The organism is Allomuricauda sp. XS_ASV26, assembly GCF_041224615.1.
Lineage (GTDB): Bacteria > Bacteroidota > Bacteroidia > Flavobacteriales > Flavobacteriaceae > Flagellimonas > Flagellimonas alginolytica.
Map to the genome: position 1 here is coordinate 748,603 of NZ_JBGFGK010000031.1, position 115,343 is coordinate 863,945.

90 protein-coding genes and 1 riboswitch (2 of these 91 only partly in view) are annotated in these 115,343 nt (G+C 41.5%); of the genes, 66 read left to right on the forward strand and 24 right to left on the reverse strand.

Annotated elements, in window-relative coordinates; all coding sequences use genetic code 11:
- The 8 genes in view from AB9K32_RS10875 to AB9K32_RS10910 are tightly spaced (at most 18 nt apart) and all read right to left on the reverse strand, a layout consistent with a single transcriptional unit that may run on beyond the window.
- A protein-coding gene (locus tag AB9K32_RS10875) for an MBL fold metallo-hydrolase RNA specificity domain-containing protein (RefSeq protein ID WP_275648312.1) crosses the window boundary here: on the reverse strand, nucleotides 1–146 show its beginning. The gene continues 1,231 nt to the left of window position 1, outside the view; only the first 146 of its 1,377 coding nucleotides appear in the window; the start codon lies at nucleotides 144–146; the stop codon falls past the left edge of the window.
- The gene (locus AB9K32_RS10880) at nucleotides 133–990 is read right to left on the reverse strand and encodes an ATP cone domain-containing protein (protein WP_090294876.1); all 858 of its coding nucleotides are present in this window, start codon (nucleotides 988–990) and stop codon (nucleotides 133–135) included. Before AB9K32_RS10880 ends, AB9K32_RS10875 begins: the two co-directional genes overlap by 14 nt.
- A 3-nt stretch (nucleotides 991–993) precedes the next feature.
- Nucleotides 994–1,824: a universal stress protein gene (locus AB9K32_RS10885; RefSeq protein WP_090294878.1), complete on the reverse strand. Its 831-nt coding sequence runs from the start codon at nucleotides 1,822–1,824 to the stop codon at nucleotides 994–996.
- The gene (locus AB9K32_RS10890; protein WP_275648311.1) at nucleotides 1,821–1,991 is read right to left on the reverse strand and encodes a hypothetical protein; all 171 of its coding nucleotides are present in this window, start codon (nucleotides 1,989–1,991) and stop codon (nucleotides 1,821–1,823) included. The genes AB9K32_RS10885 and AB9K32_RS10890 overlap by 4 nt, the downstream gene beginning before the upstream one ends.
- Complete coding sequence (locus AB9K32_RS10895) at nucleotides 1,988–3,355, reverse strand: NAD(P)/FAD-dependent oxidoreductase (RefSeq protein WP_090294879.1); 1,368 nt, start codon at nucleotides 3,353–3,355, stop codon at nucleotides 1,988–1,990. The genes AB9K32_RS10890 and AB9K32_RS10895 overlap by 4 nt, the downstream gene beginning before the upstream one ends.
- 2 nt (nucleotides 3,356–3,357) lie before the next feature.
- Nucleotides 3,358–4,080 (reverse strand): lycopene cyclase domain-containing protein, encoded by a 723-nt coding sequence (locus tag AB9K32_RS10900; RefSeq protein ID WP_090294881.1) that lies wholly within the window; start codon nucleotides 4,078–4,080, stop codon nucleotides 3,358–3,360.
- Nucleotides 4,081–4,098: 18 nt separating this feature from the next.
- Entirely contained in the window at nucleotides 4,099–4,377 is a 279-nt protein-coding gene (locus AB9K32_RS10905) for a DUF5676 family membrane protein (protein ID WP_090294883.1), read from the reverse strand.
- Entirely contained in the window at nucleotides 4,374–4,613 is a 240-nt protein-coding gene (locus tag AB9K32_RS10910; RefSeq protein ID WP_090294886.1) for an SHOCT domain-containing protein, read from the reverse strand. The genes AB9K32_RS10905 and AB9K32_RS10910 overlap by 4 nt, the downstream gene beginning before the upstream one ends.
- Nucleotides 4,614–4,746: 133 nt before the next feature.
- Here AB9K32_RS10910 and AB9K32_RS10915 point away from each other — a divergent pair, with 133 nt between their 5' ends.
- On the forward strand, nucleotides 4,747–4,878 hold the full coding sequence (locus AB9K32_RS10915) for a hypothetical protein (protein WP_369885180.1): 132 nt from the start codon (nucleotides 4,747–4,749) through the stop codon (nucleotides 4,876–4,878).
- A 70-nt stretch (nucleotides 4,879–4,948) separates the two neighbouring features.
- Here the strand turns inward: AB9K32_RS10915 and AB9K32_RS10920 are convergent, their stop codons facing one another.
- The 6 genes from AB9K32_RS10920 to AB9K32_RS10945 all read right to left on the reverse strand — a co-directional run bounded on the left by AB9K32_RS10920 (nucleotide 4,949) and on the right by AB9K32_RS10945 (nucleotide 8,568).
- Nucleotides 4,949–5,401 (reverse strand): hypothetical protein, encoded by a 453-nt coding sequence (locus tag AB9K32_RS10920; RefSeq protein WP_090294890.1) that lies wholly within the window; start codon nucleotides 5,399–5,401, stop codon nucleotides 4,949–4,951.
- Nucleotides 5,402–5,425: 24 nt separating this feature from the next.
- On the reverse strand, nucleotides 5,426–5,743 hold the full coding sequence (locus tag AB9K32_RS10925; protein ID WP_139150385.1) for a hypothetical protein: 318 nt from the start codon (nucleotides 5,741–5,743) through the stop codon (nucleotides 5,426–5,428).
- 20 nt (nucleotides 5,744–5,763) lie between these two features.
- Nucleotides 5,764–6,921 carry a hypothetical protein gene (locus AB9K32_RS10930; RefSeq protein WP_090294894.1) on the reverse strand — a complete coding sequence of 386 codons (1,158 nt, stop codon included), beginning with the start codon at nucleotides 6,919–6,921 and terminating at the stop codon, nucleotides 5,764–5,766.
- Nucleotides 6,918–7,325: a cytochrome c gene (locus AB9K32_RS10935; RefSeq protein ID WP_036385883.1), complete on the reverse strand. Its 408-nt coding sequence runs from the start codon at nucleotides 7,323–7,325 to the stop codon at nucleotides 6,918–6,920. Before AB9K32_RS10935 ends, AB9K32_RS10930 begins: the two co-directional genes overlap by 4 nt.
- Nucleotides 7,326–7,400: 75 nt before the next feature.
- Nucleotides 7,401–7,982 carry an AraC family transcriptional regulator gene (locus AB9K32_RS10940; RefSeq protein ID WP_036385881.1) on the reverse strand — a complete coding sequence of 194 codons (582 nt, stop codon included), beginning with the start codon at nucleotides 7,980–7,982 and terminating at the stop codon, nucleotides 7,401–7,403.
- Between the two features lie 166 nt (nucleotides 7,983–8,148).
- The gene (locus AB9K32_RS10945; protein WP_036385880.1) at nucleotides 8,149–8,568 is read right to left on the reverse strand and encodes a hypothetical protein; all 420 of its coding nucleotides are present in this window, start codon (nucleotides 8,566–8,568) and stop codon (nucleotides 8,149–8,151) included.
- A 121-nt stretch (nucleotides 8,569–8,689) separates the two neighbouring features.
- Between AB9K32_RS10945 and AB9K32_RS10950 the strand changes: the two genes are divergently transcribed.
- Nucleotides 8,690–8,845, forward strand: coding sequence for a hypothetical protein (locus AB9K32_RS10950; protein WP_175443744.1), 156 nt, complete (start codon nucleotides 8,690–8,692; stop codon nucleotides 8,843–8,845).
- 6 nt (nucleotides 8,846–8,851) lie between these two features.
- Here AB9K32_RS10950 and AB9K32_RS10955 read toward each other — a convergent pair whose 3' ends face one another.
- Nucleotides 8,852–9,031 carry a hypothetical protein gene (locus tag AB9K32_RS10955; RefSeq protein WP_139297725.1) on the reverse strand — a complete coding sequence of 60 codons (180 nt, stop codon included), beginning with the start codon at nucleotides 9,029–9,031 and terminating at the stop codon, nucleotides 8,852–8,854.
- Nucleotides 9,032–9,167: 136 nt separating this feature from the next.
- Here AB9K32_RS10955 and AB9K32_RS10960 point away from each other — a divergent pair, with 136 nt between their 5' ends.
- From AB9K32_RS10960 to AB9K32_RS11095, 28 genes are all read left to right on the forward strand, one after another.
- A complete protein-coding gene (locus AB9K32_RS10960) occupies nucleotides 9,168–9,548 on the forward strand; it encodes a hypothetical protein (RefSeq protein ID WP_051947534.1) in 381 nt (126 codons plus the stop codon).
- 104 nt (nucleotides 9,549–9,652) lie between these two features.
- On the forward strand, nucleotides 9,653–13,489 hold the full coding sequence (locus tag AB9K32_RS10965) for an efflux RND transporter permease subunit (RefSeq protein WP_036385877.1): 3,837 nt from the start codon (nucleotides 9,653–9,655) through the stop codon (nucleotides 13,487–13,489).
- A 1-nt stretch (nucleotide 13,490) separates the two neighbouring features.
- Entirely contained in the window at nucleotides 13,491–14,714 is a 1,224-nt protein-coding gene (locus AB9K32_RS10970) for a TolC family protein (protein ID WP_090294896.1), read from the forward strand.
- 4 nt (nucleotides 14,715–14,718) lie between these two features.
- A complete protein-coding gene (locus AB9K32_RS10975) occupies nucleotides 14,719–16,560 on the forward strand; it encodes an efflux RND transporter periplasmic adaptor subunit (protein ID WP_369885181.1) in 1,842 nt (613 codons plus the stop codon).
- 25 nt (nucleotides 16,561–16,585) lie between these two features.
- Nucleotides 16,586–19,042, forward strand: a complete 2,457-nt coding sequence (locus AB9K32_RS10980; protein ID WP_090297505.1) for a multicopper oxidase domain-containing protein — start codon at nucleotides 16,586–16,588, stop codon at nucleotides 19,040–19,042.
- A complete protein-coding gene (locus AB9K32_RS10985; protein ID WP_036385867.1) occupies nucleotides 19,043–20,350 on the forward strand; it encodes an APC family permease in 1,308 nt (435 codons plus the stop codon).
- Nucleotides 20,351–20,481: 131 nt separating this feature from the next.
- The gene (locus AB9K32_RS10990; RefSeq protein ID WP_090297508.1) at nucleotides 20,482–21,111 is read left to right on the forward strand and encodes a DUF3347 domain-containing protein; all 630 of its coding nucleotides are present in this window, start codon (nucleotides 20,482–20,484) and stop codon (nucleotides 21,109–21,111) included.
- The gene (locus tag AB9K32_RS10995; protein ID WP_090294899.1) at nucleotides 21,112–21,570 is read left to right on the forward strand and encodes a heme-binding domain-containing protein; all 459 of its coding nucleotides are present in this window, start codon (nucleotides 21,112–21,114) and stop codon (nucleotides 21,568–21,570) included.
- A 340-nt stretch (nucleotides 21,571–21,910) separates the two neighbouring features.
- A complete protein-coding gene (locus AB9K32_RS11000) occupies nucleotides 21,911–22,408 on the forward strand; it encodes a DUF4440 domain-containing protein (RefSeq protein WP_036385862.1) in 498 nt (165 codons plus the stop codon).
- Nucleotides 22,408–23,109 (forward strand): PepSY domain-containing protein, encoded by a 702-nt coding sequence (locus AB9K32_RS11005; protein WP_067035945.1) that lies wholly within the window; start codon nucleotides 22,408–22,410, stop codon nucleotides 23,107–23,109. Before AB9K32_RS11000 ends, AB9K32_RS11005 begins: the two co-directional genes overlap by 1 nt.
- Before the next feature lie 89 nt (nucleotides 23,110–23,198).
- On the forward strand, nucleotides 23,199–23,381 hold the full coding sequence (locus tag AB9K32_RS11010) for a hypothetical protein (protein ID WP_090294901.1): 183 nt from the start codon (nucleotides 23,199–23,201) through the stop codon (nucleotides 23,379–23,381).
- 1 nt (nucleotide 23,382) lies between these two features.
- Nucleotides 23,383–23,970, forward strand: a complete 588-nt coding sequence (locus AB9K32_RS11015) for an AraC family transcriptional regulator (protein ID WP_036383511.1) — start codon at nucleotides 23,383–23,385, stop codon at nucleotides 23,968–23,970.
- A 204-nt stretch (nucleotides 23,971–24,174) separates the two neighbouring features.
- Nucleotides 24,175–24,399 carry a heavy-metal-associated domain-containing protein gene (locus AB9K32_RS11020; protein ID WP_090294903.1) on the forward strand — a complete coding sequence of 75 codons (225 nt, stop codon included), beginning with the start codon at nucleotides 24,175–24,177 and terminating at the stop codon, nucleotides 24,397–24,399.
- 336 nt (nucleotides 24,400–24,735) lie between these two features.
- Nucleotides 24,736–25,074, forward strand: coding sequence for a DUF305 domain-containing protein (locus AB9K32_RS11025; RefSeq protein WP_234414759.1), 339 nt, complete (start codon nucleotides 24,736–24,738; stop codon nucleotides 25,072–25,074).
- A 297-nt stretch (nucleotides 25,075–25,371) separates the two neighbouring features.
- Nucleotides 25,372–27,630: a cation-translocating P-type ATPase gene (locus AB9K32_RS11030; RefSeq protein ID WP_090294906.1), complete on the forward strand. Its 2,259-nt coding sequence runs from the start codon at nucleotides 25,372–25,374 to the stop codon at nucleotides 27,628–27,630.
- Between the two features lie 27 nt (nucleotides 27,631–27,657).
- Entirely contained in the window at nucleotides 27,658–27,867 is a 210-nt protein-coding gene (locus AB9K32_RS11035; RefSeq protein ID WP_090297511.1) for a heavy-metal-associated domain-containing protein, read from the forward strand.
- Between the two features lie 1,035 nt (nucleotides 27,868–28,902).
- Complete coding sequence (locus AB9K32_RS11040; protein WP_369885182.1) at nucleotides 28,903–31,098, forward strand: tetratricopeptide repeat protein; 2,196 nt, start codon at nucleotides 28,903–28,905, stop codon at nucleotides 31,096–31,098.
- Entirely contained in the window at nucleotides 31,095–31,832 is a 738-nt protein-coding gene (locus tag AB9K32_RS11045; protein ID WP_369885183.1) for a LytR/AlgR family response regulator transcription factor, read from the forward strand. Before AB9K32_RS11040 ends, AB9K32_RS11045 begins: the two co-directional genes overlap by 4 nt.
- 231 nt (nucleotides 31,833–32,063) lie before the next feature.
- Complete coding sequence (locus AB9K32_RS11050; RefSeq protein ID WP_369885184.1) at nucleotides 32,064–32,276, forward strand: hypothetical protein; 213 nt, start codon at nucleotides 32,064–32,066, stop codon at nucleotides 32,274–32,276.
- A gap of 21 nt (nucleotides 32,277–32,297) precedes the next feature.
- Nucleotides 32,298–32,858, forward strand: coding sequence for a hypothetical protein (locus tag AB9K32_RS11055; RefSeq protein WP_224834973.1), 561 nt, complete (start codon nucleotides 32,298–32,300; stop codon nucleotides 32,856–32,858).
- A gap of 78 nt (nucleotides 32,859–32,936) precedes the next feature.
- Complete coding sequence (locus AB9K32_RS11060) at nucleotides 32,937–34,640, forward strand: hypothetical protein (protein ID WP_369885185.1); 1,704 nt, start codon at nucleotides 32,937–32,939, stop codon at nucleotides 34,638–34,640.
- A gap of 67 nt (nucleotides 34,641–34,707) precedes the next feature.
- Entirely contained in the window at nucleotides 34,708–35,088 is a 381-nt protein-coding gene (locus AB9K32_RS11065) for a hypothetical protein (RefSeq protein WP_224834971.1), read from the forward strand.
- Between the two features lie 454 nt (nucleotides 35,089–35,542).
- Nucleotides 35,543–36,160: a hypothetical protein gene (locus tag AB9K32_RS11070; protein WP_369885186.1), complete on the forward strand. Its 618-nt coding sequence runs from the start codon at nucleotides 35,543–35,545 to the stop codon at nucleotides 36,158–36,160.
- Nucleotides 36,157–37,329: a hypothetical protein gene (locus tag AB9K32_RS11075; protein WP_369885187.1), complete on the forward strand. Its 1,173-nt coding sequence runs from the start codon at nucleotides 36,157–36,159 to the stop codon at nucleotides 37,327–37,329. The genes AB9K32_RS11070 and AB9K32_RS11075 overlap by 4 nt, the downstream gene beginning before the upstream one ends.
- Nucleotides 37,330–37,671, forward strand: coding sequence for a hypothetical protein (locus AB9K32_RS11080; RefSeq protein ID WP_369885188.1), 342 nt, complete (start codon nucleotides 37,330–37,332; stop codon nucleotides 37,669–37,671). It abuts the gene before it with no gap.
- Nucleotides 37,672–37,679: 8 nt separating this feature from the next.
- The gene (locus AB9K32_RS11085; RefSeq protein ID WP_369885189.1) at nucleotides 37,680–39,014 is read left to right on the forward strand and encodes a hypothetical protein; all 1,335 of its coding nucleotides are present in this window, start codon (nucleotides 37,680–37,682) and stop codon (nucleotides 39,012–39,014) included.
- 25 nt (nucleotides 39,015–39,039) lie between these two features.
- The gene (locus AB9K32_RS11090; RefSeq protein ID WP_369885190.1) at nucleotides 39,040–40,914 is read left to right on the forward strand and encodes a hypothetical protein; all 1,875 of its coding nucleotides are present in this window, start codon (nucleotides 39,040–39,042) and stop codon (nucleotides 40,912–40,914) included.
- Between the two features lie 80 nt (nucleotides 40,915–40,994).
- Nucleotides 40,995–41,633, forward strand: a complete 639-nt coding sequence (locus AB9K32_RS11095; protein WP_369885191.1) for a hypothetical protein — start codon at nucleotides 40,995–40,997, stop codon at nucleotides 41,631–41,633.
- Nucleotides 41,634–42,046: 413 nt separating this feature from the next.
- Here AB9K32_RS11095 and AB9K32_RS11100 read toward each other — a convergent pair whose 3' ends face one another.
- The 4 genes from AB9K32_RS11100 to pnuC form a co-directional block, all read right to left on the reverse strand.
- Complete coding sequence (locus AB9K32_RS11100; protein ID WP_369885192.1) at nucleotides 42,047–42,967, reverse strand: YeiH family protein; 921 nt, start codon at nucleotides 42,965–42,967, stop codon at nucleotides 42,047–42,049.
- Between the two features lie 75 nt (nucleotides 42,968–43,042).
- A complete protein-coding gene (locus AB9K32_RS11105) occupies nucleotides 43,043–43,927 on the reverse strand; it encodes a LysR substrate-binding domain-containing protein (protein ID WP_369885193.1) in 885 nt (294 codons plus the stop codon).
- Nucleotides 43,928–44,225: 298 nt separating this feature from the next.
- Nucleotides 44,226–45,254 carry an acyl-CoA dehydrogenase gene (locus tag AB9K32_RS11110; RefSeq protein ID WP_369885194.1) on the reverse strand — a complete coding sequence of 343 codons (1,029 nt, stop codon included), beginning with the start codon at nucleotides 45,252–45,254 and terminating at the stop codon, nucleotides 44,226–44,228.
- Nucleotides 45,226–45,825, reverse strand: coding sequence for a nicotinamide riboside transporter PnuC (pnuC, locus tag AB9K32_RS11115; RefSeq protein WP_252079279.1), 600 nt, complete (start codon nucleotides 45,823–45,825; stop codon nucleotides 45,226–45,228). The genes AB9K32_RS11110 and pnuC overlap by 29 nt, the downstream gene beginning before the upstream one ends.
- 52 nt (nucleotides 45,826–45,877) lie before the next feature.
- A riboswitch (TPP riboswitch) is annotated at nucleotides 45,878–45,981 on the reverse strand.
- 397 nt (nucleotides 45,982–46,378) lie between these two features.
- On the opposite strand from pnuC, the gene AB9K32_RS11120 reads away from it, so the two are divergent.
- The 10 genes from AB9K32_RS11120 to AB9K32_RS11165 all read left to right on the forward strand — a co-directional run bounded on the left by AB9K32_RS11120 (nucleotide 46,379) and on the right by AB9K32_RS11165 (nucleotide 64,281).
- Nucleotides 46,379–46,981 carry an RNA polymerase sigma-70 factor gene (locus tag AB9K32_RS11120; protein WP_224834960.1) on the forward strand — a complete coding sequence of 201 codons (603 nt, stop codon included), beginning with the start codon at nucleotides 46,379–46,381 and terminating at the stop codon, nucleotides 46,979–46,981.
- A gap of 209 nt (nucleotides 46,982–47,190) precedes the next feature.
- Nucleotides 47,191–48,360, forward strand: a complete 1,170-nt coding sequence (locus AB9K32_RS11125; RefSeq protein WP_369885195.1) for a FecR family protein — start codon at nucleotides 47,191–47,193, stop codon at nucleotides 48,358–48,360.
- 118 nt (nucleotides 48,361–48,478) lie between these two features.
- The gene (locus AB9K32_RS11130) at nucleotides 48,479–51,883 is read left to right on the forward strand and encodes a SusC/RagA family TonB-linked outer membrane protein (RefSeq protein ID WP_369885196.1); all 3,405 of its coding nucleotides are present in this window, start codon (nucleotides 48,479–48,481) and stop codon (nucleotides 51,881–51,883) included.
- Between the two features lie 10 nt (nucleotides 51,884–51,893).
- Nucleotides 51,894–53,363: a RagB/SusD family nutrient uptake outer membrane protein gene (locus AB9K32_RS11135; RefSeq protein WP_369885197.1), complete on the forward strand. Its 1,470-nt coding sequence runs from the start codon at nucleotides 51,894–51,896 to the stop codon at nucleotides 53,361–53,363.
- A 20-nt stretch (nucleotides 53,364–53,383) separates the two neighbouring features.
- Nucleotides 53,384–54,097: a DUF4843 domain-containing protein gene (locus AB9K32_RS11140; protein WP_369885198.1), complete on the forward strand. Its 714-nt coding sequence runs from the start codon at nucleotides 53,384–53,386 to the stop codon at nucleotides 54,095–54,097.
- A 56-nt stretch (nucleotides 54,098–54,153) separates the two neighbouring features.
- The gene (locus AB9K32_RS11145; protein WP_224834955.1) at nucleotides 54,154–55,689 is read left to right on the forward strand and encodes a PKD-like family lipoprotein; all 1,536 of its coding nucleotides are present in this window, start codon (nucleotides 54,154–54,156) and stop codon (nucleotides 55,687–55,689) included.
- Between the two features lie 104 nt (nucleotides 55,690–55,793).
- Complete coding sequence (locus AB9K32_RS11150) at nucleotides 55,794–58,169, forward strand: Gldg family protein (RefSeq protein ID WP_224834954.1); 2,376 nt, start codon at nucleotides 55,794–55,796, stop codon at nucleotides 58,167–58,169.
- Nucleotides 58,170–58,189: 20 nt separating this feature from the next.
- The gene (locus AB9K32_RS11155; protein WP_224834953.1) at nucleotides 58,190–59,122 is read left to right on the forward strand and encodes an ABC transporter ATP-binding protein; all 933 of its coding nucleotides are present in this window, start codon (nucleotides 58,190–58,192) and stop codon (nucleotides 59,120–59,122) included.
- 34 nt (nucleotides 59,123–59,156) lie between these two features.
- On the forward strand, nucleotides 59,157–61,421 hold the full coding sequence (locus AB9K32_RS11160; protein ID WP_252079283.1) for a Gldg family protein: 2,265 nt from the start codon (nucleotides 59,157–59,159) through the stop codon (nucleotides 61,419–61,421).
- Between the two features lie 10 nt (nucleotides 61,422–61,431).
- Complete coding sequence (locus AB9K32_RS11165) at nucleotides 61,432–64,281, forward strand: M16 family metallopeptidase (protein ID WP_369885199.1); 2,850 nt, start codon at nucleotides 61,432–61,434, stop codon at nucleotides 64,279–64,281.
- 28 nt (nucleotides 64,282–64,309) lie between these two features.
- Here the strand turns inward: AB9K32_RS11165 and AB9K32_RS11170 are convergent, their stop codons facing one another.
- Entirely contained in the window at nucleotides 64,310–65,305 is a 996-nt protein-coding gene (locus AB9K32_RS11170; protein ID WP_252079285.1) for a sterol desaturase family protein, read from the reverse strand.
- A 506-nt stretch (nucleotides 65,306–65,811) separates the two neighbouring features.
- On the opposite strand from AB9K32_RS11170, the gene AB9K32_RS11175 reads away from it, so the two are divergent.
- The 11 genes from AB9K32_RS11175 to AB9K32_RS11225 are packed head-to-tail and all read left to right on the forward strand — an operon-like array spanning nucleotide 65,812 to nucleotide 86,673.
- Entirely contained in the window at nucleotides 65,812–66,246 is a 435-nt protein-coding gene (locus AB9K32_RS11175; protein WP_369885200.1) for a DUF5004 domain-containing protein, read from the forward strand.
- A gap of 22 nt (nucleotides 66,247–66,268) precedes the next feature.
- Nucleotides 66,269–67,234 (forward strand): DUF4961 domain-containing protein, encoded by a 966-nt coding sequence (locus AB9K32_RS11180; RefSeq protein ID WP_338194067.1) that lies wholly within the window; start codon nucleotides 66,269–66,271, stop codon nucleotides 67,232–67,234.
- Between the two features lie 13 nt (nucleotides 67,235–67,247).
- Entirely contained in the window at nucleotides 67,248–70,376 is a 3,129-nt protein-coding gene (locus AB9K32_RS11185; protein WP_369885201.1) for a SusC/RagA family TonB-linked outer membrane protein, read from the forward strand.
- Between the two features lie 11 nt (nucleotides 70,377–70,387).
- On the forward strand, nucleotides 70,388–71,887 hold the full coding sequence (locus tag AB9K32_RS11190; RefSeq protein ID WP_338194071.1) for a RagB/SusD family nutrient uptake outer membrane protein: 1,500 nt from the start codon (nucleotides 70,388–70,390) through the stop codon (nucleotides 71,885–71,887).
- Nucleotide 71,888: 1 nt separating this feature from the next.
- Nucleotides 71,889–74,663 carry a GH92 family glycosyl hydrolase gene (locus AB9K32_RS11195; protein WP_369885202.1) on the forward strand — a complete coding sequence of 925 codons (2,775 nt, stop codon included), beginning with the start codon at nucleotides 71,889–71,891 and terminating at the stop codon, nucleotides 74,661–74,663.
- Nucleotides 74,664–74,702: 39 nt separating this feature from the next.
- Nucleotides 74,703–78,197 carry a VCBS repeat-containing protein gene (locus AB9K32_RS11200; protein ID WP_369885203.1) on the forward strand — a complete coding sequence of 1,165 codons (3,495 nt, stop codon included), beginning with the start codon at nucleotides 74,703–74,705 and terminating at the stop codon, nucleotides 78,195–78,197.
- 7 nt (nucleotides 78,198–78,204) lie between these two features.
- Nucleotides 78,205–80,892, forward strand: a complete 2,688-nt coding sequence (locus tag AB9K32_RS11205; RefSeq protein ID WP_369885204.1) for an ROK family protein — start codon at nucleotides 78,205–78,207, stop codon at nucleotides 80,890–80,892.
- A 13-nt stretch (nucleotides 80,893–80,905) separates the two neighbouring features.
- A complete protein-coding gene (locus tag AB9K32_RS11210) occupies nucleotides 80,906–82,255 on the forward strand; it encodes a sugar porter family MFS transporter (protein ID WP_369885205.1) in 1,350 nt (449 codons plus the stop codon).
- 6 nt (nucleotides 82,256–82,261) lie between these two features.
- Nucleotides 82,262–84,244, forward strand: a complete 1,983-nt coding sequence (locus tag AB9K32_RS11215; RefSeq protein ID WP_369885206.1) for a sialate O-acetylesterase — start codon at nucleotides 82,262–82,264, stop codon at nucleotides 84,242–84,244.
- Nucleotides 84,234–85,421: a DUF4185 domain-containing protein gene (locus AB9K32_RS11220; protein ID WP_338194086.1), complete on the forward strand. Its 1,188-nt coding sequence runs from the start codon at nucleotides 84,234–84,236 to the stop codon at nucleotides 85,419–85,421. The genes AB9K32_RS11215 and AB9K32_RS11220 overlap by 11 nt, the downstream gene beginning before the upstream one ends.
- Nucleotides 85,422–85,446: 25 nt before the next feature.
- Nucleotides 85,447–86,673 (forward strand): DUF4185 domain-containing protein, encoded by a 1,227-nt coding sequence (locus AB9K32_RS11225; protein ID WP_369885207.1) that lies wholly within the window; start codon nucleotides 85,447–85,449, stop codon nucleotides 86,671–86,673.
- A 1-nt stretch (nucleotide 86,674) separates the two neighbouring features.
- On the opposite strand, the gene AB9K32_RS11230 is transcribed toward AB9K32_RS11225, so the two are convergent.
- The gene (locus AB9K32_RS11230; RefSeq protein WP_369885208.1) at nucleotides 86,675–87,433 is read right to left on the reverse strand and encodes a GntR family transcriptional regulator; all 759 of its coding nucleotides are present in this window, start codon (nucleotides 87,431–87,433) and stop codon (nucleotides 86,675–86,677) included.
- A 250-nt stretch (nucleotides 87,434–87,683) separates the two neighbouring features.
- On the opposite strand from AB9K32_RS11230, the gene AB9K32_RS11235 reads away from it, so the two are divergent.
- From AB9K32_RS11235 to AB9K32_RS11285, 11 genes are all read left to right on the forward strand, one after another.
- Entirely contained in the window at nucleotides 87,684–88,637 is a 954-nt protein-coding gene (locus AB9K32_RS11235) for a FecR family protein (protein ID WP_369885209.1), read from the forward strand.
- A complete protein-coding gene (locus tag AB9K32_RS11240; protein ID WP_293295722.1) occupies nucleotides 88,627–89,217 on the forward strand; it encodes a sigma-70 family RNA polymerase sigma factor in 591 nt (196 codons plus the stop codon). Before AB9K32_RS11235 ends, AB9K32_RS11240 begins: the two co-directional genes overlap by 11 nt.
- A 14-nt stretch (nucleotides 89,218–89,231) precedes the next feature.
- Nucleotides 89,232–92,354 carry a TonB-dependent receptor domain-containing protein gene (locus AB9K32_RS11245; RefSeq protein WP_369885210.1) on the forward strand — a complete coding sequence of 1,041 codons (3,123 nt, stop codon included), beginning with the start codon at nucleotides 89,232–89,234 and terminating at the stop codon, nucleotides 92,352–92,354.
- Nucleotides 92,355–92,372: 18 nt separating this feature from the next.
- Nucleotides 92,373–93,779: a tetratricopeptide repeat protein gene (locus AB9K32_RS11250; protein ID WP_369885211.1), complete on the forward strand. Its 1,407-nt coding sequence runs from the start codon at nucleotides 92,373–92,375 to the stop codon at nucleotides 93,777–93,779.
- 13 nt (nucleotides 93,780–93,792) lie between these two features.
- Nucleotides 93,793–95,094 carry an alkaline phosphatase family protein gene (locus AB9K32_RS11255; RefSeq protein WP_369885212.1) on the forward strand — a complete coding sequence of 434 codons (1,302 nt, stop codon included), beginning with the start codon at nucleotides 93,793–93,795 and terminating at the stop codon, nucleotides 95,092–95,094.
- A gap of 208 nt (nucleotides 95,095–95,302) precedes the next feature.
- Nucleotides 95,303–96,388 (forward strand): sensor histidine kinase, encoded by a 1,086-nt coding sequence (locus tag AB9K32_RS11260; RefSeq protein WP_369885213.1) that lies wholly within the window; start codon nucleotides 95,303–95,305, stop codon nucleotides 96,386–96,388.
- Nucleotides 96,389–96,396: 8 nt separating this feature from the next.
- Entirely contained in the window at nucleotides 96,397–97,725 is a 1,329-nt protein-coding gene (locus tag AB9K32_RS11265) for a sigma-54-dependent transcriptional regulator (RefSeq protein ID WP_369885214.1), read from the forward strand.
- A 259-nt stretch (nucleotides 97,726–97,984) separates the two neighbouring features.
- Entirely contained in the window at nucleotides 97,985–98,230 is a 246-nt protein-coding gene (locus AB9K32_RS11270) for a hypothetical protein (protein ID WP_369885215.1), read from the forward strand.
- Nucleotides 98,231–98,269: 39 nt separating this feature from the next.
- Complete coding sequence (locus AB9K32_RS11275) at nucleotides 98,270–99,562, forward strand: Glu/Leu/Phe/Val dehydrogenase (RefSeq protein WP_224834928.1); 1,293 nt, start codon at nucleotides 98,270–98,272, stop codon at nucleotides 99,560–99,562.
- A 62-nt stretch (nucleotides 99,563–99,624) separates the two neighbouring features.
- Nucleotides 99,625–100,044 carry a GreA/GreB family elongation factor gene (locus tag AB9K32_RS11280; RefSeq protein ID WP_224834927.1) on the forward strand — a complete coding sequence of 140 codons (420 nt, stop codon included), beginning with the start codon at nucleotides 99,625–99,627 and terminating at the stop codon, nucleotides 100,042–100,044.
- Nucleotides 100,041–100,436 (forward strand): hypothetical protein, encoded by a 396-nt coding sequence (locus AB9K32_RS11285; RefSeq protein WP_224834926.1) that lies wholly within the window; start codon nucleotides 100,041–100,043, stop codon nucleotides 100,434–100,436. Before AB9K32_RS11280 ends, AB9K32_RS11285 begins: the two co-directional genes overlap by 4 nt.
- A gap of 153 nt (nucleotides 100,437–100,589) precedes the next feature.
- On the opposite strand, the gene AB9K32_RS11290 is transcribed toward AB9K32_RS11285, so the two are convergent.
- Genes AB9K32_RS11290 through AB9K32_RS11300 form a run of 3 tightly spaced genes read right to left on the reverse strand, consistent with a single transcriptional unit; the run spans nucleotide 100,590 to nucleotide 108,809 of the window.
- The gene (locus tag AB9K32_RS11290) at nucleotides 100,590–103,733 is read right to left on the reverse strand and encodes a glycoside hydrolase family 2 TIM barrel-domain containing protein (protein ID WP_369885216.1); all 3,144 of its coding nucleotides are present in this window, start codon (nucleotides 103,731–103,733) and stop codon (nucleotides 100,590–100,592) included.
- Nucleotides 103,734–103,747: 14 nt separating this feature from the next.
- Nucleotides 103,748–106,774 (reverse strand): aminotransferase class III-fold pyridoxal phosphate-dependent enzyme, encoded by a 3,027-nt coding sequence (locus AB9K32_RS11295; protein ID WP_369885217.1) that lies wholly within the window; start codon nucleotides 106,772–106,774, stop codon nucleotides 103,748–103,750.
- A gap of 1 nt (nucleotide 106,775) precedes the next feature.
- Nucleotides 106,776–108,809, reverse strand: a complete 2,034-nt coding sequence (locus tag AB9K32_RS11300; protein WP_369885218.1) for a trehalase family glycosidase — start codon at nucleotides 108,807–108,809, stop codon at nucleotides 106,776–106,778.
- 269 nt (nucleotides 108,810–109,078) lie between these two features.
- Here AB9K32_RS11300 and AB9K32_RS11305 point away from each other — a divergent pair, with 269 nt between their 5' ends.
- The 4 genes from AB9K32_RS11305 to AB9K32_RS11320 all read left to right on the forward strand — a co-directional run.
- Entirely contained in the window at nucleotides 109,079–109,639 is a 561-nt protein-coding gene (locus AB9K32_RS11305; protein WP_224834922.1) for an RNA polymerase sigma-70 factor, read from the forward strand.
- A gap of 115 nt (nucleotides 109,640–109,754) precedes the next feature.
- Nucleotides 109,755–110,885, forward strand: a complete 1,131-nt coding sequence (locus AB9K32_RS11310; protein WP_369885219.1) for a FecR family protein — start codon at nucleotides 109,755–109,757, stop codon at nucleotides 110,883–110,885.
- An 84-nt stretch (nucleotides 110,886–110,969) separates the two neighbouring features.
- The gene (locus tag AB9K32_RS11315) at nucleotides 110,970–114,416 is read left to right on the forward strand and encodes a SusC/RagA family TonB-linked outer membrane protein (protein ID WP_369885220.1); all 3,447 of its coding nucleotides are present in this window, start codon (nucleotides 110,970–110,972) and stop codon (nucleotides 114,414–114,416) included.
- Between the two features lie 16 nt (nucleotides 114,417–114,432).
- On the forward strand, nucleotides 114,433–115,343 hold the 5' portion of the coding sequence (locus AB9K32_RS11320; protein WP_252079308.1) for a RagB/SusD family nutrient uptake outer membrane protein. The gene runs 640 nt beyond the window's last position; only the first 911 of its 1,551 coding nucleotides appear in the window; the start codon lies at nucleotides 114,433–114,435; the stop codon falls past the right edge of the window.

The window sequence follows — 115,343 nt, forward strand, 5'->3', positions numbered from 1 at the left end:
CAGTTTTTAAGGCGCAGTTCCTTCAGTCCCTGGAACAGTCCACAATCCACCAGTATTTTTCTGTCTCCTGTGTCCAAAAGATATTTTGAGCCGGTGACCGTACCTGACGCCCCCAAAAAATGAATGTTTGTTTTATCTAGGTCCATGACTATGGGTTTTGCATAATTCCCTTGAATCGTTCAAGATGTTTTTTTGCCGGGATCTGGAGATTCCCATGTCATCCAACAACATTGGGTTTTCGTGGATGTCCTTGCAAAGGACGATGCCCTTATCCAGTAATTTTGTTTTTTCCCCTTTGGTAAGGGTCGTCAAGGCGGTCAAGGGATGAAGACCCGCCTTGTCTATTCTATCCTTGAGTCCGTTTCCGTTCGGATGGTCCCAACTGCACAGGAGCAATCCAACACAGTTCCCATATTGGATGGCGTCAGTGGTCAACCGGGTATTGGTGTACACCCCACCTTTATGGAGTTTGGCACCATGTCCCTTTTGGCGGACCCATTGCTTTTCCACATCCAGAAAGCGGGAATGGATATACAAAGGGGTCTTGACATTGCAAAACCGGCCTTGGTCACTGTGGTATTTGCATTCGATCATATAATGTACATTTTCCTTTTGGGCTATGACATCCACTTCGTGCTGTACGCAATTGCCCGCTACTATGACACCTACCTGGGTGGAGAATCCTTCGCGCCCCATGAGTTCACCGACCAATTTCTCGAAGGGAAAACCGGAGGGGCCCAATTCCATCAATGCTTTTTTGAGCTTGTATCTAGAGGCACTCACACGGGACTTTTTCCGAAGCATTGTAAAGGCCAGCTGATATACTTTTTTTGTGGTCATGCCATCCTGGATCTGGTGCTCGACTTGCTCCACAATTTGTTGTATGAGTACATCGCTTGCGCGGGCACGTTGTAAGGAATGGATCAGTTTTTTACGATCGAACGGGACTACATCGCCCGAATGTTTGATAAGGTTAACGGATTTGGCCATGGCTTAGAGGTGTAAGGTCATTACGGGCAAGGACGCATGGTTGGTGACGCCCTCGGCAATACTGGTTCGGAACAGGCTTAAAAACCCTGTTTTGCCGTGGGTGACCATGGCGATAAGATCAATGGGATGCTGTGCAACAAAGGTATTGATCCCCGTTTCAACGGAAGGTTCATTATAGACCGCCAGCGCATAGTTTTCCAATCCCGGGAATTTCTTCAGCAAATTTTCAATGGGGGACAGGCCCAATCGGATACTGTTGTGGTCGGTTTCGGTATTGATGCGCAAGAAGTGTATCCGGGCATTGCATTTTTTGGCAATGGAGATGACCTTCTCGAAGGCTTGGCTGCAATCTTCCTCAAAGTCCGAAACGAACACGATGTTCTTGAAGGGAAAGTGTAGCTTTTCATCCTTTACAACGATAACGGGGACATGGGCCTTTCGTACAATTTGTTCCACATTGCTTCCCGTCAATTCGCGAACGACTCCTTTGGTACCGCTGCTCCCGGTAATGATGAAGTCATGGTGAAAATGTCCCGAATGCTCCAGGATATCTGCTTGTCCGGCATCAAACTGAAGAAAGGTCCGGCACTTCAGTCCCTTCCGTTCGGCCGTTTTTTCCAACTCCCGTAAGGCGGCTTTGGCCTTGCCGATCTGTTTAAGGGTCTCCGGATAGCGCTTTTCCTTTTCCTTATCCAGCTTTATCCAATCCACGGGTGTTTTCATAAGGTGCAAAAAATGGATCTCGGATTGGTATGCCTTGGCCATTTCCAAGGCCAATTGTGCTGCTTTTTCACAGTTTTTGGAAAAGTCGGTGGGTACTAGAATATTGTTCATGGCTCATAGGGTTTTATGTGTTCTGCAATTGTGGTCGTGTCGTCCAGATATATCCATTGGACGTTGTTCAAAAATTGGATGCTACCCCTGAAGGGTCCATGGAAGGCCTTTCTTTCAAAAATCAGCCTCCCTTTGATCACATCATAGGATATTGGTTTCCGCTTCATTGGACTTTTTCTTTATGGTTCCCGAAGTTTCCCGTTCTGGATTTTTTAGGTGGGCCTTGGTCTGGAGGGCTAAAATTCCTTATAATCAAACGGTTGCCCTTTTCATAGGTGAAATAACTTGCGGCCCAGTTCAAACCGACCAGGATTCTATTTCTAAAACCACTGATGGACATAAGGTGAACGATGGACCACAATAGCCAGGCGGGATACCCGCCAAACCTGAATTTGCCCAAATCGGCGACGGCCTTGCGCTTGCCCACTGTGGCCAATGATCCCTTGTCTTTGTAGGAAAAGGGTTTTGTTGGTTTTCCATGAAGGGTGGCCCAAAGAGACCGCCCAAGGTACCTGCCTTGTTGGATGGCTACCTGCGCCACTTGGGGATGCCCTTTGGGAGTCGTTTCCCCGATCAAGGCGGCTATGTCCCCAATGGCAAAAATATTCCCATACCCCTCAACATGTAAATGGGGATCGGTCTTGAGCCGGTTGCCCTTTACCACTTTATCAGGGGCAATGCCTTTGGGGAACTGCCCCTGCACCCCTGCGGTCCATATGAGGTTTTTTGCCTTGATCTCCTTTCCACTTTTTGTGGTGACCACACTACCGTCATACCCACTTACCGATTCGTTGAACAGTACGTTTACCTCAAGTTCCCTTAAATAGGCCAGTGTCTTGGTGGAGGCCTTGTCCGACATGGTGCCCAATAGTTCGTCAAGGGCTTCCACCAAGTAGATTTCCATGGTGGAGGATGGGTACTCTGGATAGTCCTTTGGCAGGATGTATCTACGAAATTCGGCCAAGGCCCCTGCCATTTCAACCCCGGCCGGACCGCCGCCCACGATGACAAAATTGGTGAGGGCATCGCGTTCCTCCCCATCACAGGTAATGGCGGCCTGCTCCAGATTTTGCAGCATCAAATGCCGGATGTTGAGGGCATCACGTATGCCCTTCATGCCCAAACTGTTCCTAGCAACGCTTTCCATACCAAAAAAGTTGGTCGTTGTCCCAGTGGCCAAAACCAGGTAATCATAGGAAACGGCCCCCTTGTCGGTCACTACCGTATTGGACAAAGGTTGGATTTCTGATACTTCCGCCAATCGGAACACTAGGTTTTTGAAGCCATTGAACTGCTTTCTGAATGGGAAAACTATGCTGTCCGGTTCCAGGGCACTCGTTGCCACTTGGTACAATAAAGGCTGAAACGCATGAAAGTTGTTTTTGTCCAATAGGACCACTTGAACCTTCTTGTTTTTCAATTCCTTTGCCAAGGCCAGTCCGGCAAAACCACCGCCAATGACCACTATCCGGGGCATACCCGGCTCTGGTAGACAGATTATCTTTGATGTGTCGCAATTTGTTGTGTCCATGTTCAATTAGGGTTTGGGTCAATGGATAGGGTTTCGGATTTCACGGTTTTTCTCCAGAATAGGTGTTCGTACAAACCGGACCAGTACATTCCAAAAGTGAAAGCGAACCATAGCTCTTCCATGGGAATGCCGAAAACAAGGATACCGGTAAGATTGTCCAGGTTCCAGTACAGATCGACGTATTGGGGGTAGAAGGGAAGTATGCTCCCGAAATACAAAAAATACAACAAGGTGAACAGGAAGCCGCCCACCCAGACCTTTCCCTTTAGATCGGGCCTGCAATAAAGGGTGGCCAACCCACCCGCAAGCAGGGCCAAAACACCACAATAAATGGGATTAAGCTTGGTGAACAACGCCATGGGGACAAAGACCAATGCGGGCACAAAAAGAAGATATAGGTGCAGATTATGCCTTTTATGATGGCGCTCGATCAAAGGGATTTTGGAAAGGACCCTTCCAAATATCAAATTGTAGAGCACGGTGCCTATCCCACCTATCGCAAAGGAAAACAGCAAGCTTTCCAGGTCAAAACCCGTTTTTTCGGCCAATTGGAACAAAGAGGGGGGAAGCCAATATTCCGGCACGAACAGGGGCTCGGTCAATCCAAAGGGCATGGTGATAAGACTCATCTTGAGCATTTCTTCCCTATACCCTTTTTTCAACACAAAAAGGAGTGCCCAGAGTGCCAGGATGATAAGGGACCATATGAACCAAACGTACTGCATGATCTTCGAAACGTAAGGCTATTTTCGATGTTTGATCTGGGCATTGTAAAGCCCACCTATGCACGCCCCGATGAGCCAACCTATGATGAAGGTCTGTACAAGCCCCAAAAAAGCCTCGGACAGGGGCACATCCATTCGTATGATGCTGGTGGTGTCCAATCCGTGCAGTAGACTGTTGAAAAAGGATATCGTACCCTCTTTGCCGGCCGTTGCCATTACGATCATACAGCCCAAATAGATTATGGCCCCAGTAAGACCAAAGGCAAAGCCTAATTTTTTTACATTAAATCGATTCATGGTTTTTCTGTTTTAGATTCATTGTCAGTTTGAAGGACCTTTTTTGATTCCTCAAATTCCTCCTTGGAAATTTCGCCTTTCGCAAATCTTTTTTTTAAAATTTCCAGTGGGCTATCCTCTTGGTGCCTTTTATAGGGAATGTCCGATGGGATAAAGAATATCCAAGCCAAAAAGATGATCCAGATAATCCACCATATAAGGTGCATACCTCCAAAATGTCCGTCGTAATAATGCATGATACTTGATTTAAGGTTGTATTAAAATATTTCGTTCCTTGGAGTCCATGGGTGCTATTGTTCCGATCAACCCTGTTCGTTTTCCCTGTCATGGGTGTGGCCATTTCCACCATGTCCATGCGAACCGTGCGGTATGAACAGGTGGATGGCGAACATGACCAGGATGAAAATGAAAAGGGAAGCGCCATCGCCCATCCCGATTGAAGGCGCCAAAAAAATGAACAGCAGTGGTAGTCCACATCCCAGGACCATCCATATCCAGTGATTTTTCATGAGATATCCGTTTTAGTTGTCAAGAATTCAAAGTGTTCGGCATGGCCGATCGAACCCATGGTCTAATGGTTCATCCCCATTCCTTTGTCCCCCATCATTTTCATGCCGGATTGAATGCATTCCTCGCTCATCATCCCTTTGTCATGCATCATTTGCATCATTTCGCCCATCATCTCGCCATCCTTCATCATTCCGTTCATCATGGAATGCATCATTTGTCTGTTGCCCATCATTTGGTTCATCATGGTGCTGTCGCCCATCATCATTTGCATGCCTTGTCCCTTCATCATGGTGCCCATCATTTTTTTGTTTCCCTGCATCATTTGCATGGCATGGTCGCTCCCTTGCATCTGTTCCATGAATTCCATCATATAATCATGGTTTTGTACCAGATCTTTAAGGATCTCGCTTCTTGTTTCCTCGTTTTGAAGCAAGGCTTCTACATCGGTTGATTGTTTGCAACCGTTTAAGGACATAAGACCCATCACTGAAAAAAAAATTACTAAAGTTCTCATTGTATATGAATTAAAGATTATACGTCAATTGGCTGATTTCAGAAAGGTTTCGATTTTGGTGATCTCCTCTTCCGTCAGGTTGGCCCGAACCCGCATGTGCAGGCTTATGGTTTCCCAATCGGTATCGTTGTAATCCGCGGGTGAAGGGGCGATATGACATCGGTTGCACACCTCGCCCCAGAGCTGCGCCCCGGATTTTTCAATTTTGAAATCCACTTCACTCCCCGCCACCTCGGTCGCGGTATCCGTCGCAATGGGTTTTTTATTGGAGGAGCAGGCGACCATGATCGATGCCATGACGGACAGGATTATTGCTGCTTTAAAATTCGTTGTTGTTTTCATTTCACTTTCTTTTTTTGATTTTAAAATCCAATGGCCCAATGCACAAACAATCCATTGGTTCGGGTCGTGCCATCACTGTCATGACCACCTTCCATCTTGGTGGTTTGATAGCTGAGTTTGACCACGGAACGCCAACTCAGCCAATAGTTCAAACCAAAAGCGTACTGCGTTGACTTCTCTTCCCACTCCGCTCCTTCAGGGGCGTTAAAATCGGAATATCGACCCACAAATTCGAGTTGCTTTATAAAGTCGCTTCCCGACATGATGGGGCGATAGCTCAATTGTGTATAAAAGGAGCTGCTTTGGTTGTCAAAGGAGTAAGGTTCGGAAATCCCATCTTCGATTTCATAGTAGGTGGCGGTATCCACATTGGAACTGTTGTACTGGGCCTTGATGTCCACAACCCCTTGTAAGGGGGTGATCGATTTTACATAGGAAAGATCCAGCGCCCAAAGAAAGGCACCCACTTCCTTGTAATCGGAGTCCTCTGCGCCGGTACTGTTGGTGGTATAGGCGGAAATCCCCCATTCCATGGATGAATCCGAGAGCGGGAGTAGGCCGATCCTGCCACCCAAGGCCTTGGCCAGGTTCACATCTTCATAATAACCGAAATCCAGCATACCCGCTTCTTCAGGCTCCTCACTTCCATCCTTGATGCGCGGACCGTTGGTCACATAAACCGCATAGTTCATTTTGGGACCGCCCAGATCGAATGCCCCCCTGAGTTCGACACCGATATCGGAGGCCGGTGCAATTCCGTCGTGACCAAATCCAAGGGGTCTGCTTGGAAGTCGGTTGATCCATGCAGGGTGCAAACGCTCCATAAAGGTTCCAAAGGGAAGCAGGAATTTACCGGCCCTTACGGTCATGTGCTTGTTGAGCACATACATCACATCGGCATATTCCAGTCCCGTTTTCAATTCATTTCCTTCGAGCTCAAACTCCAGTTCGGCCTCGAACATGAGCTTGTCGGAATGCTTGTAGAGGAATATAGGGGCGAATGTGGCCCCTAGAAAGGTGGATTCTTGTTCACCACCGGTATCCAAATATTCAAATCCGGTGTGTCCGTAACCACGCAGCATGAACTGCGTCTTACTGGGTTCAAAGGTGTTGTAGGTCTGGGCCAAAGCCGAAGATCCCAACCCTAAGATAATTAGGGTCATTAGTAGTTTTTTCATTTTTTCAAGGTTCTGATATAGTTGATCAATTCCCATCTCTTGTTTTCGGGAAGTGCGGTTTCATAGGAAGCCATAGGGGGCTTACCGTTGGTCAATTTCCAGAATAGGGCACCGTCCGATTGGGACTGTACCTTGGCACTGGTCAAGTCGGTGGGTTTTGGGGTCAATCCGGCTCCGCCCATGCCGTCTCCCTTACCCTTGGCCCCGTGGCAGATCACACAGAGCATTCTGAAGGTCCGTTTGCCGCTTTCTGTCGCCGTGGCATCATTTTTTAAGGGATTGTTCAAATTGTCCGCACTGGCCGGGGCTTCCCATTGGGTCTGTGCTCTGGTCGCCTGTAGGGCCAAAAGGGTCATTAGGAACGTTAGCATTATGGGTATTGATTTTTTTTGTGTAAGTTTCATTTTATTATTTGTTAGGTTGTTGCGTTAAAACTACTGTTTGACCTGACAGGCCATCTTCATAATATTCCTGGATTTTTATATTATTTCGTCAAGAAAATCCCTTTGCCACATTTGTCCGTTTTTGTAATCCGTCATGCTCATCCCCATAATTTCCTTGAACTGTGCGGACAAATGGTTGACGCTGCTGTAATCGAGCATATAGGCGATATCGGAAAATGAATATTGTCCCAGTTGGATAAGCTCCTTTACCTTTTCGATCTTGAGCTTGATAAAGTACTTTTCGATCGTGATGTTTTCATTTCTGGAAAAAACCTTGCTCAGTACTTTGTAATCGCGATGCAATAAATCGACAAGGTAGTCCGAGGTGTTCCCTTTGTGGTTAATCGGGACGTTGGTCACTAAGGAAATCAAGCCTATCTTGATTTTCTCAACGATCATTTCCTCTTCGCTTTTGGCTATTTCAAAGCCATTGGAATGTAGGACGTCCACGACTTTTTGGTCAACTTCGGCAATCCCTATTTCCGGGGCATTTACCGTAAGTTTCCCCAGTTCAAGGGATAGAACCTCAATGCCCAGGTCATGCAATTCTTGTCTTATGACCTTGAGGCATCGCCTACAGACCATATGCTTTATCCAGTATTCCTTTTTGGAATCCATGGTGTCTGAGTTATTGTTAAGCGTAAATAATATCGGGTCAAAACCCGATAGGAGAATCGATCAGGATATGCCGTCGTGGAGATAGCACACGACAAAAAAGGTCATTTAGTGGCCATGACCAATGTGAAGAGCGAACGATTGCATTGACGTTCCGCCAGTGTAAAAATCAAATTAGGAAAGTTTCATGAAGGACAAGGAGATCCTGTTCGATCCACGGAGGATCGTAGTCTTTAAAAGGGATTATGTTTTCCTGTAGCCCTTCGAAACGATCGATATGGTAAAAAATAAAGGCATTTAGAAATACAAGTGTGCCGAAATCAAGGTCAAAGGAATCCAGCATCAGGTCATCCTTGCCAATATTGGCATAGGTATCGGTGCTGCAGCAATCCTTTTGTTCCAAAGAGCACTTCCTTGAGGTGTTTTTGGGATTTTGAAGCTTTTGGTCGCAGGGTTTTGCTTTGCCGGTCACAGAAAAACTGACCAACTTGTTACAGCAAAAATGGGCATTCGATGCAAAGGAAGTGGTACTGATCAATACAGAACAGGCCAGAAACAGGGACAATATTTTCGATGTGGTTTGCTTCACTTCCTAAAGTTACTAAATTTTGTTTAACTCGCTAAAAATCAAACTGTAATCAATTATGCAGTTATCCATATGATTACTGTTTGTGTGTGATTTCAGCAGGATTTGGTTCCAAATGTAAGGTATGGGATTCGGAAAAAACATGACAAATATCAGGTTTACCAAAAGTACTGGCATTGGGCCACCACAAGGATCACAATACTATACTGGTATACAATATGTGGGGAAAGGAATGACCGTCAGCTGTCCAACGATCGGATTCGGTATCGAGGAACTTTAAGGTCTGTTATGGTTCGATTGAAGACAAGGGTTCCACCTTTAATCGGGTTGAAAATACAATGCTATTGGTCAGGGTTCCATCCGTTGCCAGTAAGGAGGGCCTTCGAACCACGATGTGCTTTATACCGTCCCGGACCAGATACGATGGTCGTATAAATGATTGATGGTCAAAAGTATGGGGTGCCATGGTCGGTACTTTGAAAAGCAGGGGCTTTATGCGGAATCCTTGTATAAATTGTGTTAAATTTAATGAGGTTGTTAAAATTTTTGTAGTTTTGTAACCGCTTATGAGAATATTTTGGTTCAAAATATTATCTTGTTTTATGGCACTCAACGTGCTGGCATCCACCTTTTCCTTTGCGGTGGCACAACACTATTGTGGGGAAGATCTTGTTGATTTTTCCTTCTTCGGTAAAGCGGAATCCTGTGGAATGGATATGCAGCAGCCATCGGATTCACACCAGCACAAGCTGCAGAAAAAACAGTGTTGCGATGACGAAACGCTTTCCGTACAAGGAAATGGGGATCTATTGCTTTCCGTTGAAAATTTAAGTGTTGGGGAGCATCAGTTCCTGGTTGCCTTCACGTACAGTTACATCAATCTTTTTGAGGGATTACAGGAAAATATAGTTTCTGTCGTACATTACCCTCCGCCCCTTTTGGTCAAGGATATTCAGATTCTTGATCAAACTTTCCTTATTTAAGAGCATATCGATGACGTTTGGCCGTGCTATGGTTTTTGGCATGGCCCTAGGTATTTATTGCCTTTGGAACATTTTCACTATTTCCAACACAATAAACTCATGATATGCTTAATAAAATCATAAAATACTTTTTAGAGAACAAACTGGTGACCGTTCTCGTTTTAATAACGTTGGTTACCTGGGGGATTGTCACTTCCCCCTTCAATTGGAATACGGGCTTTCTCCCAAAAGACCCGGTGCCCGTGGATGCCATTCCCGATATTGGGGAAAACCAGCAAATTGTTTTCACGCAATGGCCCGGGCGATCGCCACAAGATATCGAGGATCAGATTTCTTATCCAATGACGACCTATTTACTTGGAATTCCAGGGGTGAAAACGATCCGTAGTTCATCCATCTTTGGATTTTCCAGTATCTATATCATTTTTAATGATGATGTGGAATTTTATTGGTCGCGCTCCCGGATCCTTGAAAAATTGAATTCACTTCCCGCAGGGCTGTTGCCCGATGGGGTAACCCCGACTTTGGGTCCTGACGCCACGGCATTGGGACAGGTATATTGGTATACCCTGGAAGGAAGGGACAAGGATGGGAACCCTACAGGAGGATGGGATCTGCACGAAATACGGACTGCCCAGGATTTTTATGTGAAATACGGGTTGAATGCCGTGGACGGGGTGTCCGAAGTGGCTTCGATCGGTGGTTTCGTCCAAGAATATCAAGTGGATGTAAATCCAGATGCCCTGAAAGCCTATAATATTCCTTTATACAAGGTCATGGAGGCCGTACGGAAGTCGAACAGGGATGTGGGCGCCAAGACCATTGAAGTCAATCAAGCAGAATATTTGGTCAGGGGCTTGGGATATGTCAAAAATACGGAAGACATAGAAAAGGCCGTGGTTGCTGTCTTTGACAATGTCCCGGTTCGGGTCAAGGATATTGGGGTGGTCAGCTTGGGACCGGCCACACGAAGGGGCGTGCTCGATAAAGGGGGCGCCGAAGTGGTAGGTGGCGTCGTGGTCGCCCGTTATGGTTCCAATCCTTTGGCGGTCATCAATAATGTGAAGGACAAGATCAAGGAAATCGCACCCGGTTTGCCCAAAAAGACATTGGCCAATGGTGTGGAAAGCCAATTGACCGTGGTCCCGTTTTATGACCGGACACAGCTCATCCACGAGACCATAGGTACTTTGGAAAATGCCCTGTCCCACGAAATACTGATCAGCATCATCGTTGTACTGGTACTTGTCCTCAACCTGAGGGCCTCTGTGATCATATCCAGTCTATTGCCTGTCGGGGTCCTAATGACCTTTATTGTCATGCAATATGCCGGGGTAGATGCCAATGTGGTGGCCCTTTCCGGGATAGCCATTGCCATAGGGGTGATGGTGGACGTGGGGATCGTGTTCGTCGAGAACATTATCCGTCATTTGGAAATGCCCGAGAACCATGGTGCCAAGGGCAAGGAACTCATTCAGGTAATATATAAGGCCACCGTGGAAGTGGCCTCGGCAATTACGACCGCATTGGCGACCACCGTCGTGAGCTTTGTGCCTGTCTTTGCCATGCAATCGGCAGAAGGGAAGCTATTTAGGCCCTTGGCCTTTACCAAGACCTTTGCCCTGTTGAGCGCCTTTGTGCTGGGAATCGTTGTGCTTCCGGCATTGGCCCATTTTGTAATGGGGGTGGATTATGACAAGAAACGGGTGCGACGGTTTTGGTCCATTCTATTGATATCCACCGGGCTTATTTTTGCATTTTATGCCCAGATGTGGTTGCCATTGGTCATTTCACTCATTGGGTTGAACAATTTGATGGAACCCAAATGGCCGGAGCACTATAAATCGTTTCCCAACTATATCAATTTGGGACTGACCGTTTTTATCGCTTCCTTCTTCCTGACCGAGGAATGGATGCCCTTGGGACCCCAAAACGGTATTGTGGTCAACTACTTTTTTGTGTTGTTCCTAGTGGGCATTATCCTGGCCGCTTTGATGGGAATCGTACATTTCTATACCCCGGTCCTAAAGTGGTGTCTGGAAAACAAAGGAAAGTTCATGCTCATCCCATTCGTGACCCTGTTTTTTGGGGTATTGGTTTGGCTGGGGTTCGATAGCACCTTTGGAATCGTGGCCAAAGGCTTTGAATCGGTAGGTTGGAAAAGTGTCAGACAGACCTCGGGATGGCAGGCAGCTTCCAAGAGATTCCCGGGAATAGGATCCGAGTTCATGCCATCGCTCAATGAAGGTTCGTTCCTGTTGATGCCGACATCCATGCCGCATTCAGGGGTGGAATACAACAAAAGGGTGGTTGGACAGTTGGATATGCTCTTGGGAAGCATACCCGAAGTGGACTTGGTTGTCGGTAAACTCGGTCGCGTTGAATCCGCACTGGACCCTGCACCCATTTCCATGTATGAGAACATCATCAACTATAAACCTGAATTCATTGTGAATGAAGACGGACATAGGGTCCGTTATAAAGTAGATCGAAAGGACAGGTTCATTACCCAGCATAAAGACACTTTGACCAATGAGGAGGCCTTGCAGTTAGGGATTGCCGAGAAGGACCTGATCGTGGATGAGGACGGTGAGTTTTTCCGAAACTGGAGGCCTCATATCAAATCCCCCAACGATATCTGGGATGAGATCGTAAAGGTCACCAAGATCCCGGGCATAACCTCTGCTCCCAAATTACAGCCCATAGAAACCCGGTTGGTGATGTTGCAGACCGGAATGCGCGCTCCCATGGGGATCAAGGTTTTTGGTCCCGATCTGAAGACCATCGAGGATTTTGGGATGCAATTGGAAGGTATCTTGAAGGAAGTGCCCTCGGTCAAGGCAGAAGCCGTATTCGCCGATAGAATAGTGGGCAAACCTTATTTGCACCTCAATATCAACAGGGACGGGATATCCCGATATGGTTTGAACATTGAAGATGTGCAGCAAAGCATCGAAACAGCGATCGGTGGGATGAAAATCACCTCCACCGTTGAAGGTAGGGAACGTTTTCCCGTGCGGGTGCGCTACCCGAGGGAATTGAGGGACGACCCGGAATCGTTGAAGAAAATTTTGATTCCCACACCGGTAGGGGCGCAAATTCCCTTATCCCAAGTGGTGGATTTTGAATATGTCCGCGGGCCTCAGGCCATCAAGAGCGAAAACACCTTTTTGGTGGGCTATGTGCTTTTTGATAAACGGGACGGTTTTGCGGAAGTCGATGTGGTGAACGATGCCCAGGAAGCCATCCAGAAAAAAATCGATGCAGGGGAATTAACGGTTCCCGCCGGAATAAGCTATAAGTTTTCTGGGAGTTATGAGAACCAAATCAGGGCAGTGAAAAGACTGTCCATTGTCATACCGATCAGTTTGATTGTGATTTTCTTGCTCCTGTTTTTTCAGTTCAAGACGGTCATCGCATCCTCCATCCATTTTTCCGGAGTTTTTGTTGCTTTTGCGGGAGGTTTCATAATGCTCTGGCTCTATGGTCAGGATTGGTTCATGAATTTTGCCATTTCAGGGGTCAACATGCGGGATCTGTTCCAAATGCACACGATCAATTTAAGCGTTGCGGTTTGGGTTGGTTTTATCGCACTTTTCGGTATTGCCACCGATGATGGTGTCATCATGGGTACGTACATCCACCAGGTTTTTGAGGAAAAGAACCCTCAAACCGTACCGGATGTAAGAGCGGCGGTTTTGGAGGCAGGGAAAAAAAGGGTCCGTCCCGCCATGATGACGGCCGCCGTGGCCATCATCGCCCTTTTGCCCGTGCTGACCTCTACCGGAAAAGGGGCCGACATTATGATTCCCATGGCCATCCCGACTTTTGGGGGAATGGCCATTCAGATCATGACCATGTTCGTGGTCCCGGTACTCCAAGCCTATTGGAGGGAAACAGTCATTATAAATCGCAACAAAGCATTGAAAAAAATACAGTAAAATGAAAAATGTATTGACCATCATATTTGTCTTGACAAGTATCCTTTCCAACGGCCAGACCTTGGAGGATTACTTTAAGGTAGCGGCTGAGAACAATCCAGGGTTGCTTTCACAGTACAAAGATTTTGAGGCGGCGTTACAAAAAGTACCGCAGGTGAAGGCTTTACCAGATCCAAACCTGTCCTTTGGGTACTTCATCTCCCCGGTCGAAACCCGGGTAGGGCCCCAAAAGGCAAGGTTTTCACTGACTCAGATGTTTCCTTGGTTTGGAACCTTAAAGGCCCAAGGTGATGCCGCTGCACTTATGGCTGAGGCCAAGTACCAGTCTTTTTTGGATGCCAGGAACAAACTTTATTACGAGGTTTCAGCAGCTTATTTTCCATTGTACGAACTTAAGGAGTGGGTACGGATCGAAGAGGACAACATTGCCATTCTGGAATCCTACAGGACGGTTTCCAATACGAAATTCAAAAATGGCTTGGGATCATTGGTCGATGTCTTAAGGGTGGACGTGCTTTTAAAGGAAGCCCGGACGAATCTGGGTATCCTTAAACATAAGGAAATCCCCCTTTTGGCGTCCTTCAATAAACTATTGGACCGTAAGGAAGATGAACAAATAAACATCCCTGAGACCTTTGGGGTCAATGTACTGCCCATTGATTATGTCAAAGATTCCTTGGTAGTGGACCATCCGCTCTTGAATTCCCTGGAATTAAAGGTCAAGGCTGCAGCGGCATCCGAAAGGGCAGCCCTTAAACAAGGCCTGCCAAAAGTGGGGGTCGGACTGGACTATGTAATGGTTGATAAGCGTACCGACATGGTGGTTCCCGATAATGGCAAGGATGTATTGATGCCCATGGTTACCTTGAGCCTGCCCCTATTCAGGGGTAAGTACAGGGCAGCCGAAAAGGAGGCCCAATTGATGCAGGAAAGTTATGCACTGCAAAAAAAGGAAGTCACCAATACATTGAAGACCAATTATGAAATGGCCGTTTTTGACATAAGGCAGCAGACGGATTTGATTTCCCTCTTTGATGAACAGATCATGGAATCGGAACAAGCACTCAATCTGTTGTTCACAGCCTATGGGAATTCCGGGAAGGACTTCGAGGAGGTGTTACGAATGCAGCAACAATTGTTGAAGTATACTAAATTGAAAATAAGCGCATTGACGCAATATGAAATAGCGTTGGCCAAGTTTAACTATATCACGGCAAAAAAATAATCAGATGAAATCAGAAACACAAAAAATAGTAAAAATAGCCTTGTCCACCTTGGTTCTTGGACTTTTGCTGGGATGGCTATTGTTCGGGGGCTCCAAGGGCAATGTCACAGAGGAACACCAACATACTTCGGAAGTATCGGGAGAAACCATTTGGACCTGCTCCATGCATCCCCAGATCAGACAGACGGAACCGGGAGATTGTCCCATTTGTGGGATGGACTTGATCCCTTTGGAAAATGACAACGGTTCGGAACTGGACCCCATGGCCGTTAGCATGTCGAAAACCGCCATGCAGCTTGCCAATGTCACTACGGAAATCGTGGGCAAGACCGCCCCGGTCAAATTGATCGATCTTAATGGCAAGGTGGAAGCGGATGAACGATCGATCTATTCCCAATCTTCCCATATTCCCGGCAGGGTGGAACGGCTAATGGTGAATTTTACAGGGGAGTATATCAAGCAGGGGCAGATCATCGCCTATATTTATTCCCCTGATCTGGTCACTGCACAAGAGGAACTTTTTGAAGCAAGAAAGGTGGCGGACACCCAACCGCAGTTTTTTAATGCCGCCAAGGAAAAATTAAAAAACTGGAAGCTTTCCGACAACCAAATCGCACAGATACTTCAATCCGGGACCGTTAAGGAGGAATTGCCGATACATGCCGATGTTTCAGGCTACGTTACCGAAAAAATGGTAAACCTTGGCGACTATGTCAACAAGGGCAAGGCATTATATCAAATTGCCAACCTGAACAGCGTTTGGGTACTGTTCGATATTTATGAGTCCGACATGCCCTGGGTAAGAAAAGGCGATGAAGTGGTCTTTACCATACCCTCGCTCCCGGGCGAAAACTTCAAAGGCAGGATTTCCTATATCGACCCGGTGATCAATCCCATGACAAGGGTTGCCAAGGCCAGAATCGAGATCGGGAACACCGGTTTAAGGTTAAAGCCGGAAATGTTCGCTTCCGGAACCGTAAAAGCAAAACAGCCCATTGCATCAGAAGCGATAACCATTCCTAAGTCGGCAGTGATGTGGACCGGGGAACGTTCTGTGGTATACATCAAGAATACCACATCCAATGGGGTGAATTTTGTGTTGCGCGATGTCACCTTGGGACCATCGTTGGGAAATGGTTTCATTGTCAAGGAGGGGCTGCAAGAAGGGGATGAGATCGCGGTAAACGGGACCTTTAGTATCGACGCGGCGGCCCAATTGGCCGGGAAACCGAGCATGATGAATCCTGAAGGTGGGCCCGCCATGACGGGACATAACCACGGAGGCATGAAGATGGGGGATGACAAGGGTACAGGCGGTAGCGATCATTCGGAAATGGATATGGGGGATCCCGGCTTGGAAAACAAAACAGACCATTCTGATATGAACCAGCGAATGACGGCGACAGCGACTTTTAAAAACCAATTAAAACAGGTGTTGAGCGCCTACTTGGAGTTAAAGGATGCGCTTGTCAATGATAATGCCGCCAAGTCCAATGCCGCTGCAAAAAAAGTGTTGTCGGCCTTGGAACATGTGGATATGAAACAATTGACGGACAAAAAGGCGCACGGCCATTGGATGACGATATCGAAGGAAATCTCCAATTCGGCGAATTCCATTTCAAAGATATCGGATATCAAAGCCCAACGCGATCATTTTAAACATCTGTCCGCCCATCTATCCAAAGGTGTCAAGCTTTTTGGGGTCGATCAAAAGATATACGAACAGTTTTGCCCGATGGCCGATAACAACAAAGGTGCCTATTGGTTGAGTACGACCAAAGAGATCAAAAATCCCTATTTCGGAGAGGCTATGTTGACCTGCGGTGAAATCACCGATGAAATGTAATTGAACAAATGTAAATGAATGAATGATGAAAATATTGAAATCTAAAATCTTGTTTTTTGTCCTAACTGCCTTGACGACCCATGTTTTTGGGCAAGTGGGGACAAATGGTGAGGACAGAAAAGAGGAAGGTAGACCCGTTCGGGAATACAATCTTGTACTGGAACAGAACAAATTGACCCTCGGTGGGGTCACTGCCGATGCAATGACCATCAATGGGAGTATTCCGGGACCGGTCTTGGAATTCAACGAGGGTGACTTCGCCCTGATCAACGTGACCAATAAGATGGATGTGGAAACCTCCGTACACTGGCATGGATTGATCTTGCCCAATTTTTATGACGGGGTTCCCTATTTGACCACACCGCCCATAGAACCTGGCACAACTTTCCAATATCGGATTCCGATCAACCAATCAGGTACCTATTGGTACCATTCCCACACCATGCTGCAAGAGCAAAAGGGGGTGTATGGCTCGATACTGATCCATCCCAAGGAAAAGACGTTGGACTACGATAAGGATTTGGTCGTGGTGCTCTCCGATTGGACGAACGAAAAGGCCATGAACGTGCTCCGAAACCTTAAACGGGGAAACGAGTGGTACCAGGTCAAAAAAGGGACCGCGGTGCCCTTGAGCAGGGTCATCAAGGAAGGTGCACTAGGTGCACAACTCAAATTTTGGCGAGATCGTATGGAAGGAGCGGATATTGCGGATATCTACTACCCCGCATTTTTGACCAATGGGAAAACATTGGCCGAATACCCTGATTTCAAACCAGGGGAAAAAGTGCGGCTCCGGTTCGTCAATGCCTCTGCCTCCACCTATTATTGGATAGATTTCGGTGGCGGTAACCCCATGGTGGTTTCCGGGGATGGTGTCGATGTGGAGCCTGTTTCCAAAAGTCGTTTTCTTTTTGGCATTGCCGAGACCTATGATGTCATCGTGACCGTTCCTGAAGGCACTTTGGAGGTAACGGCCACGGCACAGGACGGCTCCGGGCATACCTCGTTGCATTTAGGGCAGGGAACGCTTTTTCCCGCAACGACCATCGATAGGCCCGACAAAGTGGCGATGATGAAACAAATGGCCCAAATGGACATGAAAATGGGAGCTCCGGCAATGGCCGGCAACAAGAAGAAAAATACACCCGAATATTTGATGCAAAAGTATGGGATGCAGATGGACATGAAGGATGGCAGCATGGATATGGGTATGCACAATGGGATGTCGATGGATAAGACCGAAATGAGCGGTCAAAAGGATAAACCCATTGCGAAGATGGATGATAAAAGGCCTATGAATGCGAATGAAGATCATAGGCACATGGAGATGGATAAAAAGATGGGGGATATGGCAGGAATGGAAAAGGATTCAACGTCAATGAAATCCACCGGACATAAGGACAAGATGGAAAACCCTATGGTTCAGACTATGCCAATGATGCAGAAAGACACTTCAGCTTTTGATTACGATACCCGTAAAACGTATTTCAACTATGACTTCTTAAAAGCAAAGGAAAGTACTACCTATAATGCCGATCTGCCCGTCAATGACATTCTGTTGAACCTGACGGGAAATATGCAACGGTATATCTGGAGTATGAACGGTGTGCCACTTTCAGAAACCGATAAGATCAAGATCAAAGGTGGGGAAGTAACCCGGATCACCCTCAACAACCTGACCATGATGCACCATCCGATGCACCTCCATGGGCATTATTTCAGGGTCATCAATGAGAATGGTGAAAAGTCACCCTTGAAACATACGGTCAATGTGCCGCCCATGCAGAAAGTGGTCATCGAATTTTATAATGAAGAGTACGGGGATTGGTTTTTCCACTGTCATATCCTCTACCACATGATGGGGGGCATGGCCAGGGTTTTCAGTTATGATACCCCAAGGGATCTGAGGATGAAGGATTTTCCTGTTCAAAAGTTGGTAGATGAAACTGACCATTATTATGCTTGGGGTGCTGCCAGATTGGGTTCCAATTTTAATGAACTCTTCCTTGTTTCAAGTAATATCAGGAATGAATTTGGGGTACGGGCAGAATTTGACTACGACCAAAATGCCGAGGTGGAAGTCAATTATAACAGGTATCTCAATGACTGGGTACGGGTCTATGCAGGGGTAAACACGGAAACCTCCATCCCTGATTCCTATGACCGTTTCAATACAGTGGGACTGATAGGGGTCAAGTATTTTACCCCATACCGCTTTAATATGGATGTGAGTATGGACCACCAGCTGCGTCCAAGAATAAGGTTGGATAGGGAACTATTGCTTTTTCCCAGGATTTTCCTCGAGGGGGAATATGAATTTCGGGCCGATTTTGGATGGGTCAACGATTTGGGGAATTCATCCTATGAAAGTGAGACCCAATGGCTGGTAGGGGCCTCCTATATCCTTTCACGTAATTTTTCAATCCAGGCCAATTACAACAACCGATATGGTTGGGGCGGAGGCCTGCTAGCCCGTTTTTAAATGGCAGAATACAAAAAAAATAGCCTGAGTCTGACCAATACCATTGCTTTGGGAACCGGTGTGATGATCGGTGCGGGAATTTTTGCGCTCTTGGGTCAGGTTGCCGAACTCTCCGGCCAATGGTTTCCCTTTGCTTTTTTAATCGGGGCAGTCATCTCAGGTTTCAGTTCCTACACCTATGTCAAAATGTCCAATACCTACCCCTCTGCCGGGGGCATTGGCATGTACCTCAAAAAGGTTTACGGTAAAACGGCCTGGACCGCTACCGGTGCACTGCTGATGGCCCTTTCCATGGTCATCAATGAGAGTTTGGTGGCCCGGACGTTCGGGACCTACGTATTGGAGCTTTTTGATGTGGAGTCGAAAGGATTCTGGCCCCCGATCCTTGGGGTATTGTTGTTGATCACAGCCTTTATTGTCAATGTGATGGGAAACAAAGCTATCGGGGGATCGTCCTTGGTCATGGCCATACTAAAAATCGGCGGGATAGCGGTTTTTGCCATTGGTGGCCTTTGGGCAGCTGGATTTACCTTTGATCAGGTCGTTCCTTCCCAGTCCTTGACCGAGCATTCCCTGGTGGATTATTTGGGGGCATTGGCACTGTCGATATTGGCCTATAAGGGTTTTACTACCATTACCAATAGTGGGGATGAGATCGTCGATCCCAAACGTAACGTGGGACGGGCCATTGTCATTTCTTTGGTGATATGTACCCTAGTCTATCTCATGGTGGCATTTGCGGTCTCTTCCAATCTTTCCATCCAGGAAATCATTGCGGCCAAGGACTATTCGCTGGCCGAGGCATCCAGACCCGCTTTTGGAAAATATGGGGTCTGGTTCACCGTTGGTCTGGCGATCATATCCACCGTTTCCGGGGTCGTTGCCAGCATTTTTGCCGTTTCCCGGATGACCACCATGCTCACTGAAAAGGAATTGATACCACATCGACATTTTGGGATTCCCGGGGACATACAGAAACATATGTTGGTGTATACCGTGGTGATTGCCATAGGGCTCACCATGTTGTTCGATCTGAGCCGGATCGCTGCATTGGGGGCCATCTTTTATTTGATCATGGATATCGGGATCCATTGGGGGGTCCTAAACAATCTACGAAAGGAAATCGGTGCAAATCCCATTATCCTCATTACGGCCCTTGTGCTGGATGTACTGGTGTTGGGCGCCTTTATTTGGTCAAAGGCCGGTAGTGATCTTTTGGTGGTCATTGTTGCCCTGGTATTGATGGTGCTTATTTTTTTCGGGGAACGATTGTTTTTGGGGAAAAAGCGTACGGTCGAGGAAGAATAAGGGTAGAGTGCCTGCGTGGGAGAAATGGAAAATTAGATGAAAAAATTAAAATAGCAACAATAATGGGGGATAATACAAATATGCCGACCCTGGGCAATCAAAATGAGGAATTAATCTTAAAATCAATTACAATGAAAAGAACAACAGTTACATTAAGTACAATTGCCATTGCGCTTTTGACCATTACCGTGATTTCCTGTAAGGACGGTAAGAAGGAAACAAATGACAAGGAAGGAGCCCATATGGAGATGGGAACGGAAGAGGGCCATCACCATGAGAGCTCTGCGGGGGAAATGGACCACGGGACCATGGACCATGATATGGGTTCGTCCGATGCACAGGGCACATCTGTGATCGACAGCTACCTCCAACTGAAGGATGCCCTGGTGGCGGACAATAAGGATGAAGCGGCCAAATCGGGCCAAGCCTTGGCCAGTGCCTTGGGCAGCTTTGATATCAGCGGATACGATGAACAGCAACAGAAGGAGCTGTCCGATATCATTGAAGTGGCCAAGGAACATGGGGAGCATATCGCCAAAAGTGATATCGGTCACCAACGGGAACACTTTGAGGGACTGGGCAAGGATATGGTCGATTTTATTGCCATAACCGGGACTTCCAAAACCTTGTACCAACAATTCTGCCCCATGTACAACAACAACCAAGGAGGAACGTGGCTCAGCGCAAGCAACGAAATCCAGAATCCATTTTTTGGAAGTAAGATGTTGACCTGTGGTAAGGTGCAAAAGGAAATCAATTAAATGAAAGTGCTGAAAATCATAGCATTGGTAGTGCTATTGGGATTTGTGGGCATCCAGTTTGTGCCCACAGAACCCAACTTGAGCGATGTGGTTCCCGATACGGACTTCATGTCGGTGAACCAGGTTGCCAAGGATATCGAACACGATTTGCGGGTATCTTGCTATGATTGCCACAGTAACAACACCCAATACCCGTGGTACAATAAGGTCCAACCCATCGCCTGGTTTTTGGAAGAACACATCAAAGAGGGAAAGGAAGAACTCAATTTCAATGAATGGGGCGACTATTCGGATCGAAGAAAAAGGAGCAAACTAAAGTCCATCGCAAGTCAGATCGAAGACGATAAGATGCCCCTATCTTCCTATACCCTGATCCATAAGGATGCAAAATTATCGGTGGAAGAGAAAGAACGGATATTGACCTTGGTAAATGATCTAATGGAAGAATTGGATAATTGAAAATGACATGGAAATTACCCTAAAACCGGGACAAACGATATTGCTATTGTTGTTGGTCATGTCCGGTTACTATGAATGAGGAAATAAAGTCCTGAAAGGGAGGGGAACACCCAAAGTTGATTGGTTGGTGAGTTAGTTAGTTAATCGTTCCCTTCCCTTGTCAGGCACTAATGGAAAAAAAGGATGAAAGATTGTTGTCGTGACAATGGACCTGTGCAGCCGAAAAAGGCCATTTTAAAAAAATGGTTGGCCCATATCCTGTATGGGATCGTCATTTCGATTGTCCTGGGAGCCTTTATCATACAATATATACTAACCTAAACAATGTTAAAACAAACCAATGAAACGTATTACTTTACAGATTTTTCTAATGGCCGTATTTCTCACAGGGACAAGCTTTGGCCAAACAAACCCTAACAAGGAAAACCTAGACCAGGACAGGGCCGCTGTGCTGAGGATATTGGAAAGCTATAAAGAAGCACTGCAAAACTTGACCACGGAAGGTACCTTGGAGCTTTTTGCGGAAGATTCCGAAGTTTTTGAATCCGGGGGCGTGGAAGGCACCTATCAACATTATCACGACCATCATATAGGTCCAGAACTTGGACATTTCAACAGTTTTAAGTTCTCGGATTATACCATTGAAGTGAAGGTGGAGCTACCCTTTGCCTTTACTACGGAAAGCTATGTCTATACCATTGGCCTAAAATCGGAAAATGGAGGTGAGGGCAAAACGATCAGCAGAAAAGGGGTTGCCACCACCATCCTTAAAAAAACGGATGGGGATTGGAAAATTGTAAAGATGCATAACTCCTCACGGAACAACGGGAAGAACTAATGGTCGGAAGAAAAACATCGATGAAGGTCAGAAAGATACATAGATATCTTGGCCTATTTATTGGGATCCAGTTCCTAATGTGGACCATCAGTGGACTATATTTTAGTTGGACGGACATTGACGAGATCCATGGAGATCAATTCATCAAGGAGCATCCGGACCAGTCAGAATTTGGGAATTTAATTGCTCCCAATGGACACGGGAACGTTAAAATCAAATCTTTGGAAATGAGAAATATAGGGGGAAGTCCCTATTATTGGATCAATGGTGGGGTTTTGATGGATGCACAAACGGGGGAGATCAAAAAGGGTATCGATGAACAACAGGCCTTGGCCGTTGCTTCACAGTATATGTTGCCCGAACTTAAGGTCAAAAGTGTCGAAAGACTCACCCAAACAGGTGGGCAGCACGAGTATCGTGGACGTCCATTACCGGCCTATGTGATCACCTATGAAACGGATGAAAACCTAAAAGCGTATGTCTCAGAGACCGATGGGTCGTTTCAACGTGTAAGGTATCGGTCCTGGAGATGGTTCGATTTTTTGTGGATGACCCATACCATGGACTATGAGGGACGGGACGATTTTAACACCATGGTTTTACGGATTTTTTCCCTGATGGGATTGATTACCGTTTTGAGCGGATTCTTGTTGTGGTATGTCAGCTCACCAACGATCAGAAAATTATGGAAAAGGCGATAGTTCAAACACATTGACATACTTATTTGGCAAAGGACTCCTGTTAGGAGCAAATAGTTGACTATTGTGCCAGTTGAACCATTTTGGGAAAAATGAGCGAACTTAGGAGGCAAAGACGAAAGAAAAAAAGGGATCTGGCGAAAAAGAAACGGGATTCGGCCAAGAAAAGAAAGGAAAAAAGAATGAAAATCCTTGGCATACTGGCCTTGATATTGATCATTATATTGGCAGTGGTCGTCATTTTTTTGAAGGCCCTGTGGAAATTCACTGCATGATATGGAAGTTGGGTCCAGTAAATCGAAAGATGTGTTGTACATCAAAAACATGGTCTGTCCGAGATGCATCATGGCCGTCAAAGGTATTTTGGACGATGAGGGCATTCCCTATATGAATGTGTCGTTGGGTGAAATAACCCTCAATGGGAAAATCACGCCTGAAAAACGGGAAGGTCTCAACGAACGACTTGAGAAAATTGGATTTACGATCATCAACGATCGTAAAGGTCAGTTGATAGAACAGATCAAAAACCTAGTGATTGAGGCGATACACTACACCGGACCCATGGAAAAGGTCAAATGGCCCGAATACCTTTCCGATGGATTGCATCTTGACTATAAGTATCTTAGTTCGCTGTTTTCCGCGGTGGAAAGCATTACCTTGGAGCAATATATCATCAACCAAAAGATTGAAAAGATCAAAGAGTTTCTTGTTTATGACGAATTGGGCTTAAAGGAAATAGCGTTTCAATTGGACTATAGCAGCGTTGCCTATTTAAGCAACCAATTTAAAAAAGTAACTGGAATGACACCTACACAATTTAAGAAAAGTGCCATTCAAAATAGAATATCGCTTGATGATATTTAACCTCTACCATTAAGGGCGCAATACCTTTCCAAGGAACCAGCTTCCTAAACGCTATTTAAAAAACATCTTTCTTCGCAAATGGGTCAAGGTTTGTTTTTTTTCAAACAATGCCCTTATACAGAAAGTGTTACTTTTCCCATACGTGTTGGAACCAACATTGTTGATTCTATGTGTAAAATTGTTAAAATATAAAATCATCACAACATGAAAAGAAGATACCAAATAGAAGGAATGACTTGTGATGGCTGTAGGGGGCACGTTGAAGAAGCTCTTTTCAATGTGGCCGGTGTAGCCGATGTAGCGGTCAATCTAAAAAACGCAGAAGCTACAGTGGAGTCGCAATTTGAGGTCCCCCTTGAAAATCTACAAAAGGCATTGGAAAATAACGGAGGTCAATATAAAATACAAGCGATGAGCAAAGCCAATTGAACCAATATATGATAACTGGGACAGGTAAATTGTCAGGCCTACAATTGGAATGGAACAATACAATAATCGAAAGTCAAGGAATAATCACAATAACCAGATAAAATTTGCACAATGGAAGATAGTCAAAGGAAATCCAATAATTATTTAAAGTTTTTTGCGATGATTGGCACCTCAATGGTCGCCATGTTTTTTTTAATGTACACCCACTCATATCAAATCATTGATCATTTTTGGTATAGTGAGACTAGATTTTTCATGACTTTGATAATGGGGGGATCGATGATCATTATTATGCTGCTATATATGCTACAGATGTATAAAGACCGACGCAAGAACATGTCAATTTTAGCCTTGGGTGTTTTGTTGATTGCAGGTGGGATATGGCTGGTCAGGAGTCAGGTTACCGTTTCAGGAGTCGACTACATGGAAGGAATGATACCCCATCATTCCATTGCTATTTTGACCAGTGAACGTTCTCAAATAAAAGATGTCAGGGTACGTGAGCTTGCCAATGAAATTATCAAGGCACAACGCAGGGAGATAATGGAAATGCAATGGTTGATAAACGACATCAAGGAAAATGGAATAGTGGAAACCGAAGCTGGGAAAGAAAAGCGGCCTATTCCTAAATTCGAGGGATCGCTTAGCGAAGAAACAAAGAATCTGGCCGAATGAGAGGCGATTACTTACTACCAATGCTTTCGTTTTGCCCCAAGTTCACTACAATGGTTTGTCCTATCGAATATATTCTAAACTGATCGGGGCAAATTCTCCAAAAAAGATTGACGTGGGCGAACCTGATCTCATAGATGTTGCCGAATTCTAAAAACCACTCACCAATTAAGGTTAAGTACTTGACGAAGAAAGGTAAAGGTTGATTTTTCGGAAAATTCTACAACTCTTTCAGTAAATAACGTAACAGTGCATTTTAGGTCTATTCTGAAATTTGTACCATACAAATCGGAGTAGAAAATGGATGCAATCGATATTATTGAGGACACCGAAAGGAAACCGAAGACGGTGTCAAAAAAATCTTTCCCGGTCACTGGAATGACCTGTGCTGCCTGTGCATCCAGCGTGGAATCCATGCTGGGCCATACGGAAGGGGTCTACAATGCCAGTGTCAACTTTGCCAATAGTACGGTCCTTGTGGAGTATGACAGTGCTATGGACCTAAGCGATCTTCAAAATGCGGTACGTCAAATCGGTTATGATATAATTGTGGATGCCGAGGATCCTACCGAAGTACAGGAAGAGCTTTCGAAAAAGCATTATGTATCCATAAAAAAGCGAACCCTTTGGTCCGCTATTTTGACACTTCCCATTTTCCTTCTGGGGATGTTTTTTATGGATTGGGTCCTGGGTAGGTGGATTTCGTTGGTACTTGCCGTTCCTATCCTGTTCTGGTTTGGCCGAAGTTTTTTCATAAATGCCCTCAAACAGGCCAGATTCGGTAAGGCCAATATGGATACCTTGGTCGCACTCAGTACGGGCATTGCCTTTTTGTTCAGTGCATTCAATACCTTTTTTCCTGAATTTTGGCTCAGTAAAGGCATGGAACCCCATGTATATTATGAGGCGGCCACAGTGATCATCACCTTTATTTCATTGGGGAAATTATTGGAAGAAAAGGCGAAATCAAATACATCCTCCGCCATAAAGAAATTGATGGGGTTGCAGCCCAAGACCTTAAAGGTGATAGAAGATGGGGAGGAAAGGGAAATCTCTATTTCTTCGGTCAAGGTAGGTCAAACGATATTGGTCAGACCGGGAGAGAAAATCCCTGTGGATGGAACAGTGTCCAAAGGAAGTTCCTATGTTGATGAAAGTATGATCACGGGCGAACCCGTCCCTGTAGAAAAGACAAAGGGTGAAAAAGTTTTTGCCGGTACCGTAAACCAAAAAGGAAGCTTTCAGTTTGTAGCTGACCGGGTGGGAGGGGAGACCCTTTTGTCCCAGATCATCAAGATGGTGCAGGAAGCACAGGGGAGCAAGGCGCCCGTACAAAAATTGGTGGACAGGATTGCCGGTATTTTTGTTCCCGTGGTAATGACGATTTCAGTGGTGACATTTATCACCTGGATGTTCCTGGGAGGTGAGGACGCTTTTACCCATGCACTGTTGACCGCAGTTGCCGTATTGGTAATAGCTTGTCCTTGTGCGCTGGGTTTGGCAACCCCCACGGCCATCATGGTGGGAATCGGCAAGGGGGCCGAACACAATATCCTCATCAAAGATGCGGAAAGTTTGGAGTTGGGTTACAAAGTAAATGCCATTGTCCTGGATAAAACGGGAACCATAACAGAAGGAAAGCCAGTGGTGACCGATATGGTCTTTGCGGACCATGTGACCGATCACAGGGGCCTGGAGCAAATTTTATATGCCATGGAAGGACAGTCCGAACATCCCTTGGCTGAAGCCGTGGTCTCCTTTTTAAAAAATAGAAAGGTAAATCCGATCGAAATTTTGAACTTCAATAGTATTACAGGAAAAGGTGTTCGAGCTGAGGCATTGGATGGAACCCAATACCTTGTGGGCAATCATAAGTTGATGGTCGAAAAAGGAATCGCCATGGATGACAACCTGGGGCACATGGTCGAAGGGTTAGAGCAGGAGGCCAAAACGGTCATATACTTTGGCGGTGGAGGCAAGGTAAAGGCGATTTTGGCCATTATGGATAGCATAAAAAAGTCCTCAAAGGAAGCCATACGGGAAATGCAGGGGAATGGTATGGAAGTTTACATGATGACCGGTGATAACAAGATGACAGCCGAAGCCGTATCACAACAGGTGGGTATCAAAAGCTATGAAGCCGAAGTGCTCCCATCAGAGAAAGCTGATTTTGTAAAAAGTCTTCAAGAAAGTGGAAAGGTGGTCGCCATGGTGGGCGATGGTATCAATGATTCGCAGGCACTTGCCCAAGCAGATGTCAGCATCGCCATGGGCAAAGGGTCCGACATAGCCATGGATGTCGCGAAAATGACCCTGATCACCTCTGATTTAAATGCGATTCCCAAAGCGCTGAAGCTCTCCCATAAGACCGTTATAGGTATAAGACAAAATCTTTTTTGGGCCTTTATATACAATATCATTGGAATTCCTATAGCTGCAGGGCTGCTGTATCCGATCAATGGATTTTTGTTGGACCCGATGATAGCTGGTGCCGCTATGGCCTTTAGCAGTGTATCGGTCGTATTGAACAGTTTGAGGCTTAAAACGATTAAACTATAGTAATTTTCTAATTTAAAATCGATGAACATGAGTACATTACAATTCAAATCAAATATTAAGTGCAGTGGGTGTGCCAATACCGTAAAACCATTTTTGGATAAGGTGGATGGCGTGACCGATTGGTCTGTAGACTTTGCTTCCCAAGACAAATTGTTGATCGTACAGACCACAAGTGCCACGGAAGAGGAAATCACTTCTGCCGTTGAATCGGCTGGATATCATTTGACCAAGAAATAAAAGGAACGTCCAGAAGAATATATTAAAAGGTTCGAATAGGATTGGGGGTTACCTTAATCCTATTCGGGTTGTATAAGTTTATTGGATTTTTCTACACAACTTCGGTATAGGCATGGTCATTGGTAGTATTGAAAACATCACAAGATTCAGGTATCACTGCAATCAAAATCTCTAAACTCGATCGTGTCCATCATGTAAGGTGGACCAGTAATGGCTTGGCTGGAACACCGGTGGCAAAAATCTAAATCTTGTAATTTATACGGCTAGGTTAAAATTGACAATCAAAGTTCTTATTATATCTGCTTGTCGATAGGCCGAATAGATGCTTAACTTGTTTGTGATGAGCTTTTGAACTCACAAAAATTCCTTTGTCTATTTTGATTTAAAATTAAATAAAACAAGATGGTGTGGTTTGATTTTAAATATCGATATTTACGTTGTGAAAATCATTATTTCACACGAAGATGTCCTATGGGATGTCCTATTTTGGGAAAATCGACATAATATTCTGGATATTAATGGGTTAGCACCTCGTCAAGAGGTCAGTCATCCCGACGAACCACTAAATAGGTGATATCAAAGCACTGTCAACTGGCTGATTGACAGTGCTTTTTGTTTTCATTGCATTCAATTGAATTCATTTAAAACCATCTAAAAGGTGTAGGGTTCGGTGAAAGTTAGGTAGTAAGATTTGAGATGATCGTTGCGCAACGATCATATTTTATTTGTTTTCTTACCTAACGTATTTAGTTTCAGTTTTGGATAGGTATCAAAAATTGTTGTTTTCAAGGTGTCGATCAAATAAATGTCTTTCCCTGGCAAATAATAACTCAAACATTGCATATATAGATTCATAGTTGTTTTCTGTCGATTATATTGCGCTTTTATTTTCGGAAGGAGATTAAAAACCAGTATTTTGTTCTATACAAACCCTTTTATAAAGAAAGGGAAGATAAGTACTAAAACCGCATAAAGCCTTGTGTTATCTTGAGTATGTTTTTCTCATCAGTATGTATTAAAAAAAGACACGGAGTAATGGGTTTATCCTTGGCTCGTAGATTCATGATTATAGGGTTGCTGTTGGTTTCGACCATCGCGCAGGCCCAAAACAAAAAAGTTGATAGCCTTAAAGCCCAATTAAAAATCCATAAGCTAAACGATTCTACCAAGGTAAATTTACTCTACTACTTAGCATTTGCCCATTTTCAGAGTGATTCGTATTTGACCCAAACATATTTGGAAAAAGCCGATCGGTTAAATAAGGAATTGGATTATCCAAAAGGAAAAGCAAAAGTTTTTTACCTAAAGGGGATTTTAGAAAACAGAAAGTCCAACTATAATAAAAGTTTGGATTTTTTTAAACAAGCCTTGGCAATTGATCGCTCCATTGATAATTTAGACGGTATGGCCGCCAATTATACGGCTTTTGGCATCACGTATTATGATTTGTCGCAATATGGTGAGGCTATTGTTTTTTATAACAAAGCTTATGAAACGTATAAAAAAATAGGAAATAAGAGAGAGCAGGCTACCCTTTTGATCAATATGGGCAACGTATATTCCGAGATTGGAAAGTACGAAGAAGCTGTTGAGAATTATAAGAAAGCATTGGTTCAAAGTGAGGCACTCAATGATCAAGATGGTGTTTCGTTCGTTCATAGCAATATGGCTAATGTTTATAAGGTACAGGGTAATTTTCCCTTGGCCATTGATTACTACAACAGGGCATTGGCGTATGACCGTAAAACCAAGGACACCTTGGGCATGGCAATTGTGCTCAATGATTTGGGAGCAGTCTATAGTTCCATTAAAAAACCGGAAAAAGCATTGGTATTACATGGCCAGTCCTTGGATTTTTCCTTGAAAAAAGGAAACAAACGGCTGGTAGCGGCAAACAATAGCAATATTGGAAATATATATTCGGCTAAAAAAGAATATGTAAAGGCGCTAGCATATTACCAGCATTCCCTAAATGCGAGCCAAGAAATCGGTGATCTAAAACAAATAGCGATATGTTTTAACAATATAGGAGCGGTCAATTTATCCTTGGGCCATTCAAAAAAGGCTCAGCAAAACTTTTTAAGAGCGAAGGAAATTGCGGAAAATACTAACATAAAAAATATATTGGCCATAAGCCAAGTGAGTATTTCCGAGGCCTTTTTCATGGAAAACGAATATAAAAAGGCACTCTTGTACGCTAAAAGCGGATATCATACTTCAAAAGAACTTGACGTGCTGGAAACACAAAAAAAGGCTTTGGGACTTTTGGCTAAAATTTATGAGCGTACCAAAAACTATAAAAAAGCCCTCGAGAGCCACCAGAAATTCAAAGTCTTGAACGATAGTCTTTTCAATAAGGAGAATATTGAAAAAGTCGCTAGGCTCGAATACGAATATAAGTACAAACAGGCATTGGATTCTGCAAGTATCCGTGAGCTAAAACTCACCAAGACCGTTATGACGACATCTAACGACCTTCAACGGACCAAGCAAAATTACCTCTGGGCCATAATTGGTATTTTGGTTATCTCTATACTGTCCGGTTCTTTGGTCTTTTATCAAAAATACAAGAACGTAAAAATTAAAAATCAAAACATTATTACCGAACAAAGGCTATTGCGCTCACAAATGACTCCCCATTTTATATTTAATTCGCTTTCGGTACTGCAGGGTATGATCTTGAACAAGGAAGAAAAAAAATCAATTACCTATTTATCAAAGTTCTCGAAACTATTACGACTTGTTCTAGAAAATTCAAGGGACAAAATCGTTCCCCTGATTCAGGAACTGGATGCCATCGATAACTATATGATCTTGCAAAATTTGGGTGCAAAGCCACCTTATGACTATAGTTTGGTGGTGGATGAAAATATAAACATCAATCTTTTTTTGGTTCCGCCTATGCTGATTCAACCCTTTATTGAAAATGCTATAGAACATGCATTTTCTATTAATCAAGAACATCGTGGAATAGAGGTTCACCTCTCTTTTAAGGACAAAAAATTAAGCTGTGCGATAACGGATAATGGTATTGGAATCGATGCTATTTCAAATAAAATCAATACCAAAAAGAAATCGTTGGCCACTACCATTACCAGTGAGCGACTGAACCTCCTGGCCAAAGATTTTAACATGCCAGGATTTGTCTATGTCGAGGATAGAAAAAAATGTAACGAGCAAGGAACCAAAGTTACTTTAATCATACCCTATAAAATAATAAAGAATTCATGAAAGCACTTATCGTTGAGGACAAAGCCTATATTAGAAAAGGCTTGATAAATCTTTTGGAAACGGTTGACACCAATGTGGAAATCATAGGTGAATGTGCTTCAGTTAGTGAGGCGGTGGTGGTCTCCAAAGCCTGTAGGCCAGAGTTGATATTTCTCGATATCAATCTGGTAGACGGTACGGGATTCGACTTCTTGGACCAAACCGAGCACCTTGGCTTCAAGACCATATTTATTACCGCTTACGAAGAATTCGCATTAAAGGCACTTAAGGCCGGAGCGGTGGACTATCTTTTAAAACCGGTTGATGTGGAGGAGTTGGAATTGGCCTTAAAAAAGATAAAGAACTTACCTATTGCCGAACAAAAACAACAAATACATACCGCAAAAAAGGTTTGGTATCAAGATGATGCTACTTTGGTCCTATCGCTCAGCGATAGTTTTCAGGTCATCAACCTACATGAATTATTGTACTGCGAATCCGATAAGGGCTATACCACATTTTACTTGGCCAATGATAAAAAATATGTGGCATCCAAACCTCTTAAGGAATACGAGAAGACACTTGAAAGGAGCAATTTCACAAGGCCCCATCAATCTTACATGGTAAATTTAAAGTTCATAGATAAGTACGATAAGTCGGGTATTATCTATTTAAAGAATGGTCGTAAGGTTCCTGTTTCTTCCCGAAAAAAGGAAGCGTTCATAGCTACTTTTTTGAAGTACAATGGTCATTAGAAATTACTTCGGCACGCATTGATGTTACCAGAAATACCTAGTTGGTAAAAAACGCATATTCCCCCATACCGCACCGATAAAGATTCCCGGTTTACGAAAATAGATTGGCTATTTTATAAGAAATGCCATTGATCCATATTTACACTGACCAAATCATTTCTTATTTAAGTCCGCTCTGAAAATCAAGATTTTCCAGCAGTACTTGTATAAGGAGAGTAAAATCAAATTTTAATGGAAAGCATCAAAACCAAACTAGGTCAAGGAGGCCTGGTACTTGCCGCTATGGGCCTAGTTTCTGCCCTATTGTCAATTTTTAATTATAACATCAGATTACTTGCTTGGATAGATAGTTGGGGCAGTGCCATGGGATGGGTGCTCCGGGTAGTATTAATTCTGACAGGTGGCGTCCTGTTTCTTCTATTCGGAAGAACAGAGGAGGAATAATCAACTAAAACCATTATACAAATGAAAATACAACTGACAATTTTAATGATAGCAATAACGCTGGTTTCCTGCTCCGGAGACGTGGCTAAGCAGCCTGCTACCTCCGACGGCTTTGCAGGTATAGAGAAAGAACTGAAAAATGAATTTGGTGATGATGCCTATTATACTGAATTAACCATTATTTATAATGAATCCATTGGCAATAGCATTTCGGCTACGGTGACCGATGCTCCTGAATCCTTAAAAATGGGGCAGTGGACCTACTCTTTGGGTAACTGGAAACAAACGTCGGAACTATCCTTGGAACTGCCACAGGGCACCAAGGCTGCCGATTTCATGTTTCAATTGGATAAAAAGATAGGTCTTAGACGATTAGGAGAGCTCGTGGAAAAGTCAAGCAAGAAGTTAAACGAAACAAAAGACATTAACAACCCTAGACTTGAAATGGCGTTTATCAAATATCCCAAGAACGGTAATGCGAACGAGGCACAATATATTGTAAAACTGCAACCCGAACATGGGGGAACTTCTTTCACTTTTTCATACCAAATGGACGGATCGTTCCTTGAAATGGACTACTAAATACAAATGATCTTGCAATTATTTGCTGTACCTAATTAATATAAAAAAATAATTTCCCAAACATTTAAACCCAAAACAATGATTAAAAAGATTCAGAATTACACAACAGTATTGATTTTTTTAATGCTGGTTACCATTGGCTGTACCAATGATGACGACCAACCTAACAGCGTTAATCTTCAAAATTTGGAACTGACCTTGGACGAAAACCCGAGTAACGGTGAAACTATTGGGACCATACAAACTGAAGGAGGTTCTGCCATAAATTTCAGTATAGTGTCACAGTCTCCATCCGGAGCGTTGGACGTTAATGGTTCTACAGGTGAACTAACTATAGCCAATTCGGCATTATTCGATTTTGAGACCTATCCTACCATTACCGCAACCGTTACTGCAGAAAATGCCGAGAATTCAGCGAACATTACTATAAACTTGAATAATACAAATGAGGTTTCCGGTCAGAATTTAGAAGTGACCATAGATGAAAATCCGACTAATGGACAAGTGATCGGTAGTCTCCAGACCATAGGCAATGCTTCCGGTTTTGCTATAACTGATCAATCTCCCCAGGGCGCCATGGATATTGATGCAAATACGGGTGAACTTACCGTTGCAGACGCTTCTTTGTTCGACTACGAGACCAACCCGACCTTAACGGCAACTGTAACCATTGTAGATGCCGATGATCCGGTAACCGTAACGGTAAACCTTGAGAATGTAATTGAGGTAACGGCACAGGACCTTACGGCCTCTGTTGATGAAAATCCAACCGATGGTCAGGTTTTAGGTACCCTTCAGGCCAGTGGAACAGGAACCTTGAGCTTTTCAATTACTTCTCAAAACCCAATGGGTGCGATGGCTATAGATAACGCTACAGGAGAATTAACGGTCATTGACCCCAATCTGTTCGACTTTGAAACCAACCCTGTAATCACAGCGGACATTTCTGTTACCGATGGCGAGGAAACAGCTACCGCTACGGCTACCATTAATCTAAACGATGTTGATGAAGTATCTGCCCAAAATACCGATTTGTCCATAGACGAAAATCCATCTAATGGAGATGTTGTAGGAACCCTTCAGGCAAGCGGCTCAAATTTAACCTATGCCATTACGTTCCAAAACCCTGCCGGGGCATTTAACATTGACCAAAACACCGGGGAGTTATCAGTTGCCGATGAAACGCTTTTCGATTTTGAGACCAACCCCAATATGTTGGCCACCATTTCAGTAAGCAATGGTATCCAAACTGTTTCCGCCAATGCGTTCGTTGAACTTAATGATTTAAACGAGATTGGGGAATTCAAATATGGTGGTGTTATTTTTTGGATAGATCCTGCTAGTAATAATAGTAGTGGATTGGTGGTTGCCGTAAGCAACCAATTTTATTCAGGTACATGGGGTTGTACCGGTACTCTTACTGGAGCTACGGGTACGGCAATAGGCACAGGAGCAGCAAATACGGCAGCGATAGTTTCGTCAGGGTGTGCAACTTCTGGAAGTGTAGTTGAACTAATTTCCAATTTAGATTTAAATGGATATGATGATTGGTTTTTGCCCAGTGAAGATGAATTAACTGCGATGTATACAAATATTAGCATTGTTAATGCTACTACTACTGCAAATGGAGGGCAAGTGACAACCCAATTTCATTGGAGTTCTACAGAAATCAATACGACCGCTGCAACACTCGTGAATCTCACTACCGGTGCAATAGGAGGTAGCGGTAAAGATGGCAACATATACTTTGTAAAACCGGTAAGAGCTTGGACAGATTTATAAAAATTAGTGCCACAGATGGTTTTTGCCATCTGTGGTTTTTAAATTATTACCAAAAACATTGAAAACTATGGAAAATCTAATTCGGCTTAAACCTGAGTTTGCCAATTTGGATGCGCTTTATGAACTTTTAAAAAGTTCTGGCTACGAATGTTCAAAAGAATACGATGTCTGGGAACAACGTACGGACACCAGCGGGCAAATGGCACATTGTATTGTGCTTAAAAAAAATGGCATGCACGCAGTAAAACTATTTTTTGTGAATGAAAATACGGTGAAAATAAATCATATCATTCCCAATAAATTGATGAACGCCTATTTTGGGAATAGCGCAAAAGCTCATAAGAATATGCTAGAGCTTCTAGGGGGGTCAATCAAGCGTGCCTTGTTAAAAGGGGCTCAACAAAAAGCTTTCGAAGAATTGGAAAGAGCAGTGGCCAAAGCCTGCTGATCAATTATATTAGGCAACTATCTAATAGATATCTATGCTGCTTTACTAGATTAAAGGGTGTAAAAACATTTAGGCTCCCACTTTTTGTTATTTATTCTAGTACGATCGGGACAAGTAACAACCTGGCATCCCCATCCGCAATCTTATTTATGGTAATACCATATTTTTCCTAATGCAAAAACGGGCATATGAAGTATAATACATACACACAGGGTTGGATTTAATCCATCGTTTTAATAATGCAATCGATTTTAGGTCATGGTTGCCCGTTTAAGCAAAATGTATAAACTATTTAAACGGTATAAAGCGTTATAGAATAAGGAGTGGTATATATTGGGTTCTATTTTTGGTGTTGAATTGATGTCGATAATCCTTTGTATCACCTTTATAGTGATAAATAAATACATGGTTTTAAAGCTAATCAAGCATTTAACCAGTAAAACAAACCAATCTTGTGTTCATACTTATCCTTATTTTATTGATTATTGTGGCAGTTCTGCTGCTAGTTCTTGTTTTTAGGATGTTCAAATGGGCCTTAAAAAGTAAAAGAAGGATTTTGATAGCGTTGTTTGTGTTGGCTGTTGTCATTATTGGAATAGGCGTTGACCAGCTATTTTTTAAAAATATGCGGTTCATTCAGTCCCAAGTATATCCAAACCTGTATTTGGTAAAATACCCGGACAAGGATTATTCTAGGGTAGAACGGGCCATCCAGGAAAAAATAAAGGAGCATCTGAAAACCGAACATACTACGGGAAAACCACTTTCCTATTCAGGAGAAAAAGCCATTTATTTTTATGAATACGGGGGAATGTCCTTTGGTTTTTTGGGCGATGCAGGCACCGGTTATTTTATTGACCATGAAGAAGATCTGGGGGGCTTTGTTACCGAAGAATTGGGCATGTACCAAAAGTATCGATTGGCAGAATTTCACTATAACCCATGCCCCAATGATTCTACGGTGTACTGTGGTGAGATCAATTATTTCAATCAAGGGGAATTTAGTAAGGTCGATAGTCTAAAAAATTTGGCTTCGATACCTATTCATCCTAACCATAAAGCTTTAAAATGAAGTTGTTATTCATCTTTTTTGCAATCTTATTGCTGTCTTGCGGTCAGGGGAACAACCGTGTTGAAAAAGAGCAAAAAGCTAAAGATTCGGTGAATACCAACCTTGTGGAACCATCAGAAAACTTAAACGAGGACGAATGGGAAGCTCCGGCCGAGGTTCAAGAAAAAAATCCATTGGAAATCAGCATCCTAAATCTGTATAAATCCATGGAAGATAAGGATGAGCAAGAGTTTCTACGGCAGTTTCCTAAAGATTTTAAACAATTCCAAAGCTATTTTGGCTGGGATACGCCAAATGATGCTCCCCATGAGCTATACGAACACAGTGTACATTACATTGAATACTTGTTTTATTTGTTGCGTACCAACAAATACCCTAGCCATGAAAAAAACATCATCAGTATTTGTGGGAATGGCCAATGGGAACCCGATGCGGTCAACTACTTTCAACACCATGTCGTAACCCATATTAAGGAAAACGAGAAATATAATTTGATAAACGATCTTAGTGATGATAGGGCAAAATCGGTCCTGTTTTTTCTCTTCGATGGGCCACATCCAAAATTGGATGCCGAGTTTGTCTCGCATTTAAATGCTTCAAAAAAACAGATTTTAGAAGATTTATTTGAAACAGCGTTTTTTGATGACAATGAAAATCCGGACCCATTTCCAGATGATCAAACCAATAGAACCTACAACTTTTCGGATTATGTAGAAAATGAGCACTTTTTTATAAGGGATATCGACATCAACAACGATGGTGTCCTCGATAAAATAGTAAGTGCCGAACGGTATCAAGGTGACGAACTGTTGCTCTTTTTAAATGATGGGGAAGAATTTGAGTTCACCTTAAAAACCATCAATTTTTCGGAAGATGGAGGCAACCAAATTGTCGATGTGATCGCAGAACAGGGCGGTTTTTTCATTAAAACAGCATTTCCTGATAGGGGGCTAAACGAGGCATACCATCACATAATCTTTAAAGACAATAGTTGGATACTGACCAATTCGGTCTACAGAACCCAAAGTAGCAATCAAAAAGATGCTTTTATCCATGTATGCAATGTGACGCAAGGACTAAATATGGCTGACACCCATTTTTTTGAGAAACTAAAAGGGATGCCCGATGAAGTTGAAAAAGACACGGTTTGCACGAAAGAAATCTTATAGATGCGAATTTTAAAACACATATTGGTCTATCTATTTTGGACTCTGTTGTCATTGTTCATAGGCATTGGCTATATGCGTTTGCTTTTAGGAGTCAATACGGTAAGTGAAGAAGGGCTATGGTATCTACTTCATTTGTTTTTTGAGATTGGAATGATTCAGGTAGGACTATGGGTCGGGGCTGCTATAGCAATTTGTTTTGTGTTGTTGGATGTCTTTTACCTACGAAAGAAACTGAAAAACAATCCCAAAAAGATGGTTATCCGTTTGGTGGCACTGCTGACCATTACGGTACTCGTTGTCATAGTGCATTATTTACTCGAAAAAGTCATTGACGTAATATAGAATAAGAAATGAAATACCGAATCTTTATACTGTTCCTTTCGCTCGTTTCCTGTAATCAAGGTGTTAAAGAGAAAAAAATGCCTGAAACAAAATTGCAGGAAATAGAACTAATTCAGGAGAAAGTTGACACCATTCCAGCGGATAAAAACCCCACAAAATTCATTAGTGCATTACGGTCCAATGAACCTGTTTTGTTTAATGAAATATATACCGATACCCTAGAGTTTAACGATTATAACGATGATTATGATTATTGGTACCTAAATGGTCGTAAAAACGGCGAAGATGTGTCACTGATTTATAATTGGGACTGGCGAAATAATCAAGATTACAATTTCAGGCAAGGTGACCTGATTATGATTCAATGGAAAATGGATAGCATTGTTAATCCTGGGGACGAGGAAGTCGTTAACATGAAGGAGGTGGCGATTAATGCCAAAAAAATAGCATCGGGTAACAAGCCGATTACATTTTTATCTCGCAAAATTGCTTATGATGAAGGAATCAAAGAAGAAGTAAGTTCCATGGTGATCAACCAATCCTATTTGCATGATATCACGCTACCAGAAAAAGTGGCCTTGGCCTTTGTAGCTTATGATATTGGTAACGAATGTGAAGGTGGCTACGACTCGGATGGAAACAGACGTGTACTATGGTGCCGTATAGTATCAGCTTTGGATTTGGGACACCAATGTTCCGACAAGCAGCTCAACTTTTTACGAAAGTGGTTTGCCAAGGATACTGTCGCCCTAAAAAAGCTGGAGAGTTGTCCCACGATACCCAACACAGCCACCATTCAGACCACTTTTGATGAGATTCTGATACAGAAAAACGTGGCCGAGAAAACAATTACGGTGAGCTATAAGATTACGGGCATAAATATGCGCGAGTCAAAATCATGGCAATGGTCACAGACCGATGTTTTTGAATATGATTCCGAACACATTGTTTTGGTCGATTCCAAAAAATGGGATGTATCAGAAGAAGATGCTAACATAAATCCAGATGCTGTTGAAAATATTGATCCTCAAACCTTTGTTCTGGCCCTTAAAGACCACATACTGGACGAATGGAAGAAACAGGACAATTTTGATTCCCTTAAAATCACATTTACCAATAATGTTTTAAGCGTTGAGGGCAATGAAGGCTTTACTTTAAGTAATTATGATTTTAACGAGATGGTCATCAACGGCACCGATGACCCACAGATTTTATACCTGACCATTGGTAATGAAGGTGGCGGTGCCGGTGGCAATGTAATGCTGAAAGAAACCTATGCTTTAACAGTTCTGGATGCTGAAAATTTTGAGATAGCAAGCGTAAAATCCTCATTACTGGACTAAACAGTAAAGCTTTAAAAAGTAGTAAATGAAAATTCAATATCACATAGCCTTATTAGCACTTACCATCTCCTGTGGCCACGTCCCCAAAACGGAAAAAGAACCGGAAATCGACACCCAAGGCGCCGTTGAAATCATTGAAACGACTTTGGATACATCAGCTAAAAGCGTGCATTTAGATTTTACCGAAGTAATTGCCAATATGCAAACTAAAAAATCGCCACATATTGAAGACACAAATTTTGACAGTTTTATCGAAGAAGACGATTATGATAAGATAGATGTCAAAGCTTTGAAATTGGACCAGATCTATCCTGATTTCAATACTGAAGGGTACAACTACAGGGTCATTGCCAAGTACAAAGTTCCAGTATCCAACAACTTTCACACCTTGGTGACAACCGTTTTGAAAGGAGATCATGAAATGGAGACGATTATAATCAATTACGATACGGAGGGGAACATCATAGATCACAAACAAGTAGCTTTCGATGAAATAGCCGAAAGTATGTCCAGAACAGTCTCCCGCATAAGCGAAAACAAATTAGTGGTAAACAAAATCTTTTGGGGCAACATCCGGGAAGTGGAGAAAATTGAATACGAAATTAGGAGTGATGGGACCATTAAAAAAACAGATGACATAAGATTGAACGATTCCTTTAAAAATTTCACACTGATCAACAGTGTTTTAATGGACCTGAAATTGGATTGGGTGCAAACAAAGACCGATTTGATCACTACCCTGGAACACCCTGACAATCCCAACGAGAGCATTGTGGTCATCCCAGAAGTTGTGGATGAGGGCGAACAGTATTTTGACCTCAACAGCCACATTGTTATTGCGGACAACCGTTCTGGAAAAATAACGCACAACTACTTTGAAAGCTCCCAAACAAATAATTGGGTTTCCGATGCCATAGAACTAAATAAAATTCAAATAAACGCTACCCCATTCAAGATTGCAGAAAACAAAATGGCCTTCGGGTTAAACGTTTCGCATTTTGGACATTCAAGAGTTAATCCGTATACCAATAAAACACTGTCCCTTTTTGTGAAATCAGGGGATAGTTTATTAAAAGTGCTCGCCGATTATCCCGTTGAAAGTAATGGTGGCGAATGGAACGGCGATTGCGAGGGGGAATTTGTGGAGGAAAGGAAAACATTGGTGGAAAGTACAGAAAAGACCAACGGCTATTTCGATTTGCGCGTTACCAAAGAAATTACCTACTCAGAGAGTACAAAGGATAAAAACGGGGATTGCGTCTCTACCGATAGGAGTGAAATAAAAACGGCAATGCTGAAATTTAATGGTACAACCTATTCCGAAACAGAAATTGATGCAGCCTTATTTTCCGAATTCCATCCCCAAAAATTAGATGGCCTACAGCTAGGGAATTTTGATATAAACCATGCCTTTGAATTGGACAATTTTAAATATGTGTCTGGAAATTACCAACCTGAAGATGGGCAAATCGCATCACCGGATACCGAAACGGATTGGGGCGATAGGCTTTTGATGTTGGATGAATCAAACAAAATAGTATACCAATCAGAAGGTATAGGTGACGCCTATCTATTTGAACCCCATTTTTATAAAAGTGATGCATCAAACAAAATCATTATTATTTGCCAAATGGCATTCGAATATCCATTTGGGGGCGAGGCTTTTATTCTCGAAAAAGGAACCATAAAACATCTTGGCACTCTCGACATTGAAGGAGATGGTGAAAAATATCTGACCGAAATCATATCAATAATAGAATGGAACGACAGTATTGAATTCACCTTTAAATCGGACAAGCTGGTTTTGGGACCTGGCTCAGAAAACGTGACCATGGCCAACGACAACGTGAGATATGTGTACAGAAACAATGAATTGATTCTAAAGACTAAGGGCAGATGAATTCTATTAAAATATATTTTTTGCTAGTCTACTTTTTAATTCATGGGCTCTGCGCACAAAAGAATCCAACCCATCCGGAATTGGCAAGATCAGGAAAGGAAATGCAGGATTTGGTTCCTTATGGCTGGCGGGTTTTGTCGCAAGCTTCAGGGGACTTAAATGGGGATGGTCGTGAGGATTTGGTATTTGCCCTACAAAATACCCTAAAAGAAAACTATGAATACAATGATGGGCTTGGGGTTGATACGCTGGACCTTAATCCCAGAATGTTGGGCATCTACTTTGGCAAAAGGAATGGAAAACTCAAAAAGGCGCTGCAATCCAATACGTTTATCATAAATCGTAACGTACCAACCATGGACGAGCCTTTGGATGGTCTTCAAATCCTCTCCAATGGTAACCTTCAAATAGATTTTCGTTTTTGGTACAGTGCCGGAAGTTGGCACATGTCCAATGACACGTATAGGTTCAGGTTTCAAAACAAGTCTTTTGAATTGGTTGCTTATGAGAAAAGTGAACGTCATCGGGGCACTGGTGATGAAATTGACCACAGTATCGATTTTGAAAATGGAACCCTAAAAATCATAACCACAACCATTGGTGCCAACGAAGAGCGGGAATATAAGGAGGAGTCCATAAAGTTTGAGCTACGCCGATTAAAATCAATAAAAACATTAGGAAAGCCTTTTGAATGGGAATTTCAACAGCTTCGCATATAACTAGTTCTCGCTTACAGAGCAGCATAAAAATCATGATGTTCATTGTAATTCCTGTGCTTAGAGCACTTATTAAAATTGAGGGCAGCCGATATATTTGAATAGTCAATTCGAGCAGATATTTGTTAGTATAGAAATATACCTTGTACGAAAGATTTGACTTCATCGTGAATCAATCTCGCTAAGCTCAACAAACATTATGCGCATCAAAAAGAAGCCTTGCTGATGATTAAAGTTTTGCACTGTGCCTAGGTCAAGCTTTACCAACGAAGAAGCAAGGATTTTAATCAACTTACATATGTTATCGATTTGATATTGATGTGTAACAATCTTGATTTAATAATGGGGAACCTGCTTTTTTGAATAAAATTATCATTCTTAGAAATGAATTGTATTGGACGAGTTTTTTACATGTTTTAATACACAATATATAAAAGCGAGAAAAGTGAAATAAATACCCATAAAGCCATTGCCAGAACTATAGGCTTGGTTCCTGTGGCCTGTAACTCTCTCAATGAAATTGTTGAACCTACTATAAAAAGTGTGGTAACCAACAAACGTTTCGATAACAGTACTATAAAATCGGTGGCGGATACGGGCAAAATCTGGAGCGAATTGATAATAATGACCACAACGAACATAAGGATAAAGTAAGGAACTTTAATTTTCTCCCCTTTTGTTTTAAAAAGAAACATTGAAAAAAATGATAACGGAATAATCCATAGAGTTCTGGATAGCTTTACCGTTGTCGCGGTCCTTAGGGCCTCATCTCCAAAATTCAACGCCGCCCCGACCACAGAACTTGTGTCGTGGATGGCAACGGCACACCAAAGTCCAAATTGTTCTTGTGTAAGATGCAACCATTGGCCTACAGCTGGGAACACAAAAAGTGCAATTGAATTTAATGAAAAAATAACGATCAATGCAACACTGATAGTGTTGCTCTTGGCCCTGATTACAGGGGAAATCGCTGCTATGGCACTTCCGCCACAAATAGCAGTGCCAGATGTAATAAGATGACCCAACTTTAGATCTAACTTTAAAATTTTTGCAAGGGATAGTCCTAGTAGTAGAGTAAACAAAATAGAAAAGAAGGTGATTCCCAGTCCTGCTATACTGGTTTGAATAGTTTCTTGTATAAACATACCAAAGCCTAGGCCAACAATGGAGATTTTTAAAAAGTAATCAATTAATCTATGACTGTAACTTTTAAAAGGGTTGCCAAACAAAAAGGAATAACACAGGCCCAGCAGTAGTGCTATTGGACTGCTTAATTGCCCCAATAATCCAAGTGAAACAATAGATAGGTAGATTCCTCTTATAAAATATACTTTCATACCGGTACAATTTAGAGATACAAAAGTAGAGTGTATTTATAACTAATATGTATATTAAATAATTATGAAGTATAACTAATAGTTATAATTGTGTAGAATGGATTTTTGAATATGATCCATGGTGGTTGAAAGGTACCCGGTTCTTTTTGCTAAATAAAACCACCTTTCTATGCTGGTATTTTTAATATCTATGACCTTAAGCCTGTTCTGCGACAGATCTTGGATAATTGAATGTATTGAAACCAGGGCAAAATCTTGGGAGTTGTAGAGGTAATTCTTTATAGCTTCGGTGCTGTTCAATACAACAACTGTGTTTAGGCTTTCAATCTTTTCATTGGAAAGAAAGTTATCTATTATCTTTTTGGTCCCAGAGCCCTTCTCGCGTTCTATTATCGGGATATTTTTTAATTCTTCAAGACTGATACTACTTTTTTTAAACGAGTTGTTTGCTGCATTGGTGACCAGAACAATTTCATCTTTAATTAATTTTTTAAATTCTAGTTTGGGATTTGAAATGATACCTTCTGTGATTCCGAAATCGATTTGCTCATTCATGATCAGCTTTTCTATGTTTTCGGAATTATCGCTGGTAATGTTGAAAGTTGTTTCAGGGAATTGAACTCTGATCTTTGCGATTATTTTTGGAATTATATAATTGGAAAAGGTTGTACTCACCCCGAACGAGATCGATCTTGGAAAAGGCTCGTTTTTAGTAATGAATTGCTCTTCCATTTCTGAATAAATAGATAGTATTTTGTTCACATAAACCAGAAATGACCTTCCTTCCTTTGTTAATTCAATAGAACTTCTTTTACGGACAAAAAAGGTGGTTCTATATTCTTCTTCCAAGGATTTAATGGTTTTGGACACGGCCGGTTGCGAAATATGAAGGTGTTCGGCAGCCTTGGTAAAGTTTAACTGATTGGCTACAGTTTTAAATATGTGCAATTTGGTTCTCATTCGGCTTTTTCAAAGGTATCCAGAATCTTGTTATGCCTCCGGCTTGTTAAAAAGATCCCAGTCGACCGTCGATTATTAATAGATGTACAACCAGAAGAGAATGGGAAATTGGGGCAGAACTAACATTTTTGGGAAAATAAACATTAAAATCGAGAACAAGATAAAAACTTTACGAACCATTGGTGTATTGATCAATGTCCAAGGATTGAGATTTGTGTGGTGAAAAAATCAAAAGAAATGCTATGGTTTTGCCAATTACATAGGTTTAGGAGTAGCCAAACAACCATTCTGGTTGTAGTTAACGTTTGCCTAGCAGACTAAAGTTATGATGTTGTGTGGCGGTGAAGAAATCATTGAAAATATGGTTTAATGGGTGTCCAATACTGCATGCACGTATGCCCAATGTGGTGTAGGCCTTTATAAATTTATCACTAAGACGCTGGACCAGTTCGGTGGCTTCTTGGTGGAGGCCCAAGGCAAAGGGTTCCGGTATTTTGTCCGAGTTGGTTACCATCTTATGGACTTTCATAGCATACCTGTGGCATATGTTGTTACTTTTTAGGATTATCTGTTGGAACTCATCCAATAAAAGATTGGGGCCATTACTTTTAAGGGATTCGCTCAAAAAATGTTCTGCTATACCTATATAGTTGACCCAAAGGGTCAAATCTGCAAAAACCGTAAAGGGCGTCCTAAAAATGGAGTGAGGCAAGCGTAGTCGATCATATGTAAAGCTATATTTTTCATCAATCAATATGGAGTCAACGCTAAAGGAATGGGTAGCCGTGGCCCGAAGCCCGATGGTGTTCCAATCTTTGATAATTGCAACATCTTGCCTGTTCAACAAAAAGGATCGAATTATTGGCGCCCCTTCCTTACAAAGAACATCCTTGCCCTCTTTCTGAACTTTTGCGTTCAAAGTAAAATGAGTCAAATATGGTGCCCCCGTTGCATATTTCCATGTTCCGTTAAGTACGTAGTTATTGCCATTTATTTGAGCAGTTCCTGTAGCTCCGCCACTCCCACCAAAACAGATAGGCGTGGTCGATTTGTTGAAGATCGTTTCGGCCACATCGTGGTTCAGGTTTCCGATAAAAAAATTGGCTCCGCTGCAAAGGGTTACCGTCCAACCCAAACTACCATTGGCCCTAGCCAATGATTGGAGCATTTTTAACCCATTAGGCAAGGACATTTCCAGCCCGCCAAATGATTTGGGCACCCAAATGTTCCATAGGTTGTTCTTGCCTATCCACTCCAGAACGTGTGGGGAGAGTTCATCTCCGAAACAATGCATTTCTTCAAGCTCTTGCAAATCTGTTACTTTCATCTTTCTCTAAAATTCGTTTCCATTTAAGGTACCCCGATATGGCCACTGCGAACAAAAATGCAGTAAGTCCGGCATAGATATACAATTCCTTATAGATCAATAGGGGTATGGATATAATATTGCTAATGTTGAGATATATCCAATTTTCTATTTTTCGTTTGGCCATCAACCACATCCCCGACCAGGCAAAAGCGACAACAATGGCATCCCAAAAAGGTACATCCGAATCGGTATGCTGGCTCAACCAGTAGGCCATTATCGCAAAACACCCCATGGCAATGCCTATTGCAATGCTATGTTCTTTGCGATTGGAACTGGAAATAGGGGTTTCCATTGCCTTTTTGCCCAGTTTCCAATAAAACCACCCATAAATGCTCATGATCAAATAATAGAGGTTCAAAAGTATGTCTGCATATAATCTGGATTGGTACAGGACCCAGATACTGATAAGAATGGCAACAATGCCAAAAAGATAATTGTGAACATTGTTTTGCCGGGCCAAAAGCACTTGTACCACGCCAAAACCGGTGCCCAGCCATTGCAATAACACTATTTCGGAGAAAAGTTCCATTTTTTTGGGTTTACTTTTAAAATGAGGTGCCCAAAAAACGGAATACAAGTCAAAACTGACCTTGCCGTACTCCCTACGCCAGCATTACCTGGATCAGGTGCGAAGCATTTGCTTCCGGGTATAATCTCAGCCCAAAGTGGGCACCCCATGATACTGCGAAGATATCATTATTTATGGTCCAATTAAAAATCAATTTCGGGCAAATGCAGGAAAAGCTATCGTTGTTGTTGGATTTGGACGTTCACCATCAGCCTATTTCACAGAGACTAGGAAAATTATACTTTAACTTAGGTGTACCATTCGTAATTATGATTAGGCCATTAAACTATATATGGCAAGCTTGATAAGCAAATCCAATCTGTATAGTTGTTTTTATTTTTTGAGCAGGCTTACGTTAAATTAAAGTATGTAGTGTAGTTTAACGTAATCCTTCATGAAATTTGATGAAAAAATAAATATATTTAATGTTTTTTTGGAAAAAGCTGAATGTTTTCTTGTTTTTTGTCCTTGAAAAGAAAACTGGATTCACGAAAGAATTTTAAATGCGCCAGATTTGGATTCAAAAGCTTCACATGATAACGACAGATTATTGGTTGAATTACTAATAAGAGGAAACGAGAAAGCCTTCCATGCTCTGTATCAAAAATACCATAGGGGACTGCACGCGTTTGCATTAGGATTGGTCAAATCCAAAGAAATGGCCGATGAAATTTTACAAGAAGTTTTTATGTCTGTTTGGGTCAATTGCGAAATCTTGAATCCAGATCGTTCTTTTAAGTCTTACATATTTACAATTGCAAAGAACAAATCGTTGAATTTTTTACAGAAAGCAGCCACTTCGAATAAATTACGGGACGAGATTTTTTATAAGAGCCAGCTTGCACGGAACGATGTCGAGGATTATTTGATCAATGCTGAATATGCGGAATTGCGAGAAAAGGCCATTGGCAATTTGCCCGCTAAGCGACAACTTATTTTCAAGATGTCCAGGGAAAAAGGTATGAGTTACGATGATATAAGCAGGGAACTTGGGATTTCTATTAGTACCGTTAAAAACCAAATGAGCAAGGCATTGTCGGATATTAAAGAGTACCTTAACACACATCCGGATATCTCCCTATGTGTTCTCATCGCAATAAATTTATCTTTAGATTGAATGTCTTTTGGTGATTTTAGACGGTTTGTTCATATAGCTTCAGCATCCTATTCAATTAAATTTCAACTTTTTTTAATTTATTAATACTCAGAAAATCAAACTATTAATTTTGATTTTAAATTAATATTAAAAAAACTTTAAGTTAAGAGTAGTACAAAAGTGAAGCTCAACTGTATTATTAAGAACAACGTCGATAAAACCAATATTTGATGAATTCCCAAAAACGATTTGAACAACTGATCAATAAGTTTGTGCAAAATCGATGCAGTAAAACGGAGTCTGAAGAGCTGATTCGTTTTTTACAACAAAAGGATGCCGATTTGCAATTGCCATCCGAAGATACTGTGCTGTCGTTGTTGGATTCATCGAACACCATAGATGAGGCCAAGTCCAACGAAATTTATCAAAGGATTTTAGAAGTTAAAACTGGACAAAGCAAAAGGCGATCCATTCCCAAGTATTGGACAAGTGTTGCGGCTTCGATCTTTGTTCTTATTTCGTTGGGAATTTACTTTATGGCCACAACATCCGAACCTCAAATACATACTTTGGAAAAGTTGGTCAATCAAGAACACATTATATTGGAGATGGAGGACGGGACCATAAATGTTCTAGATTCCCTAGACCATGGACAGGTTGTAGGTGTTCGAGGTCAATCCTTGGGCAATGTACAGAACAATAGGTTGACTTATGATAATGATTTAAGATCAGAGATACCGGTCTACAATACGTTAAAGGTTCCATACGGCCGAAAATTTGAACTGTCCTTAACGGACGGAACCGTGGTTCATGTAAATGCGGGGAGTTCGCTTAAATACCCAGTAAAATTTATAGATGGTCTGGATAGGGATGTTTATTTGGAGGGTGAAGCCTATTTCGAGGTGGCCCATCGTTCCGATCAACCTTTTAAAGTACATATGGGAGGTGTAGGGGTCGAAGTGCTTGGAACACAATTTAATGCAACTGCGTTTCCTGAAAATACCCAGACCGATGTGGTCTTGGTCGAAGGGTCGGTTAAACTTTCTGCACAGGATTCTTTTTCCAATGGTAAGGGAGCTGAGCTTTTGCTCCAACCGGGACAAATGGGTACATATACCAAAAATACCGAGCAGATAACCAGTCAAACCGTTATTACCGACGTTTACACGCGTTGGGTGGATGGCGAATTGATTTTTAGGAACCTGACTTTCGGTGAGATGTTAAAGAAATTGGAGAGGCACTTCAATATCCCTATTATTTCCAATGAAGACTTTGTAAATAGGGAGGAAACTTTTAGTGCCAATTTTGGAAAAGAGTCCATAGACAATGTTTTTGCCTACTTAAAAGAAATATACGATTTAGAATATACCATTCAAGACAACAAAGTAATAATCAACTAAAACCAAGATTGCCTATGATGATCGAATAGAATCTAACAAAAAATCGGAAGATGGTGACACATCTCCCGATTGTATCTGTAATTAAGTGATTTAACCAACCACTACTAACTTCAAAATTATGAAAAAACTCCTTAGGAACAAAGGGCTTAGCTTGACCTATGTTCTAAATCAAAGTATTAAAAACAAGCTATCACTACTCATATTGTTCATCACATTCAGCTCTTTTCAGGCCAAAGTAAGCCCTCAACAGCTGATTACCTTAGATCTGGAGAATGTTTCTGTAAGCTTTCTGATCGATAAAATTGAAAGCTCCACACGATATAGGTTTGCCTACAAGACCACAGATGTTGACTTAAATCGAACATTGTCCATTAAGGCTACCAACCAAGAAATGTCAAAGGTGCTACAGCAGGTTTTTGACGGTACTACTACAGGGTTTAAAGTAATCGGGGATCAAGTTCTGTTAAGTAGCAAAGGTGCTTTGAAAACTAAATTTGACCTAAATGAAGACCAGTCCGTAGTGACCGGTATGGTGATTGATGAATTTGGAAACCCTTTTATAGGTGTATATGTTGTGATCAAGGGTACCAACAGTGGGGTGATGACGGATTTTGATGGTCGTTACACTATTTCTGTAAACCCGTCGGACACACTACTTTTCAGCCATGTTGGATATAAAACCGTGGCAATAGAAGTGGGTATACAATCTACTATCGATGTCCAAATGGAAGAGAGTCTTGCCGAACTGTCGGAGGTGGTCGTAACCGGATTTTTCGAAAGAAAGGAAGAAAGTTATACAGGCGCCACTGTAACCGTTACCAGTGAAGATCTTAGGAAAGTGGGAAGCCAAAATGTTTTTCAGGCCATACAGAATATTGATCCATCTATTAGTTTGATGGATAATTTTGATTTGGGATCCAACCCAAACAACTTACCGGATTTACAGATCAGGGGAACTTCTACATTTCCGGGAAGTACCGCAGATGATAATTTAAAGGGAAATTATTTGAGAAATCCGAACCAACCCCTTTTTATCCTGAATGGATTTGAAGCTTCTGCAGAAAGGGTGTTCGATTTGGATTTTAATAGAGTGGAGCGTATCACCATACTTAAAGATGCCGCCTCTAAGGCACTTTATGGATCTAGGGCCGCCAACGGTGTTGTGGTAATCGAGACCAAACAATTATCTGGTGAAGATGCATTGGTAACATATACCGCCAATTTGGATGTGGAACTTCCGGATTTGACCAGTTATAATTTAACCAACTCCTTTCAAAAACTGGAGGCCGAACTTATAGACGGTCTTTACACACCTTCCTTGGCGAACCCAGATCGTTTGGTAGAGCTACAGCAATTGTACCAATCTAGGTTAAAATTGGCCAACGAAGGACTTAATACAGACTGGATGGCAAAACCATTACAGAATGGTATTGGGCACAGACATTCCTTGGGCGTTGAGTTGGGCAACAAGGATTTACGCCTGCAGGCCAACTTGAACTATAGAAAAAGTGTCGGTGTAATGAAAGGTTCGTCCAGAGAGAATATTGGCGGAAATCTTACCGCATTTTATAGGGTGAAGAACCTCAATTTTAAAAACAGTACAACTATAAACAATAACGTGGGCGAGGAATCACCTTATGGTACTTTTAACGAGTATGCGATTATGAACCCTTATTGGAGGGCCAAAAATCCAGATGGTAGTATTCCCTACTACGCAGAGATTGGGCCAAACGGAGAAAGGTATACCAATCCACTCTACAATTCTTTGCTCGATTCTAAAAATACATCTACCTATTTAAACTTTGTCAATAATTTTTATTTGGAGTGGAACATCTTACCTGCTTTAAAAACTATAGCGCGTGTAGGTATAGATCTAAAAAAGAGCAAGGCAGATGAGTTTTATCCATCGGAGCACACAAGGTTTGAAAACTACGCTTTGATAGACAAGAACAGAAAAGGATCCTACCAGGTTAATAACGGACAAAGCAGTTATCTGTACGGGGATCTTAACCTGCAATATTCTAAAAGCTTTAGAAAACATTTGTTGTTCGGAAATGCTGGTTTTAATGTAAGCGAAAGGGAATTTGAAGAGGTAATTCATCTGGCCGAAGGTTTCCCAAGTAGTAGAATGGACGACATTGTTTTTGCCCGATCATACGCTCTTGATTCAAGGCCGACCGGAATAAGTGGTGTATCCAGGGATGTTGGTTTCTTGTTTGTAGGATCATATATTTATGACAATAGGTTCCTATCCGATTTTACATTCAGGACCAGCGCGTCTTCCCAATTCGGCGACGATAAAAGATGGTCAAATTTCTGGAGTGTTGGATTGGGGTGGAACCTGCACAACGAAAAGTTTTTTGCCAAAGCACCATTCGAACAATTTAGGATCAGGGCTTCCGTGGGATCAACAGGGAACCAGAACTTTAATAGTAATGAATCTGTAGTGACATACGGATACTATCTTGATTCAAGATACCAAGACAATGTTGGATCCTATGCACTCAACATGGGCAACCCGGGACTTCAGTGGGAAACCAAGTTCGATTTTAATAACGGTTTCGACATAAAGATTGGCGGACTGACCCTCCGATACGACTACTACGAGAGCTATACCGAAAACCTGATCACGGACATAACATTACCGTATTATAGCGGTTTCAGTAGCGTTAAAGATAACTTGGGCAAGGTTAAGAACAGCGGTATCGAAGCGAACATCTCTTACCTATTGTGGTCCAGGGGCAGAAACTATTTTTCCATTAACGGAGGAATCACAACCAATGTGAATAAGATCATAGAACTTTCCGATGCCCTACAAAGCTTTAACGATGCTCAGGATAAGATAGCTGCGGACAGAGGTAACAATAGACCTGTGAACAGGTATGAAAGCGGAATGTCCATGAATGCTATTTGGGCGGTACCCTCATTGGGAATCGATCCTTCCACTGGGCAGGAAATCTATGTAAAACAAGACGGGAGCACTACTTACGAATGGGACGCCGACGATTTGGTGGTTGTTGGCAATAGCAATCCAAAATACAGAGGGATTTTTGGTTTCTCTGGCGAATACGAAGGTTTCGGAATAAGTGTTACGGCCAGGTATTTAGGTGGCGGTCAACTTTATAACCAAACATTGGTGGACAAAGTGGAAAATGTGGACATGAACTATAATGTGGATGGACGAGTGCTTACCGGAAGATGGCGCTACCCGGGTCAGCACGCACTTTACAAAAGGTTGGGAACTTATAGTGTAGATCCAGACGGGGACAATGTATTTGTTAGTCTTCAGGAAAAAACAAGGCCGACCTCACGTTTTGTGCAAGATAGGAACGAATTGGATATCGCAGCCATTAATGTGTATTACGAGTTTAAGCCACGTTTAACCAAAGCCATGGGATTGGATAGGTTACGTTTAAGTTTTAACATGAACGATGTAGCCAAGTTCTCATCAATAGAAATAGAGAGGGGAACACAATACCCGTTCTCCCGATCTATGACATTCTCTTTAATGGCCAACCTATAATATTATAATTATGAAAGCATTTATTCAAAAAATACTAATGACCTTGCTGGTAGGTATGCTTGTTATTGCCTGTAGCGATGACTGGTTGGACGAAACCTCCAATGCAAAGATTACGGCAGATCAGCAATTTAGTGACGAGGACGGTTTTAAAGATGCATTAATGGGCGTCTATTTAGGAATGACATCTCCCAAGCTTTACGCTAAGGATATGACCTGGAACCTGGTGGATTTATTGGCACAACAATACGCCACATTGCCATCTTTGGCTTTATATGACGAGGTTCAACAGTTTAACTATAGAGGGCCACAGGCAACTGATCAAGTCGATGCACTTTGGATCAGATCCTATAATATTTTGGCCAATATTAACTTGGCTTTGGAGTATATCGACGATAACCAAGAGGTACTGAACCCTATTAACTATGCAATAATCAAAGGAGAATTGCTTGGACTTAGAGTGTTTGTCCACCTAGATCTTATGCGTTTGTATGGATATGGAAACTTGGAAGAACGTCAAAACCTAATGGGAGAATATACCATACCCTATGTGGTAAATTTTGATAAGGATTTGGTAGCACCGATGACCTATGCCCAAACTTTCGACCGTATGCAGGAAGATATAGATATGGCCTTGGAACTACTAAAGGAAGATCCTATTTATCAAGACGAAAATCGTCCGGCCGATTATTATTTGGAAGTTAATAGAACCGGGTTTTACGAAAATCGCGAGCAGCGCATGAATTATTATGCGGTAAAAGCATTGGAAGCAAGAAAACTACTCTGGGAGGGCAATACCAGTGATGCTGCAGTGGCGGCGGAAGTAGTGATCGCCAATTCGGGGGCAACGCTTATACAATCGGACTCTTATCCTATTGCGGGCGATCCAATTCTTTATCAGGAAGTACTGTTCTGTTTGGACATCAATGGCTTTGCCGATATTGTAAACCCTATTTTAACTGCAAGTGATGATGGGACCAATTACGACGCAATTTACCTTACCACGCAAATGGCGGATAGCATTTTTGAGACCGATCAGGTAAATATAGGTCTTGCCGATGTCCGATTCAATACATTGCTTAAATCGGAAACAAGGGGTCTGGTCAGCACAAAGTTGATTCAGTCTGGCACTAATAACCCAAACCAGATGCCTTTGATCAAGTTGCCCGAGATGTACTATATCGCGGCAGAACATTACTGGGCATCAGAGAATTTGGAACAAGCCATAACCTATTTGAATACCGTTAGGAGCAGTAGAGGGATTTTAGATCCCATACCATTGGATTCCGACTCCGAAACCGTGTGGGAAGAAATCAGAAAAGAGTATCGTAAAGAATTTATAAGCGAGGGACAACTCTTTTATTTCTACAAACGTACAGGAGAGACCGAGATTCCTTTTCTGTCCGAGACGGTAGAGCTAAATGATGAAATTTATGTGCTTCCCTATCCGGATAGCGAAGCGCAGTTCGTTGGACAAAACTAAACTTTGAAATCATTTTAAAAATGAAAAAATACATATTAAATATAATGATCCTGCTGGGAGCAGTGCTCATTATCAGTTCTTGTGACAAAGACGAAATAGGAGAGTTTGAGAATGATCTGAGTGGAATCAACTTCCTTCAAGAAGTTTCTAGCTATTCCTTTTTGGAAAATCCTTCCAACGAGTTTATTACCGAAATTCCAACCCGTATCATAGGTGATACATTGAGCAACGAACGCTTTTTTAGGGTAAAGGTTGTTCAGGATTCGCTGACTACGGCCAGCTCTAACCTATTCGAGATTCAGCAAGGTGTTGTGGATCCCGGTGAATTTGAGGGCCGTTTGTATTTAAAAGTATTCAATGCCAAACAACTGGATACAACGGAAGTCTCGGTCCATTTACAGATAACGGATTCCGAAGACTTTACAAAAGGAAATGTAGAAAGCGTAGATCATGTCTTTACCTGGACCAATAAAGTAATAGTTCCGGATTGGAGATATTACCGATTCTTCTTTTGTAGATACCCGAGTACAGCGGCCTATCGAGCCTTTGTGGCATCCACGGGCATGACCAGCTTTACAATTGATGATTATAGGGCTCTTGGACCAACAGGGGCCAAGGTAAAAGGCGTTCAATTTGGAGATTATATACGAAAGTACAATGAGGAAAATCCAGACGCTCCATTGTTGCACGATGATGGACCTAATGTTGGACAACCCATAGTTCCGATAAATTGATCGCTCACGGAACTTTTTCATTGAAAAGTGCAGAGAATAACCTTAAAAATTTAAAAATGAAAAAACTATTATATATAACCCTAATTGCTTTTGGAATAGGGCTATTTGCATCCTCCTGCTACGATGACGACAGTACATTGGATGTAAATGCAATTCCGGATATTACTCTGGATACCACCGGAGTGGCAACACTTACCGTATATCAATTTGAGAACTTGAAAGTTATTCCCGAATTGGATCATCAAGGGCTTTCGGAGAGTGAACTCGAATACGAATGGAAAATCAATTTGGAGCCGAATGACACTATATACGAAGTGGTCGGTAACGAAAGAGATCTTGATTTTTTAGTTGAATTTAAACCCAACCTTTCAGGAAACTTCCATCAACTCGTGTACACAGTTACGAATACCCGTACAAATTTGGACCACATTTTTGCATGGCCGGTAAAGGTGTTGAACAATATTGGTGAAGGTTTGGTGGTGGCCCATACAGAAGATGGTGCAACTACGGACATTAGTCATATCATGTCGCCATCCGTTACGCCAGATTACGAAGATGTAAGTGTTAAGCACAATGTTTATTCTGCGATCAACGGGAGTACAATTCCGGGTATCACAAAACAAATGCGCTATACCAAATTAGGGCGGGACGATGTTATGTTCGGTATTACCGAAACAAGTATTTATACCATTAATACATTGGATTACACTTTTGGAGGTAGTAATGGTGACCTGTTTTATGCAGAAAGAAGCAATTACGAGCCACAGGCTCTGGGGGGAGTCAACCAAGGTGATCTCTACTTGGCCAATGGAACAATAACATCTACTTATTTGGGGGCTTCAACAAAAATAGGACTACCTTTTGACTCTGATTTTACCGCTCCCGATATTATTGCGGCCAATGGAGTGAGCAACCCAATAGTGGTAATTAGTTTTTACGATGAGGTAAACGGTCAGTTTGTATATCAGCCATCCGTTACGCCTTTTGGCGACAACACTATGTATGCTACCCCAAATAGTCCATCCGGGGCATTTGACCCCACTACTCAACCTGGTTATGTAAATTTAGCAGCGGGAGTGAGTACCACTGGAGAGTTTATGCATCTATTAAAGAACAATGGAACAGGGGAAGTTGCACTGTTCACGTTTGATGAAGGTGTGAGCGGGTTTCCAACACCAGAAGCCCCCAAGCCAATTGCTAAATTCGATTTGACCGGTGCACCCGGAATAGACGAGGCGGAAAACTTTGCTTTCTTGGATGATCAAAAAGTAATGTATTATGCTACGTCAACAAAGGTATATGCTGTACTTTATGGAACAGCTACCCCTACCATCGAGGAGAGATACACGGTTCCATCCGGAGAAACTATAACCACTCTTCAAGTGTATAGGCAAGCAGACTACCCGGTAAGGTTTTCAGGAGAATATATGCCACTGAACAACAAGGCATTGATCATGTCCACATTTGACGATACAACTGGGCGTGTGTACCTGCTTCCTTATATAAACACGGGAATAGGAAATATAGATACGCCAAATATTGAAATATTCAGCGGTTTTGGTAAAATTACGGCGATAGCCACCCAATTATAAGAAAGCTGGAATATCCCCTGCCCATTTTTTGAATTAGTTATCCCTCAGGGCAGGGGATTGCTTTTAAATTACCCTTTAAAGTTCTCAACAAAGTTTTACTGTTAATGAAGAAAATAATCAAAATAGCTAAGCTAGAGCTTGGCCTACTCTTTTATTCCCCTATTGCGTGGCTTACCCTGATCATTTTTATGGTACAATGTGGCCTTACATTTACCAATTTGATAGATGCCAAGGAAACCTCTCAGCAATTGGGAACAAACCTTAAAGACCTAACTGTGGGCGTATTTGGCGGACATAATGGTTTTTTCTCGGCAATACAGAACAAATTGTACTTATACATACCATTGTTAACAATGGGGCTGTTGAGCCGTGAGTTGAGCTCGGGCTCCATTAAACTATTATTTTCTTCCCCGGTTACAAGTAAGCAAATCGTTTTGGGCAAATTTCTTTCCATGATGTGCTATGGTCTTTTACTGGTGGCCGTATTGTTGCTTATGGTTCTGGTAGCTTCCTTTAGTATAGAAGAACTGGATTTTAAATTTCTTGCCGGAGGTATTCTAGGACTTTACATTCTTATATGTGCCTATGCATCCATAGGGCTTTTTATGAGCAGTGTTACCCCTTATCAAGTTGTAGCTGCAATCGGAACACTCGCAATTTTGGCTGTATTGAATTTTGTTGGTACAATAGGCCAGAGCATAGATGTGGTCAGGGACATTACCTATTGGTTGTCCATATCGGGACGTGCGGATAACTTTATAAATGGTCTTATAAGCAGTAAGGATTTTATATACTTTCTATTGGTGATTTTCTTGTTTTTGACCCTTACCGTTATGAGATTGAACAAAGGACGAAAAACCACTAGTTCTACAACGGTGACACTAAAGTATATTGGATTGGTCATAGGGGTGGTTGCCCTAGGGTATGTTAGTTCGCTTCCTTCCGTAGATGCCTATTACGATACCACTCGCTTCAAAAAAATGACTCTAACGGATAAGAGTAAAGAGATAATTGGTCAATTGGATGGAGACCTCAAAATAACCACTTACGTCAACATAATTAACAGTTTTGCCCATTTGGGCTCACCAAAATTCAGGATTTTCGATAAAAGTAAGTTTGATCAATATACACGCTTCCTTCCAAATTTAAGTATGGATTATGTAATGTATTATGATTCTACCTTTACAAAACGGGACTTTCAGTATAAATCACTCGAAGAAATGGCAAGTAGGTCGGCCACTGCTTACGGTATTGATTTCGAAAAGGTTCTAAGACCGGAAGAAATTAGAGAGAAAATAGACTTGTCATCAGAGCGGAACACCTTTGTGCGAAAGGTAAATTATAAAGATCGTTCAACCAGTCTTAGAATGTTCTTTGATATGATAACCTACCCAGGTGAAGCAGAGATATCGGCGGCCATTAAAAGGCTTTTGGTCTCACCTCCGGTCATTGGTGTTCTAACCGGAAACGGGGAACGCAGTATGATCAAGTCCGGGGACAACGACTATGAGGATTTGACCAATAATAAAACCTTCAGAAATTCATTGATCAATCAGGGATTTGATGTTGTCGAAATTGAGAATGCCCCGGATATCACAATACCGGATACTCTTGCAGCTTTGGTCATTGCCGACCCTATAGAGCCTTACTCGATTGAACAACAAACAAAACTTCAAGATTATATCAAAAATGGAGGCAACTTATTGATTGCCGGAGAACCAAAAAAAGCCCACCTACTACAGCCCATTTTGGATGTGTTGGGCGTTGAGTTCGAAACAGCGCGATTGGCACAGCAATCTGAAGACCTGGAAATGCACGTGCTTAAATCAACGTTGAGTACAGAAGCGGAACAAATAGGAATTCGATTAACAAGGGACACAATAATAGCCCATTCGGGAGCAATGGGAATACACACTAAGGAGAAGTCGGATTTCAACACCTTTCCATTGACCATTGCCAAGGCCCAAAAAATAATATCAGGGGATAACCAAACCTTAAAATTGAGCAATGCAATAACATTTAAGTTAGATCTAGATGTGGCAAACGACGTTGAAAATTTAGGTGATACTTCTCGTACAAAAGCCAAAATCATAAAATCAATCGGCATTAGTTTACCAGACCATACTTTCGACCTGTCCGATGGGCAAGAGGAGGAAGTTACGGTATCAATGGCACTTAGTCGTGAGATTAAAGGAAAAGAGCAAAAAATCATCGTATCTGGCGATGCTGATTTTTTGAGCAATGCAGAATTTAGCCGATTTAATTTACGGACTGGCAACTTTAGTTTGGGCACACAAATTTTTAAATGGTTTGCCAATGGTGAATTTCCTGTGGATATAACACGCCCGGAAGCCATCGACAACACAATTACAGTAGACCAAAAAGACCTTTCTTGGATCAAGATAATCCTTATGGGGGTTTTACCATTATTGGTTGCCGTATCCGGAGCCACTATTTTGATGAAAAGGAAAAGAAAATAACAACGATAATAAAAGATTAAATGAAAATAAGTATAGCCAAGGTTAAAAATTTATCGCACCGTTACAGCAGGGATTGGGCGATAAGAGATATTAATTTTGAGGTTTTCAACAAAGGTATCATGGGATTGTTGGGGTCCAATGGAGCAGGTAAATCGACCACAATGAACATATTGTGCGGCGTAATCAATCAAACAGAGGGCGAAGTTTATATAGATGGTATCAATATGAGGGAGCAGCCGGTAGAAGCCAAAAAATTGATAGGGTTTTTACCTCAAAAAGCGCCACTTCATACGGAATTGACCGTTGATGAGTATTTGATCCATTGTGCACATTTACGATCTATACCTTCAAAGCAGATTCCAGAAGCATTGGAAATCGCTAAAGCAAAGTGCGGCATATCACATTTTAGCAAGCGGGTGTTAAAAAACCTTTCTGGGGGATACCAGCAAAGAGTAGGATTGGCGCAGGCAATTATACACAACCCTAAATTGGTGGTCTTGGACGAACCCACCAATGGATTAGACCCAAATCAGATTTTGGAAGTGCGAAAGCTGATCAAAGAAATTGCCGAAGACCGTGCAGTAATACTATCAACGCATATCCTGTCCGAGGTTCAGGCCACATGCGACAATATCGTGATGGTGGAGAATGGTCGTATAGTATTTGCGGATACGCTTTATGCCTTTAATAATTATATAGAGCCCAATACCTTGATCATGGAACTGAAAGAACTTCCTGCAGAACAAGACCTATTAAAGGTCGAAGGTGTGGCCGGTGTTTCTTTTATCGATGGTTCCAGGGTAAGGATTACTTTCCAGGGCAAAGGCAATATTACAGAAAGATTGATCAAACATAGTGTGGAAATGGGCTGGTCCTTAACCGAAATCTATTTCGAGAAAACATCCTTGGATGGTGTGTTTGCACAGCTTTCCGGTAAGGCTCCAAAAAATTAAAAAGGCGATACTTCAATTATTTGAACCCCCATAGATGAAAAAAATATTTAGAATTGCTCGATTAGAGCTAAGTATAATGTTCTATTCGCCCGTTGCGTGGCTTGTTTTGGTAATTTTTATTGCACAAACCGGAATAATATTTGCAGACTTATTATATTCTCAGGAAACCAACCAGCAGTTGGGCAGGCCTTTAAGTGTACTTTCCAAAGTATTGTTTGCCGGGGAGCACGGAATTTTGGCCAAAATACAGGAAAACCTATATCTGTACATTCCTTTGCTCACAATGGGCCTGTTTAGCAGGGAAACCAGCAGTGGATCAATTAAATTATTGCAATCCTCGCCAGTTACCGTTCCCCAAATGGTATTGGGCAAGTTTTTATCCATTGCAATTTATGGCTTACTGTTATCATTGGTACTGTTAAGCTTTGTTTTGGTGGGGAACCATGCTATCGAGAACTTGGATATACCCTTTGTTTTGGGTGGTATACTGGGAATATATCTGTTGATCTGTACGTATGCGTCCATTGGATTGTTTATGTCCAGCTTAACCTCATATCAGGTAGTGTCGGCAATAAGCACACTGGCTGTTCTGGCCTTTTTGAGCTTTATCGGTAACATTGGGCAAAGCCATGATTTTGTTCGCGATATTACCTATTGGCTATCCATATCGGGACGTACGGATAATTTGGTGAACGGATTGATCAGTAGCAAAGATATTGTCTATTTCTTAATGGTAATGGGCATGTTTTTGATTTTGACCGTATTAAAACTACAGGACGAAAGAAAATCCAAAAAAAGATCATTGCGTATCGCCAGGTATGTGTTGGCCATTTTAATTCCGGTGACGATAGGATATGTATCTTCATTGCCATCCATAAATGGATACTATGACACTACAAGGTTCAAGGATAGAACCTTAACAGAGTATTCCCAAAAGATTATTGATCGGTTGAAAGCTCCACTGAAGATTACAAGCTATGTGAACATTGTGCACTACAGCGCATCCAAAGGGGCTCCAAAAAATAGGATCAAAGATTTGAACCATTTCGAGAAGTATAGAAGGTTCAAACCAGATTTGGAGATGGAATACATTACATATTACGATACTTTGGTAAGGTATAACGACACCACTACCACACTTTTGGAAAAAGCCAAGAAAGCCGCATCTGCTCATAAATTCGATTTTGACGATTTGTTGACCCCGGAGGAGATCAAGCAAAAAATCGATTTAATTCCAGAAAACAATCGTTTGGTCAGGTTTATTCAATATAAGGACAAAACAACACCTTTACGAATGTTCGATGACATTTGGGCATACCCCAATGAGTCAGAAATTACCGCTGCATTGAAGAGAATTATAGATAAACCATCCTATATCGGCTTTGTTCAGGGTCGTAATGAACGCAGTATTCATAAAATGGAAGATGGGGGGTACGAAATAATCATCAATGGCACCAATACTAGAGGATCCTTAATAAATCAAGGATTTCAACCAATAGATATTTTATTGGAGGAGAATAAAAAAATACCGGATAGTTTGGATGCCCTAGTTCTGGCAGACCCAAAACAAGCCTACACCGTTGATGAAGAAAAAATCTTATTGGATTATGTGGACCAAGGCGGTAACCTCTTGATCGCGGCCGAACCGGGAACAAATGGTAATTTAGACGGGATATTGTCCAAATTGGGCATTTCGTTCCAACATGGGACACTGCTCCAAGAAAGTGAAGATTACTCTTTGGATCTTATCCAAGGGGTGTTTACGCCAGAAGCACAAAACCATGGTTTTAAGTTTTATAGCGAAGCAATTGTATCCTTTCCAACAGCTATGGGGATCCAAATAGCGGACAGCTCCGACTTTAGGGCTACACCTATTATGACCACAAATGAAGAGGTAGCGTGGAATAGAACAGGGCCATTCGATTTGGAAACACAAAGAATTTTCTTTGACCCCCAAGTGGACAAAAGAGCGGCAATGCCATTGGCGGTCACTTTGGAAAGAAAGGTGGGTAAAAAGAATCAAAAAATAATGGTGGTGGGCGATGCGGATTTTTTAAGCAATGCTGAAATGGCCCGTAATAACCTTAACACGGTAAATTCATCTTTTGCCATGCGGATTTTTCGTTGGTTGAACGATGGCAAGTATCCCGTGAACACATCCAGGCCTAGGGCTATAGATACGGTTATAAAAGTGTCCCGATCGGAGATTGTTGCATTAAAAGTAGGTTATGCCTTGGTACTACCGTTAATTGTTGGCGCTATTGGCGCAGGTTTACTTATGATCAGAAAAAGAAAATAACAGAATACTCATGCAAGTACATTCCATTTTTAAAAGCAGTATTGTTTTTTGCATTTTTAATGTTTTTATGGGGTCTGCCCAGCAAAACAGCATAGTGCCGGAACAACCTATTCCATTGGATAGGGAAGTAATAGTTGATACGTTGCCCAATGGCTTGACCTATTACATTAGGGAGAATGCCGAGCCACGCGAAAATGCTGAGCTCTATTTAGTAGTTAAAGCAGGATCTTTACAGGAGACCGATGGACAGCAGGGGCTGGCCCATTTTACAGAACATATGGCTTTTAATGGAACCAAAAGCTTTCCTAAAAACGAATTGATCGATTACCTACAAGCAGCTGGTGTGCGTTTTGGAGCAGATCTAAATGCGTATACGGGCTTTGATCAAACCGTATATCAATTACCGGTTCCTACTCAAAATAAGGAAGTGTTCAAAACCGCATTCAAAATTCTTTCGGAATGGGCGGGCCATATAGTATTTGGTAGCGAGGAAATAGATGGGGAAAGAGGTGTGATAGTCGAAGAAGAAAGACAGCGGGGAAAAAATGCTTCGCAACGAATGAGCGAGCAACTTCTTCCCGTACTTTTGGCCAATTCAAGATATGCCGATCGGATCCCGATCGGAAAAATGGAAGTCATCCGTAATTTTGAACACGATACACTTAGGGCTTACTACAAGAAATGGTATCGGCCACAATTACAGGGAATAATTGCAGTTGGTGATTTCGATAAAAATAAGGTGGAGGACTATATTAAGATCTATTTTGGGCAGTTGGGCGAATCTGGGGAAACAGTTATACCAGAAACATATACAGTGCCCGGAAATACAAATTCATTGGTTAAAATCGTTACCGATCCAGAGTTTCCGTACACCGTGGCAACGGTAATGTACAAGCACCCTAGAAAGCTGATAAAAACCGAAGGGGATTTTAAAAATGCAATAATCAGGTCTGCAATCAACAATCTTGTTGCATTACGAATTGCAGAGGAAATAGAGAGTGGCACGGCACCTTATCTAAAAGCAAGTGCGAGTTATGCGGGGTACCAAGGCGGTATTGGGAACCTAGATGCTTTTACTGTTCAAGTGGTGGCCAAGAGTGCAGAAGAACTACAATCTGCCATATATGGTGTAATGGATCAGGTGAACAGAGCAGTTTTACATGGATTTACCCAATCGGAATGGGAAAGGGTCAAATTGAATTTTATAAATGCCATCAACAAAAACTATAACGAAAAAGAGCATGTATCCTCTAAATCCTTCGTGAATCAATACCTTAAACATTTTCTATATGGTGAAGCGTTTATGGATATGGACTATTCCTATGAATTCTATAAGAAGGGGCTAGGTGCAATAACACTCGAAGACTTAAACCAAACCGTAAGGTCTTGGGTAGCCGATCAAAACCAAATTATTCTATTGCAAGCTTCCGAGAAAGATAAGGAGGCATTGCCCAACGAGGATGTTTTAAGATCTTGGGTGAACAGTTTTGATAGAAGTGTAGAGGCCTATGTAGATAGTGGAAATGATGAACCATTATTGGCCGAGCCTGTAAAAGGCGGTACAATTGTATCGACTAAAAGAGTAAAATCCGTTGGGGTAACAGAATATACACTTAACAACGGAGTCAAAGTTGTTCTAAAGGAAACGGATTTTAAAAATGATGAAATCCTATTTTCGGGTTTTAGCCCCGGAGGTGTGTCCTTGGCCAATGAAGAAGATTTGCCATCAGCAAAATTGGCCGATAATATTATAGCATCTTCCGGTGCGGGAAGTTTTAACAGCATAGACCTCAATAAAAAAATGTCGGGCAAGACCTTGGCCGTATCACCATATATTGGTACCTATTCAGAAGGAATCAAAGGATATGCAGCAAACAAGGATTTTGAGACAGCTCTTAAATTGATGTACCTCTATTTTACCCGACCTAGAAAGGATACGACTACCTTTAATACTATTTTGGAAAACTATAAGGTATCCTTGACCAATAAATACGATAACCCCATCGCGGTTTTTCAGGATAGTGTTAACGTTGCCATGAAAGGTCGTGGCGCATGGGCACAAGGAATGGACAGTATGCAATTAAAAACTGTGGATCTGGATAAAGCCTTGAAATTCTATAAAGATCGTTTTAAAGACTTTGGCGATTATACATTTGTATTCGTCGGGAGTTTTAAAAAAGACAGTATTATCGGTCCCATTGCAAAATACCTTGGGGAATTGCCATCCACAGGACGTGAAGAAACCTATAAAGACGTTGGTATTAAACCAATACCCGGAATTTTTGAGCGAAATGTTTATAAAGGACTGGAGGACAAAGCAACAGTGGTATTGGCTTTTCATGGTGACTATACAAGTTCACCGGAGAATAACATGACCTTAAAAGCTCTTAAAGCAATTTTGGACGATCGATTGGTAAAACGGTTACGCGAAAAAGAGAGTGGAGTTTACAGCCCATCGGTTGCTGTAAGCCATGTGGGCATACCAAATCCCTATTACTCACTGTCGATTTCCTTTAGTTGTGCCCCTGATCGTGCGGAAGAGTTGATCAGTGCCACAAAGGATGAATTGATAAAAATACTGAGAGATGGCGCCAATGAATATGATCTAAATAAGTTTAAGGCTCAAAACTTAAGGCAGCACGAGATCAGGATGAGACAAAATAGTTATTGGCTAAATTATTTAAAGTCTCAATACACTCACGGCCAAGATTTGGCAGTAATAAATAATTATGGGAAAAGACTCAATAAATTAAAAGTTTCGAAAGTAAATGCCTTTATAAAGGAATATTTGAACCAAAGAAACCAAATAAAACTTTTGCTATATCCGGAAAGCTATGGACATGCACAGAGCTCGGATTAAGCCCGGGACTGTTGTTTTCGGTAAAAATTTAGTCTCTGTTGGGCTGTTCATTTAAAAAACGTTGTCGAACAATTTTGGCGGTTTGATGCTCCCCGGTATGACTCCATCCTGGGGGCATAACCAAATACAGTAGTTTGTTCTTCAGTCCCGGAGCATGGGCAACATCCTTAAATAGAGCTTTAAATTCGCCAAAATAAACATCAAAGAAACTGCCCGGGTCCATTTCTCGTGTTATACCATATACAATGGGGTGATTTTTCTCTTCACTTTGGTATGTGCCAAAAATCCGATCCCAAATATTGAGCAAATTGCAAAAATTGGTATCCATATACAATGGGTTTTTACCATGGTGTACACGATGGTGCGATGGAGTGAGTATGAGCTTTCCAAGAAAACCAAACTGCCCTTTTTTTACAATATGTTCCCCAATATGTATAAAGGTAGCATAAGTAATGTCCAAAACTAAAATAGAAAAGAACAGCTTTGGGTCTACCCCTAAGAGCATACAAGTTGCAGTTCGTATTAGGTCCGCATAGGGAAATTCCAGAAAAAAGTGAGCTTGATTTACGGAAAGATTCATCGTCTCTGCAGCATGGTGCGGAGAGTGCAAGCACCAAAGCAAACGCACCTTATGCCCAAAATAATGATAAATATAGCTGCCCAGTTCCCAGATAATATACCCATAAATAAACCAATACCATGTATATGAAGTTTGGAACAAGGCATATTCTTGAAAAAAACCTATGCTCCAAAATATGGTCCCCAATGATAAGGTTCTACCAATAATTCGGTTAAAAACAATGATAATAAAGTTGACCCTGTAAGTTTTTAGTTGTTCCCTTTCCTTAAAAAGAACGATAAAGAATTCTGCTATAAGCAAAATGGGAAGAGCGAGAAAAATACAAGAAACAATACCGTCAAAACTTTTAAAAAAAGCATAGTTTTCAGTTTTTAGCGCATCCAGTACAGTGGAAGCTCCAAAAAAGTTGATTACTTCCTCCAAAACGGCATTTAAGAAATCCATAGGTCAATTTATATAGGGTTATTGTTAGTTAGCCAGTATGAGGACATAATAAATGTTGAGTTCCAAATATATAATATTTTTAAATGTATGAACATATGGACATATATAAGTTATCGATTTACGAAAACGTTTTATGCCGTTTTAGACCTAAGAAGCATAAAAGAAAACTATTTGAGTGGATTTTATAAAATTGATAAATCTTCATGCAGTAGAATGATAATGAATTAAAAAAAGGACTTTTTTTTTGGAGAGATGGGATAATGATCTATATTTGAACATATGTATGAACATATGAACATATGAATATTGATTCCTTACTTATAGACTGTAAGAGAGTTCTTTGTTTAGAGTGTTCAAAAAATAATTATTTAAGTTGTTGAGTTTAATTCTGAAAGAAAAAAGGGTGATATGGGGGCATGGTAAATTAGCCTTCGATCTTCCTTTTTTCTCTTTTTTTTGACACAGCGGCCTTACCGTAAACTAACTATTTATCAAACTTTGGAATTATGAAATGCTTAAGATTAATTATGACCTTGTCGATTATAGCCTTTATCGGCTGTGATGACGACCCTGAGCAGAATCCGGATGGGTTTGCCGAGTTTGTTGTTGATATCGAGGGGAATTGGAAAATAGACCAAGTCCTCCAAAATGGAAACGACATAACGGCACTTATGGATTTTCAATCCTTTTCACTTCAGCTAGATTATGAGAATGGAGAGCCTTCGTCTTTTTCTTTTCCAAACCAGACAGTTCCCTTTGTGTTAAGTGACCCCAGTGGTGATTGGTCCTTTGATGACCCTGTGTATCCTACAAAAATAAATTTTTCTGATGGTGCCAGTTTGGATATTCAAGGAGCCGTTCTTTCTGGATCGGATAAGATGACAGTGATCGTCCCGTTAGGATGTTCATCAAATACATATACCTACACACTGAGCAAATAACAAGAAACCAATATGCACTAAAATGAAGAACAAACTAAACAAATTAAAGCGCATTATTTTTCAACCAAAAGCACTGTTTTTATTGTTTTTGTTGTTGAGCATGTGCGTAACCATAACCAACGTAAACCAACCTTCGTCCGTCACAGTTGGTGAACAAATGGATGTAACTATCGATGTAGACGTAGCACCTGCGGAGGATGCATCATATAATATCGTGTTTGGGGTTTTGGTTCCGGAAGCATGGGATATCGCTTCGAACGCAACGGTCTCTTTTACATCGGACAACGGCGATGGGACCATGCGTTTGGCCAATGGCTCTGATCCTGATTATAAGACACCTATAACAGATCTTGCAGGAATTGGTGAAAATTATGGTCTTGTGGAATGGGTAGTTTTTATTTCCGATCAAACTGTTTCGGGAGCCAATGGTGTAAACTTTTCAGGCCAAATTCAGCTTTCCATGGATGTAGGGACAGAAAATATTAAAACACAGCTAGGTTACATTGTAGGTACTTCCGGCTACGGTATCACACAAGGGGAGACTGATATTAGATTTACTCCTTGCATGGAAGTTACCGGAGGGGCAAACCCTGTAATCGATTTATGTGGCCCACTTCCATTTCCTGTAACCTTTCAACCCACGGAATATACCTATGACGATATTATCCATGTCGGTTTTGATGCAACAAAAGGACCCGAAGGCGCACCAACCGCCCTATCGGGGGCCACAGATGTTTATCTGTGCGCCAAAGCTGTTATAGATGGAGAAGCGGTGGAAGCGTGCGATATTTCCGACATAACTAAAATGCGTTCTATTGGCACAGATCAATGGAATGTATCTGTTTGGCCTAGACAACTTTTTAATGCTCAGCCTAGTCAAGAAATAACAGATATTACTTTCAGTTTTAAAAACCAGAATGGGGATGTCGAGGTCAAGAATCCAGACACAGGTGAAGATTTTCAACTAATACCCAACTGTGCAAATTAAAAACATGACGATTATGAAAAATAGAATAAAAGGCCTTTTTGTCATTTTTTTGATGCTAGGCAATCTACTTGCCTTTGCACAAAATATAACCATAAATGGGGTAATCACGGCAGAGGATGATGGTTTTCCGCTACCAGGTGCAAATGTGATAGTGAAAGGAATGTCCATTGGGGCATCGGCAAATTTTGATGGGGAGTATACCCTTGAGGTTCCCAATGAGGGTGCAATCTTGATTTTTAGTTATCAAGGGTTCAGTTCCCGAGAAGTTACAGTGGGTACACAGCGAACCATCAACATAGCGTTAAGAACAGATGTGAACGAATTGGATGAGGTAGTGATAATAGGTTATGGAAGTACGACCAAGAAGGACCTTACCGGATCTATTGCCACTATAAAGTCGGAAGACCTTGAGGCCGTTCGCTCCACTACGGCAGATGATTTTGTCCAAGGTAGGGTTTCCGGTGTGTTGTTAACACAAACCTCAGGTCAGCCGGGAGGAGCTACTTCCGTACGAATACGGGGCAGTAGTTCCATAAACGCAAGTAACGAGCCCTTGTACGTAATAGATGGTTTTCCGGTAGATAACAACAGCGATAACCTTTCTGCTGGTGTGGCAGAAGGCCCATCCATTAATGCCTTATCTACCTTAAGTGCAAACGATATAGCATCCATCGATGTGTTGAAAGATGCATCTGCTACCGCTATTTATGGGTCTCGGGGCGCCAATGGTGTAATTATCATTACTACCAAACGCGGGTTAAATGGGGAAGTTCAAATCAATTATGATACCTATGTTGGAGTAAGTAAGGTTATTCAGAAATTGGATGTATTGGATGCCTCACAGTTTGCGTTTTATGTAAATGAATCCAGGTACAATGGTTCCGGTGAGCCAAGATTTTATACAGATCCAAATTCTTTTGGAGCGGGTACAGATTGGCAAGATGAGATTTTTAGGACAGCCATAACCAAAAGTCATGACCTTTCCATAAAAGGTGGTAATCAAGACATTAAGTATGCTATTTCCGGATCATATTTAGATCAGGAAGGCGTAGTTATCGAAACCGACTTTAAGCGTTACAATTTTAGGGTAAACCTCGATTTTAAAGCTACAGAAAAGCTTTCCATAGAGAACTCTTTGAGTTTGAACAAGACAGATTTCAATACGGCCAGGACAGAAACGACAGGAGGTACAGAAGTTGCAAGTAGTGCCATAACTGGGGCATACCAGTTTAATCCGTTGTTACCTGTTTTTGATCCTGAAGGAAATTATACCAAAGGTAATTTTATTGTGCAGAATGATGGAACCTTTGTAAACGATGTAAACAATATTCAAGAACAAATTCCAAATTTTCCAAGTCCGGTGGCCTATCAAAATTTATCGGAAAGCCAGGGTAAGGCAACAAGGATATTGGACAATTTGGCCATTAAATGGGATTTTGCAGAGAAATTCCAGTTGAAGACAACACTTGGGGTGGATATGAATATCAGTGAGCAATTTTACTTTAGGACAGAGGAAATAGACTTTGGGAATACGCCAGGAGCTTTTGCTGCTCAGGCCAAGAACACAGCTACAAGTTATTTGGCGGAAACTACCGTAACCTATACCAACACATTTAGTAACAGGCATCGGTTGAACGCTTTGGTCGGGGCATCATGGCAAGATTTTAACATAGAGACCCTTTCTGGCAATGCTTTGGGTTTCCCAACGGAGAATTTTGGTTCCAATAATTTGGGACTTGGCCTAAATCCTGGAGTAAATTCCAATATTATAGAATCACGATTGATTTCTTACTTCGGTAGGGTAAACTATATTTTGGACAACAAATATATTTTTACCGTTACTTCCCGAGTAGACGGCTCATCAAAGTTTGGCGATGGAAACAAGTATGGCTTTTTTCCTTCTGGAGCATTCGCTTGGAATGTTTCGGAAGAAGAGTTTCTTCAAGACTCGGGCCTCTATCTTAAGTTGCGCTTAGGCTATGGTATAATAGGAAATGAGTCGATCGCACCATATTCCTCCCAATCAACATTTAAACCTACGTACCATTCTTTTAACGACAATGCGGTAGTGGGACAATTACCCAGTACTCCGGCCAATAGTGCTCTCAAATGGGAGCGTACCGAACAATACAATGTTGGATTGGACCTTGGTTTCTTTAATGACCGGTTGGGACTTACCATCGATGCTTACCAGAAGAATACGGACGATTTGTTGTTGAACCTGCAAGTGCCTTCACAAACTGGGTATATTCAAAGTGTGGTCAATGCCGGTAGTGTTCGTAACCAAGGGGTTGAATTGGGCATCAATGCACAATTGTTCCAAGGTGGATTTAATTGGGATGTAAACCTAACAGGGGCATATAACAAGAACAAAATACTGAACCTGGCCGGTTTGGACAATATTCCCACAGGTTTTGGGATTTTGGGGATAACCAATTGGCAGTTGCTCGAAGAGGGTGGTGAAATCGGGGCATTTTACGGCTATGTTTCTGATGGAATAATACAATTGGACGATGACCCCGCGACCACTCCGACCTTTGCGACAGATACATTTACTCCAGGAGAACGTAAATATAAGGACCTGAACGGGGATGGGGTAATCGATGCCGATAACGACAGAACGTTTATCGGAAACCCTATACCGGAATATACTTTTGGTATCAACAACACGGTTAAATGGAATAATTGGGACCTTAACGTATTTATGCAAGGAGTATATGGTAACGAGATAGCCAACTTTAATAGGATAAACCTGGAAAACCTAAATGGACAGGGAAATGTTTTGTTGGAAGCATTTTCCAATAGATGGACACCGGAAAATCCAAGTAATACCTATACTAGGGCCGCGGATGGTCCCAGAAATATTGTGTTCTCGGATAACTATGTAGAAGATGGCTCCTATTTAAGGCTAAAATCCGCCACTTTGGGATATTCCATATCAAGTAAGTTCCTGTCCAAAATGAACATAAATAAACTCCGACTCTATGCTACAGGGAAAAACTTGTTCACCATCACCAATTATAGTGGGGTCGATCCCGAGGTAAGTTTTGGAGGTCAGAACAATAATCTGAGTGCCGGTGCGGACTTCGGCGGGTATCCAACATCTAGAACGTATCTATTGGGCCTTAACATAAACTTTTAAAAATCAAAATCATGAAACAATTCAAAAATTATAGAATTTACTTCGCTGCCCTGATTTTGATCATGGGTTGTGAAAGTGCCTTGGAAGAAGAAGTGAAGACCTTTTATACCGAAGATACATTTTACCAAACAGAACAAGATGCCAAATTGGCCATAAACGGTATATATGGACATTTGGGGGCCACTTTCGATGAAACATTGAACTCTAAAGGGCTCTATTTTGCAAATTATTGGACTGCCAATGCCCTTTTATCGGATGAGGGGGAGACAAGTTTTAATAGAGGAGATGGCTACAATCAACTTTCGGCAATGGCACATACACCGGAGAACACCATAGCACTGGAGATTTGGTCCAATCTTTATTTAGGTATAAATGCAGCCAATATGGCCATTATCAATATCCCGGATATAGAAATGAACGAGGAAACCAAAGACGATTTATTGGGCGAAGCCTATTTTTTGCGAGGGCTTCTTTATTTTGAATTGGTGCGCTTTTTCGGAGAAGTACCATTACAGTTGGAACCCCAGACTGTTTTTACGTCCAGTGCATTTTTGGGCAGGGCATCAGTATCTGAAGTCTATTCACAGATTTTTGCAGACTTAACTATTGCAGAAGAACGTCTTCCAGAAGAACAAACAGGAATGGACAATGGTAGGCCCACTAATTGGTCTGCAAAAGCCTATTTGGCCAAGGCAGCGCTTCAACAAGGGGAAAACCTTCAGCTTGCCAAGACCAAACTGGAAGATATTATGTTAAGTGGACGGTTCGGTCTTTGGGAAGATTATGCAGATGTGTTCAAGATAGAGAACAACAACGGAAAAGAGGTTCTGTTTGCAATAAGTTTTTTAGAAGGAACGGATTTGTTCACGACGCTTTGGGAAGGTGGGCATTTGGTATTTAGGACCCTTCCCGGAGGTGTGTACGATGGAAGACCCAATGGAGGAGGGCTCGAAATACCCACTATGGCCCTCTACGATTCTTTCGATGATGAGGATAGGAGAAAAGAAGTCACTTTTATGTCCGAAGATGTTATCAACGGAGAATTGGTGGAGTTTAGTTCCCCGCACATTGTAAAGTACTGGGATAGAGTGGCAGAACCCTTGGTAAATAATACGGCCAATGACCTGCAACTTATTCGGTATGCAGATATACTCTTAATGTACGCCGAGGTATTGAACGAGCAGAATAGCGGCAGCACTCCCGATGCCTTGGATGCTGTTAACCAAGTGAGAAGAAGAGCTAGGTTTGCGGACGGGGTAGAAAGAGATGTACTTCCCGATCTATCGGCAATGGGTTATGAGGCCTTTAAGGAAGCTATATTGGAAGAACGAAAAAAGGAGTTGACATGGGAAGGTCACCGATGGTTCGATTTGGTTCGGTTTGGCAAGTTGGAAGAAAAGGTCTCCGAAGCAAAGCCCGAAGTTCCTGTATCAGCACGACATTACTTATTGCCTATTCCACAGCGGGAAAGGGATATTAACCAAAATTTGTCACAGAATCCAGGTTACTAAAATGAACAAAACGTTTTATCAAGGGTTAAAAGCAGTATTTGTAATTTTCCTTGCCCTGACAAGTTCAAGGTTGGATGCATCGGAGAACATTGCAGATGAAGCTAAACTAAAAGTTTCCTCACAATTGCATGGAAGTGAAGCTTCCAATTTAACAGATGGTGTCATTAGGATGCACGGTATTGGCGAATGGGCCAGTAAAGGTGAGCGAAAGGCATGGGGAGCTAATCTGTTGCCGTGGCTTCAAATGGAGTGGGAAAGTGCTCGAAACATAAATGCCATAGTTATTTATGATCGGCCCGGACTTGACGAACATACGGCAGGCGGTGTCCTAAAATTTAGTGATGGGTCCATTATCCGTGTAAACACCATCCCGAACAATGGAGATGCCAAAAGAATTGAATTTCCTGTTAAAACTGTTGAATGGGTACGTTTTGAGGTAACCGATGGAGAAGGGCTTAACCTGGGACTTTCCGAAATAGAGGTGTTCGCATCACCAACAGATAGCGAAAACCCTTTGTTTTGGGTAAACCCGTTTATAGAATCTGCCAAGGGACGTTATTTTTTCTTCACGCCCGGGGCACACCCAATGGGAATGGTAGCTGCAGCACCTGTAACTCGAAATAAAAATCAATATGGGGGAGGATACAACTTTAATTCCACAGAGGTGTTGGGGTTCGAACAGATTCATGGTTGGTGTCTTTCCGGAATACAGATTATGCCCACACTTGGTAATATAGACCCTACTTTGGGAGATCAAGGTTGGAAGTCGAGTTTTAGTCATGATGATGAAATAGCCATGCCCGGATATCAACGCCTATATCTTAAAGAGCACCATGTGTGGACAGAGCTTACCAGTACCAAACGTACTACCCTGTATCGATTTAAATACACAAAAGCGGACAAGGCCAGTATCTTGACCAATTTAGGAGGATATTTAGGGAACTCTACCATGATCAATGCAGATGTTCGCAAGGTCAATCAAAATGAGTTGGAAGGTTCTTTTGAGTCCGCAGGTAGATTTTGGGGCGGTCCGGAAAAGGTAAAAGTGTTTTTTGTAATTCAATTTGATAAATCCTTTAAATCCTTGGATGGTTGGAAGGACAAAGAGAACCTTAACAATGTAAGCTCCGTAAAAGGCTCCGATACCATGACCCGGAGGGATTCCGTCGTTTTTGCAGGTATTACCCAGAGTTATTGGGATGCGCCGACTACGGGAGTTACTGCCAATTATGATGTGGAGGCAGGGGAAGAGGTCCAAATGAAAATTGCCATTTCATATACCTCCGTGGAAAATGCCCGTAAAAATCTTCAAACCGAAGCTCCACATTGGGAATTTGACCGTTACAAAGAAGATGCCTTCAAAATATGGGAAGAAAAACTGGATAGAATTGCGGTGAAGGGAGGAACCGAGCAGCAACGTGAAAAGTTTTATACCGACTTATGGCATATACTTTTGGGAAGAAGGATCCTTAATGATGTTAGTGGTGATTATCCCGATTATACCCAGGGAGAACGCCAAGGTAACTTTACCAAGGCCGATTTAAAAGTTAGAACACTGCCGAGAGACAAGGATGGTAAGGCAAAGTTCAACATGTATAATTTTGATGCCTTATGGCTTACCCAATGGAACCTGAACATTGTTTGGGGATTGGCATGGCCCGAAATTTTGGATGATTTTTCGGCCTCCTTGGTCCAATATGCGGATAATGGAGGGTTGCTACCTAGAGGCGCCATAGCAGGCGGATATTCGTATATAATGACAGGAAACCCAGCAACAAATATGCTGGTGAGCACCTACATGAAAGATTTGATGACCAAAACAAATCCAAAACACGCATTTAAGGTCATGAAAAACAATCATATGCCTGGAGGTATGATGAGCGACTCTGTGGAAGACCTTGAATTTTACATAGAAAATGGGTATTGTCCGGGTAATGCTGGCAAAACATTGGAGTGGTCTTTTCAAGATTGGTCACTTTCCCAGATGGCAAAAAAAATGGGCAGGACAAAAGACCAAGCTTATTTCTCCAAGAGAGCGGAAGGATGGACCAAATTGTTTCATTCTGACTCAAAATTATTATTGCCCAAGGATAAGTCGGGTAATTGGGTGCACACGGATTTATTATCTGGTCAAGGTTGGGTAGAGTCCAACGCATGGCAGGGAACCTGGTCGGTCTCCCATGGCATATCCAAATTGTCCCAGCTTATGGGAGGGAACGATGCCCTTGCCGACAAGCTCAACTTTGCCTTTGAGCAAGCCGCTCCCGAAGATTTTGTATTCGGGTATTCTGATGGTTATGTTAGTTATGCCAATCAACCAGGTTGTTCCAATGCACACGTTTTCAACCATGTTCAAAAACCGTGGCTCACACAATATTGGGTGAGAAGGGTAAATGAGCAGGCTTACGGGGCAACAACTGTAGATCAAGGGTACGGAGGTCATGATGAGGACCAAGGTCAGATGAGTGGCGTAAGTGCTTTGATGTCCATGGGGCTTTTTAGCTTAACTGGGAACAATTCGATCAAACCGACCTACGAAATTACGAGTCCCATCTTTGACGAGATAACCATAAAACTCAATCCAACATACTACGAAGGAGAGGAGTTTACCATCAAAACTTTGGACAACAGTAAAGAGAACACCTATATCCAAAAGGCTACATTGAATAATAAACCCCTCCAAAAGTATTGGTTTACGCACGATGTATTTCAAAAAGGGGGGGAGCTTATTCTACAGCTAGGGCCCGAACCAAATACCAATTGGGGCATTGAATAGTAAAAATGACGAATAGCTTCCGTAGGGAAGAAGGCAGCAATGAAAAAAAGGAAGGTAATATTTGGAATTTGGTCTTTTCCGCTATTGATATTAATGGTCTCTTGTCAGAAGACTGTTGATCAGGGGGAATACCTTTTTGAGCCGGTTGCTGCCGAGGCTTCCGGAATCCATTTTTCCAATGATCTTCCTTTGGATGATGATTTGAATATCCTTAACTATATCTACTATTTCAATGGCGGTGGTGTTGCAGTGGGAGATATAGATAACGATGGATGGGATGATCTTTTTTTTACCGGAAACCAAGTTTCCAATCAATTGTACCTTAATCAAGGCGGGTTAAAGTTTAAGGATATTACCAAGGAATCCGGTCTGGCGTCTAAAGGGTGGTCTTCTGGTGTTAGCATGGTGGATATTAATACAGATGGTTGGTTGGACATATATGTGTGCAGATCCGGGCATTTAGATCCTGACCAACGTAAGAACCTGCTCTATATTAACCAAAAGGATGGAACCTTTGTTGAAATGGCCCAGGAATATGGTTTGGCAGACCCTGCTTATTCCACACAAGCAGCCTTTTTCGATTATGATCTGGACGGTGATCTAGATATGTATTTACTCAACCATATGCACCAAATGACAGGAATGAACAATCCTGTACCAAGAAAACTGAACGGTGAATCTGAAAGTACCGACAAACTATACAGAAACGATGGTGTGGGGTCATTAGGGCATCCAACGTTTACAGAGGTTTCCCAAGAAGCAGGTATTATTGTCGAGGGATTTGGTCTTGGTGTTGGGATAAGTGATCTTAATCATGATGGGTATCCAGACATCTATGTGTCCAACGATTTTATTTCCAATGATATTCTCTATATCAATCAAGCTGATGGAACTTTTATAGATCGGACCAAGGCATATCTTAGCCATCAGAGCCATAATGGCATGGGGAACGATATTGCGGATATCAACAACGATGGCCTTACCGATATTTTGGTGTTGGACATGTTGCCGTCGGATAATCGCCGCAGAAAGCTAATGCTGAACAAACCCAATTATAACTTATTTGAATTCAGTAAAAGTTTGGGATATCAACCCCAATACATGAGAAACACCTTTCAATTGAACAATGGCAAGCATGCCCCGTTCAGTGAGGTGGGCCAACTTATGGGGATTAGTAGCACCGACTGGAGCTGGGGAGGGCTAATGGCGGATTATAATGGTGACGGTCTAAAGGATATGTTCATTACCACGGGCTACTTGAAAGATATGACCGATCTGGATTTTATCGTATATAGGAGAAAACAGTTCAAATTTAGGACCCGAGAGGAAGCGGACAGTATATATTTGGCCAGTATCAATAAACTACCAGAGGTTCCACTCCAAAACTACTTTTACAAGAACAATGGAAGCCTGAATTTTGAAGATACATCATTAAAATGGGCACCAGGGTCGCTAGGATTCTCTAATGGTGCGGTGTACGCAGACTTGGACAATGATGGAGATTTGGATATTGTGACTAACAATATTAATGGAAAAGCCAGTTTGCTGAAAAACAACTCACTCCAACAAGAAGATGGAAAGCGCACTGGTTTAAAGCTAAATTTTGAAGGTCCACAAACCAATCCAAATGGGATAGGGGCGAAAGTATGGGCATATGCAGATGGCAGTGTTCAATTTTTGGAAAACTATACTACTCGTGGATTTCAATCTAGTGTGGCGCCTTCACTGTATTTTGCCTTTCAAGAGCATAAAAGAAAGGACAGTCTTGTGGTAGTTTGGCCAGATGGAAAGAGAAAATCTTATGGCAATTCAGTAATGGACTCCATCGCAACACTTCGATATACCGATGCTACCGAAACAGTCTTGCCAAAAAGTGATATAGAAGAGGGGCAAATTTTCGCAAAGGTAGATGGGTTACTCCAGTTTGTGCATGAAGAAATTCCATTTTCAGATTTTGATATAGAACCACTTATTCCACAGAAATTCTCTACTAGTGGACCCTCACTTGCAGTTGCCGATGCCAATGGGGATGGTCTGGATGATATTTTCATCGGAGGCTCGCATGGCTTTTCCGGTCAACTTCATACACAAACCATAGATGGGAAATTTACCTCCAATACTATAGAAGTGGATGCTGAACAAGAAGATGTTGGCAGTTTGTGGTTTGATGCGGACAATGATGGTGATAATGATCTTTACGTGGTCAGCGGCGGGTCTGAGTTTTCATTGATGAAACTGGGGTATTATCAGGATAGATTGTACTTAAATGATGGTCAAGGAAATTTATCCCTGTCCGTTGACGCTTTGCCCAATATGAATACAAGCGGAAGCTGTGTAGTTGCTTCGGACTATGATCAGGACGGGGATCTAGATCTTTTTGTTGGGGGAATGGTAGTACCTGGAAGTTACGGGGTGTCTCCCAAAAGCTATGTATTGGAAAATAACCAAGGCAAATTCTCCGATGTAACCTTGATCAAGTTGGGTGAACACCAATTGGGGATGGTCTCCTCGGCACTTTGGACCGATGTGAACAATGATGGCTGGACCGATCTTATGGTTGTTGGAAAGTGGATGCCGATAACTATTTATCTAAATAAAAAAGGAAGCTTCGAAAAGATAGAATTGCCCATTTCAACAGGTTGGTGGAATAGCATCAATGGTGGGGATTTTGATAATGATGGGGATACGGATTATATCATTGGAAACCATGGGACAAACAGTGTTTATAGTGGAACAGAAGAATACCCGATGGAGCTATATGTAGGCGATTTTGATAGGGATGGAAAGATAGACCCACTTATTTCTCAATATAGTTTGAGTCCTGAAGGAGACTTTAAAAGTTATCCTTTGGCATCCAGGGATTTATTGGCGGAACAAATGGTTTCCATTAAAAGTACATTTAAAAACTACCGATCCTATGCCGATGTACAGATCAAGGATCTTCTTTTGAACAGTATGGAGGAAAACCCTATTAAGAAAGAAGTAAGACAGCTAAAGAGCATATATGTTGAGAACCTTGGAGAAGGTAAATTCAAATTAAAGGAATTACCAAAGGAAGCTCAATGGGCCCCGGTTATGGGTACCAATATTACTGATTTAGATCAAGATGGCAGTCTCGATGCGGTCCTCGTTGGAAATTTCTACGATTACGAAGTGGGTTATGGGCAGAATGATGCTTTTCTAGGGCTTGTTTTAAAAGGGGATGGCAAAGGGAACTTTGTGCCTATGGACCATAAGGCCACTGGTTTTTTAATACACGGGAATGCCAGGGCCTTGGTCAAAGTTGTGGGGCAAGACAAAGAATTTTTGGTGTCCTCACTCAACAAGGATAGTATTCAGGTTCATAAAACCCGGAAAGGATCGGGCAATATAATAGAAGTTCCAGCTCATGCGCAATCTGGGATAATCACTTTAGAAAACGGAATAAAAAGAAAAATAGAATTCTATTACGGTGAGGGCTATCTATCACAATCCACCAAAAAGGTTGTTTTGCCCAAGAATGCCCAGATAAAATTTAAAACCAATAAAGAATAAAGGTTCCATGCAGGATAAAAATACATACTATCTCGGTATAGATATAGGAGGCAGCCATTTTGCCATGGGTGTTGTTAATGCCGATACGATGTCTTTACTAACAGAAACAGTGAATCGCTTTCCAGTGGATAGTAGATTGAGTGCCCTTCCTGTATTGAGGCAATTAATTTCATCCATAAGACAGACCATTGAAAATTTTCAAAAACCGATTAGGGGAATTGGTGTATCCGTTCCCGGTCCGTTCGATTACGGACAAGGTGTTTCACATATAAGAGGGCTTAATAAGTTCGATTCCCTTTATGGAGTCAATCTTAAACTGTTTTTGTGGGCACATCTGCAGGACACCTTGGAGTCTATTGAACAGATAGCCTTTCTTAACGATGCTGATAGTTTTGTACTAGGGGAGACCTATTCCAATAATCTTCATACGGGCAAAGTTTTAGGGGTAACTCTAGGTACAGGAATCGGTTCAGGTTTTGTGGTCGATGGAGAAGTGGTCACAATTGATGATAATATCCCACACGAGGGTAACATATATAACCTTCCTTTTAAAGGAAAAAGAGTAGAAGATTGGATTTCTACCCAATGGTTTCTGGATACTTACTTTAAAGTATTTGGCACGTCCGTGGACAATGTAAAACAAATAGCCGATCAAGCGGAAACCTCTTTAAAAGCAAAGGATATATTTGAGCAGTACGGACGGCATTTAGGAGAAGTCATGAACTCGCTTTCGGATTCGTTTAAGCCAGAAGCCATTGTTATCGGAGGCAGTATCTCAAAAAGTTATCACTTGTTCAACAACGCATTCGAAGCGTGTTTTGCGATCCCTCCAAGTATTCGAATTACAAAAGGCACGGCCAACGCGGCCATATTAGGTGCCGTTATACATTTAACCATTAAACAGAATAAATTGAACACAAAAAGAAAAACGGAGCAGTATGTGATGCCGATGCGGGCAGATGAGTCTAAAAAAGGTGAAGGCTATACGGTTTACCCCTCTTTTGAGATTGCAACAGGGACCGTTTCCATGGGTGTTGAAAACCTTGTTGATGAACTTCCCAAAGAAGGATGTATTCTCATAGATGGTTATATGGGAGCCTACTGGGAGGATTTTATGGGGCAACTTACTGCTGCCCTTCAAAAAAGGAATGTTGAACACGTCACTTATGATATGGCCTCGGCATATAAGGATGTCGAGCGCATTGAAAAAATGATAGAACCATTTTTGGGCGGGGACGACCCAGTTTTTGGAAAACTTTACCCAGGAAATCTTGAAGATTTTTTTGATGCAGATAAAGTAAAATCAATTCAATGTTCGGAAGGAGCGTTAAATATTTTTTATGGGCCGGGAGCAGCCTTAAGTGGGCAAAATGGAACTATCGTTTATATAGATATACCAAAGAACGAAGTACAGTTCCGTTCCAGAGCTGGTCAAGTTGCCAATTTGGGCAATGTAATGGTCGAGGATAAAAAACAACAGTACAAGCGAATGTACTTTATAGATTGGCAGGTACTCAATAAACACAAACAACAACTTTTAAAGAATATTGATTTTATTGTTGATGGGCAGTTTGGAAATAACATCACCTGGTGTACCGGTGACACCTTAAGGGAAGGCCTACAAGAAATGACCTCGCATGCTTTTAGACCAAGACCGTGGTTTTCTCCGGGTATTTGGGGCGGCGATTGGATGAAAGAAAGGTTTGGGGAATTGGCCCAAGATGTTCCAAATTATGCATGGTCTTTTGAATTGATCGCCCCAGAAAATGGAATTGTGATATCTAAAAATGGGGTAAGACTGGAAGTTTCATTTGACTTTTTAATGTTCCAGGACAATCAAGGTATTTTAGGCGAGGCAGCAAGTGTATTTGGCACAGAGTTTCCGATTAGGTTTGATTACCTGGATACTGTAAATGGACAGAACCTATCCGTACAGTGTCATCCAACTGTACCGTATATGCGAGAAAATTTTGGGCATAATTTTACCCAAGATGAAACATACTATATTCTTGATGCCGAACCAGGGGCAAAAGTCTATTTGGGATTTAATGAAGGAGTTAAAAGGGAAGAATTTCAAAACGCCTTGGAACAGAGTCATAGCGAAGCAAAACCGATGAACGTTGAGGATTACGTCCAAACCTTTGAGGCAAACAAGCACGATCTTTTCCTAATACCAAATGGAACGGTGCACTGTTCGGGTATAGGCAATTTGGTATTGGAAATTAGTAGTACCCCTTACATATTTACTTTTAAAATGTACGACTGGATGCGAATGGATTTAGACGGGAAACCAAGACCTTTGAACATAGCCCGTGGGGTACAAAACCTAAATATGGAATGCCAAGGAGATAGAGTGGAAGCGGAGTATATCTCCAAGCCAGAAGTATTGCAATCGGGCAATGACTGGAAAATAATTAAACTGCCAACACATCCCAAGCACTTTTATGAAATCCATAGATATGAATTTGATAGTGAAATGACCGTATCGACCAATGGGCAGTGTCATATCCTTAATTTAGTGGAAGGCACCAAGATTAGCGTTTCGGCAAATGGAAGGAGTATGGATGTACACTATGCGGAGACATTTGTGGTACCGGCCGCCACAGGCAGTTATACCATCAAAAATTTAGGTTCGGGAACTGCCAAAGTGGTTGAATCCAACGTTAAGCCAGAAATTAGTAAAACGGGTCTATAAACAAGAATAAAGCATGGAAGCACATAAAAACTATTACCTCTTTAAGATTACGGCCATTGGCGCTTTAGGTGGTTTGCTGTTCGGGTACGATACCGCGGTGATCTCTGGCGCAATCGGTTTTATGGAAAGCAAGTTTTCCCTGACTCCAGCATTAAAAGGATGGGCTGTGTCCAGTGCAATTGTAGGTTGTGTTATTGGAGCTTTGACAGCCGGATATGTAGCGGATAGGATGGGGCGTAAAAAAGCCTTGATCATAACAGCGTTGCTATTTGCCCTGTCGGCCATCGGGTGTTTATTGGCGCCAAATTTCACGCTTTTGGTCGTCGCAAGAATCATTGGAGGGGTAGGAGTAGGTGCGGCTTCCATGCTTTCACCATTGTATATTTCGGAGATTTCTCCAGCAGAAAAAAGAGGCTCTTTGGTCTCTTTGTACCAACTGGGTATTGTGTTGGGAATAATTATAGTGTACTTCTGTAACTATTTAGTGGCACGATCAGGAGGAGAAGCTTGGAACATTGAATATGGATGGCGGTATATGTTGGGTTCTGAGGCCGTACCTGCACTACTGTTTTTGGTGGCCTTGTTTTTTGTTCCCGAAAGCCCAAGATGGCTTTCCAAGAACGGCGACAATGTTAAGGCACTTAAGATACTGGAAAGATTGAATACCCGGGAGAAGGCACTAAAAACCCACCAAGAAATTCAAATGGCATTAAAGCAGGAAAAAGGCAAATTGTCAGAATTGTTTGAAAAAGGGTTCAGAACCGCAATCATTATAGGTGTTGTACTTGCGCTTTTTTCACAGATTACAGGAATAAATGCCATAATGTACTATGCGCCGGAAATATTAAAATCTGCTGGTTTTGGGGTGGATTCTGCCTTAATGCAAACAGTTTTGATTGGCGTTATAAACTCTATATTCACCTTTGTTGCCATTAAATATATAGACAAGGCCGGGCGAAAAAAGTTGTTGCTATGGGGAATAATGGGCATGATTATATGTCTTTTGGTTATAGGTTCACTATATCATTTCAAAGCGCTTCAAGGACCATGGCTGCTCATTTTTATATTGGGATTTGTAGCCTGTTTCGCATCATCATTAGGACCGATTCCTTGGGTGATCATTTCAGAAATCTTCCCTACAAAGGTACGAGGTGTAGCCATGTCCATATGTGTTATGGTACTATGGGTCGGGGTTATGCTCATATCACAGTTTACTCCGGTACTGTTAAGTGACCTTGGGCCATCATACACCTTCTGGCTATTTATGGCCAACGCCATTTTCCTATGGATATTTACCTTAAAAATGATTCCGGAGACCAACGGACAAACTTTGGAAGAAATTGAAATGGGCTGGAAAAAATAAAGCACTATGATAAAAACACATTTAAAATTATTGTGGGTAACTCTTATGCTTATACCCATGCTGGTATGTGGACAGGTTGAATTGCCACCGGTATTTTCTTCTAATATGATATTGCCCCGTAATGTGGATATTCCCATTACAGGAAAGGCCAAGCCAAAAACCAATATAACTGTAACTATTGGTGAACAATCTCATAAGGTTAAATCCAATAGTAAAGGGAAGTGGGAAATACTTTTGGATCCTATGCCCCACGGAGGTCCTTTTATTCTTGAGATTAAAGAAGAGCAGGGAGATAAACTGGTCTTGGATAATGTATTGGTGGGAGATCTATGGCTTTGTGCGGGGCAATCCAATATGCAATATACACCCAACATGCTAAATTATAAGGAAACTCCGGATGATGATTACATCGCTCCAAATCTAAGGTTGTGCTCAGTGTGGGTGGATCAAGATTATCTTCCAAGGGAGAATGTGTCCAATGCGGTTTGGCAGGAAGTTAACAAGGAAACAGCAAGAAATTTCAGTGCTGTTGGTTATTTTTTTGGAAAAGACTTGATCAGGGATAAGAACATTCCTGTAGGGTTGATCAGCAGTAACCTCGGTGCAACTGCTATAGAAACTTGGATGGGAATGGATGTACTTAAAACTTTTCCACAGTTCGATGAGGTCACCGAAAAAATATCCAAAATCAATAAAAGCTATGAAACTTTAGAAAATGAGTTTAATAAAACCCGAAAAAAATGGGATAGCAAATATTATTTAAAAGGACCTGGATTGGATGAAAAATGGTATGAACAAGGGTATGACTATTCGGATTGGGAGGAATGTACCCTGCCTGCATTTTTTAGTGAATTTGGATATGCCTCTCATGATGGTAGTATGTGGTTCAAGCGTACTTTTGATTTGGATACTGACCAATTAAAGAATGATTTTAATATTGTTCTCAACCAAATTGATGATTATGATAGGGTATGGGTCAATGGTGTCCAAATTGGTGAATCTTTTGGAAAAAGCAATTTTAGAAACTATACTGCACCTAAGGAAATTCTTCTGGAAGAAGGTAACATACTTACGGTACGGGTCTTCGATGCTGGTGGCAAAGGAGGGATTTATACCAATGCTTTTTGGGGAAATCCGATTCTAAACGGTACTTGGAAATATAAAAAAGGGATAAGTATAGACAGTGGTAAGTTCCCTAAGCCGGAAGTAGGCAATGGAAGCCCTTTTTCGCATCCTATGCTCCTGTACAATGCCAGTATAGCTCCCTTGCACAAATTGCCGATCACAGGGGTAATTTGGTACCAGGGTGAAGCCAATGAAGCTAGAGCTGGGGAATATGCCGACTTGTTACCTGCTATGATCAAGGATTGGCGAGAAAAATGGAACCAGCCCGAAATGCCATTTCTAGTGGTACAATTGGCCAACTATAAGCAAGAGGATAAAACACCTGCAAACAGTAACTGGGCCGAGTTGCGCGAATCACAAATGAAAGCTTCCATTTTGAAAAATGTGGATATTGTTACCGCCATCGATATTGGAGATGCCAACGATATTCATCCCTACAATAAAAAAGAAGTAGCAAAAAGGTTGGCATTATTGGCCAAGCATTACAATTACGGTGAAGAACTTAAAAAAGGACCTGTTTATAAGTCCCATAGGCTGACCAAATCATCTATTTTAATTCAGTTTGATACCTATGGAAGTAAATTGACTAGCAAGGATAAGTTTGGATACTTAAGAGGCTTTGCAATAGCTGGCGAGAATGGTGAGTTTAAATGGGCCAAAGCCGAATTGGTCGATAACAATACGATAAAGGTGTGCCATCAGAATGTCAATGACCCAAAGTATGTAAGATATGCTTGGTCGGACAATCCCGGGCCATTAGATCTTATAAATACAGAAGGACTGCCCGCATTTCCTTTTCGAACAGACAATTTTGAGTTGGGCACCTCCAAGAAAACATATCAATACGATCCGCATGCATTTTAAATATAAAATAGGAGGCTTTCTAATAATATTATTGTTGACCAACACTAACATTTGGTCACAAGAGGAGTCGACAGGGAAAACCGATCCATATGAGTTTCAGGCATCGCCTGCCCCTGAGTGGACAGCATTAATGGAGCGAACCACAGGTTGGTTTGGTGCCGATGGAATATTTACCATACCGTTGGACGGAATAGAAAACCAAGGAGATACAGATAAGGAGACCCTCTTTATTTTTAGTGACACTTACATTGGAGAAGTAATAAACAATGTACCAAAACCTGGTAATGTAATGGTGAACAATACCACCGCATGGATGAAGGGATTGGAGCCAAAGAAATCAGCCATCGATTTTGAGTATAATTTGGATAGTGATGGAAAACCAACCTCGTATTTTGTTCCGAAAAATAAAAATGCTCGGGACAATGAATATTTTTGGTTGGGGGATGGGTTTATAAATCATCAAAAAAACAACGCACTTTATGTATTTGCCTATCATGTGCATAAAACTGGACCAAATGTTTTTGATTTTGAGCAGACCAATGTAGCATTGTTAAAAGTTGAAGAACCTACTAAAGAAGGAATTGCAGCATCGACTCAAATTGCGACCGATTTAGGGTTTGTGCACCCAACAGAAGGGCGTGTGTATTTTGGTAGCGGACTTTTTGTGAACACTAAAGAAGCCAATGCACCAAAACCAGATGGATATGTTTACATCTACGGTATCATGGAAAGACAAAAATCCTTGATAGCCGCACGGGTCAGACCAGAAAATATCGAGAATATAAATGAGTGGCGATTCTGGAACGGTAAAACATGGGGGGTACAAAAGGAAGAAGTTGTGGAAATAACCAATGCAATTTCCAATGAGCTTAGTGTAACACCAACAGAGGATGGTAATTTCTTGCTAACTTTTACGGTTCTGGGCCTGTCCGATAAGGTAGGTATCCGTGTAGGGACCAGTCCTGTAGGTCCATTTGGTCAAATCCATGAAGTGTACACCTGTCCTGAATATAAGGAAAATGGACTTTTCCCTTACAATGCAAAAGCGCATTATCATTTATCAAAACCGGGAGAACTGTTGATCAGTTATAACACAATAACCCTAAATTTTTGGGAAGATATTCAAAAGGATGCGAGTATATATCATCCTAGATTTATAAAAGTAAAATATAAGTAACGGACATTGGACCTAAAAAAAGTATATGAAAAACTGGATAAATAAGTATTTAATTACCGCAGGAGCATTATCAATTGTCTTGGCCGGCACAAGCTGTAAGGATGAGACAAAAAAGAAACCGTCCGAAGGAAATAATGGGAATACAGAGGCCACTGTTGCCAATGTATCACCAGAATGGAGTCAACTCTTTATTAAAAATGAAGGGTGGTTCGGAGGAGACGGAATTTTTGGCATTCCTATGGATGGTAAAGAATTTGTAACGGCAACAGATAGTACAATCACACTTTTTACTTTCGGGGATACCATGATCGGGCATCATGATGGTAAAACTTTAGTACCGGAAGATTTTCAAATGATAAATAATTCCGTTGGGATTCTGCAAGGTAATACGCCAAATAAAAGTCAAATTTCTTTCCATTGGAAAGAAGGTGAAGATCCAAAGGACAAAGCGCTTTTTAAACCAATTACGCCCAACTCTGAAACAGATGATTATTATTGGTTAGGGGATGGATTTGTAAATACCGAAGGAGATGATAACCTGTATATCTTTGCCTATCCTGTTCGGGAAAAGGATACTACAGGTATAGGAGGCTTTAATTTTCAACAAGTTGGAGTAAACCTAATACAAATTCCGAAGGGCAGTAAACCTCCGTATTTAGATCATGCCCAACTGGAGACTCCATTTTTTGATTCGGAGACCCAGACTTCATTTGGAAGCGCTATTTATGTTAACACTAGGTCTGCAGGAGCTCCTGATCCAGATGGCTATGTTTATACCTATGCCGTATCAAACCAAGAAGGTACCAAAGGCCTGTTGGTGGCCAGGGTACAGCCAAAAAACTATGTAAAGTTTGATCAGTGGAGATTCTGGAACGGGCAAGATTGGGTTCCAGAAATGGGGGAGGCCATCATAATAGCTAGGGATGTATCCAATGAAATGAGTGTATCCCCTACATCGGATGACAAAATTGTATTGACCTACCAACGGTTTACCATGGGGCCAGAAGTTGCCATACAAATTGGAGAGTCTCTTGTTGGACCGTTCGGTGAACCCGAAATAGTTTATAGGACAACTGAAAACGAAACTAATGAAACCTATTTTACCTATAATGCCAAAGCTTACCCCCATCTATCCAAACCAGGAACACTTTTAGCTAGTTACAATGTAAACTCATTTGACTTTTGGGCGGACATTTTAAAAGACCCCAATCTCTACCGACCAAGGTTTCTGGAAATTCCATTGGAACGGTAAGCTATCGTTTAATATCTATACTGTAAGTAAATTGATCGGCCCTGTAAAAACCTATATTGTATTCTATAGGTCTGTTACCAGGGTCGTAAACTACCCGTTTTCTTTGAAGAATGGCCGAGTTCACTGGAACCCCCAATTTTACCGCAAGGAATTTATTGGCCAGAATAGCACTTATCTGCTCTCTGGATAGAACAGGTATGGTATGGTATTCATGCTCCAGGATATCGTATAGGTGACGTTCAAAATCCTCATTGCCGGTAATACCAATTCTTGGATGAAAATAACTTATAAAATACACAAAAGGACCATTGTCCAGCCCCCGCAGTCGTTCCAGTTTAAAAAGCTCATGTCCCTCCTTTACCTCTAACTGCTCAGAAATATCCGTGTCCGCTTTTATTTGGGATACCTTGATTTCATAATTTCTGAAGTCAATACCTTGGGCGTGCATTTCTTGGCTAAAACTGACCCAATTGGAAAGTTTGGTCTCGACCTGTTTTTTGGCCACTTTGGTGCCTACCCCTTTTTTCCTTATCAATAATTTTTCTTGAACCAATCTATTAGTGGCTTGCCGAATTGTATTTCTTGAAATTCCAAGTCGTTTGGACAGGTCGACTTCTTTTGGTAGGAATTTACCATTTTGGTATTCCGGGTCATTGATCATATCCCTTAATATCTTCTCAACTTGAAGATGTAAGGGTACCGGACTATCATGATCGATACTAAGGGACTTAAGAGTTTGTATGTTCTTTTGTTCAGACATTATACAAACTTATAAAATTTGTACGTAACAATAGAAAATCATAATAAGGTAAACTTTGGCCAATGTTTAGATTTTGATAATCTGCAAGGGAAACGAGTGCAATTGATTGTACGCCAAACTGTTGTGTGTAATGGTCAAAGCTAGCTAACAATTAGTTCAATTTTTGCTAACATTTTCTTGAAATTGTTCACTACGGGATTCCTCAATTTCACGACTCTTAATTACAAAGCCCATTTAGAAGGGCGAATATATGAGACGCGAAAAAATAGAAGAAGCTTGTGCCAGGTATTTGGCGGGGGAAGGAAATCGGGAGGAACGATTCCTTTTCGAATTGGAACTCAGCCTAAACGATGAGGTCAAGAAAATATATACCACTTATAAAGAGATTTGGGACAACTACCCTGTGGACTACAAAGACCATGAATCTGCAGAGCTTCAGTTGAACAAAGCAAAAAAGCGATTTAGTATTGCCAATATTGGAGCAAAGAGAATTTCTTTGGCTATTGCTGCCAGTATCGTGGTCGGACTGTTTATTATTGGTGGAAGTTTGTTTAAAAACCCCGTTAAAACATTTAAAACTGGTGCAGGCGAACGATTAACACTTCAATTGCCAGATAGTTCAACGGTAATCCTTAATGAGGACAGCCAAATAAGTTACTCGAAAAATTTTTCGGAGAACAGGTTGGTGAACCTTTACGGGGAGGCATATTTCGATATAGTGCACAAAAAAGAATCCCCCTTTAAGGTTTTGACCAGTAATATCCAAGTAAAGGTATTGGGAACCCAATTCAATGTAAATACCAAAGAACACCTTAAAACGGTATCCCTAGAGACCGGTAGGGTAGAAGTTCTGATCCCTGAAAACGGTATGAACCTTACCCTTATGCCAAGTGAACAGATAATATATAGCCCCTCTACAAAAAATATCGATAAGACCCGGTTTAATGTCGATGAGATATTGGCTTGGAAGCAGGAAACCTTGCAGCTGAAAGGAGAGAGTATAGCACGTTTGCTTCCAAAAATAAACAACTACTATGGCGTAAAGTTTACTTGTCCGGATACCGTAATTGCAAAAAAAGCATTGGCAGGAACTTTTAAGGGCAAACGGATAAATGAATTTATAGAATCCATTGAGTTTATTACCGGATTTGAGATTGATAAGGTAGGGAATAGAGAATATTTGATCAAGAGAAATGAAAACTAGTCCCGAAAAATCCAATTCCGTAACAAACTCCAAGGATAGACAATTGTTTCAACAATTGGCAAATGGTAAATACAACGCTTTGATGGTCTTACATCAAAAATTTTACGGACCGCTATGCAGATTTGGTAGCATGTTCGAGGAGAACAATCTCATAGTGGAAGAAAAAGTGGCCGATGTATTTATCGATCTGTGGAGTAAACGTCATCAATTGGAAAACATTGAACAGCCAAAGGCCTACATGTACATAATGGCTCGGAACAAGTTGTTGCGAACAGCAAAGTCCGAACGTTCATTGGACCGATTCCATGACTATTCTCGAGAATCAACCTTACAACAACCTAGTTATGAAGATGAATTAATTGATCAAGAACAAAATCGAATAAATCAAAAAAAGATTGCAATGGTTCTTGCTAAAGTCCCCCAGCGCTCTAGGCGTGTATTCGAAATGAGTAGAATAGAAGGTTTCAAATACAAGGAGATAGCAGAATTATTGGGAATATCTTATCGCACAGTAGAGCAGCACGTGGCCAATGCCATGAAAACCATCAAAGAAAATATAACAAACCAAAGTAACGCTTAGTACAACATCTAAAAATGAAAAAATTAGTACTGTTGGTCCTTTTGCTATCCACGCAACTTAATTGGGCCTCAAATTTTGAACGCACAGAAAGGATTTGGTTCAATAAAACCATCAACCTTAATATTTCCCATCAAAATGTGGAAGATGTTTTCCATATTATCGAAGACGAACTTGCCGTTAATTTTATTTATGCAAAGAACAAGACCTTGACCGATATTAAGGTAAGCATCGCATTGAGCAATGCTTCCTTGGACCAGGTATTGACCTCATTGGAAAACAAGACAGGATTAAAATTCAAGAAAACCCACAACGGTATTTTGGTAAAACTACCCACAGCGGTACAGCAACAAACAACTATTAGCGGTAACGTGGTGGATGATACGGGAGCCCCATTGCCCGGGGTTTCATTGGTTGTAAAAGGGACCAAGAGTGGAACAATGACGGATTGGGACGGTAATTTTACCATTACCATCGAAAGGTTCCCTGCTTCAATTCTGTTTTCTCACGTAGGTTTTGAAAGCCAGACCGTTTCCGTGACCAATGCAAGCGCATTGAACATTGTATTGCAACCAAGTTTTTCGGAGTTGGATGAGGTGGTTGTAACAGGCCAGGGAGCCGGGATCAATAAGAAAAGAATCTCCAGTAAAGTAGAGGTTTTGAAGGCAGAAGAACTGGAAGACATTCCATCCCAGCGTATAGATCAATTGCTTTCAGCCAAGTTGCCCAACGCACAGATCAATTTAACAGGTGGTCAAGCCGGCGCATCCTCTTTGATGCGCGTAAGGGGTGTAAATTCCGCATTCTTGAGCTCGACACCCATATTTTATATTGATGGTGTTCGAATGGATAACCTAAACACTAGAAGTGCTTTGGGTGGAGGTAGTGCACAAGGTGCGGCCATTAGTTCCATTGCGGATATCCCGATGGACAACATTGAACGTATCGAATACATCAATGGTGGTGCCGCCACAACTTTATACGGTTCCGATGCCGCCAACGGGGTAATCCAGATATTCACCAAAAAAGGTACGGCCCAAGGAACCAAAGTAACCTTGGAGGTGCAAACAGGTATTGAAACCCCGACCACCGATTATCTCTATTTTGATAGAAGCAAAGATCTGTTGTTCCAAACAGGCCTGTTCCAAAAGTACCATGTGGGACTAAATGGAGGCAATAATGGTTTTGGATATAGTTTTTCTGGAAATTATTTGGACAATGAAGGTTCTCAATATGCCAACAACAACTCCAATAGAAAAATTGATTTCAGTACAGGATTTAAAGCACAACTGGGCGAAAAAGTGGTGTACAACAGCTCCTTCATATTTGTGAACAACCAATACAACCGTAACCGGAACGGAAATCAAGGTGGTTATACCGGTCTTTGGTTTGCGGAGAGTGGTTCATCTATTTTAAAAGGATTCAATAATAGGTTGGATGAGATGACCGCTGCAGAGTTTGATGAAATTAAAGCTTTTGCCCACAGAGCGGAAGAATTACAGGACAATGAGATAAATGTAAATCGTTTTACCACTTCTCAATCCTTTAAATATATGCCATGGGATAATTTGGAGTTCAAATTCACCGGTGGTATCGATTATAGAATCCAATCGGATAAGAACGTTCAGACCAACGAATACTTAACACATACAACTCAAGCTCCAGTGAACGATGAAGGAAGCATTACCAATGTGGATAGAAAGTACTTTGGTATTACCTTGGAATTTACAGGACAGCACAAATGGGATTTAGGAGATTTTAATTTGATAACCACGTTTGGCGGCCAATTATTCAGAAACAAGGACCACCAAATCCGTTTTGTGGGAACCAACATTAGGGACGGTGCACGGACCATAAGTGATGCCGCCATAAAAACCAGTGATGAATATTTGACAGAAGTATTGAACTACGGTGTATATCTGCAAGAAAATATTGGTTATAAAGATAAACTGTTCTTTGATCTAGGTGTGAGGGGAGATAGGAACCCGTCTTTTGGAGACAATATAGGTACACAGTTTTATCCTAAAATAGGATTCTCTTATTTACCAAGTTCAGAAGAATTTTTAACAAATATCGATTGGTTAAATTCACTCAGGGTTAGAGGTAGCTATGGTGTTGCAGGTAATTTGCCCCCGGCATTTGTAAACGAGAGAACAGTTGCTTTCAATGGTTTTCAGGGAGAACAAGCTGCGTTCTTTGCAAATCCCGGCAACGACGATCTAAAACCAGAAAAAACTACGACCTACGAAGCTGGTCTGGATTTGGCTATGTTCGCCAACCGAGTCAACCTTTCCGTATCCAGATATAGTGCTAAAACAGAAGATGCCCTATTCTATGTACCTCCGACACCATCGACCGGATTCGACCAAAGCCAGTTGTACAATGTAGGTGAGATTGAAAACAAAGGATGGGAAATTAGTGCCGTGGTAGAACCAATCAGAACGGATAAGAGCTCTTTGAGACTAAATGTTTCCGTTAATACCTTGGATAACGAAGTGGTAAATTCGGGCGGTATCGCACCATTCAACATTAACGGATTCAGTGCGAGAACCATACAGACAGTGGTTGAAGAAGGATTTCCCGTAGGATACATAAGAGGAAATCGCGGAACTTTTGATGAAAATGGAGTTTTGGAAAGCACAGAGGCTCAGTCGTATTTAGGTACTACATTACCGGATTTTTATGGAAACCTTGGGCTGACTTTTAATTATGGCAGTTTCTCATTCTACGCTAATGGAAGTTATCAAAAAGGAGGTTTTGCCAACAGTTTTGATCAACAGTTCAGGTTTTTATATGGAGCATCGGAAGATAAAATACCAGCTGCTGAAATTGAAGCCAACGGCCGCTCCAACTGGTTGAATTTTACAGACAGATTTACTGAGAAGACCGACTTTTTAAAAGTGAGGGATATAGGGATGAGCTATACCCTAAGACCAAAATCCAGCACGGTTTTCGATAATGTGGTCTTTGGCGTTAATGTAGTGAATCCATTGAATTTCACTTCATCATCCTTTGATCCGGAAGCTACCATAAGTGGTGCGGCAACAGGTCAAGGAGGTGCATCCACAGGAGGTATTTCTTATGCCACCTATTCAGCGCCAAGACAATTTTTAACCTCATTACGAATCAATTTTAAATAATCCCTGAATTACGAAAAAATGAAATCAAAAATAATAACAGCAGTTTTGTCCGTAATGCTTTTGGGAGCATGCGTGGACAACCCAAATGTAACCGAGGATATTTATTTGAATACGCCAGATCCGACAAAAAGTTGGGTAAAAGGTCTGGAAAGGCAATTGGCCATCACCATGAATTCAGTATTGATCAATACCGAAATGGTGTCCGATAATTATTTTAATAATTACACCCTTTACAGCAAGGTATTTGATATACCTCAAATCGATTATACCGATATTGATGTAAACGACCTGCAACAAGAAATCGGAAGATTACGCGAAATGGCAACCTACGGACTGGAGACGGTAGCCGTAGCAGACGAAAATGTTAGCCAAGAAAACATTGCTTACATGCACTTTTGCAAAGGTTTCGCCTTTCTATTGGGAGGGGAGAACTTTGTAGGTCTGCCAATGGAGTCCCTGGGGGCAGTATCGGACTGGAAAACTTTGCTGAACGGAGCCATCGAGGAGTTTGAAGATGCAATCGATATGGCCACAGATGCAAACCATATCAACGCATTTAAAATGTTCCAAGCCAGAACATATTATCGTTTGGGGGATTTGACCAATGCAAAAAACATAGCCGAATCATTGACTGCAGATGAATCATTTTTGTTCACAATCGGTTTTGATGGTGAAAACGGAGTGGTGAACGAAATGCAAAATGCTACATTTACCAGTATGCAAAATAGATTTGCTCCTTTGCCAAGGTTGGATTACCTAGACCCTAAATATTACGATCAGGGCACCGCTGTATCCGACCAAAAACCAATTAGCTTGGCAAAGGCAGAAGAGGCATTTCTAATTTTGATGGAAGCCTATTTGGCAGAAAATAATGTGGCCAGCGCAAAAGCTACTGCGTTGGATCTATTGGATGTGGTTGCAGCAAGACCCGTGGCACAAATAGATGACTCCCGGGAATTGCGGAATGGAACAAACAGAACTGATTATCCGCTTACCGCTGTTGCCGTGCGTGCAGATGCCGATTCAGAATTCGAAAATGATCTGGTATTGGACCGTCAGGCCGGGTTTATTCCAGTATATACCGTATCTGGAACTAAGGTTACCATAGAGGATATTGAAGCAGCTAGTTCTGTGGACGAAATGTTGTACCTCACTTATTTGCTAAGGCAAGAAATATTCATTAGCGAAGGAAGAAGAATGAACGATCTGGGTATTCGTTTTCCAGTTTCACAAACAGAACAATTGAACAATCCAAATGTGGACGAATCGTTCACACAGGCGGTGATTCCAAGTTTTATTCCCTTAAATTCAGGTTTGGACGATTTTACGGTTGATGAAACTACAGGAAACGTGACCGTTGCTTTTGATATGAATAAAGTTATCGTTAACAATAAAGCCACAGCAGATGTTGTTCCGTTTCAATAATATAATTAAGGTATTGGGGTTGCTACTTGTAGTGACCCTAAATGCCCAAACAAAGCCAGAACATGTAGTGATTATAAGTATAGATGGATTTCGATCAGAGTTTTATCTGGACAATACCATGCCCACACCAAACCTTCAGGAAATGGTGGATAAAGGAGTTGCGGCAAAGGAGGTCACAGGTATATTCCCGACCGTAACCTATCCGTCCCATACTACTTTGATTACCGGTAAGACCCCAGTAGAGCATGGTATTTTTTATAATACCAAAATGAGCGAAAACGGAAGTTCCGGAGGCTGGGTGTATGATTTTAAGGAGATCAAGGCCAAAACCTTGTGGCAATCCGTTAAAGAAAAAGGATTGACAACAGCTGCTGTTTCATGGCCAATTTCTGTGAATGCGGACTATATCGACTATAATATTCCCGAGTTTTGGTCCTTTACAAATCCTATGGACAGAAGAATCGCCACGGCTCAAAAAGCCAACCCAAAAGGATTGTTCGAGGAGGTGGTAAAGAATGCCACGGGAACATTGGAAATAAACGATTATAATCTCTCTTCCTTGTCCATGGATCAAAACCTGGCACGGATCGCAGGTTATATTTTGAGGGAGTATAAACCTAACCTTTTAACGATTCACCTACCCATTACAGATGGTGCACAGCACAAGGTAGGTCGTAAAGGATTGGGCGTAAGAAAAGCAATATCAGGTGCAGATAATGCCATTGGGATAATACGCGATGCATTGCAAAAAGCCGGCATTGAAGATAAGACCACCATTATCGTTACCGGTGATCATGGTTTTGTGGATGTACATTCGCAAATAGCGCCAAATGTACTTTTGGCCAGAATGGGGTTATATAATAAAAATAATCCAAAGGCTTGGTTTTATTCCGCAGGAGGGTCCACGTTTCTCCATGTAAAAGATTCGAATAACAAAAAAATGATAGAACAGATAAGGGAGGCGTTTGATCAATTGCCCTTAGAGGAAAAGTCCACGTTTAAAATTATAGACAGGGATAAAATTGCCAAAAGGGGAGGAGACCCAAATGCGGTTTTAGCTCTTAGTGGAAGTAAAGGGTATTTTTTTACCAATGATGCCGATGGCCCCTTTATTAGTACCAAAAAAGGTGGGAAACATGGACATTACCCAGATTGTCACGACATAGCTACCGGGTTTGTTGGGTATGGTAAAGGCTTGGAAAAAGAAATGCTCATAGAAAATATGTTCTTGGAAGATGTGGCCAAAATTGCCGCAACATTGTTAGGGGCGGATATAGATCAACCAGAAGAATACTATCATGTAGTTTTAGAGTAATACATGTTAGTCTTGTTTAGTTCGTTTAAGTTGTTTGCCCGGTAGAAATACCGGGCATTTGTATTATTAACTATACGATTACACCTCCCTATTTGCCATAAGACATAAAAATATTGTCCTACACAATACCTTCTATTAACCGATATTTTTGCATTCGTTGTACAACTCGTTCCAAACCCTGTAACTTTACAGTAATAAATAGTGGTCCATGACAAGTACCGAACAGAAATTAAAAGAACGTGTTAAGGAGTTGACCTGCCTTTACGAGGTAACTTCCATTATTGTAAATTCAGGATACGATGAGCTCACTACTTCGTTGGAAGCTATTGCCTATTGTTTAAAGCGAGGATGGCAATTTAAGGACGATGCCGAGACCAAATTGTCCATAGGAGATTATCAAGTACAGACAAGCGGGTTCGATGAACATAGAGTTTGCCTTACTTGCAATGTCATTGTCTTCAACAAGGTCGAAGGAACCATTTCCGTAGGTTATCCCTCACCCAAATACACCATGGAAGATTTTCTGGAAGAAGAGCAAACACTGCTCAAAAATGTGTCTTTGGCTGTAGGTAATTTTATTGAGCGCAAGCAAATCCATGATACGGAGCAGGAAACTAAAAGACAATTGGAGCGCAATGATCGACTTCATATTTTAGGCGAGATTACTGCCGGAATAGCCCATGAGCTAAATACCCCGTTGGCCAATATTTTGGGATTCGCCGAACTGTTGATGGATGGGGCAACTGATCCACAGACCAAAAGAGACCTGCAAAAAATAATGGACAATGCCATTTTTAGCCGTGAGATCGTTAAAAAATTAATGTTCTTTACCTGCGAAATGCCCGATCAAATGGAGCCCGTTGACCTGATCAAGGTAATCGAAGATGTGGTTCGGTTAATGGGACCATCGCTCCGGGCAAAAGAACTTAAAATCATCACAGCTTTTGAGCAAGATCATCTTTATATACGTGCCAATACTGTTCAGCTTACCCAAGTGTTCTTCAATTTAATAATGAACGCGGCCTATTATTCACCCGTACAGGGCGAAATAAAAATAGAACTCATTGGAAAGACCAATACGACTGTCATAAGTATTATGGATCAGGGAGAGGGAATTTCTCCGGATATCGAAAATAAAATATTTGAACCTTTTTATACCACCAAACCGGTGGGAGAGGGGACAGGTTTGGGGTTGAGCGTGGTCCACGGCATAATTAAAAGTTACAAGGGCACCATTGCCCACAAGCCCAATACGCCAAAAGGCACTATTTTTACCATTGAGTTTCCTAATTAAGGGTATATATGGCACTGCACAAAGAAAACATTTTGATCGTTGACGACGATATTGGGATATTGGAACTTTTAACGAGAAGATTAAAGGACCTGAATTTTCATGTTTTTAAAGCAATTTCAGTTAAAGAAGCTGTATTTATTCTAAAAGATACACCTATAGATCTTTTAATAACGGATATACAAATGCCCGAAGTGGACGGGGTTCAATTATTAAAATTTGCCAACGAACACTATCCAAATATGCCCAAGTTGGTAGTTACCGGATACCCCTCTGTGGATGGCGCGTTGGAAGTGGTTAAATCGGGTGCGATGGATTATTTGACCAAGCCTTTCACCAAAGAAGAGCTCAAAACTGCCGTGGATAGAGCATTGTCCCAAGGGCGTAAAACAGACAAACCTTCGTCCTCTGCGACTAAAATTAGGGTAGATTCCCATTTTAAAGAAATGGTGGGAGAATCCGTGGCTTTTGATCAAGTTAAAACTATTGTCGATAGGGTTAAGAACAACAGGGCCACTATTTTGATCAATGGGGAAAGCGGTACAGGGAAGGAACTGGTCGCCAGGGCAATTCATTATTCGGGCAAGTATGCGAAAAAACCATTTGTGGCCGTAAATTGTGGTGCCATTCCAGAGAATCTTCAAGAAGCTGAACTCTTCGGATATACCAAGGGTGCTTTTACTGGGGCCGACCAAAATCGTGATGGATTTTTTCAGGCAGCGTCGGGGGGAACACTCTTTTTGGATGAAATAGGAACGGCCAGTTTGGATGTACAGACCAAACTGCTGAGGGCGCTTCAAGAAAAGGAGATTACAAAAGTGGGCTCCAGGGCCGTGGAGAAAATAGAACTAAGGATCGTTGCCGCAACCAATGTTGATCTTTTGGAGGAAATCAGAAAAAAGAATTTTAGGGAAGATCTATATTATAGATTGACCGTTGTTGAGATCAATGTGCCTCCATTGCGTGATAGAAAGTCAGATATTCCTTTATTGGTGGACAAGTTTCTCCAAAAGTACGGAATCGAATATAGAGATCGCTTTGTGCGCATAGACCCGGATGCCCTTAATATATTGGAAAGATATGATTGGCCAGGAAATATTAGAGAACTGGAAAATGTGATCCAACGGGCCGTGATCATGGCAGATGGCCATATTTCCATAAAAGATTTGCCAGATTATTTAAAATACGAAATTCAATTTCCGGAAGACAAATTGATACCTTTAAAGGAAATGGAAAAAAGGTACATCCAAAAAGTACTGGCTCATACCGAAGGCAACAAGACCAAAGCAGCCGAAATTTTACAGATAACCCGTAAAACCCTCCGGGACAAACTGGATTAATTTGGATAGCTTTTGACCAATTGGTTCAAAAGTGACCACTTCCCATATAACTTTCAATGCACACATAAAGTTTAATAGCCTGATTATTAGGTTTTTGAACAGAATCGGCTTTTTTGTGTCTTAATGGGTATGCCATTTGTTATACTGTTGCCAAATAAAGTTGGTAACAACGAACTAAATGTGGTAACAATGATAGGATCCCCGTAAAGCACGATCAAAAGGACTGAAGATGAATAATTCCTGATGGTCAAAAACAATTGTGGAATCTACAGACCTGGAAACCATAGGTCCATCTCAAGTTATTTCCTTCATTAAAAAACAAATACAACCAAAAATCAATAATCCAATGAACGAATTTGTTCGGAGCCTTTGCTCGACCTGTATTCATAGATCGTATTGCTCGTTGAGCAAAAAAAGGACCCAGATAAGTCTGTGCAACGAATACCATCATTTTATGGAAGATAACCAAGAGCCTACCATAATGATGTCGGATGAAATGTATTAATAATCAAAAAAAGAAGGTAGAAGTATCTTAAAATTACATATGACAACAACGATAACATCAGAGAAGAAGCAAAAAAAGCAAGGGATGCTGGATAATGTTATGCGTCAATTCAACAATGCCGCTGACATTATAGATTTAAACAAGAATATCAGAAAAATCCTTGAAGTGACCAACAATGAATTTGTGGTCCACTTTCCGGTCCGTATGGATAATGGCGAGGTAGAAATTTTTACAGGTTACCGTGTTCAGCATAATAATGCCCTTGGGCCATATAAAGGAGGTCTGCGATATCACCCAACTGTGGATATCGATGCCGCACGGGCCTTGGCCATGTGGATGACATGGAAAACTTCTTTGGCAGGATTGCCCTATGGTGGAGCCAAAGGAGGAATCCAGCTAGATCCGACCAAATATTCCCAGGACGAGTTACAACGGATCACCAGAAGGTTTACCTATGCCCTGGGTGACAATATAGGACCTGAGCTAGATATACCAGCTCCGGATGTAAACACCAATCCACAGACCATGGCCTGGATCTTGGATACTTATATGTCCACAAAATCTCCCAACGAGCGGTCCAAGAATTTACACGTAGTAACCGGTAAGCCCATTGGAGCGGGTGGTTCCGAAGGTAGGGATAGAGCTACAGGGTATGGTGTTTTCTTGACCATTAAGTTTTGGGCGGAACACAAGAACATTTCACTAAAAGGTAAAAAATTCATAGTGCAAGGTTTTGGTAATGTTGGATATTGGGCATCCCATTTTCTACATGAAGAAGGGGCCTTACTTACTGCGGTACAAGACGCCTATGGAAGTATTTACAATGAGTCCGGTATTCATCCTGAGCAACTTTTGGACTATGCCAAGGCCAATAAAGGGAGTATACTAGGTTTTAGTGGTGGCAATCCTGTGGATAACGCTGATTTTTTTGGGTTGGACTGTGATATTTGTATTCCAGCAGCTCTTGGCAATCAGATTACGGTAAAAAATGCACCACAAATAAAGGCAAGCCTTATCGCGGAAGGCGCAAACGGGCCTACAGATGTAAAGGCCGAAGAAATACTGTTAAAAAATGGGGTGGACATTATCCCGGACATTTTATGTAATTCAGGAGGTGTCATCGGTAGTTATTTTGAATGGCTGCAAAACCGTAACGGAGAGATTTGGCAACTGGATGAGGTGTTGGAAAAGCTGGAGAAAAAGATGAGGGAATCCTTTAGTAAGGTAATGCAAAAAACAAAAACCGAGAAAATCGATGCACGGACCGCTGCATTTGTAATTGCTATTGAGCGACTTGAAGAAGCCTATGTACAAAGAGGTATTTTTCCTTGATCAAGGAAAAATTATCAAGTGAAGTATGATGAGGTTAACAATAATTTTATAAGAATGACACAATGAAATATGGGAGTTTGATAATTGAAAAAAAGGAATATGTTCTTCTCAAACGGCTGATAAACCTTACTGGTTACCATAAAGACGATACCTTTAAACGATCTGTGGGAAAACTTAGAGAAGAGATGGAATCAGCACAGATTTTGGATGGGGAAGATATGCCCAAGGATGTCATACGCTTCAATTCATGGGTCACGATCACTTCCGAAAACGGATGGCACAAGAAATTCAAATTGGTAATGCCGAGCAAAAGTGATGTTAGGAACAATCATATTTCCATTTTGACCCCTATGGGGGCATCGGTAATTGGTTATGCACAAGGAGATACCTATTTATGGGAATTTCCTTCAGGTGTTCAGCAATTGACCATTGAGCATATTGAGCAAGAAAACGAACCTATAGATATAAACATGGTAATATGAAACAAGTAGGTAGACCATATTATCACGAATCCATAAACAATATTCTTAGTAAAAAGGATAAATTGGAAATAGGTAATTGGACGGATAACATGGAACTGATCAATGAAGAGTTGCAATACCTCATCCCATTGGAAAAGCGACTTTTGGGCAATGCAAGCCTTCAACAAAGATTATTGGCATTGCAAAGGGAAAACCAACTGCGATTGGGGACCCTATACCGGTACGAACGGAACATGGCAAATGCCATAGAATGCGATACCTTGGAATGTGATGCCTATTACTTGAATACGCATGAAAAAAACAGGGATGGCTACATGGAGCATTTAAAAAACTATTCACAACTTAAATTGATGTTGTTTTCCAAAATTTTGGACCGATACAAGAATAATTGAAGTAAGAGGCAACAATTACTGGTAGGTTAGTTTAGTAGGTTACTGGTAATCATTCCTGTAATTAAATACGATAAGGCTGTCTAAAAAGTCAATAGCTGTCAACCTGAAACAAGTTCAGAATGGCGCATTTCACTACTTTTTAGACGGCCTTTTTTAATGGTTAAATACAGCAGGTATTAGCGTTATAGAATAGCTGTACTCTTTGGGTTTTATTTTATATTCATCATGTACCTCTGCTCCCCACGAATTATCGCCGCCAACGCCCATTTGCAAATAGTCTATATTCCACTGCAGGTTTTCTCCCAACATAATGTCCGCTCCATGTTTTTTGGTTACTGGCACCAAACCTGATGCCGATGCTGCACCGTCTGTATTGGAATCAAAATCAAGTTCTTTCATCCCAAAAGGCCAAACACTGCAATTTAGGAGGGTATCACCAACTACTTTTAAGGATAGTGTATTTGCACGCAGTTCCATCCACCTTACTGAAGTTTTATTGCCCGTTTCTTGGGGCCTTGGATAGCGGTGAAATTGTTTGGTCGTATTTCCAGAGTATTTTCCAATTTTAAGGCCCGTTTGCCTATCCCAATACCCTTCTTCAGGGCCTTTTCCGTACCAATTGACCCTATTAAATGTTCTGGGCAAGGTTAGGTAAAGACCCAATCTTGGAATATGGGGCAACCCCCTCTTTTTGGGCTCAAAACGGTAGGTGAGTTGTAAGTTCCCGTTGTTCATGAGCTTATAGCGAATCTCTACTTCAGCCTTTTTTTTAGGCAAAGAATATTGAACCGTGTAGGCCACATGATCATTGATTTGCTTAGGCTCCTCTATTAGCACAGCGGTATATCCATAACTGGCATCTTGCCAGAATCTTGCCCATTTATCCATTCCATTGCCCAGGTCATTGTCCGTTGGTGGTCGCCAAAAGTTTGGTCGTATAGGCATTTCGGTAATGGTTTGTCCCTGAAACTTCCAAGAAATAATATCGCCGTTTTCTCTATCTAATTGTAGAGAAACAACATTGTTGGTTATTTCAATGTTTTTTTCCGAGGTAGCTACGGTAAATATGGCATCAGAACCGGTTTTGGGTATGGTGGTTTTTCCGTTTTGCAATACAAATTGATCCCAACCAATTTCAAAGCCTTTGTCCAATAATTCCGTTGGCGTATCCTGTAACAGGCTAACTTCTAAAAAATACTCTACTCCTTGTTGCCAATTTTCAAGTAATTGCTTTACCTCAATCTTTTCTTTGCCTTGTGGAAGAACGTTTATTTTCTTATGGATTTCTTTAATGATGTTTCCATCTGCCAATAGCCGTATCCGGAATGTTTTGTCTGAAAAATCCGTAAAAAAGTTTTTATTGGTTACCTCAAGGATGCCTCTTCCCAAATAATTGAACTGTACCGGTTCATAGACTTTTTTTACCTCAGTTAGATGAGGGTGTGGATTACGATATGGATCTACTAATCCATTATTCAAAAAATTACCATCTGTGGGTAAATCTGGATGGTAATCGTGACCATAGGCTAAATAGGGGTTACCATTTTTGTCCTTATATTCCAAGGCTTGATCCACCCAGTCCCAAATATAACCTCCCTGTAGGCTGGGATATGCCTCTATTATATCCCAATAGTCTTGTAGGTTCCCCACGGAGTTTCCCATGGCATGGGCGTATTCTATCATTATTGCTGGTTTGTCCGTACTGGATTCTCCATGCTCTATTAGGTATTTTGGCTTTGGGTACATAGGGCAATAAATATCGGTATAATCCTCTTTTTGGGCCGGCTCGTACTGTACAATACGGTTGTCTTCCCTATTTTTGAACCATTGGTAGGCTGTTTTGAATATACTGCCGTGACCTGCCTCGTTACCCAAGGACCAAGAATAGATAGATGGATGGTTACGGTCTCTGTAATACATCCGTTCTATCCTGGCCATATGTGCTGGTAACCAACTCTTTTCGTTCCCTATTTGGGTGCTATCATGAATGGCCAATGGGTGACTCTCTATATTGGCCTCATCAACAACATACAATCCATACCGATCACAAAGTTCTAACCAGTAGGGATCGTTGGGATAATGAGCACTTCTTACGGCATTGATATTATTTTGCTTCATCAATTTAATATCCTGTTCCATACTTTCTTTGGAAACCACATGCCCCGTAAATGGGTCGGTCTCGTGTCTATTAACACCTTTTATCTGTAGGGGCGCTCCGTTGAACAATACTTGAGCGTCTTTTATTTCTACCCGCTTAAACCCTATTTTGGTGGTAATATATTCATTGTTATTAGGGTTTATATCATCACTTAATTTAATTTTGAGCTGATATAGGGCAGGATTTTCCGCAGACCATTTTTGTACGTTTTTTATGTTTTCGGCAAAAGTTACGGGTACGGTACACCCTTTGGGGATTTCAATAGTTTTGTTGAGTTCTAACACTACCTTTTCCTGGTTCCGTACCACAATAGACAAGTTTCTTAGCGCGTTTTTATCCAAAGTGTTCCTTAACCATAAAGTATCTTTAAGAATACCATTTGTATAAGAGTCGTCCAAATTAGTATAGGAATAATGATCTGCTATGTGGACCTTTGGCCTGCTATAGAGATAAACGCCGCGCTCGATTCCACTCATTCGTAACATGTCTTGACTTTCTAAATAACTGGCATCGCTCCAGCGGAACAATTGTAGTGCGATTAGATTTTTTCCCTTGGAAACATAATTTGAGATGTTGAATTCCGCAGGGGTCTTACTACCTTGGGAATACCCTACATATTTTCCGTTTATATAAACATACATGGCAGATTTTGCGGCTTCAAAATGCAATATCAATTCTTCCGACAACATGTCTTCGGTTAAGACTACCTCTTTTCTATAACTACCTACAGGATTATAATCCGTAGGGATGTTGGGCCATTCGGTATCGAATGGGTAACGTTCATCCAAATAAATTGGATGGTCATATCCTTGTACTTCCCAATTACCAGGAACGAAAATCGTTTCCCACTTACGATCATCAAAAGAGTTGTGATGAAAAGTAAGTGGTCTTTTCCTTGGATCTTTCACAAAATGAAACCTCCACTCACCATTTAAATCCAAAAAACGTCTGGAGTCTTCCTTTTTTTGAACGGATTGGGATTCAAAAGCAAAAAAATGGGCCCTTGGAGGCAATTTGTTATCCTCAAAAACAGTGTGGTCAAAATGGTTCTTTTGCGCAGGAATCGTTGGCAATTCGTTTGGAACACACCCCCAAAATCCTATAGCCGTAATCGTGAAGAGGATTTTTTTAAAATTCATCAAATTAAATAAGTTTACCGGATTTGCATATAATCTTCTCCTAATATTTTTTCTAGGTAGCACAGTAATTCTTCCGCATTGGCCTTATTAAATACCATTGGCGGTTTTATCTTGATCACATTATGGTCCGGTCCGTCGCTGCTCATTAATATAAAATGCTCCTTCATACGGTTTACCAAGTATTCTGTTTGATCTGGTAGCGGCCGTAGAGAAGTGTCCACCAATTCAAAACCTAGAAAAAAGCCTTCTCCCCGTACTTCTCCAATAATTGGGAATTTTTGGGCCAACTGTTGCAATCCCCGTTTTAAGAAACCACCAATTTCCTTGGCGTTTTGTTGTAACTTTTCTGTTCTTATCGTTTTTAGAACAGCGGTTCCTATTGCGCAGGAGACGGGATTACCCCCAAAGGTGTTGAAATATTCCATGCCGTTGGCAAATTTTTCCGCTACATTGGCCGTACAGGCTACTGCAGCAACGGGATGTCCATTGCCCAACGGTTTTCCTATGGTTACGATATCTGGTACCACACCATGCAACTGAAACCCCCAAAACGTAGTACCAGGCCTGCCACAACCAACCTGCACCTCGTCCGATATGCAAAGTCCGCCTGCTTTTCTCACATATGCATAGGCTTGGGACAAAAATCCTTTGGGCAGTTCAATTTGTCCGCCACAGCTAATAATCGGCTCAACGATCAAGGCCCCAACACCTCTTCCCTGTTTTTGTATGCTTTTAACAAGCTTTTGCACCTCTTGCGCATATTGCCCTCCTGTGTCTGCACCTCGGTACTTGCCCCTAAATGCATCTGGTAGTGGAAAAATATGGGTGTGTTCTGGGGCTCCATTGCCGCCTTTGCCATCAAATTTATAAGAACTTATGTCTATACAGGTGTTGGAGTTACCATGGTATCCAACTTCTGAGGCAATAATATCTTTCTGCCCCGTTGCGGCCTTTACCATTCTAATGGCCAGTTCGTTTGCCTCACTACCCGAGTTAACAAAATGTAAAATACTTAATTCCTTAGGTAAGGTTGCTATTAAGGCCTGGGCCAGGGTTACTATATTTTCATGTAAATACCTGGAATTTGTATTGAGCAAAGCCATTTGTTCTTGGCCTGCCTTTACTACAGCAGGATGTTCGTGACCTACATGGGCTACGTTATTTACGGTGTCCAAATACTTGTTACCATATGGGTCTAGAAGATAAGCACCGGCACCCCTAACTATTTTTATAGGCTCATTATAACTTAAGCTCAGGCTTTTTCCTAAATGCTTTTTTCGTTGTGCCAAGAGCTCTTTGTTGGCTATACTGTTTGTTGTACCTAAATTTTTTAACTGGAACAACGTATTGGGGTCTGGACAAATGCTTTTCCAGATATCCGCTTCTCTAGCATAAGCGACTCCGGGAAAATCTGTTTTATTTCCCAAAAGGGAAAGCATGACTTGAAAATGCAAATGGGGCGACCAATTGCCATTTTCGGTAATGTTGCCCAGATAACCTATCCGGTCCCCCTTCTTAAGTTTTTGACCCAATTTTAAATTCGTGACCGATTGGACTGACAAATGTCCGTAAAGGGTGTAGAATTCGAATGCTTTGGTTTGATGCTTTAGAACTACAAGTCCACCATATTCCTTATATCCGGCATCATTTTCTACAATTATTACTTCTCCATCCAACACGGTATGTACCGCCGTATCTTCTGGTAGCCAAAAATCCAGACCAAGATGTATGGTTCGGCTTTCTCGCCCTTGGTTCCCAATTTGGTCATAAGTAGGCGATGTGTATACCGTACGCGGTTCCAAGTAGCCGCCAGCAGGAATTCGGTCTGGGTGTTTTTGTAGAAGTCGTTCTATGCGATAATTAAAATAGTGAATATCCTCAAAATCTTGCTGATGCCCCAACCACGTACTGGAAACGCTCAAATCCAAAGGGTATGCTTTATGCCGTATTTCCGAAGGAAACAACTCCGATAGACCAATAGAGTTTTGTTGGGCCCATTGTTCAAAAGCTTTTTGTTCCGGATGGGGTTGGTAACCACATGCCTTTCTAAAACTGAAATGGGCAAAATCTGGATGTATCGTGTACCATTTTTTTAATAGTTGCCATGCCGGTTTTTCACTGATGAGCAAATAGGTATTACCGGGCTCTTTTAGCTTGTTCATAGCAGATTTGGTAACGGAAATCACCAACCGCATGGCAATTAGATCATATAGGTGGGGTAGTTCTTCTTCCCAAAGAGAAAAAGATTGATGGTATCCCGAAATCAAGGGTAAAGCGGCATCCAGGGGATTTTTATGGTGCAAAATGGCATATGCACAAGCTACCGCCAAGTCATTAATGGTCTGGGTATGGACCGCATCTCCAAAATCAATAACCGTTTTGACCTGCGGGTCCTTTAAGCCATGGGATACGATAATGTTATTGTCATTCGCATCGTTGTGTACAACACTTTTACGAAGGGTGTTATAGATGGGTAGGTTCTTTTGAAATCGATTTTGAAAATAAGCCAGGATTTCTTGCTCTTCCGGTTGGAACAAATGCAGGTATTGTTGGGTCCATAACGATTGGGCCACATCCCATTCAAAATCCCGATGGGCGCTGGGATGGCTAAAGTCCAATAACGCTTGTGTTAGTTTTCCGCCCAGTATACCAAGTTTGTAACGCAGTACGCTGGTTTGTGGGTTTACTTGGCTCCAAACCCTTCCTTCTACCCAGGTTAGCAACCGCACAAAACGTTCTCTTCCCGAAGCATCTTTAAACTTTGCCATGGCGTTCCCTTCTAAATCCATTACCACTCTTGGGTAGGGTGTTACTTTGTCCGTGTCTCCTACATGTAGAAGTATTTTTTGTTGAAAATCCAGATAAGCCGTATCCACGCCCGGACGGGATATTTTTAGTATGTAATTTCCCTTTTGTGTATTAATTTTAAAATTAAAATCTACTTCGCCGGGCAATAGTGCTGCTTTACCGGCTATACCAAACTTTTCCAGGGCCAATTTAGAGGCCTGTTGTGTACTGATCTGTAAATCTTTGTAAATCATTCTATTCTTCCATTAGCAACATGATGATATGGGCTGCACTCCAACTAAAATTTTTGGCATACAACCCTTTTCCCGTTAACGGGTGATAGTTCTCACGAATTGAAATTCCTTTTTCCATTACGCCCTCCGCACCTTCTAATATTTGCAAGGTTGCCTTGTGCGCTTCGGCTTCAAATCCATAATTTTTTAATCCCTTTACGCCAAAATAGGATTGATCCAGCCAATTGGGTCCTCTCCAGTAACCGTTCATGGGATCAAACTTTGGATGGTCCTTGGACATGGTCTGAAAAGGAACTTTTACATAAAATTTTTCGGGGTCCATCATTTTATTTTTTATGGTAGTGGCCTGTGCTTGAGTAGCTACTTTTGCCCAAAGAGGAATCCAACCTTCACTGCCTGCTCCTTTTACAAAAGTAGTACCGGACAAGTCCGTATCGTAAAACCAACCATCTTCTGTATTGTAAAACTGTGATTGAATTTTCGATTTCAGCATCTCCGCTTCGGCTATATAAGTTTCATGATCTGATGATTTACCTATGACCTTTGCCAGTTCTGCTAGGTATATTTTTTCTGCATACAAGTAGGCATTAAGGTCAACACTTTCTTGGTTCATGGAATATGCACCTTCTCCGTTTTTTACCATTTGGGTCGCATCGAACCTAATGGCATTATCCATACCGCTTTCCCATTTTGCCGCTAGTACCGTCCCGTCCGTAGAACCGTATTCGCATATACCGTCTTGGTCATGATCTCTTTTGTTGTACCACCATTGATGATATTTTTTTAGTTTGGGATACATTTCTTTTAAAAATTCCTTATCCGGGTCCTTTTTAAATACTTTGTATACCGCCCAAGCAGATAATGGTGGTTTGGTATCTCTTAGATTATGGGGCTCAATTGTGGTATCCCTATAAACACAATCTATGATAAAGCCATCTTCTAATTGAAAGTCGTACATCGCTCTTATTTGTTCCTTGGCCAATTCCGGGTTAAAATAGGAAAGTCCGGCCGCATGTTTCCAAGAATCCCAAGACCAAAATCCATGGAACCATTCGTAATGGTAACTGGGAAAAAGGCCTTGGTGCCGCAATTCACCTGCTGGCACACGCCAATTGTTCTGAAGCGTTAACAAAGTTTTGGCCAATACCTCTGCATATCGATCATCTTTGAATTTCGTATCGGTATTTTGGAATAGGGTATCCAATTGGTTTTCTTTTTCCCTGATCCGATCTTGGAGAACGGTATCAAAATTTATTTTATCCAATTCTTTATTTTCCTTTATTGGATCATATTCTGGAAAAATAAAGCTTTGTGCCACAATAGATTCGTTAGAAGTTTGAGGTTCTAAGATTAAATGTTGTTCCATGCTAGTATAGCTTAGGCTGTTTACTTCCTTTAGTTTGGTGTTGGAGTCTAAAAAACGGATATACCCTTTTGCTTTACTATGCTCAGATGTTAATTGGAGGCCTTGATCCGTAGTGGAAAACACAATACCATTGGCAAATAGGTTACCTGTGTAGCGTAGGTTTAAAGCGATAGGTTTTTGTGACACATTAGTTATTCTGGTCTGTTGAACAGCCGTATGCGGAGAAAGGTAAACCAGTTTTTGAACAATTGCCAGTTCCCTATCCTTAAATTGCTGCTCCAAATGGCTGGCATAGCTATTCTGAATGGTTTCAGTTGGATTCCACCTGTTGCCATCCGCTAAAATAACCTCTAATTGCGCCAGAGAATTTCCAGACCAGACACCATTTTGTTGGGTCATTAAAAAAGGCCCGGTAAATCCTAATTTATCCGTAACCTTGGATGGAAATCCGTAAGCGAACCAAGCTCCCTGATCCGAGTACATAAGCATATTTCTGGACTCTGGAGTCGTGGGATTCCCTCTAAAATCTAGGATATTCTTGGAAAATCCTATGGTTTTACTATTGGTTGCAGCTGTTTTGGGTTGATGTTCGCAACCCCAAAGCAAAAGAAATACTATGCTGGCCACCGTTAAACCAGAAAGACAAAATAATTTATATAAATAGCCCATTGTTGATGATTAAGAAATTAAAACATATCTAATTTTCAACAACAATCTAGTTGTACAAATAAGAAAAAAAGGGAAAACAAAAGTGGACGCTGCAAATTAAATAAAATTTTTGAATCTGGTTAAAATCATTATAATTCAATAAGAATACTGTAGTTTGGATTTAAAAATTTTGTAAATCATAAAAAAATATATTGTTTTTGTGTTAAATTATTATTTAGATTAGTTTGTCCTTTTGATTAATTGGTCTACTAAACTTATTAGGTACTGTTTTGGATTCTCTATCGGTTTTTCGGGAAATACAGCAAAAGAACCAGTTTGTGTTCAAACGGTTTTTTGAGGATACCTACGAAGATTTGGTTCAGTACGCCGATAGCTATCTTTTCGAAAAATCGATCAGTGAAGATATTGTACAGGAGGTTTTTATCTATTTATGGGAGAATGCCTCCAAAATTAAAATCGCGACCTCTTTTAATGCGTATCTCTTCACGATGGTTCGCAATAGATGCCTGAATCATCTAAAATCAATAAAAATTACAGATCGCGCCAAGGTTTTGGATATGCAGCATTTTATTGGTACTGATTACGAGTTGGACGTTTTTTCTGAGGAGGATCAACTCATTATACACAATCAAGTACTCAAAGTTGTTGAAATGTTACCATCTAAGATGCAACGTATTGTACGCATGAAATATATCGAAAATTATAAATACGTGGACATTGCCGAAGAGCTGGGAATATCCGTCAATACGGTAAAGACACAATTAAAGCGAGCCAAGATCAGAATTGCTGAACAATTGATCACGGTAATCGCTGTTTTGCTTACCAAGTAGCGATATCGGGTTGTCAAAACCTTCTTATTTTAACCTGTTTTTTAAATTTTTGTCAAAAAATTGTCACCCATTCTTATGATTTGATTGTCTTAGTGGTGAGATATGGTCAAATCGCATGGAATTTAAACTCATTCTTAAAAAGCTGAACAACTCCCTTTCGGAAGAGGAGAGAAAAATTTTTGATGCATGGATAGCTGAATCCGAACGGCACAAAAACTATTTTGATAGGGTAGAAAAAGGATATCTAAAATCTCCCGAATCTGTTGGTATTGATGAAGGTTGGTCCAAACTAAGTTCAAAATTGGCCATAGAACGAAAGAAACGGAACGCAGTTTATATAAAATATGTAGCTGCAGCGGTAATTTTGCTAATCGTATCGCTTCCGTTGGTGTTTAAAAAATCGCAGCACGAACTTCCTATCCAACAGGTTGCCGAAAAGAAAATCGAGGTAGGTACGGATAAAGCAACCTTGACCTTGGAGGATGGTACCCAGGTCGCCTTGGAAAAAGGGGATTCCTTTATACGCCAAAATGTAAGCAGTAACGGAGAGCAATTGGTCTATCAAAAGAGCAGGTCCAGTGAGAATGCCCGATTAACCTATAACACACTGACCATACCTCGAGGGGGTCAGTTCTATGTTGTGCTCTCGGATAGCACCAAGGTGTGGCTCAACTCGGACAGCCAACTTAGATATCCCGTAAATTTTGTGGACCATCAGCCAAGAAAAGTTGAATTGGTATATGGTGAGGCCTATTTTGAGGTTTCCCCGAGCAGCCTCCACAACGGTACTCATTTTATGGTTAAAACCCAAGGCCAGGAAGTGGATGTGTTAGGAACGGCGTTTAATATTAAGGCCTATCGGGAAGATAGCGAAGTGTCAACAGCCTTGGTGCATGGTCGAGTTACGGTGAATCAGAACGGAAATACGGAGGAACTTGCTCCGGGGTATCAATCAGTGTTTGACCCATTGGCCGGAACCGTTCAGATTGCAAAGGCCGATGTAAACAGTATAGTTGCCTGGAAAGATGGCTTGTTCAATTTTAAGGATATGCCATTAGGCGAAATTTTGGTGACCATTTCTAGATGGTACAATGCCGAAATACAGATAAAAAATCAAGAAAAGGCAGCCATTGAATTCAATGGTATGTTCAATAGAAACCAAGAATTGGAAAAAATCCTAACAATAATCGAAAATACAAATGAAGTAAAGTTAACAACTGAGGGAAACACTATAATAGTGGAATAAAAAAGGGATGAGGCTTAGACCTGGACAATTTAAACGCTCATCCCCGTCAATTAATTAGTACAAACTAACTAACATTTCAAATTTATGAAAACTAAATGTAATGGTATTCCTATATCCTATAGGAATAAATTATTGATCATCATGATGAGGTCCTTTATCTTTTTGTTTTGCGTTACCGCCTTTGGATTTACCGCTAAAACCGGCTTTTCACAAAACAGGACCGTTGTTATAAATACCGATGCGGAAGTAACAGTGGAAGAGTTATTGGACCTCATAGGAAAACAAACCAATTATTCCTTTATCTACAAGTCTGACCTTTTTGAAGATGCACCCAAAGTTAAATTGGAAAAAGGAGAGGTTAGAATAGGCGATTTACTGGCCAAAAGTCTGGCTTTTGCCAATATTGGCTACAAAATATCAATGGATGGATCTATTTTATTGAACAAATCCCCAGATAATATAAAATTTACGAAAAAAACGGTCCAGCAACAGGTATCTGGAACAGTAACGGATTCGTCCGGAGCCCCATTGCCAGGTGCCACGGTTAACCTAAAAAGTAGCCCTACCACAGGTACACAAACCGATTTTGACGGTAATTATACCATTGAAACGACTGGTTCGGGAGATATTCTAGTCTTTCGTTACCTAGGTTTTTTAACAAAAGAAATAACTGTGGGTAACCAAACGGTAATCAATGTAACACTTGAGGAGGATGCACAGGGTCTGGATGAGGTGGTCATTGTTGGTTATGGTACCCAGAAGAAGAGTGATGTTACTGGGGCCATTAGCTCTGTAAAAAGCGAAGAACTGAACAAGGTAGTGGTTACCAACCCTACCGATGCCCTGCAAGGTAGGGTTTCAGGTGTAACGGTTACCTCCTCTTCGGGCAGTCCTGGTGCCGTTTCCGATGTTCTTATACGTGGAGTGGGAAGTTTTGGAAACAACCAACCATTGTATATTATAGACGGGGTTCAGGCAGATCCCTATTATCTAGATCCCATCAATATTGAATCCATAGAAGTTCTCAAAGATGCCGCTTCGGGTGCTATTTATGGAACAAAAGCAGCCAATGGCGTTGTGATCATTACAACCAAAAAAGGTAAGTCCGGAAAACCAAGGGTCGAAATAAATTCAAGCTATAGTATAAACAGTTCCCGAGAAATTATGGAATTATTGGATGCCGATGGATATGTCCAAGTTCATCAGCAAATGTATACCAATGCCGGAGCCGAGTTGCCGAGCTATGTGACCAACCCTCCCAATTTTAACACCGATTGGGTAGACGAAACCGATAGAACGGGATATTTAAATTTGTTGAATGCCCGTATCAGTGGAGCATCCGAATTTTTTAATTACTCCATTGCAGGGAATTATGCCGATGAGGAAGGTATACTTATTGGGTCTAGGTTCAATAAAAAGGGTATTACCGCAAATCTAGGGGTTACCAAAGGTAAACTGAAGATCCAGACCAACTTAAATTATAGTGAGACATACAGGGAACCTTATAAATTTTCGCTTCGTGAAACTTACTTTATTTCGCCATTGATCCCGGTATTGGACGAGACCAAACCTTCTGGTTATGGTTATAGGGATGGTGATCTGCCCGATCACAGAAATCCGGTCGGCGAAAACGAATTCTTGGAGCAGTACAACAAAGCAAAATACTTTTTAGGTACCGTAAATGTTTCCTACGAAGTGCTGAAAGGTCTAGTGGCCGGCGCCAACCTTTCCTATTCTGTTAGGGACTCGTTCGAGTTTGCCTTCCACAAACCGTTTCAAGTAAGGGCGGCACAGGAAGAAGGCCGAGAGTTCGCATTCATATCCGAGTACGACAATGAGTTTAAAAGGTACAACCAAGAATATACCTTAAAGTACGATTTCAATATTGATGAAAAGCATGACTTTCAATTGTTGGCAGGTTACCAACGTATTAGAGAACCTTACAAATGGAATTATACCCAGGCCGAAGGCTACAAGATTCAACGAGAGGTACAGGATGGAGCCATTGTGGAAGAGCGCGTTCCTGCCGAAATATTAGATCCCAATTTTAGAACCCTAAATGCCTTTAACGATGGTACGTTCTTTTCTCAAGGAACAAATGCAGAATATAGCCTGGCTTCACAATTTGGAAGAATAAACTACGCATTTGATGACAAATACCTGTTCCAGGCCAGCGTGCGTAGGGATGGAAGTTCAAAATTTGGTGACAATAACAAGTATGGTGTTTTCCCATCCTTTGCATTGGGGTGGAAACTTACCAGTGAGAACTTTATGGAAAACCAGAATGCTTTCGATTTTTTAAAACTAAGGTTTAGTTGGGGGCAGGCCGGTAACGATAGTGCACTGGGCTACTACGATTATGTTGCTTTGATATCCCAAGGTAAAAGTCAAGACGATGGAGGGTACGTATTTGGGAATCCACAGACCTCTTACCAGGGAAGTATTGCAAGAGAGTTACAGAACGACGACCTTCAATGGGAAACCAATACCTCTTATAATTTAGGACTCGATTTTGCATCGATGGGCAACAAGCTCACAGGAGCAGTTAATTATTACAATAGTTCCACAGAAGATTTATTGATTACCAAAGTAGTATCTCCTGCGGCCGGGGTAAACAATCCCGTAGTCAATGTAGGAGAGTTCGAGAACAGTGGGCTGGAATTTGAGATTGGCTACACCAATAAAGATGGTGCTTTTAATTATTCTGCATTTGCTACACTTACCACGATTAATAGTGAAGTAACCAAGTTGAGTAACGAAGATCAGACCATTTATGGTATTGGGCTGTTGTTCGGCTCGGATCATTTTGTTAACCAGACAAAGATCGGTTATGAGCCCGGAGCGTATTTCTTGCCAGTAGCCGACGGAATTTTCCAGAGTCAGGCAGAGATTGATGCGCATAGTGTAGATGGTGTACCGATTCAACCAGAAGCAGCACCAGGGGATATCCGTTTTGTAGATCAAAATGGAGATGGGGTCATTAATTCCGATGATGAAGTCTACCAAGGTTCCGCAATCCCTGATTTTGAATATAGCTTAAACCTAAGTGCGGATTATAAAGGTTTTGATGTGAACGTGTTCTTCCAAGGCGTTGGGGGTGCCAAAATTTATAACGGAAACGATTTTCGTTTAATGAGTATGGATACCGGAAGAAATTACCGAAAATCCGCTCTTAACGCATGGACACCGGATAACACCAACACAGACATACCACGTGCCGTGCTCGGTGATCCCAACAGGAACAACCGTGCATCTACAAGGTTCTTGGAAAATGGTGATTATTTAAGGGTCAAAACAATTTCTTTGGGGTATTCGTTGCCAAGAACAACATTGGAGAAGATCGGGATCAACCGTTTAAGGTTGTTTATGACCGGGCAGAACTTATTTACGTTCACAAACTATAGTGGTCTGGATCCAGAAGTAGGAGCAAGTATCTCCGGGCAGAACCAGAGCATACTATCAAGAGGTATCGATTTAAACCTGTACCCTAAGACCAAATCATTCATCTTCGGAATGCAATTGGAATTTTAATTAAAAAGAATAAGACATGAAAAATATAGTACAAATGTTTGTCGCAAGCATGTTCATGTTTGCAATACTCTCCTGTGATGATGATGAATTTTTGGAGCAACAGTCTCCGGACCAATTAACGTCTTCATCGTTTTGGAGAAATGTAGAAGATGCTGAATCGGGGCTGGTGGCTGCCTACTCAGAACTGGAATCAAGAAGTAACTTTTGGGATGGATGGCAAGAAGGAAGACCTGTAGTGGAGTATTTTCGTTCGGATTACGCCTTACCAGGTCCAGATGCATCTAATTATGCCCATTGGATGTCTATCTTCAATTTTAATTATACCAATGGCCATACTTTTTTAAATGTACTTTGGACCACCAACTATAAAGGACTCAATTTTGCAAATCAGGTAATATCCAAAGTGGGTCAAATGACACCCGAACAAATTTCAGAAGCGGATAAGAACAGGATTATTGCCGAGGCCAAATTTTTGAGAGGGTACTATCATTTCAAATTACTTAGTCTGTACGAGCAGATTATTGTAAGGATGGAGGAGCTCAGTCCGGATAACCTGGATAGTCCATTGTCTACCCGTCCAGAGGCATGGCAAGTAATTTTGCAAGATTTCCAAGAAGCGGCATCCAATTTGCCGGAAACCCGTACCGATGCAGATACGGGACGGGCCACCAAAGGCACGGCATTGGCCTATTTGGGTAAGGCATATCTATATAAAGCCGGAGATGCATCGTCCGCAGAGGGCACAGATATGGATAATGCTGTAGCAGCACTGGAACAAGTGGTGGAAAGCGGAGTTTATGATTTGTTTCCGGATTTTGTTGGCAATTTCAATGGCGAGAACGAAAACAATCAAGAAGCCGTTTTTGAACTTCAATTTAAGAGTGGCGATGCTACTTCGTGGAACGCTAACCGACTACATGCGTTTAT

Coding starts and splice junctions, on each gene's coding strand:
- AB9K32_RS10880 (WP_090294876.1), bottom strand. CDS start 990: ATGGCCAAATCCGTTAACCTTATCAAACATTCGGGCGATGTAGTCCCG.
- AB9K32_RS10885 (WP_090294878.1), bottom strand. CDS start 1,824: ATGAACAATATTCTAGTACCCACCGACTTTTCCAAAAACTGTGAAAAA.
- AB9K32_RS10890 (WP_275648311.1), bottom strand. CDS start 1,991: ATGAAGCGGAAACCAATATCCTATGATGTGATCAAAGGGAGGCTGATT.
- AB9K32_RS10895 (WP_090294879.1), bottom strand. CDS start 3,355: ATGGACACAACAAATTGCGACACATCAAAGATAATCTGTCTACCAGAG.
- AB9K32_RS10900 (WP_090294881.1), bottom strand. CDS start 4,080: ATGCAGTACGTTTGGTTCATATGGTCCCTTATCATCCTGGCACTCTGG.
- AB9K32_RS10905 (WP_090294883.1), bottom strand. CDS start 4,377: ATGAATCGATTTAATGTAAAAAAATTAGGCTTTGCCTTTGGTCTTACT.
- AB9K32_RS10910 (WP_090294886.1), bottom strand. CDS start 4,613: ATGCATTATTACGACGGACATTTTGGAGGTATGCACCTTATATGGTGG.
- AB9K32_RS10915 (WP_369885180.1), top strand. CDS start 4,747: ATGAACAGGTGGATGGCGAACATGACCAGGATGAAAATGAAAAGGGAA.
- AB9K32_RS10920 (WP_090294890.1), bottom strand. CDS start 5,401: ATGAGAACTTTAGTAATTTTTTTTTCAGTGATGGGTCTTATGTCCTTA.
- AB9K32_RS10925 (WP_139150385.1), bottom strand. CDS start 5,743: ATGAAAACAACAACGAATTTTAAAGCAGCAATAATCCTGTCCGTCATG.
- AB9K32_RS10930 (WP_090294894.1), bottom strand. CDS start 6,921: ATGAAAAAACTACTAATGACCCTAATTATCTTAGGGTTGGGATCTTCG.
- AB9K32_RS10935 (WP_036385883.1), bottom strand. CDS start 7,325: ATGAAACTTACACAAAAAAAATCAATACCCATAATGCTAACGTTCCTA.
- AB9K32_RS10940 (WP_036385881.1), bottom strand. CDS start 7,982: ATGGATTCCAAAAAGGAATACTGGATAAAGCATATGGTCTGTAGGCGA.
- AB9K32_RS10950 (WP_175443744.1), top strand. CDS start 8,690: ATGGGATTCGGAAAAAACATGACAAATATCAGGTTTACCAAAAGTACT.
- AB9K32_RS10955 (WP_139297725.1), bottom strand. CDS start 9,031: ATGGCACCCCATACTTTTGACCATCAATCATTTATACGACCATCGTAT.
- AB9K32_RS10960 (WP_051947534.1), top strand. CDS start 9,168: ATGGCACTCAACGTGCTGGCATCCACCTTTTCCTTTGCGGTGGCACAA.
- AB9K32_RS10965 (WP_036385877.1), top strand. CDS start 9,653: ATGCTTAATAAAATCATAAAATACTTTTTAGAGAACAAACTGGTGACC.
- AB9K32_RS10970 (WP_090294896.1), top strand. CDS start 13,491: ATGAAAAATGTATTGACCATCATATTTGTCTTGACAAGTATCCTTTCC.
- AB9K32_RS10975 (WP_369885181.1), top strand. CDS start 14,719: ATGAAATCAGAAACACAAAAAATAGTAAAAATAGCCTTGTCCACCTTG.
- AB9K32_RS10980 (WP_090297505.1), top strand. CDS start 16,586: ATGAAAATATTGAAATCTAAAATCTTGTTTTTTGTCCTAACTGCCTTG.
- AB9K32_RS10985 (WP_036385867.1), top strand. CDS start 19,043: ATGGCAGAATACAAAAAAAATAGCCTGAGTCTGACCAATACCATTGCT.
- AB9K32_RS10990 (WP_090297508.1), top strand. CDS start 20,482: ATGAAAAGAACAACAGTTACATTAAGTACAATTGCCATTGCGCTTTTG.
- AB9K32_RS10995 (WP_090294899.1), top strand. CDS start 21,112: ATGAAAGTGCTGAAAATCATAGCATTGGTAGTGCTATTGGGATTTGTG.
- AB9K32_RS11000 (WP_036385862.1), top strand. CDS start 21,911: ATGAAACGTATTACTTTACAGATTTTTCTAATGGCCGTATTTCTCACA.
- AB9K32_RS11005 (WP_067035945.1), top strand. CDS start 22,408: ATGGTCGGAAGAAAAACATCGATGAAGGTCAGAAAGATACATAGATAT.
- AB9K32_RS11010 (WP_090294901.1), top strand. CDS start 23,199: ATGAGCGAACTTAGGAGGCAAAGACGAAAGAAAAAAAGGGATCTGGCG.
- AB9K32_RS11015 (WP_036383511.1), top strand. CDS start 23,383: ATGGAAGTTGGGTCCAGTAAATCGAAAGATGTGTTGTACATCAAAAAC.
- AB9K32_RS11020 (WP_090294903.1), top strand. CDS start 24,175: ATGAAAAGAAGATACCAAATAGAAGGAATGACTTGTGATGGCTGTAGG.
- AB9K32_RS11025 (WP_234414759.1), top strand. CDS start 24,736: ATGTCAATTTTAGCCTTGGGTGTTTTGTTGATTGCAGGTGGGATATGG.
- AB9K32_RS11030 (WP_090294906.1), top strand. CDS start 25,372: ATGGATGCAATCGATATTATTGAGGACACCGAAAGGAAACCGAAGACG.
- AB9K32_RS11035 (WP_090297511.1), top strand. CDS start 27,658: ATGAGTACATTACAATTCAAATCAAATATTAAGTGCAGTGGGTGTGCC.
- AB9K32_RS11040 (WP_369885182.1), top strand. CDS start 28,903: ATGGGTTTATCCTTGGCTCGTAGATTCATGATTATAGGGTTGCTGTTG.
- AB9K32_RS11045 (WP_369885183.1), top strand. CDS start 31,095: ATGAAAGCACTTATCGTTGAGGACAAAGCCTATATTAGAAAAGGCTTG.
- AB9K32_RS11050 (WP_369885184.1), top strand. CDS start 32,064: ATGGAAAGCATCAAAACCAAACTAGGTCAAGGAGGCCTGGTACTTGCC.
- AB9K32_RS11055 (WP_224834973.1), top strand. CDS start 32,298: ATGAAAATACAACTGACAATTTTAATGATAGCAATAACGCTGGTTTCC.
- AB9K32_RS11060 (WP_369885185.1), top strand. CDS start 32,937: ATGATTAAAAAGATTCAGAATTACACAACAGTATTGATTTTTTTAATG.
- AB9K32_RS11065 (WP_224834971.1), top strand. CDS start 34,708: ATGGAAAATCTAATTCGGCTTAAACCTGAGTTTGCCAATTTGGATGCG.
- AB9K32_RS11075 (WP_369885187.1), top strand. CDS start 36,157: ATGAAGTTGTTATTCATCTTTTTTGCAATCTTATTGCTGTCTTGCGGT.
- AB9K32_RS11080 (WP_369885188.1), top strand. CDS start 37,330: ATGCGAATTTTAAAACACATATTGGTCTATCTATTTTGGACTCTGTTG.
- AB9K32_RS11085 (WP_369885189.1), top strand. CDS start 37,680: ATGAAATACCGAATCTTTATACTGTTCCTTTCGCTCGTTTCCTGTAAT.
- AB9K32_RS11090 (WP_369885190.1), top strand. CDS start 39,040: ATGAAAATTCAATATCACATAGCCTTATTAGCACTTACCATCTCCTGT.
- AB9K32_RS11100 (WP_369885192.1), bottom strand. CDS start 42,967: ATGAAAGTATATTTTATAAGAGGAATCTACCTATCTATTGTTTCACTT.
- AB9K32_RS11105 (WP_369885193.1), bottom strand. CDS start 43,927: ATGAGAACCAAATTGCACATATTTAAAACTGTAGCCAATCAGTTAAAC.
- AB9K32_RS11110 (WP_369885194.1), bottom strand. CDS start 45,254: ATGAAAGTAACAGATTTGCAAGAGCTTGAAGAAATGCATTGTTTCGGA.
- pnuC (WP_252079279.1), bottom strand. CDS start 45,825: ATGGAACTTTTCTCCGAAATAGTGTTATTGCAATGGCTGGGCACCGGT.
- AB9K32_RS11125 (WP_369885195.1), top strand. CDS start 47,191: ATGAATTCCCAAAAACGATTTGAACAACTGATCAATAAGTTTGTGCAA.
- AB9K32_RS11130 (WP_369885196.1), top strand. CDS start 48,479: ATGAAAAAACTCCTTAGGAACAAAGGGCTTAGCTTGACCTATGTTCTA.
- AB9K32_RS11135 (WP_369885197.1), top strand. CDS start 51,894: ATGAAAGCATTTATTCAAAAAATACTAATGACCTTGCTGGTAGGTATG.
- AB9K32_RS11140 (WP_369885198.1), top strand. CDS start 53,384: ATGAAAAAATACATATTAAATATAATGATCCTGCTGGGAGCAGTGCTC.
- AB9K32_RS11145 (WP_224834955.1), top strand. CDS start 54,154: ATGAAAAAACTATTATATATAACCCTAATTGCTTTTGGAATAGGGCTA.
- AB9K32_RS11150 (WP_224834954.1), top strand. CDS start 55,794: ATGAAGAAAATAATCAAAATAGCTAAGCTAGAGCTTGGCCTACTCTTT.
- AB9K32_RS11155 (WP_224834953.1), top strand. CDS start 58,190: ATGAAAATAAGTATAGCCAAGGTTAAAAATTTATCGCACCGTTACAGC.
- AB9K32_RS11160 (WP_252079283.1), top strand. CDS start 59,157: ATGAAAAAAATATTTAGAATTGCTCGATTAGAGCTAAGTATAATGTTC.
- AB9K32_RS11165 (WP_369885199.1), top strand. CDS start 61,432: ATGCAAGTACATTCCATTTTTAAAAGCAGTATTGTTTTTTGCATTTTT.
- AB9K32_RS11170 (WP_252079285.1), bottom strand. CDS start 65,305: ATGGATTTCTTAAATGCCGTTTTGGAGGAAGTAATCAACTTTTTTGGA.
- AB9K32_RS11175 (WP_369885200.1), top strand. CDS start 65,812: ATGAAATGCTTAAGATTAATTATGACCTTGTCGATTATAGCCTTTATC.
- AB9K32_RS11180 (WP_338194067.1), top strand. CDS start 66,269: ATGAAGAACAAACTAAACAAATTAAAGCGCATTATTTTTCAACCAAAA.
- AB9K32_RS11185 (WP_369885201.1), top strand. CDS start 67,248: ATGAAAAATAGAATAAAAGGCCTTTTTGTCATTTTTTTGATGCTAGGC.
- AB9K32_RS11190 (WP_338194071.1), top strand. CDS start 70,388: ATGAAACAATTCAAAAATTATAGAATTTACTTCGCTGCCCTGATTTTG.
- AB9K32_RS11195 (WP_369885202.1), top strand. CDS start 71,889: ATGAACAAAACGTTTTATCAAGGGTTAAAAGCAGTATTTGTAATTTTC.
- AB9K32_RS11200 (WP_369885203.1), top strand. CDS start 74,703: ATGAAAAAAAGGAAGGTAATATTTGGAATTTGGTCTTTTCCGCTATTG.
- AB9K32_RS11205 (WP_369885204.1), top strand. CDS start 78,205: ATGCAGGATAAAAATACATACTATCTCGGTATAGATATAGGAGGCAGC.
- AB9K32_RS11210 (WP_369885205.1), top strand. CDS start 80,906: ATGGAAGCACATAAAAACTATTACCTCTTTAAGATTACGGCCATTGGC.
- AB9K32_RS11215 (WP_369885206.1), top strand. CDS start 82,262: ATGATAAAAACACATTTAAAATTATTGTGGGTAACTCTTATGCTTATA.
- AB9K32_RS11220 (WP_338194086.1), top strand. CDS start 84,234: ATGCATTTTAAATATAAAATAGGAGGCTTTCTAATAATATTATTGTTG.
- AB9K32_RS11225 (WP_369885207.1), top strand. CDS start 85,447: ATGAAAAACTGGATAAATAAGTATTTAATTACCGCAGGAGCATTATCA.
- AB9K32_RS11230 (WP_369885208.1), bottom strand. CDS start 87,433: ATGTCTGAACAAAAGAACATACAAACTCTTAAGTCCCTTAGTATCGAT.
- AB9K32_RS11235 (WP_369885209.1), top strand. CDS start 87,684: ATGAGACGCGAAAAAATAGAAGAAGCTTGTGCCAGGTATTTGGCGGGG.
- AB9K32_RS11240 (WP_293295722.1), top strand. CDS start 88,627: ATGAAAACTAGTCCCGAAAAATCCAATTCCGTAACAAACTCCAAGGAT.
- AB9K32_RS11245 (WP_369885210.1), top strand. CDS start 89,232: ATGAAAAAATTAGTACTGTTGGTCCTTTTGCTATCCACGCAACTTAAT.
- AB9K32_RS11250 (WP_369885211.1), top strand. CDS start 92,373: ATGAAATCAAAAATAATAACAGCAGTTTTGTCCGTAATGCTTTTGGGA.
- AB9K32_RS11260 (WP_369885213.1), top strand. CDS start 95,303: ATGACAAGTACCGAACAGAAATTAAAAGAACGTGTTAAGGAGTTGACC.
- AB9K32_RS11265 (WP_369885214.1), top strand. CDS start 96,397: ATGGCACTGCACAAAGAAAACATTTTGATCGTTGACGACGATATTGGG.
- AB9K32_RS11275 (WP_224834928.1), top strand. CDS start 98,270: ATGACAACAACGATAACATCAGAGAAGAAGCAAAAAAAGCAAGGGATG.
- AB9K32_RS11280 (WP_224834927.1), top strand. CDS start 99,625: ATGAAATATGGGAGTTTGATAATTGAAAAAAAGGAATATGTTCTTCTC.
- AB9K32_RS11285 (WP_224834926.1), top strand. CDS start 100,041: ATGAAACAAGTAGGTAGACCATATTATCACGAATCCATAAACAATATT.
- AB9K32_RS11290 (WP_369885216.1), bottom strand. CDS start 103,733: ATGAATTTTAAAAAAATCCTCTTCACGATTACGGCTATAGGATTTTGG.
- AB9K32_RS11295 (WP_369885217.1), bottom strand. CDS start 106,774: ATGATTTACAAAGATTTACAGATCAGTACACAACAGGCCTCTAAATTG.
- AB9K32_RS11300 (WP_369885218.1), bottom strand. CDS start 108,809: ATGGGCTATTTATATAAATTATTTTGTCTTTCTGGTTTAACGGTGGCC.
- AB9K32_RS11310 (WP_369885219.1), top strand. CDS start 109,755: ATGGAATTTAAACTCATTCTTAAAAAGCTGAACAACTCCCTTTCGGAA.
- AB9K32_RS11315 (WP_369885220.1), top strand. CDS start 110,970: ATGAAAACTAAATGTAATGGTATTCCTATATCCTATAGGAATAAATTA.